This window comes from Frigoribacterium sp. AC759, assembly GCF_979256015.1.
In genome coordinates, this window is sequence record NZ_CEEDMT010000002.1 from 56660 (window position 1) to 169578 (window position 112919).

A 112919-nucleotide genomic window follows, 5' to 3' on the forward strand; every position below is an offset into this window, starting at 1 on the left:
CGCGTTCCTCTACCGGGGTCCGCTCTGGGCCCGTCAGATCAACCGGGGCCTCCGCAGGCTCCGCTCCCGTCGTTGACGTGGGCGTGATCGGACCGTCGGTCGCCTGATCGGCCGTCACGGCCCCGCACGACGACGCCGCCTCTCCTCTCGATTCTCATCGAGAGGAGGGGCGGCGTCGTGGAGTCGGAGAGGCGTCAGACCGTCGGGTACTGACCGCGCTTGATCTGTGGCTTCGGCATGCGCATGGGCTTCATCTGCATGGCCCGCATGGCGGCGTACCACTTGTTGCCCCGCTGGACGTTGCCGGCACCGTACTTCTCGGTGAGCTTCGACGTGACCAGGCGACCCACCACGAGGCAGTCGATCACGGCGACGATGAAGAAGCCCCAGAGGACGAAGAGGGTGATCATCTGGATGGCGGCCACCTGGATGATGCTCATCACGATGACGAGCACCATGATCGGGATCATCGCCTCGCCGACGCTGTACCGCGCGTCGACGTAGTCGCGGATGAACTTGCGCTGCGGGCCCTTGTCGCGTTCGGGGAGGAACTTCTCCTCGCCGTTGGCCATACCCACACGCTGCCGCTCGCGTACCTCGGCGAGGCGGGCCCGCTGGGCCTTCTGCGCCTCCTTGCCGGTGGCGACCAGAGGACGTCGGTTCGCCTCCTCGCGCTCGCGCCTGGTCGGCGTCGGGCGACCCTTGCCGATCGTCGTCGATTCGGGGTCGACGACCTGCGTCGACGAGTCGGTCTTGTCTTCTGCCTTGGCCACGGATATTCCTCGGGGTTGAACGAGTTCCTAAGATTACCTGCATGACCGACTCGCAGCACCCCGTCCGACCGACCGACCCCCGTACTGTCAGCGAACTCGCGGAGGCCGTGCACGCCGGGCTCCCATCGACGATCGCCGATCTCTCGTCGCTCGTGCGCATCCCCTCCGTCTCGTGGGACGCCTTCGACCCCGCCCACGTCGCGGAGAGCGCCGAGGCCGTCGCCCAGCTGGTCCGCGAGACGGGCCTCTTCGACGAGGTGACGGTCAGCCGGGCTCCGATCGGCGACACCGGCGCGACCGGTCAGCCTGCCGTCCTGGCCCGTCGGGAGGCGCGCGACGGCAAGAAGACCGTCCTGCTGTACGCGCACCACGACGTCCAACCCCAGGGGGACGACGCGCACTGGGACACTCCGCCCTTCGAGCCCACGCTGAAGGGCGACCGCCTCTACGGTCGCGGTGCGTCCGATGACAAGGCCGGCGTCATGACCCACGTCGCCGCGCTCCGTGCCGTCCGCGAGGTCGTCGGCGACGACCTCGGCGTGGGCGTTGCCCTGTTCATCGAGGGCGAGGAGGAGTTCGGCTCGAGGTCGTTCGCGGACTTCCTCGCGCAGCACCGCGACCAGTTGGCCGCCGATGTGATCGTGGTGGCCGACTCCGACAACTGGAGCACCACCGTCCCGGCCATCACCGTGGGGCTCCGGGGCAATGTGACGTTCCGATTCACGGTCCGCACCCTCGCCCACGCCTCGCATTCGGGGATGCTCGGCGGTGTCGTCCCGGACGCCATGATGGCGATGGTGCGCCTCCTGGCCTCGCTCCACGACGACGACGGCGGCGTGGCCGTCGCCGGTCTCCGCAGCCGCGACGCGCAGCACCCCGAGCAGTCGGAGGAGACCCTCCGGGAGGAGTCCGGCCTTCTCGAGGGCGTCCGGACGATCGGACACGGCCCCCTCCTGAGCCGGGTGTGGTCGCAGCCGTCGATCACCGTCACGGGGATCGATGCTCCGACCGTCGCGAACGCCTCCAACACGCTCTCGCCCGAGGTGTCCGTCCGCATCAGCGCGCGCGTCGCCCCGGGGCAGCCCGCGGCCGAGGCCTACGAGGCGCTGCGCGAGCACCTGCTGACGGACCCGCCGTTCGGTGCGCATGTCTCGATCGACGACGTCGACACGGGGGACCCGTTCCTCGTCGACACGAGCGGGCCGGCGATCGCCGACGTGACCGTGGCGATGACCGAGGGCTGGGGCGAGGCGCCTGTCCAGACCGGCATCGGAGGCTCGATCCCGTTCATCGCCGACCTCGTGAAGACCTTCCCGCACGCGGAGATCCTGGTGACCGGCGTCGAAGACCCCGACACCCGCGCGCACAGCCCCAATGAGTCGCAGCATCTCGGGGTGCTCCAGAAGGCCATCCTCACGGAGGCCATCCTCATCGCACGACTCGACGCCGAGATCCGCTGACCGGATCATCGACCCGGGGGGAACAAATCCCCGGGTCCGCTGCTTACACTGGTCGACGAGGAGTGCAGAGCACTCGCACCCGCTTGAAGGAGGCTCCATGACCGACACCGCGACCCCCGTCGTCGAGACGGCCGTTTCGACCGAGACGCCCGCCCACGGCGTCAAGCTCACCGATACCGCAGCCGGAAAGGTCAAGAGCCTCCTGATGCAGGAGGGGCGAGACGACCTGCGTCTCCGTGTCGCCGTCCAGCCCGGTGGCTGCTCCGGTCTGATCTACCAGCTCTACTTCGACGAGCGCCTGCTCGAGAACGACGCGACCGTCGACTACGACGGTGTCGAGGTGGTCGTCGACAAGATGAGCGTGCCGTACCTCGACGGCGCCGCCATCGACTTCGAGGACACCATCCAGAAGCAGGGCTTCACGATCGACAACCCGAACGCCCAGGGGAGCTGCGCCTGCGGCGACAGCTTCCACTGACGCTCGACCCGTCACCGCTCCTCGTCGGGGGCCGCCCTCCGGGGTGGTCCCCGACAGGCGGTTAATGGTTCGGCGTCGAACATTGCGGCGTGCTGTGTACTGAGGTCGGTGCAACCTGCGAGTAGGCTAGGGAAGTCCCCGTCCAGACTGGGAGCACCCCCCGAAGTCGCGTCATCCGAGAGGTAACAGTGCGTTCTCACCGCCGTAATCGTTGGGCCGCCATTCCCGTGGCAGCCGTCATGGCCCTCGTCCTCGCAGGCTGCACGCAAGACCAGCTGCAGGGTTGGCTGCCGACCGAGCCGGGCACCACGAACCACGTCGACAGCATCATCGGCCTCTGGGTCACGTCGTGGATCGTCCTCCTCATCGTCGGGTTCATCGTGTGGGGTCTCGTCATCTGGGCGTCGATCGCCTACCGCCGACGCAAGGGCCAGACCGGCCTCCCCGTGCAGCTGCGGTACAACCTCCCGGTCGAGATCTTCTACACGGTCGTCCCGCTCATCCTGGTGCTCGGATTCTTCGCCTTCACCGCTCGCGACCAGGCCGCCATCGAGGCGCCGACCGCGAGCCCGGACGTCAAGATCGACGTCTACGCCAAGCGCTGGGCCTGGGACTTCAACTACATCGATCAGCAGAACGAAGACGAGAGCACCTACTACCAGGGCATCCAGGCCCAGGAGGAGGCGGACGGAACGGTCGACGAAGACCAGCTCCCCGTGCTCTACCTGCCCGTCGGCAAGTCCGTCGAGATCGAGCTCAAGTCGCGGGACGTCGCGCACTCCTTCTGGGTCGTCGACTTCCTGTACAAGAAGGACACGATCCCCGGCAAGACCAACTACATGTACTTCACGCCCGAGAAAGAGGGCACCTTCACCGGCAAGTGCGCCGAGCTCTGCGGCGAGTACCACTCCCTGATGCTGTTCAACGTCAAGGTCGTCAGCCAGTCCGAGTACGACGCCTACCTGCAGACGCTCGCGGACGACGGCAACACGGGTCTGCTCGGCGACGAGTACAACACCAACACCAACCAGCCGGACAACGAGGCCCCTGTGGCCGCCGGCACCGAAGACTCCGAGAAGTAAGGCACGGTCGATGAGCTCAGCCACCGCCACCCGCCCCACCGGCGGAACATCCTCCTCCGGCCCGAACTTCGGTGCCTCGAAGGTCGGACGCAAGGGCAATGTCGTCGTGACGTGGATCACGTCCACCGACCACAAGACCATCGGGTACATGTACCTGATCGCGTCCTTCCTGTTCTTCTGCCTCGGCGGAGTCATGGCGCTGATCATCCGGGCGCAGCTGTTCGCCCCGGGTCTCGACGTCATCCAGACCAAAGAGCAGTACAACCAGCTCTTCACCATGCACGGCACGATCATGCTGCTCATGTTCGCGACGCCCCTGTTCTCGGGCTTCGCCAACGTGCTGATGCCGCTGCAGATCGGTGCGCCCGACGTCGCCTTCCCGCGACTCAACGGCTTCGCCTTCTGGCTCTACCTCTTCGGCTCCCTCATCGCCGTCGCCGGGTTCCTCACCCCCCAGGGCGCCGCGTCGTTCGGCTGGTTCGCCTACGCGCCATTGTCGGATACGACGTTCTCGCCAGGCCTAGGTGGAAACCTCTGGGTGTTCGGTCTCGGTATGACCGGTTTCAGCACGATCCTGGGTGCTGTCAACTTCATCACGACCATCGTCACGATGCGCGCGCCCGGCATGACCATGTGGCGCATGCCGATCTTCACCTGGAACACGCTCATCACGGCGATCCTCGTGATCATGGCGTTCCCCGTGCTGGCTGCGGCCCTGTTCGGGCTCGGCTTCGACCGCGTTTTCGACGCGCAGGTGTTCAACCCGGCCAACGGTGGAGCCATCCTCTGGCAGCACCTGTTCTGGTTCTTCGGGCACCCCGAGGTCTACATCATCGCCCTGCCGTTCTTCGGCATCATCAGCGAGGTGCTCCCGGTCTTCAGCCGCAAGCCGATCTTCGGCTACAAGACGCTCGTCTACGCGACGATCTCGATCGCTGCTCTCTCCGTCACCGTGTGGGCTCACCACATGTACGTGACCGGCTCGGTCCTGCTGCCGTTCTTCTCGCTGATGACCATGCTCATCGCGGTCCCGACCGGTGTGAAGATCTTCAACTGGATCGGCACGATGTGGCGCGGTTCGGTCACGTTCGAGACACCCATGCTGTGGGCCATCGGGTTCCTCATCACGTTCACGTTCGGTGGTCTGACGGGCGTCATCCTCGCGTCGCCGCCCCTCGACTTCCACGTCTCGGACACCTACTTCGTCGTGGCCCACTTCCACTACGTCGTCTTCGGGACGGTCGTCTTCGCCATGTTCTCCGGCTTCTACTTCTGGTGGCCGAAGATGACCGGCAAGATGCTCAACGAGCGTCTCGGCAAGATCCACTTCTGGATGCTCTTCGTCGGGTTCCACACGACGTTCCTCATCCAGCACTGGCTCGGCGTGATGGGCATGCCCCGTCGTTACGCGACGTACCAGCCCGAAGACCACTTCACCTGGATGAACCAGCTCTCGACCATCGGAGCCATGCTGCTCGGTGTCTCGATCCTGCCGTTCCTCTACAACGTGTACATCACGGCGCGTCGCGCTCCCAAGGTCGAGGTGAACGACCCCTGGGGTTACTCGCGATCGCTCGAGTGGGCCACCTCCTGCCCGCCGCCGCGTCACAACTTCACCTCCATTCCCCGCATCCGCTCGGAGTCCCCGGCGTTCGACCTGAACCACCCCGAGGCCGGCCTGCCCGTCGGCATCGGCCCGGTGAAGGACGCCCCCGACGCTCCGACGTACGATGCAGCCAGCGACAAGGTGAAGTAGGCCCCGATGAAGACCAACGCAACGCTTTTCTGGATCCTCGCGATCTTCTTCTTCGCGATGGGCGCCGTCTACACGGTCTGGAACCTCATCGACACCGGTCAGGTGGAGTGGGCCGGTACCGTCGCCATCCCTCTGGCAGGCATGCTCAGCGTGTTCCTCGCCTTCTACATGAGCCGCTCGCACAAGGCCCAGGGTGGGGAGCTCGCGGAAGACCGTCTCGATGCCAACATCGACGACGGCGACCCTGAGCTGGGGCACTTCAGCCCGTGGTCGTGGTGGCCGATCATCCTGGCCTTCGCCTGTGGCCTGATCTTCCTGGCCCTTGCGGTCGGCATGTGGATCATCTACATCGGCGGCGCTCTCGTTGCGGTCGCTCTGGTCGGCTGGGTCTACGAGTACTACCGGGGTAACTTCGTCCACTGATCTATCTGCTCCATCTGAACGGCGTCCACAAAGTGGGCGCCGTTCGTGGTTTAACCGTGCGGAGTGACGGAAAAGGACTGGAAGTCGGACCGCCACGTCGCATGCGACGACAGGGCCGCTGCGGCAGTCTGAGGCAACCATCGATCGGCGGGCAGCTTCTGGTGCCTGCCCAAGAGCCGGCACGCGACTGCCAGTTGGGGTCTTCTCGCGTCCTTGAGGGGTTGGTGGCGTGGAAGCCGGCGAACGGGGTGCTCTCGGGCGCAGAACGTCCTCACGCGGGGGAGTGGCTGGTGCGTCGAGTACGGCTCAAATTCGAGATCGACCTGTAGGGCACGCATTCGACCGATATCGGCCACAGCGACGAACGGAACGGGTCGTCGATGCGGACTGGTTGTCGTCATCGACGGCGCACACCGCCTCCCGAGAGACCCCGCGCATCTCATCGTGCCGGTGAACGGCCGGCCCTGCTGGCCCATTCCCGGTGCCTCGTCGTCAAGGCACAGCCCAGCCCAGCCCAGCCCAGCCCCTCTGCCACCGACTGCTGGTCGACAGTACGACAGAGGCCGGCCGTCAGATCTGGGTCACGCGGAACGGCTGCATCTCCTGGCCGGTTGACCGCGACCATCAGTCATCGCCACGGAGATCCCCTATCCGCCCTCGAGAGGCCTCGTGACGGCTGCCCAATGCTCGCCGATGACCGGCACCACCGGCCGAAGCACGACATAGGCAGGCGGAAAGGGGCGGCAGCGCGTCAGAGGGTGCAGCCCAAGGCCGACCGGGCTTTTGCGGAAGCTGCGGCGAACCGGACAGCCACCCGGGGGCACGTGAGCTCGTAGCGGTGTCGGTCCTATCAGACGGTGCTCTGAACTCATGGGGCGTCGCCTAGTGGCCATGTCGCCGCAACACCGTCCGGTTGTCTCGTCTCGCGTCGTCTCGTCTCGGAGTCGGTGCTCGCCGCCCGAGTCCGGATTCCCAGGATGAACGTCTGAGGCCCGACCACCGCAGGGGTGGTCGGGCCTCAGAACGACTCGGGTCAGTGACCGTCGTTGTGCGGTGCCTCGATCTCGGAACGCTTCACCGGGGCGATGCGGTCTTCGAAGAAGAACGACGACATAGATGCCCGCAGTCGCTGCACCGGCGTGATCTGACCGTTGGCGTTCGGACGGATCATCAGGGGCTCGTACTCGGTGAAGTTGAGCAGACGCCAACGCTCGTACTCGTCGAGCTGCTCGTGGACCTCGACGTACTCGCCGCCGGGGAGACGGACGATGCGTCCCGACTCGTAACCGTGCAGCGCGATCTCGCGGTCCTTCTTCTGCAGACCCAGGCAGACCCGCTTCGTGATCCAGAAGGCGATGAATGGTCCGAGGATCAGACAGGCCTGCACGGTGTGGATCACGTAGTTCAGGGACAGATGGAAGTGCGTCGCCATCAGGTCCGAGCTGGCCGCGGCCCACAGGCTCGCGTAGACGACGATGCCGGCGGCACCGATCGCCGTACGCGTGGGAGCGTTGCGGGGACGGTCGAGGATGTGGTGCTCGCGCTTGTCGCCGGTGACCCACGCCTCGAGGAACGGGTAGAGCAGGACGGCCAGGATGAAGATCACCAGGACGCCGATGGGCGCCAGGATGTTCATCGAGACGGTGTAGCCCCAGGCCACGAACTCCCAGTGCGGGGGCACGAGTCGGAGCGCACCGTCGGCGAATCCGATGTACCAGTCGGGCTGCGTTCCGGCGGACACGGGGGAGGGGTCGTACGGCCCGTAGTTCCAGATCGGGTTGATCGTGAACAGCGAGGCGATCAAGACGATCACACCGAAGACGATGAAGAAGAACCCACCGGCCTTGGCGGCGAACACCGGCATGACCGGGACGCCGACGACGTTCTCGTTGGTCTTGCCGGGGCCGGCCCACTGCGTGTGCTTGTTGATGATCAGCAGAAGGAGGTGAACGCCGAGCAGGGCGATGAGGAGCGCGGGCAGGAGCATGATGTGCAGCGAGTAGAAGCGCGCCACCATGTCGGTTCCGGGGAACTCTCCGCCGAACAGCAGGTACGAGATCCAGACGCCGATGACGGGGATGCCTTTCACCATGCCGTCGATGATCCGAGCGCCGTTACCGGAGAGCAGGTCGTCGGGGAGCGAGTAGCCGGTGAAGCCCTCGGCCATCGCGAGGACCCAGAGCGTGAAGCCGACGACCCAGTTGATCTCGCGGGGCTTGCGGAACGCACCGGTGAAGTACACGCGGAGCATGTGCAGCATGATCGCCGCGACGAAGAGCAGCGCCGCCCAGTGGTGGATCTGACGGAAGAGGAGCCCACCGCGGATGTCGAACGAGATGTCGAGCGTCGAGGCCATCGCCGCCGACATGTTCAAGCCCTTGAGGGGGACGTACGAGCCGTTGTAGTTGACCTCGGCCATGGACGGCTGGAAGAAGAACGTCAGGAACGTGCCCGAGAGCAGGATCACGACGAACGAGTACAGCGCGACCTCGCCCAGCATGAACGACCAGTGGTCGGGGAAGATCTTGCGACCGACCTCTTTCACGAGGCCGGACATGCTCGTACGCTCGTCGACGTAGTTGGCTGCGGCGCCGAAGAATTTGTTCGTCTTCGTCGGAGCGAACGCGGGGACCGTCGTCGTCGTGTTCGACGTCTTGGTCTCGGTCTCCGGTGCAGGGGTGGTGGTGATCACTTTTCGCGCTCCCAGTAGCTCGGGCCCACGGGCTCGTGGAAATCGCTCTGCGCGACGAGGTAACCATCGGCGTCGACCGCGATGGGCAGCTGCGGGAGAGGCCGTTTGGCCGGTCCGAAGATCACTTCGCAGTTGTTCTTCACGTCGAACGTCGACTGGTGGCAGGGGCAGAGCAGGTGGTGGGTCTGCTGCTCGTAGAGGGCCACAGGGCACCCCACGTGCGTGCAGATCTTCGAGTACGCGACGATGCCGTCGTACTGCCAGCCCTCGCGTCCTTCCGGAATGTTGAGGTCTTCCGGCTTGAGGCGCATCAGAAGGACTGCGGCCTTGGCTTTCTCTTCGAGCAGGTGCTCCGACTCGTTGAGGGTCTCGGGGATGACGTGGAACACGGAACCGAGCGTGATGTCGGAGGCTTTGATGCGGGCACCCGACGGGTCCATCGCGAGGTGCGTCCCCTCCTCCCAGAGGGTGTGACGCAGGACCTCGTTCGGGTCTTCGGCGGGTGCGAGGTCGCGGAACAGGACGACGGCGGGGAGCGGCGTGGCCACGAGGGCGCCGATCAGGCTGTTGCGGATGAGCGTGCGGCGGCCGAAGCCGGACTCCTGGTTGCCCAGTGCGAAGACCTCGACGGCCTTCTCGCGGGTCTCATCGGTGCCACGCGTCGAGTGACGCATCTCGGTGATCTCGCGAGCCGGCATCAGCGTCTTCGACCAGTGCACTGCACCGATGCCGATCGAGATCAGCCCGAGGGCGATGCCGAGACCGAGGAACAGGTTGTTCAGGCGAACCGAGTTCGAGTCTCCTGAGGTGATCGGGAAGGCGATGTAGGCACCGATTGCGGCGATGCTGCCCACGATGGAGAGGAAGAACCAGACGCTGACCTGACGCTCGGCGCGCTTCTCGGCCTTGGGGTCGATGTCGGTGACACGGTCGCGGTGCGGCGGCTCACCCGGGTTCTCGAAGACGTCGGCAGTGACGACGGCCGTGCCGGCCGACACCTGTCGAGGCTCGTGCCTCTCGACAGCCGAGCCCGCGGTGGGGGCCTCGTCGTCGTGCTGTGCCATGGGTTTTGCCTTTCGGTGAAGTACGGGAGAACGACTAGTTGGATCGGGCGGTGAGCCAGATGGTCACGGCGACGATTCCGCCGAGGCCGAAGATCCAGATGAACAGACCCTCGGCTACGGGGCCGAGGCTTCCGAGTTCGAACCCGCCGGGGGACGGGTTGTTCTCCAGGTACTTGAGGTACGTGATGATGTCGGCCTTGTCTTGGGGCGACAGGTTCATGTCGTTGAAGACGGGCATGTTCTGCGGGCCGGTGAGCATGGCCTCGTAGATGTGGTTGGAGTCGACCCCGTCGAGTGCGGGAGCGAACTTGCCCTCCGTCAACGCGCCTCCGGCGCCTGCGACGTTGTGGCACATGGCGCAGTTGATGCGGAAGAGCTCGGCGCCGTTGGTGGTGTCGCCGTCGGCCTGGAGGTACTCCTCGGAGGGGATGCTCGGACCGGGGCCGAGGGAGGCGATGTAGGCGGCCATGTCGGCGACCTGCTCGTCGCTGAACTGCGTGGGCTTCTCTTCGGCCTGCGGCCCGTTGAGCGCCATGGGCATGCGGCCGGTGCCGACCTGGAAGTCGACGGCGGCCGAGCCGACGCCGATCAGGCTGGGGCCGTCGGCCGTGCCGGCGGCGCTGAGGCCGTGGCACGTCGCGCAGTTCGAGGCGAAGAGCTTCTGACCCTCGTCGATGCTCTGCTGCGATGCGACGGGGGCCACATTCTCGTCGGCGGTGGCCGTCGACGAGAAGAGGGCGTACGCGCCACCGGTCGTGAGGAGACCCACGAGGATGAGGGACGCGGTCGCGAGCGGGCTGCGACGACCCGTCTTGGTCTTGCGTCGCGAGGACGAGGTTCGAGTGAACATGCTGTGTGAACGATCCAATGCCTATTTGAGGACGTAGACGACCATGAAGAGGCCGATCCACACCACGTCGACGAAGTGCCAGTAGTACGAGACGACGATGGCTGTCGTCGCTTCTTTGTGGCCGAAGTTCTTGACGGCGAACGCCCGGCCGATGGTGAGGAGGAACGCGATGAGACCGCCGATGACGTGCGCGCCGTGGAAGCCGGTCGTCATGTAGAAGGCGGAGCCATACGCGTTGGAGCTGAGGGTGACGTGCTCGGAGATGAGGTGCGCGTACTCGAACACCTGGAGGCAGATGAACGCCGAGCCCATGGCGTAGGTGAGGAAGAACCACTCGACCATGCCCCACTGGCCGACCTGGAACAGGCGGCCCGTTCGGCGCGACTGCATGCGCTCGGCTGCGAACACGCCGAACTGGCAGGTCACCGACGAGAGCACCAGCATGATGGTGTTCGTGAGGGCGAACGGCACGTCGAGCTTGGCCGTCTCGAACTCCCAGAGACCGGGCGAGGTGCTTCGCAGCGTGAAGTAGATCGCGAACAGACCCGCGAAGAACATGACTTCGCTGCCCAGCCACACGATGGTGCCGACGGCGACGGTGCTCGGTCGGTTGACGACCGGCCCGGAAGGTCTGGAGAGAGAGGTACTTGTCACGAGGTCCATTATGCCTGGAAACCTCCCCTGGGTTTGCGCAGGAAACCCCGGGTCGGGAATTTCTCTTGACGACGAGCTATAAGACGGGCTAGGCGGACGCCGCTAACCTTGCGGCATGACCAACGAGCTCTCCTGGCCCACGATCATCGAGTCCCTCCTGGCCCGTCGGGACCTCTCGATCACCGAGGCGACGTGGTCGATGGAGCGGGTGATGCTCGGCGAGGCGACTCCCGCTCAGCTGGCCGCGTTCCTCGTCGCGCTGCGCTCCAAAGGGGAGACGGTCGACGAGATCGTCGGCTTCCGCGACGCGGTGCTCGCCCACGCCGTCCCTCTGCCCGTCGACTCGCTGGCCGTCGACATCGTCGGCACCGGTGGCGACCGGTTCGGCACGGTCAACGTGTCGACGATGGCCTCCGTGGTCGTCGCGTCGACCGGTGTGCCCGTCATCAAGCACGGGAACCGCGCGGCGAGCTCGTCGTCCGGCTCGTCCGACGTGCTGGCCGCCCTCGGCATCGACCTGACCCTGTCGGCCGAGCGCGTCGCGGACGTCCTCCGGGAGGTCGGCATGACGTTCGCCTTCGCCGCGGCGTTCCACCCGGGGTTCGGCAACGCGGCACAGGTCCGACGTGAGATCGGCGTGCCCACGGTGTTCAACTTCCTCGGGCCGCTGGTCAACCCGGCACGCCCCGAGGCGAGCGCCGTCGGCGTCGCGTCGCTCGACAAGGTGCCGCTCATCGTCGGCGTGTTCCAGACGCGGGGGGCGACCGCGCTGGTGTTCCGCGGCGACGACGGCCTGGACGAGCTGACGACCACCGGTCACAGCCACATCTGGGAGATCTCCTCGGGCTCCGTGACCGAGCACGACTTCGATCCGCTCGAGCTCGGCATCCCGCGGGCCGCCATCGCCGACCTCGTCGGCGGCGACGCTCAGCACAACGCCGACGTCGCCCGCCGGGTGCTCGCCGGCGAGACGGGACCGGTGCGCGACATCGTTCTGCTGAACGCCGCGGCCGGTCTGGTGTCGTACCGGCTCGCCGTCGACCCGTCGGAGCGCGACCGCCCCGTCGTCGTGCGATTCCGTGAGCAGCTCGCGGTGGCGGCCGAGGCGATCGACACGGGCGCGGCCGCTGCCAAGCTCGACGCGTGGGTGACGGCCACGAAGACGGCATGAGGCCGCCCCGGTCGGCCGACCCGCGCCTCCTCGGCTCGATGGACGGGCTGACGGGGTCGATGGACAGGACGACCGCCTGAGACGCGGAACGGGCCCGCTCCCCGAGGGGAGCGGGCCCGTTCGTCGTCGGGACTCAGTTCACGTCGTCGTCGACCCAGTCGAAGGTCTTCGTGACGGCCTTCTTCCAGAGGCGCAGGGTGCGGTCGCGCTCGTCGGCCTCGATGTTCGGAGTCCAGCGCTTGTCCTCCTGCCAGTTCTGACGCAGGTCGTCGAGGGTCTCCCAGAAGCCGACCGCGAGACCGGCTGCGTAGGCCGCGCCGAGCGCCGTGGTCTCGGCGACCACGGGGCGGACCACCGGGACGTCGAGGATGTCGGCCTGGAACTGCATGAGAGCGTCGTTGGCGGTCATGCCGCCGTCGACCTTCAGCTCGGTCAGGTCGACGCCCGAGTCGGCGTTGACCGCGTCGAGCACCTCGCGGGTCTGGAAGGCCGTGGCCTCGAGCGCCGCGCGGGCGATGTGGCCCTTGTTGACGTAGCGGGTCAGACCAACCAGCGCACCGCGGGCGTCCGAACGCCAGTACGGCGCGAAGAGGCCCGAGAACGCCGGCACGAAGTACACGCCGCCGTTGTCGTCGACGGTCTTGGCCAGCTCTTCGACCTCTGCCGCCGAGCCGATGATGCCGAGGTTGTCGCGCAGCCACTGGATGAGCGATCCGGTGACGGCGATCGACCCCTCCAGCGCGTAGTGCGGGGCGGCGTCGCCGAGCTTGTAGCCGAGCGTCGTCAGCAGACCGTTCTTCGAGTGGACGATCTCCTCGCCCGTGTTGAAGATGAGGAAGTTGCCGGTGCCGTAGGTGTTCTTGGACTCGCCCTGGTCGAAGGCGGCCTGACCGAACGTGGCGGCCTGCTGGTCGCCGAGGATGCCGGCGATCGGCACCTCGCGCAGCAGGTTCGAGGACTCGACCGTGCCGTAGACCTCGGACGAGCTCTTGATCTCGGGGAGCATCGACTTCGGCACGTCGAACGCCTCGAGGATGTCGTCGCGCCACTGGAGCGTCTCGAGGTCCATGAAGAGGGTCCGCGAGGCGTTCGTCACGTCGGTGACGTGCACGCCGCCGTCGACGCCGCCGGTGAGGTTCCAGATGACCCACGAGTCGGTGGTGCCGAACATGAGATCGCCCGCTTCGGCCTTCTCGCGTGCACCCTCGACGTTCTCGAGGATCCAGACGATCTTGGTGCCCGAGAAGTAGGTCGCGAGCGGCAGCCCGACGATGGGCTTGAAGCGCTCGACGCCACCGTCGGCGGCGAGCCGGTCGACGATGGACTGCGTGCGGGTGTCCTGCCAGACGATCGCGTTGTAGACCGGCTTGCCCGTGGTCCTGTCCCACACGACGGCGGTCTCGCGCTGGTTGGTGATGCCGACGGCCTTGATGTTGTGGCGCGTGATGTCGGCTCGCGAGAGGGCCTGGCCGATGACCTCGCGGGTGTTCGTCCAGATCTCGAGCGGGTCGTGCTCGACCCAGCCGGCGCGCGGGAAGATCTGCTCGTGCTCCTTCTGACCGGTGGACACGATGGTGCCCGAGTGGTCGAAGATGATGGCGCGGGTGCTCGTGGTGCCCTGGTCGATGGCGAGAATGTAGTCGTCGCTCACGGGTGTGTCTCCTTCGTCGTTGATGGTGTCGACCGTGGCGGGCCGGGTTCGCCCCGGAGGGGCGTGGGCCCGCCGCGATCAGCGATGAGTCGTGGGTTCGGGTCAGGCGATGGGGAGCAGCGCGCCCGAGACGACGGCGGCGAGGGCGCCACCGATCAGCGGGCCGGCGACGGGGACCCAGGCGTAGGACCAGTCGCTCGAGCCCTTGCCCTTGATGGGGAGGAAGGCGTGCGCGATGCGCGGGCCGAGGTCACGGGCAGGGTTGATGGCGTAGCCGGTGGGCCCACCGAGGGAGGCGCCGATCGCGATCACGAGGAAGGCGACGGGGATGGCGCCGAGCTCGGCCGGGGTGCCGCCGTTGGTGAAGCCGATGACGACCAGCACGAATGCGAAGGTCGCGATGATCTCGGTGACGAGGTTCCAGCCGTAGTTGCGGATGGCGGGCCCGGTCGAGAAGACGCCCAGCTTGGCGGCGGGGTCGGGCTCTTCGTCGAAGTGGTTCTTGTACACGAGCCAGACGAGCACGGCGCCGATGATCGCACCGATCATCTGCGCGGCCAGGTAGACGAGGAACGCGACGAAGTCGATGTTGCCCAGGATCAGCTGCGCGAGGCTGACGGCCGGGTTGAGCGCCGCACCGGACGAGTACGAGACGGTGACACCGGCGAAGACGGCGAGGCCCCAACCGAAGTTGACCATCAGCGTGCCGCCGTTGAAGCCCTTCGACTTCGTGAGTGCCACGTTGGCGACGACGCCGCCACCGAGCAGGATGAGCATCGCCGTGCCCACCACTTCAGAGAGAAAAATCAGTCCCAGGTCCACGTCGACCTTCCTTAGTCGTCGGGCGGGCTGCGACTGTGCAACCCGCGGTGAGCGTGTGAGCACACACTAGTGCGGGGACGGCACACCATGACTGGCGGAATCAGGTGGTTTGCACACATGTGCACGGATGTCCGAGCGGAGTACTTTCGTGGAGGAATGAAGCGAGCCCGGTCGACGGGCTCCCATCACGAGGAGGACCTTCGATGAAGAAGCTCATCAACGATCCGGCGGACGTCGTCGCCGAGGCCGTCGCGGGATTCGGGGCGGCCCATGCCGACCTGGTCGTCGTGTCGCACGATCCGACGTTCGTGAGGCGCGCCGAGGGGCCGACGCCGGGCAGGGTGGCCATCGTGAGCGGCGGCGGCAGCGGACACGAGCCGCTCCATGCCGGGTTCGTGGGCTACGGGATGCTCTCCGCAGCGGTGCCCGGCCCCGTGTTCACCTCGCCCACCCCCGATCCGATCCTGGCGGCGACGTCGGCGGTCGACGGGGGAGCCGGGGTGCTCTACATCGTCAAGAACTACACGGGCGACGTGCTCAACTTCGAGACGGCGGCCGATCTCGCCGAGGCCGACGGCATCACCGTGGAGTCGGTGCTGGTCGACGACGACGTCGCCGTCAAGGACTCTTTGTTCACGGCGGGTCGTCGCGGCGTCGCCGGGACGGTCGTCGTCGAGAAGATCGCCGGTGCCTCCGCCGAGCGGGGCGACGACCTCGCCACCGTGGCGGCCCTCGCCCGTCGTGCCGTGGCCGCGACCCGATCGATGGGCGTCGCACTCGCCGCCGGCACCGTTCCCCACGCCGGCGAGCCCGGCTTCGTGCTCGGCGAGGACGAGATCGAGTTCGGCGTCGGCATCCACGGCGAACCGGGCCGCGAGCGCATGCCGCTGGAGCCGGTGGACGCCATCGTCGAGCGCCTCCTCTCGGCGGTGACCGACGACCTGGGCGTCGCAGCGGGCGACCGGGTGCTGCTCTTCGTCAACGGCATGGGCGGGACCCCTTCCATCGAGCTCTACATCGCGTACCGCCGGGCGGCCGAGCTGCTGTCCGAGCAGGGGGTGACCGTGGCGCGCAGCCTCGTCGGCGACTACGTGACCTCGCTCGAGATGCAGGGGCTGTCGATCACCGTGACCCGGCTGGACGACGAGCTGACCGAGCTCTGGGACGCACCCGTCGAGACGGCCGCGCTGCGGCGCGGACGCTGACCGTGACAGCCCTCACCGACCACGAGAGGAACACCGAATGACACTGGACTCCACCTGGGTGCGCGCCTGGATCGAACGGACGGCGGAGGTGCTGACGACCGAGCGGCACACCCTGAGCGAACTCGACCGCCAGATCGGCGACGGCGACCACGGCGAGAACCTCGCCCGCGGATTCGCCGCCGTCCGGGAGCGCATCGGCCAGACGCCCGACGACGCGACGCCGGCGACTCTGGTCAAGCTCGTCGCCACCACCCTCATCTCGACCGTCGGGGGAGCGGCCGGCCCGCTTCTCGGGACGGCCTACCTCAAGGGAGCGGCGGCCCTGGGCGACGCGTCCGAGCTGGACGCCAGAGCGGTCGTCGCCCTGCTGACCGCGGCGCGCGACGGCGTGGTCCTCCGCGGCAAGGCGGAGACGGGCGACAAGACCATGGTCGACGCCTGGACCCCCGCCGTCGACGCGGCCGCCGCGGCAGCAGGGAGCGGCGCGCCTCCGGCGGACGTCCTCCGGGCCGCGGCCGACGCCGCCGCCGAGGGCGCCGCCGCGACCGAGCCGCTCGTCGCCCGCAAGGGACGGGCGAGCTACCTCGGCGACCGCGCCATCGGGCATCGCGACCCGGGAGCCCAGTCGTCGTCCCTCATCATCACCGCGGCCGCCGACACGGCGGCCGAGTCGAACAAGGAGTCGTAGAGCATGCCCACCATCGGAATAGTCATCGTCTCGCACAGCGCCAAGATCGCCGAGGGGGTCGTCGAGCTGGCGAGGCAGATGGCCCCGTCGACCACGCTCGTCGCCGCCGGCGGCACCGACGAGGGCGGGATCGGCACGAGCTTCGACCGCATCTCGGCCGCCCTGACGACGGCCTCGGCCGGCGGCGGAGCCGTCCTGCTCTGCGACCTCGGCTCGGCCATCCTCACCTCCGAGACGGTCGTCGACTTCCTCGACGACGCCGAGAAGGAGCGCGTGGTCATCGCCGACGCACCGCTCGTCGAGGGTGCGGTGGCCGCCGCGGTGGCCGCCGAGACCGGGGGAGACCTCGCGCAGGTGGCCGCTGCGGCGTCCGGCGCGACCGGGATCGCCGACGTGCACGCCGACGAACGCGATCTGCGTGGCGGCGACGCCGTCGAGCGGTCGACGACCATCGTCAACACCTCGGGGCTGCACGCCCGCCCCGCGGCCGAGCTGGTCAAGCACGCGTCCGCCTTCCAGGCCGACATCACCGTCAACGGCGTCGACGCCAAGAGCCTGCTCCGCATCATGGGTCTGAACGTCGGTGCGGGGTCGACCGTCGCGATCATGGCCACGGGACCCGACGCGGAGGCGGCGGTCGACGAGCTGATCGCACTCATCGACGACGGGTTCGGCGAGAGGGCCTGACCCGGGGAGGGCGATCGAGGAGGCGCGTCCCGAGAACCGGGGCGCGCCTCCTTCAGGTCGGACGGCGGCGCGAGTACCTGGCCAGCAGCACATCCTCGGAGGCGAGCAGGTGATCGAGGGTCATCCCGCGGACCGCCCCCGCGCCGGAGCCGGAGACGATGCGCGGGCCCTCGCCGGCCACGAGCGCCGGCGACACGGTCACGTTGAGCTCGTCGAGCAGATCGGCGTCGACGAGGTCGCCGAGCAGACTCGGGCCGCCCTCGGTGTGGATCTGCGGCAGACCCCTCTCGACGAGCAGGGCCACGAGGAGGCGCGGGTCGACCCGGTCACCGCCGCAGACCACCACGTCGGCCACGGTCTCGAGCCGCGACCTCGCGTCGCGCGAGGAGGATTCCGTCGTGACGACGAGGGGGCGCACCGGGGCCTCGGCGAACACGGCGCTCGACGGATCGAGGTCGAGCGACCGGGACACGATCGCGAACACCGGGTGATCGGGCAGGTCGTGCGACCGGCGCCAGGCCACGTCGTCGTCGTGCAGACGCATCGCGCCGTACCCCTCGGAGCGCACGGTTCCCGCGCCGACCACCACGACATCGCACACACGACGGAGCAGATCGAAGACGAGCAGATCGGCCGTGCTGCCGAGCCCTCCCGACAGGCCGTCGACGCTGGCGGAGCCGTCGATGCTCGACACGGCGTTCGCGCCGACCCGCGGGATGCTCCGGTCGACGGGGGAGAGGAGCGCGACGAGCGCCTCGTGATCGAGCGGCTCGGCAGGGCCGGGGAGCACCCTCGTGAGGATCGGGGACGTCATGGGCGCGCCTCCTCGGCGTCGGAGACCTCGCCGGGTCGAGAGGCGGACCCGGGGCCCAGGTTGTGCACCTCGCGGACGGGCTCGCGCCAGCCCGCGATGGCCTCGACCATGCGGACGGCGTCGACGGCCGCTCTGACGTCGTGCATGCGGACGATGCGCGCGCCGAGCATGATGCACACAGTCGCCGCGGCCAGCGAACCCGACAGGCGGTCCGGCTTCTCGCGCCCGAGCGACTCGCCGACGAAGTCCTTGTTCGACACGGCGGCGAGCACGGGGTGACCCAGAGCCGCGACCTCGGCGAGTCGGCGCGTCACCTCGAGGGTGTGCCGCGTCGTCTTGTTCAGATCGTGGCCCGAGTCGACCACGATGCGCTCGAGGGGGACGCCGTGCTCGAGGGCGACGTCGACCCTCCGGCGGAGGAAGTCGATCACCTCGACGGTCACGTCGTCGTAGTGCGGACTCGGGTGGGGACGGCGCGGTGCGGCCAGGCTGTGGGTGATCACGAGCGTCGCGTCGCTGTCGGCGACGACGTCGGCCAGCCGCGGGTCGTGCAGCCCCGTGGTGTCGTTGATCACCCCGGCTCCGGCCGCGATGACCGCCTCGGCGACGTCGGCCCGGAAGGTGTCGACCGAGACGACGACGTCGGAACGGGCGGAGAGGGCCTGGACCACCGGGAGGACCCTCTCGAGCTCTTCCGCACCGGGCAGCTCGGGCCCGGGCGCGAACGGCACGCCGCCGATGTCGACCCAGTCGGCGCCGTCGTCGGCGGCCCGGACGGCGGCCGCGACGGCCTGGTCGAGGGCGAAGGTGGCGCCCTGGTCGAAGAACGAGTCGGGGGTGCGGTTCACGATCGCCATCACCGCGACCTGACGGGAGAAGTCGAACGTGCGCCGTCCGATCCGTCGCACGGGGGAGTGCAGCGGGGGGAGGGAGGGGGCCGCGGCGCCCTCGACCCACCGGTCGCGCGACGTCGTCACGCCGAACGCCCGTCGTGCGGGGCGCCGATGAGCACCATCGCCTCCGTCCTCGCCGCGGGGTCGGTCAGCGAGCCCCGGCTCGCCACGGTCACCGTGCTGCTGCCGCTCTGGCGCGGCCCGCGGGTGGTGACGCAGCCGTGCGCGGCGTCGAGCACGACGAGCACCCCGGTCGGTTCGGCGCCGTCGCTCAGCGCCTGCGCGATCTCCTCGCCGAGTCGCTCCTGCAGCTGGGCGCGCGACGCCACCGTGTCGACCAAGCGGGGGAGCGCCCCCAACCCGACGATGTCGCGCCCGGGCACGTAGGCGATGTGGGCGACGCCCACGAAGGGGAGCAGATGGTGCTCGCACATCGATCGGAACCGGATGTCGCGGACGATCACGAGCTCGCCCGATCGGTCGGCTCCAGCGTCGACGACGCTGTCGCGGACGACCTTCGCTGCGTCCACCCCGACACCGGAGAAGAACTCCGCGTACGACTCGGCGACCCGTCGCGGCGTGGCCTCCAGGCCGGGGCGGGCGAGGTCCTCGCCGACGGCGGCCAGCAGCTCTCGGACGGCGGCCTCGATTCGGGGCTGGTCGATGGGCGTCATGGCGACATCATCTCAGGCGGGACCGTGCGGCGCCCCGTCGTCGGGGTCGTGGGGGAGCGCTGCATGGTGGCGATGGCCCGGCGTGCGCCGCGCCTCCTTCATCTCCGCCTCGAACAGATGCCTCCTGCCACCGGCGAGAGCATCACGAGCGTTCTTCTCGCTCTCGCGGAACAGCGCGTAGTAGCCGTCGTCGTAGTCCTCGACGATCTGGAAGGTCCATCGCCCGTCGATCACGTTGCGGCCGATCAGCTCCCGGTCGAGCCGGTCGGCGATCTCGCCGTGCCCGGCCGCCCGCAGCTTCTCGACGGCGTCGCCGAGGGCCAGGTCGGCCTTGCCGGTCAGCCGGTGGAATCCGTAGAGGAACCCACGGGCCTGCTCGACGACCTCGAGGGCCGCCGAGAGCTCGCCGAGGGCATCGACGGTCGCGTCGTCGAGGCCCTCCGGGCGGCGGTGCCGACTGTCGGGGCCGTCTCGCTCGTCGTCGTGTGCGTCGCGTGCATCGGGTGCGCTGGTCATGCGTCGAGCCAACACCGAGGAGGCCCGAGAGGGGTGCTCGAGATCAACAAGCTGACATAATGTGCATTATCAGCGCAGTGCTGAGTCGGCCGAGAAGGGGTCTCGGTCGAGGAACGACTCAGAGGATGCGGCGCAGCAGCGGCACGAGCGCCGCCGGTTCGACGGCGTCGTCGGCCGCGTCGAGTCCGTCGAGCTCGTCGATGGTGAACCAGCGCGACTCGAGGATGTCGACGCGTTCGTCGTCCGTCCAGCCGGCGTCGTCGATCTCGAAATGCGGCAGTCTGACGATGAAGAACTCGGCGTGACCGTGCGTGTGATCAGCGTCGTCCCACGGGACGACGAAGTCCTCGACGTACACGACGTCGCCCGGGTCGGTGATGATCTGACCGGTCTCCTCGCGGAGCTCCCGGATGGCCGCTTCGGCCTGGGTCTCACCCGGGTCGACTCCCCCGCCGGGTGTGATCCAGCGGGCGACGCCGCTGGTGTCGGGGGCCTTGGTCAGCATGAGCAGGACCCGGCCGTCGTCGTCGACGACTATCAACCGAGACGTCGCCCGGACGACCCGCTCGGTCATGACAGGGGCGCGAAGTCGCTCGTGTCTCCGACATAACGGGTGTGATCGGTCGGCACCGGGTCGACGGCCGCAGATGCGACCTCCGCCGCGAACTCGGCGACGTTGTACAGCTTGCCGGCGCTCTCCTTGCGCGACGAGATGGCGCCTGGGTTCGAGCGCTCGAGGAGTGTCGCCGTGATGGTGCCCTCGATCATGTCGCCGGAGACCACGACGAACTCGACGCCGGCCGCCTCGAGCTGCGGGATCATCGCGCGCAGGGCGTCTTCGCCGGCCCGCTTGCTGAGGGCGACGGGCAGGTACTCGGGCATCGTCTCGGTCGTCTCGATGAAGTGCGCCTGGTGGCTGGTGACGAAGACGACCCGCGAACCCGGGGCCAGCAGCGGCAGCGCGGCGGTCAGCAGCTCCACCTGGGCGTCGCGGTTGAGCTTGAGGGCGTAGTCCTCGGCCATGCCGCTCTCCATGCCGCCGGAGGCGTTCATCACGAGGATGTCGAGCCCGCCGAAGCGCTCGCCCACCGTGGCGAACATGCCCCGGACGCTCTCGGAATCGGTGAGGTCGGCCCCGATCGCGATGGCCTCTCCGCCGGCGGCCTCGATCTTGTCGACGAGCTGCAGCGCCCGGCGCTCTTTATTGCGGTAGTTGACGACGACCTTGGCACCGGCCTCGGCCAGGTACGCGATCGTGTCGGCGCCGATGCCGCGCGATGAACCGGTGACGAGGGCACGGGCGCCGGACAACGAGCCGGCGGCGAGGGGGTTGGACAAGGCGTACTCCTGACTGAGCGGGCGGAACGGGGTGCGGATGCTGCGGGTCGCCGAGGAGGTGCGACGTCGATCTCGACGGAGGGCGCCTCCCTGAGGACCAGCCCCGAGACTACCAAGCACCTACTCGACGTCGGTGGGAGGTGATACTTTTCCATAACAGGGGAACTGAGGGAGGTTCGGGGATGGACGTCGTCGCCCAGTACGCATGGATCATCTGGATCGCGCTGATCCTCCTCTTCGTGGTGATCGAGGTCACCACCCTCGAGCTCACGTTCCTCATGCTCGCCATCGGGAGCGGCGGCGGACTCGTCTCCGGTCTGCTCGGCGCACCGTGGTGGCTGCAGATCGTCACCGGCGGCATCGTCGCCGTCCTCCTGCTCTTCACCGTGCGGCCGGCTCTGCTCAAGGCGCTGAAGAAGGGCGGGGATCCGACGCCGAGCAACATCGAGGCCCTGCTCGGGCTGCACGGCACGGTCGTCGTGCCCATCGGGCTCGACGCCGGGCAGGTCAAGCTGACCAACGGCGACACGTGGACCGCCCGACTGCTCACGACTCCCCCGATGCCGGGCGAGTCCATCACACCTCTCGACACCGGCGCGCCGGTCGTCGTGACCGCCATCCAGGGGTCGACCGCTCTCGTCGTCCCCGTGCGAAGGGACTAGCCCATGGATTCCGTCACCCCCGCCACCGTCGCCACGATCGTGGTGGTCGCCATCGTCGTCGTGCTCGTCCTGGTCGTGCTCTTCCGGGCCGTGCGGATCATCCCCCAGGCCAGCGCCGGTGTCGTCGAACGACTCGGCCGCTATCACAAGACGCTCAACCCGGGTCTGAATCTGCTCGTGCCGTTCATCGACCGCGTCCGGCCGCTGATCGACATGCGCGAGCAGGTGGTGTCGTTCCCGCCCCAGCCGGTCATCACGGAAGACAACCTGGTGGTGTCGATCGACACCGTCGTGTACTTCCAGGTGACCGACGCCCGCGCGGCCACCTACGAGATCGCCAACTACCTCGGGGCCGTCGAGCAGCTCACCACGACGACCCTCCGGAACGTCGTCGGCGGTCTGAACCTCGAGGAGGCGCTGACCAGTCGCGACAACATCAACGGGCAGCTGAGGGTGGTCCTCGACGAGGCCACCGGCAAATGGGGCATCCGGGTCGGCCGCGTCGAGCTCAAGGCCATCGATCCGCCCCTGTCGATCCAGGACTCGATGGAGCAGCAGATGCGCGCCGAGCGGAACCGACGTGCAGCCATCCTCACGGCCGAGGGGACGAAGCAGTCGCAGATCCTCGAGGCCGAGGGCATGCGTCAGTCGGCGATCCTCCGAGCCGAGGGCGATGCGAAGGCGCAGGTGCTCCGAGCCCAGGGCGAGGCGGAGGCGATCCAGACCGTCTTCAACGCCATCCACGCCGGCGATCCCGACCCCAAGCTGCTGGCCTATCAGTACCTGCAGACCCTCCCGAAGCTGGCCGACGGGTCGGCGAACAAGCTCTGGATCATCCCGAGCGAGCTGACCGAGGCCCTGAAGGGCATCGGCTCGGGCTTCTTCGCTCCCAAGAACCCCGACGCACCGGGCTGGGTGCCCCGGCCCGGGCCGGCGGTGGCGGACATGGAGGCCACGCCCGATCTGGCGAGCACGGTCGACCTCGGATCGGAACCCGACCTCGGATTCCCGACCGTGACCGAGCCCGGCTCCGTGGACCCGTCGAGCGGATCGGCCGACGGCCCGACCGCCGACCCGAACGGATCGGACGACGGGTCGGGGACTCCCCCGAGCGACCGACCGTGACGACGCACGGGGCTGATCGCCCCACCCGGTGGTTCGACCCCGAGACTCCCCGGCTGCTAGCCCATCGCGGACTGCACACCACGGCGCCCGAGAACACCATGCTCGCCTTCGCGGAGGCGATCGCGATCGGCGCCGACTACCTCGAGACCGACGTGCACGCCACTCGTGACGGAGTCGCTGTCATCAGCCACGACGCCGACCTGCGACGACTCAACGGTCGTGACCAGCGCCTCCTCGACCTCGACTGGTCCGAGGTCTCCAGCATCCGCCTGCCCGACGACCAGACAATGCCCTCCCTCGTCGAGGCGCTCGACGCGTTCCCCGAGACGCGCTTCAACATCGACGTGAAGTCGGACGACGCCGTCGAGCCGACCATCCAGGCCATCCGCCGGGCCGGTGCCGTCGATCGCGTTCTGGTGACGTCGTTCGACCAGTCGCGCCGCGCCCGCACGGTGGCCGGGCTGCCGGGTGTCGCCACCTCGGCCTCGTCTCGTCTCGTCGTCTCGGCCGTCCTGATCGGGGTGATCCCCCTCCGATCCGTCCGACGCCGTCTGCTCGCCGCGGTGCTCGCGGGCTGCGGGGCGATCCAGGTGCCCGAACGGCGAGGGCCGGTCACGATCGTGACCGCCCGGCGGGTCGCGGACCTCGCCTCGGTCGGGGTCGAGACCCATGTCTGGACGGTCGACGACCCCGCGGACATGCACCGCCTCGTCGCGCTCGGGGTCGCCGGGATCGTCACCGATCGGGTGGATCTGGCACTCGAAGAACTGCGTTGACCAGGCATCTCCGCACTGTGAAGGCACTGTGAAAGGCCGTCGGGCGAAACAACCGCACCGAATTCCGGGTTACAACGGGAGATTGCACCGCGAGAGGAGACCACACAATGGCAGATCGCAGTTTGCGCGGTATGAGACTGGGTAGTCAGAGCCTGCAGAGCGAAGAGGGCGTCGAATTCTCGCCCCGCAAGAAGGCCGTCTACCAGACGACCGACGGCACGACGTTCGAGATGGTGTTCGCCGCCGATGCGGACATCCCCGACATCTGGCAGTCGCCGAAGAGCGGCCTGGAGGGGCGTCTTCTGACTGCCGACGGGAAGCTCGTCGAGATCGATGAGGCCGACGTGAAGGTTCCGAGGTCGCACTGGGACATGCTGCTCGAGCGTCGCACGCGCGACGAGCTCGAGGAGCTGCTGCAGGAGCGGCTCGACTTCCTCCGGGCCCGCAAGGGTCAGGTGAAGATCGGCGCCTGAGCCGCAGCCCGGTCAGCGCACCAGCACGGCCCCGTCACCGCCACGGATCGTGGTGACGGGGCCGTTCGCGGTGTCACGGGCGGCCCGGCGTCGGCCCCTCCACAGACCGGCCATCAGGAGCGTGGCGAGGCCGAAGAACGACACGAGCAGTTCGATCGCCCGGCTCGCGACGACGGCAGGGGTCGTGCCCGTGCCCAGATCGACCGTGGTGACCATCGTGCCCGGCTCGTAGTCGCGCGTTCCGTCGACGACGTCGCCGTGGGCGTCGATGACCCGGGTGGAGGCGACGGTCGACACGTTGACGACCGATCGGGCCGTCTGGATGGCCCGCATCTTGGCGATGGCGAGCTGCTGCTCGTTCTCGTCGGTCTGCCCGGGTCTCGACCCGAAGTCGGCGTTGTTGGTCTGCGCGACGATGACCTGGGCGCCCTGATCCATCATGTTCGTGATCAGCTGGTCGTCGACGATGTCGAAGCAGATGGAGATGCCCGCCACGAAGTCGCCCACATCGATGGCCTCGTCGCGCGTGCCCGGCGTGTAGTCGCGGCCGATCAGGTCGATCAGCTCGGGTGCGAACGGACGCCAGAAGGCGCGATCGGGCACGTACTCGCCGAAGGGCACCGGGTGCTTCTTGTCGTACTGGCCGACGACCTCGCCGTCGTCCCACAGGATCGACGAGTTGTACGTGGTCTCGCCGTCGGGGCTCTCGGTGATGACACCCGACAGGAGCGGTGCGCCGTAGCCCCGGTTGATGGCGTCGAAGACATAGCGGCCGAACTCGTCCCGGGTCGGATCGCGGTCGCTGCCGCCCTCGGGCCAGACGATCAGATCGAGGTCGTTCGCGGCGGGGTCGAGCCCCTGCATCGCCAGCACCTGCGAGTCGGTCAGGTCGCCGTAGGCGCGATCGGCCGAGTCGAAGTAGCCGGCCTTGCCGTTGCCCTGGACACCCGCGATCGTCGCCGTGCCGTCGGTGAAGGTCGGCCATGCCGGGACGGCCAGCGCCGCCGCGATCACGGTGGCACCGGCCAGGACCCGCGTCGAACCCCGAACGGTGCTGAGCAGCGCCAGTTCGATCAGGACGGCGACGACGGCGACCATCAGGAAGCTCAGGCCCGAGATGCCGAGATAGGCGACGAGACCCTTGAACGGGCTCTCGGACTGGCTCAGGGCGACCCTGCCCCAGGCGAAGCCGCCGTAGGGCCAGTTGCCGGCGATGAACTCGCGGAGGGTCCACAGCCCGGCCACGACGACGGGCAGCAGCAGCGCGCGCCCGAGGGTGCCGGGCCAGACGACGGGCACCCAGCGGTAGGCCAGGGTGATGAGCACGGCTCCCCCGGCGAAGAACAGCGCCTCGAGACCCGCCAGCGCCGCCCACGGCACCACGCCGAGGAAGAGCGTGGCCCACTGGATGTGGATGAGATAGAACGACAGCCCCGCGACCAGCCCGACGAGGAACGCGCTGCCGGCTCGGCGGCCCCTCAGCGCGACGAGCACCAGGCCGATGCCGACGAAGGTCAGCGGCCAGACGTCGCCGTCGGGGAACCCCGCGTCGAGGACGGGCCCGGCGAACAGGGCCACGACGAGGGCCAACCAGAGGGGCAGACGGAGCTCGGTCACACGGGAGGGCACCTGAGGATTCTAGGTCGACCCGGCTGGGAGCCCCTCCGCCGGTCGCCGTCAGACCGCCGAGTAGGCGACGATGCCGCGCCGGACGGCGTCGAGGGCCTGCCGCGCCGTCGGACCGACCGGCAGATCGGCCACCACCGACAGCTGGTCGAGGAGGTCGATCGTCTGCTTCGTCCAGCGGACGAAGTCGCCGGCCGCCAGTTCGGCGTCTTCGAGGACGCTGTCGAGACTGGCGCCTCGTGCCCACCGGTGCATCGCCAGCGCGAGGCCGGGGGCCGGGGGGATGCTGCCCGGGAGCCGGTGCTCCTGCTCGAGGTCGTCGAGCTCGGCCCAGAGCTTCTGCGTCTCGTCGAGTGCCGTGCGGTACTCGCCCCGCGGGAGGAACCGCTCGGCGAGCTGCCCCTCGTCACGCCTCGGCTCGTAGACGAGCGTGGCGGCCATCGCGGCCAGGGAGGGGACGTCGAGCATGTTCCAGAGACCGAGTCGCAGGCTCTCGGCCACCAGGAGGTCGCGATCGCCGTAGATGCGCCGAAGGGTGCGCCCGGCCGGGGCGACGTCCACCTCGACGGTCGCGGGGAGCCGACCCGCGCCTCCTCGGGACGACGCCGGACGGGACTCCGAGGAGGCGCGGGGCACGAGATACCCCCGGTCGAGCAGCACGTCGGTCACCCGGTCGAAGACCTTCGCCACCGCACCCGTGCGGCTGCGGATCTGCGCCGACAGCTGATCGGTCTGCTTCTTGAGCTTGAACCAGCGCTCGGACCACCGGGCGTGCTGCTCGCGATCGGGGCAGGCGTGGCACGGGTGCTGACGCATCTCACGCCGCAGGTCGCCGAGTCGGCGCTGACGCTTCTCGTGCTCGCTGCGCGGCTGGGCGTCGGCCCGCGCCGCGCCCTGCTTCTCGAGGTCACCCAGCTCGCGACGGATGAGCGTGTACTGGCGGAAGTCGCCGAGGTGGCACTCCATGCTCGCGGCGTAGCCGTCGAGACTCGCCTGCTGCGTGCGCACCTTGCGGGCGAGATCGACGACCGAGCGGTCGGCCTGGAACTGCGCGAACGAGGTCTCGAGCACCTCACGGGTGCGTGAACGGCCGAACTGCTCGATGAGGTTGACCGCCATGTTGTACGTCGGGCGGAAGCTGGAGTTCATCGGGTACGTGCGCCGCGATGCGAGGGAGGCGACCGCCTGCGGGTCGAGCCCCTGCTGCCACTGGATGAGCGAATGGCCCTCGACGTCGATGCCGCGGCGACCGGCACGCCCCGTGAGCTGCGTGTACTCCCCCGGGGTGATCGGGACCCTGGCCTCGCCGTTGAACTTCTCGAGCTTCTCGAGAACGACCGTGCGGGCGGGCATGTTGATGCCGAGGGCGAGGGTCTCCGTCGCGAAGACGACCTTGACCAGCTTCTTCTGGAAGAGCTCTTCGACGACCTCCTTGAACGCCGGGAGCAGACCGGCGTGGTGCGCCGCCACTCCGCGTTCGAGTCCGTCGAGCCACTGCCAGTAGCCGAGCACGGCGAGGTCCTCGTCGCGGAGCGTGCGGCACCGGGCCTCGACGATCTCGCGTATCTCCTGGCGTTGATCGGCGGTCGTCAGTCGGATGCCGGATCGGAGGACCTGCTTGACCGCCTGATCGCAGCCCACCCGGCTGAAGACGAAGAAGATGGCCGGCAGCAGATTCTGGTCGTCGAGCATCTCGACGATCTTCCAGCGGTCGAGTCGACCCTGAGCCTGCTGGATGGGGGCCATCACATGGCCCCGCGGCCCACGCCTCGAACCGCCGTCGCCTCGACGACCCGACCCGCCCTTGCGCGAGAGGGATGTGGCCCGCAGCAGCTCGGGGTTGACGCGGTTCGTGGCCGCCTGGCCGCTCGAGTCGAAGAGGTCGAGGAACTTGCCGCCGACCAGGACGTGCTGGTCGAGGGGCACTGGGCGGTCTTCGGAGACGATGACGTCGGTGCCGCCCCGTACCGTCTGCAGCCAGTCGCCGAACTCCTCGGCGTTCGAGACCGTCGCGCTCAGGGACACGAGACGGACGTCGAGCGGGAGGTGGATGATGACCTCCTCCCAGACGGCGCCCCGGAACCGGTCGGCCAGGAAGTGCACCTCGTCGAGCACGACGTAGCGGAGGTCGTCGAGCATCTCGGACCCCGCGTAGATCATGTTGCGGAGCACCTCGGTCGTCATCACGACGATGCGCGCACGGGAGTTGACGTTCGTGTCGCCGGTCAGCAGGCCGACCTCGGACGCACCGTACTCGGCCACGAGCTCTTGGAACTTCTGGTTGCTGAGCGCCTTCATCGGCGCCGTGTAGAAGACCTTGTCGCGGGCCTGCTGCATGGCGAGATGGATCGCGAACTCGGCGACGAGGGTCTTGCCGGCCCCGGTCGGGGCGGCCACGAGCACGCTGTTGCCCTGTTCGACCGACTCGCATGCGGCGATCTGGAACGGATCGAGGGCGAAGCCGAGACGGGAGCGGAACGACTGCAGCTGCGGCGTGCGCACCCTGTTCTTCGAGGCGGCGAATCGTTCGGCGGGGCTCGCTTCGGTGCTCATGAGGTCATCCTGTCGCGAGTTCGGCGTCGAGGGCCGCCGCACGTTTCGCGACCCGGCGATCGTGCAGCCAGGCCACGCCGGCGGCGGCGAAGTAGAGGACCACCATCGGGACGGCCAGGAGGAACATGGAGAAGACGTCGGCCGCGGGGGTGGCGATCGCAGTGAACAGGGTGATCAGCAGGATCGCGACCCGCCAGCCCTTGATGATCGACACGGCCGAGATGACGCCCACGAAGTTCAGGAGGACCAGGAACACGGGCAGGACGAAGGCGATGCCCACGGCGAGGACCAGTTTGAGGACGAAGTCGTAGTACTGCTTCGCGTCGATGATGGCGGCGTCCTGCTGAGCGGCGAAACCCGTGAGGACCTCGACGATGTGCGGAAGGACGAAGAGTCCGCTCGTGCAGCCGAGGAGGAACAGCGGGATGGCCGTGCCGATGAAGCCGATGGCGTACAGCTTCTCGCGGCGCACGAGCGCGGGGACGATGAAGGCCCAGATCTGGTAGAGCCAGACGGGACTCGAGATGATGACCCCGACCGTCACCGAGATCTGGATCCGCAGGTCGAAGCTGGAGCTGACGCCGGGGTAGTTCAGGGTCGCCTCGCGGGAGCGGGCCTCGGCGATGCGGGTCACGGGCTCACGCAGGAAGTCGAGGACGAACTGCGAGAGGAACCACCCGGCGATGCTCGCCACGATGAGGGCGAGTGCGGCCAGGAACAGCCGCTTGCGGAGCTCGATGAGATGCGCCCCGAGAGACATGCGACCGTCTTTGGCCCTGCTTCTCGGCTGCTGCTCTCCGCCGCTGCGGCCACGAGTCGTCGTCGTGGCCACGGATCAGGACTTCGGCGGGAGGTCGCTCTGCGACGGGCGGACGACCGGACCGTCGGTGGTCGGACGAGCCGTCGCGTCGTCGCGTCGGCTGTACTCGTCGCGGCGGGCGTCGTCGCGACGGGTGTAGTCGTCGGACGGTGCCTTGTCGTCGTCGCGGACCTCGTTCTTGAAGATGCGCATCGACTGGGCGATGCTCTTCGCGAGCGCCGGCAGCTTGGGAGCGCCGAACAGCAGGAGGATGATCGCGAGGACGATGATGAGGTGGAATCCGGTGAGGTTTCCGAGCATGAGGTGTTCTCCTTGCGTGGCAGGGGAGGTCTCAGTCTAACCCCGGCTCCACTCCCCCGAGCTGAAGCCCGAGCGGTCGTCAGGAACGCGGGTCGGCGTCGTAGCCGGCCAGCGCCCGTGAGGCCCAGTCGCCGACGGCCGCGCGGGCGGCGATCGGCGAGACGACCTCGGGATCGCCGGGCAGGCCCGCCACGAGTCGCGCGACCGTCCCGAACTGGCCGACGCGCACTCTCAGACGGGAGCGACCGTCGTCGAGGGGCTCGACGTCGTCCGGGGCGTAGTCGGCGAGGAGGGGCGCGGCCGCCGAATCGATGTCGATCGTCACGGTCTCGTCGTCGGGTGACCCCTCGAAGAGGGTGTCCGGCAGGACGACGTCCGACGCGCGGTGCGCGAGCGGCTCGTCGGTCAGGGCCGGTCGAGCGATCCGGTCGAGCCGGAACGTCCGCAAGGCGTGTCGCAGATGGTCGTAGCCGCGCAGGTACCAGTCGGCGTCGACGGACTCGACCCGCAGAGGGTCGACGCGCCTCCGCTCGACGACGTCACGGACCCCCGCGTAGTCGAACTCGAGCTGGCGACCCTGGGCGACGGCCAGCTCGACGAGGGACAGGACGTCGCTGGTCTCGCGCTGGTCGACGGCGACCTGGCTCGGAGCGGACGACGCGCCCCGTGCGAGCTTGGACATCAGGGTGGCGATGGCGGCGCGATCGGCGTTCTCGGGAAGCGACGACAGGTACTGCAGGCCGGCGATCAGCGCCGCGGCCTCACGGGCCGAGAAGCGAGGCGACTCGTCGATCGCCACCATGTGCGTGAGGACGATGACGTCGTTCTGCTCGAAGTCGTCCCACGCGATGTCGAAGAGGTCGTCGTGCTGGTACTGGTTCGTCTCGCCGGGCACGCCGGATACGGCGATCAGCTCGACCGCCCGGCGGATCTCCCCGACGGACACGCCGAAGTGCTCGGCGGCCTCGGCGACGGAGACCCGCCCCCGATCGATGAGGTACGGCACCAGGGAGAGCAGGAAGGCCAGCTTGTCGGTGGCGTGCAGGGCGGATCTCTTCTCAGCCATGGTGACTCCCCCCGGCGGCGCGGACCTCGGTGTGGACGGCGACGAGCCGACGCAGCCGCGCGATCACCAGGTCCCTGACCGAGGCGGGCTCGAGCACGGTCACCTCGGGCCCGAAGGACGCCAGCTCGTCGGCGACGATCTGCTCGTCGGAGAAGTGGATCTCGAGGAGGCAGTCGTCGCGGACCACCGTCGAGCGTCGTTTGGTCAGTCTGGTCTCGGCGTCGGAGCCGGCGACCACGCGGATGAGCGCCGTCCTGGTGCGCCAGACCTCGTCGAGCGCCGCGAGGGCCGACTCGGCCGTCGCATCGACGGGGCGCTCGACGGCGATCGCGGTGATGACGACCGGGCCGATGATGCGCGACAGCAGGAAGGTCTTCCGGCGGCCGGTGTCGGGCTCGAGGCACGAGACCATCCAGCGACCCTGATGCTGGATGAGGGCGAACGGAGCGACCTCGCGCCTCCTCGCCTCGGACTCGCCGGGCTTCAGATAGGGGAACCGCACGAGCACTCCACGGTCGAGCGCGTCGCGCAGCGGTTCGAAGGCGGCGTCTCGCGAGCGGATGCGAGGGGCGTAGTCGAGCCCGGGGACGGTCGCCGTGCCTCCGAGCGAGCGGAGCTTGAGGAGCGCGCGTCTGCTCTCGCCCGAGAGCGTCCCCTCGCGCCAGACCATGGCGGCGAGGGTCAGCAGCGCGGTCTCCTCCGATGAGAAGGCGATGTCGAGGGGAAGCTCGTACGCGCCGCGGGGTATGCGGTAGCGCAGCATCTGGTTGTTGCCCGACGCCGCCGGGTCGTCGAGGGTCTCGAGCGGCACGCCCAGCTCGCGGATGTCGTCTTTGTCGCGCTCGAACTGACGCTCGAGAGCGGTGTTGTCGCCGTTCGGCGAGTACTTCTGCCGATAGCCCTGGACCGTGGCGAGGATGTCGGACTTCGTCAGGCCGGGCTCGGTCGCGAGGAGGGCGAGGACGAGGCTGAAGAGGCGCTCTTCGACGGGTACGCGAGGGGCGCGGGCGGCTGACACGGGTCGAGCCTAGGCCACGGCCGGGGCGGGGCGCCCCGGCCGTCGCGGCGCGTGGATCGACGTGCCGGTCAGAGCGAACCCAGGACGTCGAAGACGTAGACGTAGGTGCTGGGGTTCTCGTCGCTGGCGGGGACGACCGTCATGACCTGCGAGCCGACCGTCTGTCCGACAAGCGCGTCGCGGAGGGCGGCGGGCAGCGTCGCGTCGTCGAGCGCCACCGTCGTCGCGGTGTCGCCGTTCGTCCACGTCGACCCGGCCACGGTCGACGGCTCCGCCCAGGTCACCGCCGTGAACTGCACGACCGCCGTCGAGTCGGCGGTCAGCCGCGACCCGTCTCCTTCGCGGACGAGGTGCGTCTGCTGCGTGGTCGGCGCCGGGGCGACGGGGACGGTGATGCCGGGGGCGCCGTCGGGTGCCGTCACCACGGCGGGCAGGCCGTCGGCCCCGGGGACGAGGCGTCCGTTCGCCTTGGCCAGGAACGACTGGCGGATGTCGACCACGGCGATGTACGCGGCGTCGGGGTCGTCGCTCGCGGGGGCGGTCGAGCCGGACAGCGACGCCTGGAGCTCGGAGGCCTTCAGGGCGACGACCACGCGCGAACCGACCGTCGAGCACTCCAACGCGTCGGCCAGGGGCGCGAGGGCGGAGCCGCCGACGGTCACCGGGTTGCCGATGGAACCGTCGTAGCCGCTGTTCTCGACCTCCGTGCCCGTGCTGCCGTCGAACAGCGTGTAGTCGATGAGGACGGGCGAGCCGTCGACCAGACGGGCGCCGTCGCCCTCGATCACCGTCGAGACCTGGGTCTCGGTCGTGACGATCGGACTCGGCACGGTCGCCTCGGGCTTCTCGCCGAACGCACCCGTCGTGGTCACGACCGAGGCGGCGTCGCCCGTGGGCGGGCAGCCGGCCGACCCGGGGGCGGCGCTGGTCGCGCATGCCGAGAGGGAGGCCACGAGGCCGAGGGTCACGACGAGTGCGGGGATCTTGCGCACGGGTACTCATTTCGTTGCGGCGGCCGGCGGGCCGGGAAGCGGCCGGGGCCGCGGATGCGGGAACAGCCTAGTCGGGGTGGGAGGGCGGGGAGATCGGCGCCGTTCAGGCGGAGGGCGACGGGTCGCCGGCCGACCTCGAGGTCGCGTCGGACTCCGTCGCGGCCACGGCGGCGTCGGCGGCCGACCTCGCCTGGCGCGCCGTCTTGCGGAGCTTCTTGTCGCTGGCCGTGCGGTCGCCGAGGGCGCCCGGGGTCCAGAGCTCGACGTCCTCGTCGGAGTAGTCGGACTTCGACGGACGGCGCTTGAGCTGCGGCAGCTCGGCACCCGGCGCGAGCCGTCGTGCCGTGATGAGGAACCCGGTGTGCCCGATCATGCGGTGGTCGGGACGGACGGCCAGCCCCTCGACGTGCCACCCGCGGACGAGCGTCTCGGAGGCGTCGGGCTCGGTGAAGACGCCGGATGCGCGGAGGGCCTCGGCGACGCGCGAGAGCTGGGTCGCCGTGGCGACGTAGCAGACGACCAGTCCGCCGGGGGTGAGGGCGGCGGCGGTCGCGTCGACGCACTCCCAGGGGGCGAGCATGTCGAGCACGACGCGGTCGACCGTGCCGTCGGGCATCGTCTTCGGCAGCTCGTCGACGAGGTCGCCGACCGTGACGCTCCAGTTCGGCTGCTCCGAGCCGAAGAAGCTGACGACGTTGCCCTCGGCGACGTCGGCGAACTCCTGGCGGCGCTCGAACGAGGCCAGTCTGCCCTCGGGGCCGATCGCTCGCAGCAGCCAGAGCGAGAGGGCACCCGACCCCACCCCGGCCTCGACGACGGTGGCGCCGGGGAAGATGTCGGCGAAGGCGACGATCTGGGCGGCGTCCTTCGGGTAGACGATGGCGGCGCCGCGCGGCATCGACATGACGAAGTCGCTGAGCAGCGGGCGCAGGGCCAGGTACTCGTCGCCGGTGGTGCTCGCCACGACCGAGCCGTCGGGCAGACCGACGAGCGTGTCGTGGGCGATCATGCCCCGGTGGGTGTGGAACACCGCGCCGGGGGTCAGCACGACCGTGTTCATCTTGCCCTTCGGGCCGGTCAGCTGGACCTTGTCGCCCTCGAGGAAGGGGCCGGACTGGCGACGGGTGGCGGTCATGCGGTGCTGCTTTCGGTCGGAGGGGCGGCTCGGTCGAGGGCCGGGAGCCGAGGAGGCGCGGGTCGGCGCCGATCGGCGCCCCGCGGTCAGAGGGCGGAGGCGGGTGGTCGGCTCGTGTCGCGTGCCGCGGCGTGCAGCCGGCGCAGGTCGGCCACGGTCACACCGCGGAGGGTCGTGGCACGGGTGTACCCGGCGTCGTCGACGAGCGGTGCGGCGTGCTCGACGCCGAGGACGACGGCGCCGGACGCGACGGCCGACGCGGCCCCGGGCGGGGAGTCCTCGATGGCGACGCAGTCGGCGATGTCGACGCCGAGCAGGGCCGCGCCGCGCAGGTACGCCTCGGGGTGGGGCTTGCTGTTCTCGACCTCGTCGCCGGCCACGACGGCGTCGAAGGCCGGGAAGTCGATCGCCTCGATCATGAAGTCGGCCATGCGCCGGATGGACATCGTGACGAGCGCCGTGGGCACGCCCTCGCTCCGCAGCTCGGCGAGGAGCTCTCGGGCGCCGGGGCGCCACGGGACGTCGTCGGCGACGAGCGCCAGGACCCCGGTCGTCAGGCGGTCGATGATCTCGTCGAGCGGGAGATCGACGCCGTGCTGCTGGATGACCCGGGCGGAGTCCCACAGGCCCGTGCCGATCATGGCGTCGCCGTCGGCTCTGGTCCAGGTTCCGCCGAACGACTCGACCAGTTCGACCTGGCATTCGTACCAGTAGGGCTCGGTATCGACGAGAGTGCCGTCCATGTCCCAGAGGACCGCGGCGGGAAGAGAGGAGGTCACGGGCATCGAGTCTACGGGAGGCGCCCGGCGGTCCGGCCGACCCGGCCGGGGACCCGGCGACGCACGGTCTACTGTGGAGGGTCAAGACGCCGGTGCAGCGGGCCCGGCTCGGTGAGGACACAGGTGACGAACACGTCGAACACGTCGGACTTCGCGAAGGGGCGACTCCTGGTCGTCGCCTTCGAGGGGTGGAACGACGCCGGCGAGGCGGCCAGCGGGGTCGCACGGAGCCTCGTCGAGTCGCTGGGCCTCGAGCCGGTGGCCGAGCTGGACGGCGAGCGGTACATCGACTACCAGTTCAACCGCCCGCAGATCGGGCTCGACGACGACGGCGGGCGGACGCTCGTCTGGCCGCGGATCGAGCTGCTCGCCGCACCCGACTCCTCCGAGGTCATCGCCGCGTCGTCCGACGTCGGGTCCGACACCGAGGTCTTCGTCCTGCTGGGCGCCGAGCCGTCGCGCAGCTGGCGCGGGTTCGCGGCCGAGATCGTCGACCTCGTGGACGTCCACGCGATCACCTCCGTGGTGTTCCTCGGGGCGATGCTCGCCGACGTCCCGCACACCCGGCCGATCTCCGTCTTCGTCAGCAGCGACAACGCCGACGTCCGAGGTCAGCTCGGCCTCGAGCGCAGCACGTACGAGGGCCCGGTGGGCATCCTCTCCGTCCTCGGCGACGCCGTCGAGACGGCCGGCGTGCCCTCGCTGTCGGTCTGGGCGTCCGTCCCGCACTACGTGCACAACGCCCCCTCGCCCAAGGCGACGCTCGCGCTCGTCGAGAAGCTCGACGAGCTGTCCGCCGTGAGCGTGCCCCGCGGCGACCTCGTCGAGGAGGCCGCCGCATGGGAGGCCGGTATCGACGCCCTCGCGGCCGACGACGACGACATGGCGGGCTACATCGAGCAGCTGGAGCAGGCGCGCGACACCGTCGACTCCCCCGAGGCGAGCGGCGAGGCCATCGCGCAGGAGTTCGAGCAGTACCTCCGCCGACGCGACGGCAAGGGCGACGACCCGCGGTACCCGCCGGCCCCCTGAGCGCCGGGCGGAGGGCGCCGCCCATCGACGCGGCTGACCTAGTCGACCCCCGCCGCGCCTCCGTCGCCCAGCTCGCCGGGGACGACGACGCCGTTCTCGTAGGCGAACACGACCGCGGCGGTGCGATCGCGCAGCGCCAGCTTGGCGAGGACGTTCGAGACGTGCGTCTTCACGGTCGCCTCGCCGACGAACAGCCCGCGTGCGATCTCGGCGTTGGAGGCGCCCCGAGCCATGCCGTCGAGCACCTCGCGTTCGCGGCCCGTGAGGAGACTCAGCCGTGCGTTCGGCACGACGGCGTTCGCCGTCGTGTCGACGAGCGCACGGGTGACGACTGCACGGGTCAGCTCGGGGCAGACGAGCGCGTCACCGCGATCGACGACGCCGATCGCCTCGATGAGCTCTTCCGGGCCGGCGGTCTTCAGCAGGAAGCCGCTCGCCCCGGCCTGGAGCGACCGGAACAGGTAGTCGCCCCGGGCGAAGGTCGTGAGGATCAGCACCGACGGGCGGTGCTCGCCCGACGACCCGAGGATGCGCCTGGTGGCCTCGACGCCGTCGATGCCGGGCATCTCGATGTCCATCACGACGACGTCCGGCTCGAGGCTCGCGGCCAGGTCGACGGCCTCGACGCCGTCGCGCGCCTCCCCCACGACCGTCACGCCCCTGGCGGTCTCGAGGATGATCCGGAACCCCGCTCGCACGAGATCCTGGTCGTCGGCCAGGAGCACCCGCACCGGCCGGTCGTTCGTCTTCTCCATGCTCATTCCCCCTCGAAGAGGGTAGCCCCCTTCGGAGGGTGGGCCACGACGGGGAGTTCGACGCGGACGCGGTAGCCGCCTCCCTCGCGGGGGCCCACGGTGAGGCGACCGCCGTGCAGATCCACCCGTTCGCGCATCCCCCGGTGCCCGAGACCCGAACCGGAGGGGGCCGCCGCCGGATCGAGCGCACCGGTCGCGCCTCGGCCGGCTCCCCCGGCGCGTGCAGCATGCCCGCTCGAGCCGAGTCCGTCGTCGACGACCTCGAGGCCGACCGACCCCTCGCCGTGGACGACCCGGATGACGGCGTACCTGGCCGCGCCGTGCTTCAGGGTGTTGGTCAGCGCCTCCTGGGCGATCCGGTACAGCGTGGAGCCGACCCCGTCGGGGACGTCGCGGGTGTCGCCGTCGATCTCGAGTCGGACGTCGAGTCCGAGGGCGCGGGTGTCGGCCACGAGGTCGGGGAGGGCGGCCAGACCGGCCACGGGCTCGGGAGGCAGCCCGTCGCGCGAGCGCATGACGGTCAGGAGGCGGTCGAGCTCGTCGATGGTCGTGCGTGCGGTGTCCTCGACGGCGGCGAGTGCGCCACGGGCGATCTCGGGGCGGTCGAGCGTGCGCCGCGCGGCACCGGCCTGGATGCCGATGACGGCGACGTGGTGGGCCACCACGTCGTGCAGCTCGCGGGCGATGCGGGCGCGCTCGTCGCCGATCGCCTGCTCGGCGATCCGGTCGTTGGCCGCACGGAGGGCCGCGTCGGACCTCTCGAGCGCGCGCCGGCGTGACCTCGACTCACGCGAGACGCGGCCGAAGTGGATCGCGGCGATGAAGAACAGGGCGTTCAGGACGACCGAGTAGAGGCTGGAGGCCAGGACGACGTCGGCGGAGTCGGAGTCGTCGCTCACCTGCGCCGCGATGTCGATGGCGAGCCAGGCGAACATGGCGACGACGACCACCAGGCTCCAGACGAACGCACGGCGCCGCGAGGGCGACCAGACGTTCGCGGAGAACACGACGAGGAACTCGGCGATGGAGGGCAGGAGGTCGTCGGGATGCCCCCTCACCCCGAGCACGATGAACGCCGTCGAGACGATGATCATGACCGACACCGGGAACCTCCGGCGGAACGCTATCGGAAGGCTCACCGCCACCGCGCCCGCCAGGGTCTCGAGGGTCGAGGGCATGGCGTGCCCGTCGGAGCTCAGGATCACCGACGCCAGCGCCGAGGTGACGAGCGCCAGCACGAGGAACCCGACGGCCAGCGCGGAGTCGACGACCCGCTCGCGCCGCATCGAGCCCCTGGACGGGCCGTCGGCGCCGGAGGGCGCGGCGGGACGGGAGCTGCGGGGCGACATGACCACGCCAGTCTGCCAGAGCGGCGACCTAGGTGAGGATCAGTCAGGCAGTGGCCTCGTCAGCACGGGATGGCAGGTCGACGCCGAGCAGGTCCACGCCGAGCAGAGCGGTGACGGCGTCGAGGTCGACGGACGTCGCGTCGGCGCCGGAGGCGATCCAGCGGTCCACGGCCTCGAGCGCGGACGGCGTGTCGAGGTCGTCGGCGAGGGCGGCGCGGAGGCGAGTCAGCAGACCGGTGGGGACGGACTCGACCGGGGTCGCGCCGAGGGGCGACGTCGTCGCGTGGTCCGCAGCGGCGTCGGGCCGCGGCGGCGCGGTATCGGCCCACGTCGACCAGACGCGCAGGCGGGCCTCGGCGTCGACGAGGTCGCTGTCGAACCACTCCCAGTCGGACCGGTAGTGGTGCGCGGCCACGGCGAGGCGCACGGCCCTGGCGTCGGCCCCGCCGGCGACGAGCTCGCTCACCTTCACGAGGTTGCCGAGCGACTTGCTCATCTTCTCGCCCTGATACGCCACCATGCCCGTGTGGGCGAACAGGTCGGCGTAGCGACCCCCCGTCAGCGCCTGGCCGTGCGCCGCGCTCATCTCGTGATGCGGGAACACCAGGTCGCTGCCACCGCCGTTGACCGTGATCGGCGAAGCGAGGGTCTGCTCGGCGATCACCGTGCACTCGATGTGCCAGCCGGGTCTCCCCTCGCCGACCGGGGACTCCCAGGAGGGCTCGCCCTCCCGGGCGCCCCGCCACAGGAGGGGGTCGAGCGGGTCGCGCTTGCCCGCGCGGCCGGGGTCGCCGCCGCGTTCGGCGGAGAAGCGCGCCATGGTCTCGGGGTCGAGTCGGCTCTCGAGCCCGAGGTGCCACGACGTGTCGCGTTCGGCGGCCCCGACGTCGAAGTAGACGTCGTCGACCGCGGAGCCCTCGGTGGGCACGCGGTACGCGGATCCGGAGTCGAGGAGGCGCGCCACGGCTCGGGCGACGTCCGTCACGACGTCCGTCACGGCGACGTAGTGCGTCGGCGGCACGACGGCGAGGTGCTCCATGTCGGAGCGGAAGAGGTCGGTCTGGGAGGCCGCCAGCTCGCGCCAGTCGACGCCCGTCGCGGTCGCCCGCTCGAGGAGCGGATCGTCGACGTCCGTCGTGTTCTGTGCGTACGTGACGTCGACGCCCGCGTCCGTCCAGACGCGGACGAGCGTGTCGAACGCGAGGTAGGTCGACGCGTGCCCGAGGTGGGTGGCGTCGTAGGGGGTGATGCCGCAGACGTACAACGATGCCGTGCCGTCGACGATCGCGGGGGCGCGGCGCCTGCCGGTGGCGGTGTCGTGCAGCATCGGCAGACGCCCGGCGCCCGGGAGCGTGGGGACTCGGGGGCGGGCCCACGACCTCACGCCGTCACCACGCCCGTCGAGAGCAGCACGATGAGCACGACGCCGAGGACGAGCCGGTAGGCGACGAAGGGCATGAAGCTGCGGCGGGAGATGTAGTTCATGAAGAACGCGATGACGAGGAACCCGACGACGAACGCGACGACGGTGGCCGCCAGCGTGAGCCCCAGCGAGTAGGGGCCGGGGTCGCTGAAGCTCTGGACGAGCTCGTAGAGACCGCTGCCGAAGACGGCGGGCACGGCGAGCAGGAACGAGAAGCGCGCTGCCGCGGGCCGCGTGTAGCCGAGGGCGAGAGCCGTGGTCGTTGTCGCACCCGAGCGCGAGACGCCGGGGATCAGCGCGAGCACCTGCGCGACGCCGACGGCGATGCCGTGACCGTACGACATGTCTTCGAAACGCGCCGCCTTCTTGCCGAGGTGGTCGGCGAGACCCAGGAGGATGCCGAAGACGATGAGGACGACGGCGACGATCCAGAGCGACCGGAAGACCGAGCGGATGTACTCCTGCGCGACGTATCCGACGACCACGATCGGGATGGTGCCGATGATGACGAGCCAGCCCATCCGCACGTCGGGGTCCGTGCGCGGGATCCGGCCCGTGACGCCCTGGAACCAGCGGACCACGATGCGCTTGATGTCGCGCCAGAAGTAGATGACCACCGCCAGCTCCGTGCCCAGCTGCGTGATGGCCGTGAACGTCGCCCCCGGGTCGAACTCGACCGTGCTGTTCGGATCGGAGAACAGGAGGCCGACGATCCGGAGGTGCGCGCTCGACGAGATGGGCAGGAACTCCGTGAGGCCTTGGACGAGGCCGAGGAGGAGTGCCTGGAGGAGTTGCTCCATGGGGATCCTTCTGGTGCGTGGTGCTCAGTACGTCGCGAGGAGGTCCCGGAGGACGCGACTGCCAAAGGATAGTGCGTCGAGGGGGACGCGCTCGTCGACCCCGTGGAACATCGCGGGGAAGTCCATGCCCTCGTCGAGACGCAGGGGGGCGAAGCCGTAGCCGGCGATCCCGAGGAGGCTCAGCGCCTTGTTGTCCGTGCCGCCCGAGAGAAGGTAGGGCAGCACCGGGGCACCCGGATCGTGACGGTGCAGGGTGGCCTCGATGGCCTCGACGAGGGGCCCGGAGAACGGCGTCTCGAGCCCGATGTCCGTGTGCATGGTCACGATCTCGATGTCGTCGCCGACGAGGTCGCGCACCTCGTCGAGGACGGCCGCCTCCTGACCGGGCATGCAGCGGATGTCGACCAGCGCCTCCGCGGTGTCCGGGACGACGTTGTGCTTGTAACCCGCCGTCAGCATCGTGGGGTTCGTGGTCGTGCGGAGCGACCCCCGGATGAATCCCCTGGCCGTGCCCGTCTGGAGGACGAGCTCGTCGGGCGACACCTGTTCGACGTCGACGTCGAGGATCCGCGCCACCTGCCGCAGCAGTGCGGAGGTGGTGTCGGTCAGCGTGATCGGCCACTGTCGACGCCCCAGCGCGGCGACCGCCTCGGCGAGCCGGGTGACGGCGTTCGCCTCGATCATCTGGGATCCGTGGCCGGCCGTTCCGCGGGCGATCAGCTTGACCCAGATGAGGGCCTTCTCGCCCGTCTGCAGCAGATACGACCGTCGGCCGTCGATGAACGTCGAGTAGCCGCCCACCTCGCTGATGGCCTCGGTGGCCCCGTCGAAGAGCTCGGGGTGCTCCTTCACGAGGAAGTGCGACCCGAGTACTCCCCCGGCCTCCTCGTCGGCGAGGAACCCGACGACCAGATCGCGCGCCGGTCGTTCGCCCGACCGGAGGATGTCGCCGATGGACGAGAGCATCATCGCGTCCATGTTCTTCATGTCGACGGCACCACGGCCCCAGAGCATGCCGTCGCGCACCACGCCGGCGAACGGATCGACCGACCAGTTGGCCGGATCGGCGGGCACCACGTCGAGGTGCCCGTGGACGATGAGGCCCGGCTTGGCCCGGTCGCGACCCTCGATCCTGGCCACGACGCTGACACGCCCGGGCTCGGACTCGAACAGCTGCGGCTCGACGCCGAGCGCCCGCAGCCGGTCGGCGACGTAGTCGGCCGCCTCGGCCTCGCCGTTCGACCGGCCCCCGCCGTAGTTGGAGGTGTCGAAGCGGATGAGGTCGCGGGCGATCGTCGCCGTCTCGTCCAATTCGGGCTCCGGGGCGGAACCGGCGGTGTCGCCGTCGAGGGGCTGCGCAGGTGTCGTCGTCATGGCGACCACGCTACCCGGAGGGTTCCTCGGCCCTGTCGTCGGGCCGCGACGAGCGGCCCACCCGCCCTGTGGTCGAGAGGCCCTCTCGAGCCGTGCTAATGTTTCGTGGTCGGCTTCGGCCGGCACCATCCAGTCCGGGTGGCGGAAATGGCAGACGCGCTAGCTTGAGGTGCTAGTGCCCGTATAGGGCGTGGGGGTTCAAGTCCCCCCTCGGACACCGAAGACAAGCCTTGCAGGCGGACTTCACACGGTCTGTGTTGAGACAGACGAAAGACCCGATCACCACTGGTGATCGGGTCTTTCTGGTTTCCGCGGTCGCAGGTGCCGCCGGCGTAGGGTTCGGGCCAGCACACGACGAGAGGACCCCCATGGAGTACGCACGACTCGGAACCAGCGGACTGACGGTCTCGGCCGTCACCCTCGGCTGCATGAGCTACGGAGTCCCCGAGCGGGGCTCGCACGCCTGGACGCTCGGCGAGGACGACAGCCGGCCGTTCATCCGCCGCGCCCTCGAGCTCGGCGTCACGACCTTCGACACCGCCGACGTGTACTCCGACGGCACCAGCGAGGAGATCGTCGGCCGGGCCCTGCGCGACTTCGCCACGCGTGACGAGGTGGTCCTGGCGACCAAGGTGCACGGTCGGATGCGCCCCGGGCCGAACGGCGCCGGTCTCAGCCGCGGTCACATCATGAGCGCCGTCGACGACAGCCTGCGTCGTCTGGGCACCGATCACATCGACCTGTATCAGATCCACCGCTTCGACCCCGAGGTACCGGTGGAGGAGACCATGGAGGTGCTCCACGACCTGGTGCGCGCCGGCAAGGTGCGGTACCTGGGCGCGTCGAGCATGTGGGCCTGGCAGTTCGCGTCGATGCAGCACGCCGCCGACCTCGGCGGGTGGACCCGTTTCGTGTCGATGCAGGACCAGTACAGCCTCATCCAACGGGAGGAGGAGCGCGAGATGCACCCCTACTGCGTGGACCAGGGCGTGGGCGTGCTGCCCTGGTCGCCTCTCGCCCGCGGTCGGCTCACGCGCGACTGGGACGCCGCCACCTCGCGCAGCGAGACCGACGAGTTCGGCCGCACCCTCTACCGTCAGCGCGAGGAGGGCGATCGCCGGGTGGCCGCCGCCGTCGCGGAGGTCGCGGAGGCGCGGGGCGTCTCACGCGCGCAGGTCGCGTTGGCCTGGGTGCGGCAGCAGGACGCCGTCACCTCCCCCATCGTCGGAGCGACGAAGATGCAGCACCTGGACGACGCGGTCGCGTCCGTCGACCTGTGGCTGACGGACGACGAGCTCGACGCGCTCGAATCCCCCTACGTCACGCGCGAGAACGAGGGCTTCTGACCCGCGGGCCCGTGGTCGGGCCTACTGTGAGCGTCACGCGCGGCGACCACGTCGTGCGAACCATCCGACGGAGGCAACCATGGGCAGCGAGTCGAACGAGAACGTCGAGCACACCGAGAAGACGGAGAAGACGGGCGGTGCGGGCGACGCGACCGTGACGCGCACCGAAGAGACCACGACCGAGCGGAGCGGCTCGTACGTCGACAGCGACATCCCCGCCGACGGGGACGAGGGGCACGAGGCGCACGGCGCGAAGTCCGACGAGGCCGACGGCGAGTTCACCGACTCGGACATCCCCGCCGACCGCTGACCACCTCGACGACCCGGCGACCGCTGCGCCTCGCGGAGCGGTCGCCGGGTCGACGCATCCCCGACGGACTTCGTGCGCGTCGGACCGCCGGGCATCACGCACGGTACGGTCGACGCGGGAGGAAACATCTATGACAACGCGCATCGTAATTCTCGGCGGCGGTTCCGCCGGGCTGACCACAGCTCTCGAGCTCCAGAAACGCCGACCCCCGCAGAACGCGAGCATCACGCTCGTCGATCAGGCCCCGTACTTCACGTACCAGCCGTTCCTGCCCGAGGTCGCCGGCGGCCACATCGCACCTCGCGACGTCACCGTGCCGCTCCGCAAGGCGCTCCGCAAGACCAAGGTCGTCGAGGCGGCCGTCTCGGGTCACGACCGCGCGGCGAAGACCGTGTCGGTGACGACCGGCGACGGCGTCACGAGCACCATCGCCTACGACCAGCTCGTCGTGGCCCTCGGCGCCGTCACCCGCACGTTCCCCACCCCCGGGCTCGCCGAGAACGGCGTCGGGTTCAAGAGCGTCGAGGAGGCCCAGTACGTCCGCGACCGCATCCTCGGGAACATCGCCGAGGCGGCCTCGGTCTCAGACCCGGCCACGCGACGCAAGCTCCTGACCGTCGTCTTCGTCGGCGGAGGCTACACCGGCGTCGAGGCGATGGCCGAGCTCGATGACGCGGCGAAGGCCGCGGTCGACTCGTTCCCGAACCTGTCGCGCGACGAGCTCCGCTTCGTCCTCGTCGAGGCCCTCGACCGCGTCGCCCCCGAGGTCGGCCCCGAGCTGTCCAAGTGGACTCTCGGGCACCTGCGCTCGCGCGGCATCGACATCCGCCTCAAGACGACGATGCCCTCGTGCATCGACGGCGACGTCGTCCTGAGCGACGGCGAGACCATCCCCGCGGGCACCATCGTCTGGACGGCCGGCGTCAAGCCGAACCCCGTGCTCGCCGACCTCGGTCTGCCCCTCGGGCCGCGCGGCCACGTCAACGTGTCGGCCACGCTGCAGGTGCAGACCGACGAGGGCGACGTCCTCGACGGCGTCTGGTCGCTCGGCGACGGCGCCCAGGTCCCGAATCTGCTCAGCGAGCAGCAGCCGGCCTACTACCCGCCGAACGCGCAGAACGCCGTCCGACAGGCGGTGACCGTCGCCGACAACATCATCGCGCAGCTCTCGGGTCAGCCGATCGCCGAGTACCGTCACGAGTCCGTCGGAACGGTCGCGAGCTTCGGCATCGGCAAGGGCGCGGCGAACATCAAGGACGTCAAGATGAAGAACGTCCCGGCCTGGCTCGCCCACCGGGGCTACCACCTGTACGCGATGCCGACGCTCAATCGCAAGTGGCGCATCCTCACGGGCTGGATCACCAACTTCTTCGGCGGACGCGATCAGACGCCGCTGGTCGGCATGGCCGACCCGCGCGCGGGCTTCCTGAAGGTAACCCCGTCGGTCCCGGCCGACGGCGGAGCCAAGAAGAAGAAGTAACGCTCGAGCGATCGATCAGGAGGCGCGTCCCGGGGAACCGGGGCGCGCCTCCTCGGTCTGCGGGGTCGGTGCCGCACCCCGGGGCAGGCGCAGCGAGATGATCGCGCTCACGGCCAGCAGGGCCCCGGCCGACCCGAAGGCGACCGCATACGACGTCGTGTCGACCAGCAGCCCCGCCACCAGCGGGCCCGCGATGGCGCCCAGGTCCGAGCACATCGAGAAGACGGCCACCGGGCGCCCGCCGCGGCCGCCCGCCGCGTCGCCCACCAGAGCCGCCGGGGCCGTGCCCATGAAGGCCGTCGCGACGCCGTAGACCGCGAGCAGCACGCCGAGCATCACGATGTCGGTCGAGAACGCCACCGCCGCGAGGGTCACGGCCGCGACGGCGAACGCTCCGATCATCGCCGGGCGGCGACCGACCGTGTCGACCAGCTTCGCCGCCGGTGCGAGGGCGAGCGTCTGCGCGACGGCGGCCACGGCGAAGACGATGCCCGTCCAGGCGGTCGTGCCCTTGAGCACCTCGACGACGAGGACGGGCACGAGGGCGCTCCGCACGCCGAGCGACGACCACCCCTGGCTGAAGCTCGCGACGCAGGCGGCGCGGAACCGGATGTCTCGGAGCACCACGGCGAACGGCACGGGCGGCTCGGTCGAGGTCGTCGACGTGCGCCCTCTCGCAGGGCGCAGCAGGACGACGCCCACGAGACCGGCGATCAGCAGCGTGGCGGCGTAGAAGAAGAACGGCGCCGTCAGCGAGATCGTCGCCAGCACGCCGCCGAGGGCCGGCCCGGCCATGCCGCCGACCAGGAACCCGCCCTGGTAGAAGCCGATGGCGCGCGCCCGGTGCGAGGGCGCCGTCGTGGCGAGCAGGAGGGTCATGGCGGCGATGCTGAACATGGCCGATCCGATGCCGCCGAGTCCGCGCAGCAGCAGCAGCTGCGGGTACGTCTCGGCCAGCCCGGCCAGACCGCTCGAGACGGCCACGATGCCGATCCCCACCGAGAGCACCAGCCTCTCGCCGGCCCGGTCGAGCAGCTTGCCGACGAAGGGGCTCGCCACGAGGCGCATCAGGGCGAACGCCGAGAGGACGGCGCCGACCAGGGTGTTGTCGACCCCGAAGCTCCGGGCGTAGACGGGCAGCACGGGCACGACGACGCCGAAGCCGACCATCACGAAGAAGGCGATGACGCCGAGCACGACGACGTCGCGTCCGAGACGGACACGGGGGGAGGCGGTGGGGGCGTCGGGCGCCGGGGTCGACATCCCCTCAGGGTACGTGCCCGGCCGCGGTCAGACGCGCGCGCCCGTGAGCGAGAACGGCCCGAGCAGACCCGCGAAGTCCTTGCGCGGCGGTGCGGCGTACTCGCCGCGGGTGCTCGTCCGCAGGCGCAGCCGGACGAGCGACTCCGCGAAGGCCGTCGCCGCTCCGACGCCGTCGACGACCGGGGCGCCGAGCTCGTCGCTCAGGTCGTGGCAGAGGTCGGCCATCCCCGCGCAGCCGAGGACGACCGCGTCGGCCCCCGCGGCGAGCACGGCGCGGCACTCGTCGGCGACGACCCGCCGCGCCTCCGAGGCGGGGTCGTCGAGCTCGAGCACGGCGATCTCGCAGGCCCGGACCTCGACGCAGGCCGGCCCGAAGCCGTAGCGGTCGACCAGCTCGCGGGCGCGGCCGGTCGTGCGACCGAGCGTCGTCACGACCCCGAACCGACGCGCGACGAACGAGGCGGCATGGAACGCGGCCTCGGCGATGCCGATCACCGGGCCCCGGGCGAGCTCGCGGGCGGCGTCGAGACCCGGGTCGCCGAAGCACGCGACGACGTACGCGTCGACCCCGTAGCGTTCGCCCCGTGCGATCTGCTCGAGGAGGCCCGGCACGGCCAGCGCCTCCTCGTAGTGACTCTCGATCGAGGCCGGCCCCATGGTCGGGTTGACGGCCGTGACGCGGGTCGACGGCGAGGCCGCAGCCCGCGCCGCGATGCCGATCGATCGGGTCATGCCGACGCTGGTGTTCGGATTGACGACGCGGACGTGCATGATGCGGGGCTCCTCAGGCGGTGGTGACGGTCGTGCCGTCGTCGACGGTCGTGCCGTCGTCGACGGTCTCGTCGTGGGCGTCGAGCGACGGCATCTGCGGCCGGCGCCGTTCGAGGAGCCGGAAGGAGACGAGCCCGAGCCCGCAGCCGACGAACCAGCTGTAGTCGCTGATCCAGGTCGCCGACGGGCCGCCGAGGTCGACGACCAGGGCCGGGACGACGGCGATCGCGATGGACACGAGACCCGACCCGACGAGTGCGCGGACGGCGTTCGGATTGACTCCCCCGCGGTACCAGTACCGCCCCGCCGGGCCCATCGTGTACAGGTCGTCGACGGCGATGCGCTGCCGTCCGACCAGGTAGTAGCCCGCGATGAGGATGCCGAAGAGCGGGCCGATCAGCGCGCCGAGCACCCCGAGGGAGTACTGGATCGCCTGCGCGTCGCCGTACCAGTTCCAGGGGGTGAGGGCGACGCTGCCGACGGCCGCGATCATGCCGCCGGCCCGCCAGCTGATCCGACGCGGGCTGACGTTCGTGAAGTCGAACGCCGGCGAGATGAAGTTCGCGACGATGTTGATGCCGACGGTGGCCGTGATGAACGTCAGTCCGCCGAGCAGGATCGCGAAGGGCGTCCCGATGGCGTCGACGGTCTCGATGGGGTCGGTGATCAGACGGCCGAACACCGGGACGGTCGCGGAGGCGCAGATCACCGTGAGCAGCGAGAAGAAGAGGAAGTTGACGGGCAGACCGAGGAGGTTTCCCCTCTTCACCGCGCGGAAGCTGCGGCCGTACCGGGCGAAGTCGCCGAAGTTCAGCATCGGACCGGAGAAGTAGCTGACCACGATCGCCACCGCCGAGAGCATGAGCGGGATCGAGGCTCCGAACTCCAAGGGCGGCCCGGCGGAGAGGTTCAGGCTGATGGCGCCCCAGCCGGCCTGCGAGACGAGGTAGACGGCCAAGGCGATCATGACGACGTAGACCGCGGGGCCCGCGAAGTCGATGAACCGGCGGATGGACTCCATCCCCCGCCAGAACAGCGCGGCCTGAGCCACCCAGAGGATGCCGTAGCTGATCCAGCCGAGGGCGTCGAGACCCAGGAACGACGGCCCGAGCAGAGCGGCGCTGGCGGGGAGGAACTTGAGGAACACGATGGTCAGGGCCTGCGACGCCAGATAGGTCTGCACGCCGTACCAGGCCGTCGCGATGAGACCGCGGATGACCGCCGGGATGTTCGCCCCGCGGACCCCGAAGACGGCTCGGTTGACGACCGGGTAGGGCACGCCGGTCCGCTGGCTGGGCTTGGCGACGAGGTTCGTGAAGACGTTGACGATGAGGATGCCGGCCACGAGGGCGACCAGCACCTGCCAGCTGGCGATGCCGAGGGCGAACAGGCTGCCCGCCGTCACGTAGCCCCCGACGGAGTGCACGTCGGACATCCAGAAGGCGAAGATGTTGTAGCCGCCCCAGGTCTGCCGGGTGAGCGGCGCCAGGTCGTCGTTCGTCAGATCGGGGTGGTAGCCCGCCTTCGCGGCGGTGGCCGCCCCCGACGGGTGCTGCGCTGCCGTCTCGACGGGCGGTGCGGTGTTCGATGCCACGATTGCCTCCTGAGGGACGAGGTAGCGTGAGGGGGAGGTGATCCTCGTCGTGCTGTGAATCTATGGCTTCACACGGCGTCGTCGGTTTCCGGCTTGTAACGAGCGTGTGACAGCAGTCGCTTCACACCCGACCGATCGGCGACCCGTGACCGTTCCGCGCCTGCCCCGCCCCTCCGACGACCCCGTCGAGCTCGACGCGGCCGTGCTCGGATCGCGCCTCCGAGAGCTCCGCCTCGCCCGCGGCATGTCGTTGCGATCGCTCGCCGCCAGGCTCGAGATCTCGCCGAGCGCCGTGTCGCAGCTCGAACGCGGTGCCCGGCGGCCGTCGGTGAGCCGGCTGCTCACCATCGTGCAGGTGCTGGGCGTCCCGCTGGCCGACGTGTTCGAGGCCGAGACGGCGGGGGCGGTCGACGAGACCGACGCCGCGCCTCCTCGGGGTCCGGTCGTCGCCCGGGCCGACGAGACCCGGCCGGTCGTGCTCGGCGACGGGGTCGTCTTCCGGCGGTTGTCGCCCGGCCACCTCCGCGGAGTCGACTTCTTCGAGTCGACCTACCCGCCCGGAGCCTCGGCGACCGGGGTCAACGACCTCGTCACGCACGAGGGGTACGAGGTCGGCACCGTCGTCTCGGGCGAGCTCACCATCGACTTCCCCGACGAGCGCGTCGTCGTCGGGGCCGGCGACTCCGTGACGTTCCCGTGCGATCTGCCGCACCGGCTCGGCAACCTCGGCGCGGTCGACGCCGTGGCCACCTGGCTCATCGTCCACCCGGGGGCCTGAGCCGCCCGGCGCCGAGCACTGTGTGACGCCGTGTGTCGCCGCCCGGGAAACGTCGCGCGAGTGCCCGAACAATGGACGCATGACTCGACGAATCCGGTTCAACGCCTTCGACATGAACTGCGTGGGGCACCAGTCCCCCGGGCTGTGGCGCCACCCCGACGACCGTTCGGCCGACTACACGAAGCTGAGCTACTGGACCTCGCTCGCGCGCCTCCTCGAGAAGGGCGTCTTCGACGGGCTCTTCATCGCCGACGTGCTCGGCACCTACGACGTCTACGGCGGGAACCACGACGCCGCGCTGCGGAACGGAACCCAGACCCCCGTCGGCGATCCCATCCTGCTCGTCTCGGCCATGGCGGCCGCGACCGAGCACCTCGGCTTCGGGATCACCGCCGGCACGGCCTACGAGCACCCCGTGCCCTTCGCCCGCCGCATGTCGACGCTCGACCACCTGACGGAGGGGCGCGTCGGCTGGAACGTCGTCACCGGCTACCTGCCGAGCGCCGCCCGCAACATGGGAGCCGACGACCAGCTCGACCACGACACGCGCTACGACCAGGCCGACGAGTACCTCGAGGTGCTCTACAAGCTCTGGGAGGGGTCGTGGGAGGACGACGCCGTCGTCCGCGATCGCGAGAGCGGCGTCTTCACCGACCCGTCGAAGGTGCACTCCATCGATCACGACGGCACGTACTACAAGGTGCCCGGCATCCACATCGCCGAGCCCAGCCCGCAGCGGACGCCGGTCATCTACCAGGCCGGCGCTTCCCCCCGCGGCATCCGGTTCGCCGCCGGGAACGCCGAGTCGATCTTCGTCGCCGCGCCCACGAAGGAGCGCCTCGCGACGACCGTCGCGAAGCTGCGGGACGCCCTCGAGGCGGCGGGGCGCGACCGCTACTCGGCGCGCATCTACACGCTGCTGACGATCATCACCGACGCGACGCCCGAGGCGGCGGCGGCGAAGCACGAGGAGTACCAGCGGTACGCGTCGCACGAGGGCGCCCTCACGCTCATGTCGGGCTGGATGGGCGTCGACCTCTCGACCTACTCGCTCGACGACCCGGTCGGCGACGTCGAGAGCAACGCGATCCAGTCGGCGCTGGCCAACTTCCAGGCGCAGGCGGGCGACACGGGCAAGGAGTGGACGATCCGCGACATCGCCGAGGCGGCGGGCATCGGCGGCCTCGGCCCGCGCATCGTCGGCTCGGGCGAGGAGATCGCCGACCAGCTCCAGGAGTGGGTGGACGAGACGGACGTCGACGGCTTCAACCTCGCCTACGCCATCACGCCCGGCACGTTCGAGGACATCGTCGAGCACGTGATCCCGGTGCTCCAGGCCCGCGGCGTCTACCCGACCGAGTACGAGCCGGGCACTCTCCGCCAGAAGCTCTTCGGACGCGGCGACCGGCTGCCCGCCGAGCACCACGGGGCCCGATTCACGGTGGGAGGCGCGGCGACGGCCTCGTAGTCGAGCCCGGGCCGCGATGACACGGCTCTCGCATCCTGGTTAGGGTGGAACACCCTCGCGTCCTCGTCGGTCGGGAGGTGACGGGCCACGAGGGTCCGTCGAGACGAGGGGCGGGCGACGATGGTGTTCGATTACGTGGCCGCGAGGTGGGACCAGATCTGGTTCGCCTCGTGGCAGCACTTCTCCCTCGTGGTGCAGTGCGTCGTCCTGGCCGTCGTGCTGGCCGTCGTCATCGCGGTGCTGGTGCACCGCAGCGCCTGGTTGAGCGCCGTGGCCAACGGCGTGTCCGCCGTGGGTCTCACCCTCCCGTCGTTCGCGCTCGTCGGCCTCCTGATCCCGTTCCTCGGATTCGGCGTGCCGCCGGCGGTCGCCATCGTCACCTTCTTCGCGACCCTGCCCATCCTGCGCAACGCCGTCGTCGGGCTCAACGAGGTCGACGCGTCGCTGCTCGAGTCGGCGCGCGGCGCGGGGATGGGCTCGATGCGCACGCTGCTGACGGTGCAGCTCCCCCTGGCCTGGCCGATCATCCTCACCGGCGTCCGCGTCAGCGCGCAGATGGTGATGGGCATCGCCGCCGTGGCGGCCTACAGCCTGGGGCCGGGTCTCGGCGGCTTCATCTTCTCGGGTCTGTCCCGAACCGGCGGTGCGAACGCGCTCGCCTCCGTCGTCACCGGGGTCGTGGGCGTCGTCGTCCTCGCCGCCGTGCTCGATCTCCTGCTCGTCGGCCTCGGCCGCCTGACCATCTCGCGAGGTATCCGTGTCCAGAACTGACTCCCCCGCCGTCCCGTCCACCGGAGACGTCTCCGGCAAGGCGATCCGACTCGAGCAGGTGACCAAGCGGTACCCGGGTCAGGCGTCCCCGGCCGTCGACGGCATCACCCTCGAGATCCCGGCCGGCAAGATCGTCATGCTGGTCGGCCCGTCCGGCTGCGGCAAGACCACGACGCTGAAGATGATCAACCGCCTGATCGAGCCCACCGAGGGCCGCATCGTGCTCGGGGACGACGACGTCACCGACATCGACGGCGACGATCTCCGACGTCGCATCGGCTACGTGATCCAGGCCGGCGGGCTCTTCCCGCACATGACGGTGGCGACGAACATCGGGATCGTGCCCAAGATGCTCGGCTGGTCGAAGGAGCGGATCGCGGCCCGCGTCGACGAGCTGCTCGAGCTGGTCTCGCTCGATCCTGCGACGTACCGCGACCGGTTCCCCCGCGAGCTCTCCGGCGGGCAGCAGCAGCGCGTCGGCGTGGCGCGCGCCCTGGCCGCCGACCCGCCCGTGCTCCTCATGGACGAGCCCTTCGGCGCGGTCGACCCGATCACCCGCCAGCGCCTCCAGGACGAGCTGATCAACATCCAGCACGAGCTGCAGAAGACGATCGTCATCGTCACCCACGACTTCGACGAGGCCGTGAAGCTCGGCGACTGGATCGTGGTCTTCTCGGAGGGCGCGCACATCGTCCAGTACGACACCCCCGAGCGCATCCTCGCCGAGCCGGCGAACGAGTTCGTCGAGAACTTCATCGGCTCCGGTGCGGGGCTGAAGCAGCTGACCCTCAGCCGCGTCGGCGACGTGGATCTCGAGGAGGCGGTGGTCGCCTCCCCCGGCGAGTCCGGCGCCGAGGTGCTCGCCCGTGCGAAGGCCGCCGGTCACAATCACGCCGTCGTCGTCGACGAGCGCAACCGGCCCATCGCCTGGCCCTCCACGAGGCAGCTCTCGCGACTCACCACGGTGCCGTCGACCGTCGACGACGATCTGCCCGTCATCGGCAGCGGCGCCACCCTGAACGACGCCCTGGACACCATGCTCGTCTCGAGCGCCGGTGCGGCCCTCGTGACCGGGCGCCGGGACTCCTTCATCGGCGTCATCACGGTCGAGGTCGTGATGGAGGCCATCACGAGGGCGCGGAAGGCCGCCGCCGTCGCAGCCGACTACACGCCCGTGGGCACGAACACGGGCCCCCTCGACGCCCTGCCGACGTCGACGGCGGGCTCACTCCCCACGGCGGACTACGAGGCGGCGCCGGGCGGCGACGCGCGTCCTGCCGACGGCGGCCGACCGTGAGCGCCGCGGCCGCCGCCCCCGTCGCCGGCGCGCGCGGGCGACCACGCCGGGCCTGGCTGGCCCTCCTGCCCCAGCCGATCGCGGTCCTCCTCGGATTCGTCGCCTTCGCGGTCTGGCTGTCGGTCGCCGACCTCACCGCCGGCGAACGCACCACGTTGAACACCGACACCCTCCTGTCGCTGATGCGCGAGCACCTCGCGCTGACGTTCGTCTCGGCGCTCGTCGTGCTCGTCATCGCCATCCCGCTCGGCATCCTCCTCACACGGAAGCCGTTCGTGAAGGTCAGCGGCGGCATCCTCGCGGTCGCGAACTTCGGGCAGGCCGCCCCCGCCATCGGCCTCATCGTCCTCCTGGCGTTCTGGCTCGGCTTCGAGTTCCGGGCGGCGGTGGTGGCCCTCGTGCTCTACGCGGTCCTCCCCGTGCTGCGCAACACGATGATCGGCCTGCAGAGCGTGGACGCCCGCCTCGTCGAGGCGGGCCGGGGCATGGGCATGAGCGCGTTCTCCGTACTGATGAAGGTCGAGCTGCCCCTGGCCGTGCCGGTGATGCTGTCGGGCATCCGGACGGCTCTCGTGCTGCTCGTCGGCTCGGCCGCATTGGCCACGTTCATCGGGGCGGGCGGGCTCGGGCTGCTGATCACCACGGGCGTCAACCTCTTCCTCCCGCGCGTGCTCGTCTCGGGTGCGATCCTCATCGCACTGCTCGCACTGCTCATCGACTGGCTGGGGCGACTCGTCGAGCACGTCGCCCGTCCGAAGGGACTCTGACCCATGGCATCGACCCCCACCGGGCGCCCAGCCCTCGTGACACCTCGCCGCCTGCGACGCCTCGGGGTCGTCCGCGGAACGGCCGCCGGATTCGTCGCGGTCGCGACCGTGGCCGGACTGACCGGATGCGGTCTGCAGCCGGCGACGGCCTTCGTCCCCGCCGTGGCACCCGGCTCGATCGAGGCGATCGAGGGTCTGCCCGACGACGCCGCGCTCACCGTCACGGCGAAGAACTTCACCGAGCAGCTCGTGCTGGGCAAGATCGCCGTGCTCGCGGCGCAGGCGGCGGGCTTCGAGGTCACCGACCTCACGAACGTGCCCGGCAGCGTCGCCGTGCGGCAGCTCATGCTCGACGGCGACGCCGACATGACGTACGAGTACACCGGCACCGCGTGGCTCACGTACCTCGGCGAGGCGGAGGGGATCCCCGACCAGGAGGAGCAGTACGAGGCCGTGCGCGACGCCGACGTCGCCAACGGCCTGACCTGGCTCGAGCCGGCACCGCTGAACAACACGTACGCCATGGCGGTCCGGTCGGAGGCGGTGGCCGAGCTGGGCGACGTCGCCACGCTCTCGGACATCGCGGCCCTCCCGGTCGAGCAGCGGACGTTCTGCGTCGAGGCGGAGTTCAACTCGCGTGCCGACGGGTTCAAGCCCATGCTCGAGCGCTACGGACTCGAGCTGGGCGCCCCTGACGGAGTGCCGACCGACAACGTCAGCATCCTCGACACCGGGACGGTCTACGAGGCGACCGACCGGGGCAACTGCAACTTCGGCGAGATCTTCACGACCGACGGCCGCATCGACGCGCTCGACCTCACCGTGCTGGAGGACGACGAGGGCTTCTTCCCCGCCTACAACGCGGCCCCGGTGCTGTCGACCGCGACGCTGGAGACGTACCCCGGGCTCGCGGACGTCTTCGACCAGATCTCGCCCGAGCTGACCGACGAGGAGCTCCGCCAGCTCAATCTGCGGGTCGACGTCGAAGGCGAGGAGCCTGCGGACGTCGCCTTCGACTGGATGGTCGACAAGGGCTTCGTCACCCGCCCCTGACGTTCCCTCCCCACCTCGGTCGGGTGACTCCCTCACGTGTCCGGGCTGTGGACGGCGTCCTGCCGACGTCCGCGCCTCGGCACGCTGGTGCCATGACCTGTCGAACACCCCCGGATCCTCACCGCCCAGTGCCGGACGAGGCGGCCCTCGCCGCCCGGGCGTCCGAGCTGCTGCCGGTGGCCATCCGGCGTCAGCTGTGGACGCTCTTCTTCGACGCCGACGATGTGCAGCTGCCCATGATGGTCCCCTTTGAGGGGATCTCGGAGTGGCCGTCACCTCGCGCCGTCGACGACTGGGGCGTCGCCCTCGAGGCCGTCGTGGCCGAGTTCCACGTGGCGTGGCTCGCCTTCGTGGTCGAACGACCGGGCGCGTCGACGGCGAGCGAGTCGGATCTCGCGTGGCGCGACGCCCTGCTCGCCCTGGGTGCTACGGGCGGTCTGGTCGTACGGTCCGTGCTGGGCTGTTCGGACGACGGCGTGACATCGTGGTCCGCCCAGGGAGCACGGACGTCCGACCAGAGCGACGAACGGGCCCGGGTGATCAGCAGGGCGGTCGCCCGACAGACCCGTGGTCAGTCTTCGCCGAGGCGCCTGGCCCTCGCGGAGGTGCTCCCCCTGCGCTGACCCCGCTCCCGGTCGAGATGACGCCACCACGCGGTCTCCGCCTGCTCGGCCGAGGTGAAGACACCCAGCGGCCGTTGCTCGGTCTCGACGAGCGACCACAGCGTCAGGCGGTACCCGCCGCCGAACCGCTCGATCAGGGCCTGAGGTGCAGCGTCGGCGTCGCGGCGGACGAACCACCGATCGTGACCGATCTCATCGAGCATCCCCCGATCGTACGCGGCGGGAGCGCCAGCGGCTGAGTCGCAGTTCGGACCCGGCGGGGAGCTGCGCCCTCGGCCGGGTCCGACTCACTTGCGGTTGCCGATGCGGCCGCGCAGCACGTCGATGCGTTTCTGGATCTGCTCGGTGCTGGCCTGCGCCACGGAGGGGCCGCCGCTGATGCGCCGCAGGTCGGCGTGGATGAGACCATGCGGTTCGTTGGAGTGACGCGACCAGATGGAGACCAGCCGGCTGAGCTCCTGACGCTGCTCTTTGATCGTCTGATAGAGGGGACGGGCCGTCTCGACGGAGGCGGCGACCGTCGGCAGACCCGTCTTCGACGAACGACGTGCCTGCGTCGCCTGCCGTTGCCGCAGCAGGTCGCGCACCTGGTCGGGTTCGAGCAGGCCGGGGATCCCGATGAAGTCGAGCTCTTCGAGGCTCCCGATCTCGCCGCCGGTGCCGAACTCGCCGCCGTCGTAGAGGACACGGTCGAACGAGGCCTGCGAGTCGAGGGCCTCGAAGGGCTGCTGCTCGAGCAGGCTCGACGCCTTCTCCTCTCGGTTGGCGGCCGCCATCATGTCCTCTTCGGGGGCGAAGATGCCGTCGTCGGCGTTCGTCGGGCGGTCGAGCGCGTGGTCGCGTTCGAGTTCGAGCTGCCCGGCCAGCGCCATCAGACTCGGGACGCTCGGCAGGAAGATCGACGCGGTCTCACCCCGACGACGGGCACGCACGAAGCGACCGACGACCTGGGCGAAGAACAGCGGCGTGGATGCGGAGGTCGCGTAGACGCCCACTGCCAGCCGCGGCACGTCGACGCCCTCGGAGACCATGCGGACCGCGACCATCCATCGGCTCTCGCTCTCGGAGAACGCCTGGATCCGGTCGCTGGCCGCCTTCTCGTCGGAGAGGACCACGGTCGGGCGTTCGCCGGTGATCTTCTGCAGCACGGCGGCGTACTGACGCGCGACCGTGTGATCGGTGGCGATGACCAGCCCGCCGGCGTCGGGGACGCCGCGACGCACCTCGGTGAGGCGCTTGTCGGCGGCCGAGAGCACGGCCGGGATCCAGTCGCCCTGCGGCGAGAGGGCCGTCCGCCAGGCCTGCGCGGTGATGTCTTTGGTCACGGCCTCGCCCAGGGAGGCGCTCATCTCGTCGCCCATGCGCGTCCGCCACCGCATCTGCCCGGCGTAGGCCATGAACAGCACCGGCCGGACGACCCCGTCGGCGAGGGCGCGACCGTAGCCGTAGGCGTAGTCGGACCGCGACGTCCGGATGCCGTGCTCGTCGGCCGAGTACGTGACGAAGGGGATGGCCGCGGTGTCCGATCGGAAGGGGGTGCCGGTGAGGGAGAGTCGCCGCGTCGCCTTGCCGTAGGCCTCGCGGATCCCGTCGCCCCAGCTGAGGGCGTCGCCGCCGTGGTGGACCTCGTCGAGGATCACGAGAGTGCGACCCGCCTCGGTGAGCGCACGGTGGACCTCGGGGTTCATGCCCACCTGGGCGTATGTGACCGCGACACCGTGGTAGTGCCGACCGAAGGTGACGTCCGCGTTCTTGAACATGGGGTCGAGTCGGAGGTTGACCCGGTCGGCCGCGTCGGCCCACTGGCGCTTGAGGTGCTCCGTCGGCGCGACGACGACCACCCGGTCGACGACCCCGCGCGAGAGCAGCTCGGTGGCGAGACGCAGGGCGAACGTCGTCTTGCCGGCACCGGGGGTGGCTGCGGCGAGGAAGTCGACCGGGTCGGTGGCGAAGTACTGCTCGAGGGCCTCGGCCTGCCAGGCGCGCAGCTTCGCGGCGGTGCCCCAGGCCGCCCTCTCGGGGAACGCGGGCGAGAGGTGCTCGGCGGCCGAGTTGCCGGCCGAGACGCCGACGTCGGTCAGATCGAGAGTGCCGTCGTCGCGGATGTCGTCGGGCCCCGAAGGGTCGTCCACGCTAGCTGTGCTCACTCGACCCCACTGTACCCGGGGTCGACGGACGGCTCGACCGGCGAAGGCCCCGGACGGCCCCGCGGCGGACGACCCGAGCCGGGTCGGCCCGAGCCCGGTCGACCGGTGCCCTGGCGGAGCAGCGACGCCGGCGTCAGCATGGCCGCACCGAATCGGGCCTGCAGGGCGTCCATCGTCGACTCGGCCTCGCGCCAGTCGGCGTCGTCGTCCCACAGGCCGAGCGAGAGCCCGCCGCCCCCGCCGGGTACGAGCTGCTCCACGCGCACCCCGACCAGTCTGATGCGCTCGTGCTGCTTGCCCGTCGCCTCGTAGACGGCGCGCACCTCGTCGTAGATGCGGCGCCCGAGGTCGGTCGGCTCGGCCAGCGTCTTCGACCGGGTGATCGTGGCGAAGTCTGTGGTGCGCAGTTTGAGCACGACGGTGCGGCCGCTCATCCCCGCCGCGCGCAGTCGCACGCCGACCTTATCGCTGAGGCGGAGGAGCTCGCGCCGGATCTCGACGGGGTCGGTGACGTCGGTCGAGAAGGTGACCTCGTGCCCGACGCTCTTCTCCTCGGCCGTGGTCGTCACGGAGCGGGGGTCGCGGCCCCAGGCCAGCGAGTGCAGCTTGGCGCCGCCGGCCGGCCCGACGGCTCGGACGAGGGTGTCGAGGGGTGCGTTGGCGACGTCGCCGATCGTCCGCAGGCCGAGATTGAGCAGGGTCTCTTCCGTCTTGCCGCCGACCCCCCAGAGCCCGCTGATCGGACGCGGGTGCAGGAACGCGAGTGTGGCCTCGTGCGGCACGATGAGCAGACCGTCGGGCTTGGCGACGCTCGAGGCGAGCTTCGCGACGAACTTGGTCGACGCGGCGCCGATGCTGCAGTGCAGACCCGTCTCGGCGTGCACGCGCCGACGGAGCTCCGTCGCGATGTCGAAGACGGACCCGAGCAGTCGGATCGACCCCGAGACGTCGAGGAAGGCCTCGTCGATGCCCAGCCGTTCGACCATCGGCGTGACGTCGTCGAACATCGACATGACGATCGACGAGTAGTGCCGGTACTTCTCGCCATGCGGTTCGAGGACGATCGCCTGCGGGCATCGCCGCAGGGCGATCGCCATGGGCATGGCCGAGTTGACGCCGTACTTGCGGGCCTCGTACGTCGCCGCCGTGACCACGGACCTGTCCGACCGGTGACCGATGACGACCGGGAGGCCGCGCAGATCGGGGCGGTCGAGCAGCTCGACCGACGCGAAGAAGGCGTCCATGTCGACGTGGAGGATCGGCGCGGTCGCATCGTCGGTGGGCACGGTGGTGACCAGCCGCCCGCTGCCGTCCTGTTTGCTCACCCGTGCATCCTCACACGGGCCTCCGACATCCGCTGCTCAGGAGACGGGCCCGAGCAGCCAGGCCGCCGTCGTGGCGTGCGCCGAGTCGGTGCTCGAGGGGTGGAACCTGCCGGCGAGCACGTCGCGCTGCAGGCGTCCCAGCTCGGACGACCTGCGGTACGAGGCGCCGCCGGCTACCGAGACGGCCTGATCGACGACGGCGCGGGCGGTCTCGGTCGTGCGGGTCTTCAGCCCCACGACACGGGGGAACCACGACGCTCCGTGGTCGACCATCGAGTCGACGTCGCGGGCGATCGAGTCGACCTGCGGCTCGATGCCGTCGAGCGCGATGGCCGCGTCGGCGATCCGCCAGCGGACGATCGCGTCGTCCGAGAGCGGCGCCCCGCCGGCTCGACGCGACCCCCGGGTCGTGGCCGACTCGACGGCCAGTTCGACGGCACGCCGGGCGATCCCCCGGTACACCGCCGACACCAGCGTCTCGAAGACCGCGAACACGGCGAAGACGAACGGGTCGGCGCTCGGTCCGACCGGCAGACGACGGACGATGCGCGACGCCGCGACGGGAGCCTGCTCGAGACGCGTGGTGTGACTCTGGGTGGCCCGCATGCCGATGGTGTCCCAGTCCCCCAGCGACTCGTGTCCGCCGTCCTCGCGTCGCAGGAACCCGTGCACCAGCGCAGGGGCGTCGGGGTCGCCGTCGTCGCGGCCGAACACGCCGAGGCGGGTCCAGACCGGCGAGAGCGAGGTGAAGATCTTGGTGCCGGTGAACCGGTAGCCGCCCTCGCCGTCGGGCTCGGCCCTCGTGACCGAGTCGAAGAGCACCAGGTCGTTGCCCGGCTCGCTGACGCCGAAGGCGAAGATCTCGTCGCGGCCGGCCTCGTCGAGCACGTACCCGAGCGAGTCGTCGCCGCGGGCGTGCAGCAGTGCGGCGCAGCCCGTCCACACCAGGTGCATGCCGACGGCCAGCGCGGTCGCCGGGGCCGCCGTGGCCAGGCGACTCTGCAGGGCCGCGACGGCCTCGAGTCCGAGACCCGCGCCTCCTCGGTCCTCCGGGACGAACAGTCGCAGCCAGCCGCGAGACCTGAGCTCGTCGAGGTCGTCGACCGGGAACGCGTTCTCGTGATCGGACACGGCCGCCCGCTGCCGGAAGCGCTCGAGGAGCTCGTCGGGCAGCGCCTCCTCGGGCGTGGTGCCGCGGGTGATGGGCGAGACGGGGCCTGGTTCGTGCACGGGTCGAGAGTAATCCGCCCGGCGGGTAACGTGGTGGGCATGTCGCAGCAACATCCGTGGTCTCGTTACGTCGCCCTGGGCGACTCGTTCACGGAGGGCATCGGCGATCCCGAAGAACGCTCGCCGGGCGGGCACCGGGGCTGGGCCGACCGGGTGGCCGAGGTCCTCGGGTCGTCGACGGAGGACTTCGCGTACGCCAACCTGGCCGTCCGCGGCCGACTGCTGCAGCAGATCATCGACGAGCAGGCCGACGCCGCGCTCGCGCTGCGCCCCGACCTCGTCACGGTCTCGGCCGGGGGCAATGACATCATCCGCCCGGGCACCGACCCCGACCGGGTCGCCGCCGGCTTCGAGGGGCTCGTCGAGCGTCTCGGCAGCGACGGGGCCACGGTCGTCGTCTTCACCGGGCCCGACATCGGGTCCACCCCCGTGCTCGGCCGACTGCGCGGCAAGGTCGCGATCTACAACGAGCACGTGCATTCGATCGCGTCGCGGCACGACGCCGTGGTGGCCGACATGTGGGCGCTCCGCGAGCTCTCCGGGCCGGGCATGTGGGCACCCGACCGGCTGCACTTCAGCCCGCTGGGTCATCACACCATCGCGCGGATGGTCCTGGCCTCCCTCGCCGTCGAGAACGACCTCGAGCCCTACCGGCCCGAGCCGCTCGCGCGGCGCCCGTGGCGGCAGGCGCGCTCGGAAGACATGGGCTGGGCGCGCGAGTACTTCGTGCCCTGGGTGGTCCGTCGGATCCGGCACCAGTCGTCGGGCGACGGTCGGCAGGCGAAGCGGCCCGACGCCGTCATGGTCGTCCACCGCGACGAGCCCTGAGGTCAGCCCTCCCCCGGCATGCCTCGAGAGGCCGAGGAGGCGCGGTGCGATTCAGGAGGTGCGGCTCAGCCCGGCCGCGATCTCACGCGGGTGCGTCAACCGCCACCACGCCCCCGGCTCGGGGATGTCGCGATCGAGCTCGAGGGGCACGTCGACGACCTGGTCGTCGACCGTGAAGCGCACGGACCCGACCTCGGCCCCCGCCGCGTCGGGCCCGATCGGCTTTGTCGTCACGACGGCGTCGACCGCCTCGTCGCCCCAGACGAGCACCGAGGCGTCGTCGGCGGCGACGGCCTCGCCCTCGGCACCCCACGGCATGTCGTACCGTCCGAACGAGTCGCCCGCCCGCGCGAGGTCGATGGTCTGGAAGCGCGCGACCGAGCTGGCGAGCAGGGCCTGCACGTCGAGGTCGAGGGCGTCGTGGTCGACGCCGCCGAGCATGACGCCCACCACCGTGACCGTCTGATCGTCGATCGCGTAGTCGGCGGAGAAGAGGAGACAGGCGCCGGCCTCGTCGAGGGTGCCGGTCTTGATGCCGGTGACGCCGTCGAGTCCGAGCAGCTCGTTCGAGTTCTCGATCTCGCCGACGCCGGGGACGGTCACGGCGTCGGTGCGGACGATCTCGGCGACGACGGGGTCGGCGAGGGCGAGTCGGCCAAGGGCGACGAGGTCGGTCGCGGTGCTCGTGTTCGCCGGCGACATGCCCGTCGGCTCGACGATGGTTGTCGAGGTCAGGCCGTTCTCGTCGAGCCACGCGTCGGTCGCGGCGACGAACGCGTCGGTGCTGCCGAAGGCCCACAGCGCCAGGGCGTCGGCGTAGTTGTTGGCCGACTCGATCAGCGACACCTCGAGGGCCTGACGCTGGGTCAGACGGAGACCGGCTGGCATCGGCGCCACCTTGCCGTTCCGGGCGAGGTACGCGTCGTAGAGCGCGGCATCGTCGGCGTCGAAGGTGATGACCGGCCCGTCGCCGCCGTCGAGGGGTCTCGCGTCGAGCACGACGAGGGCGCTGACGATCTTGCTGATGCTGGCGATCGGTCGGGGTCGGTCGTCGCCGCTCGTCGTCAGGCTGTCGTCGTAGCCGAGCGCCTGGACCGCCGTGGCCCCGTAATCGGGGAACGTCAGCGCCGGGGCGGCTTGACGGGGGGCCTCGAAGACGGAGGCGGTGGCCGACTGCGGCGACGTGGGGCCGGCGAGGGCGAGGGACGTGTACGACCCCGTCAGGACGACTAGCACGGCGACGGCCGCGGCGACCACACGACGGCGCGGTCGCCCGGGGCGCCGGCTCATCGACCCTCGACCGTGGCGGCCGGGACGCGCAGGGCCCAGAGGGCCACGGCCGAGGCCGCGGCGACGTTGAGGCTGTCGACGCCGTGCAGCATGGGGATCGTCACGACCACGTCGGACGATCGGAGGGCCGCGCGGCTGAGTCCGTCGCCCTCGGTGCCGAGGAGGAGCGCCACCCGCTCAGGAGGATCGGCGGCGTAGGCGTCGAGCGGCACCGCGTCGTCGGACAGGGCGAGGGCGGCCACCTCGAACCCCGCGGCGCGCAGCAGCTCGCCGCCCTCCGGCCAGTCGGGGAGGCGCGTCCACGGCACCTGGAGCACGGTGCCCATGCTGACGCGGACGCTCCGGCGGTAGAGCGGGTCGGCGCAGCGGGGGGTGACGAGGACGGCGTCGGCGCCGAGCCCGGCCACGGCCCGGAAGATCGCCCCGACGTTGGTGTGGTCGACGATGTCCTCCAGCACGACGACCCGGCGGGCGCCGGCGAGGACGTCGGCGATCTCGGGCAGCGCGGGGCGGTGCATGGCCGCGAGGGCGCCGCGGTGCAGGTGGTAGCCGGTCAGCGTCTCGAGCAGGGCGGCGTCGCCGATGAAGATCTCGCCCTCGAGGTCGGCCACGAGCGGTTCGATGTCGGCCAGCCAGCGGTCGGTCATGAGCACCGACCGGGGCACGTGACCCGCCCGGAGGGCCCGCTCGATCACCTTCGACGACTCGGCGATGTAGAGGCCGCCCTCGGGCTCGGTCACCCGGCGGAGCGCGACGTCGGTGAGTCGGCGGTAGTCGGCCAGAGCCGGGTGGTCGAGATCGGTGATGCGGGTGATGCGCACGGTGCTCCGGGGCGGTGAGGTCCGGGCCGTGGCCGGCCGGCGGAAGGAAAACGGGGGGTGACGACGTTTAGGCTAACGTCCACCGACCCGAAGGAGCCCCGATGGTGCCGGACGCCACGTCCTCGAGCAGCAGCGCCGTCGAGCCCGCCGCCGATGCCGCCTCGCTCGACGCCGCCGTCGAGGTCCTCCGAGGCCGCCGCGTCGCCGTGCTGACGGGCGCCGGTGTCAGCACGGACTCGGGCATCCCCGACTACCGCGGTGCGGGTGCTCCCCCGCGCAACCCGATGACGTTCCAGCAGTTCCTCTCGAGCGACCGCTATCGGAAGCGCTACTGGGCCGGCAGCCACCTCGGCTGGAAGTCCTTCCGGTCGTCCGAGCCGAACACCGGCCACCGCGCGCTGGCCGACCTCGAGCGCGCCGGGGTGATCAACGGCGTGGTGACGCAGAACGTCGACAACCTGCACGTGCGGGCCGGTTCGCGTCGGGTCGTCGATCTGCACGGCACGGTCGACCGGGTGATCTGCCTGACCTGCGGCCAGTCGTTCGCGCGCGACATGGTCGCCGCCCGACTCGCGGCGGCGAACCCCTGGCTCGAGCATCCCGAGAGCGTCCGGCTCGCGCCCGACGGCGACGTCGAGGTCGACGACATCGACTCGTTCGAGGTGCCGGTCTGCACGGTGTGCGGCGGCATGCTGAAACCCGACGTCGTCTTCTTCGGCGAGTTCGTCCCGGTCGAGCGCTTCGCCGAGGCGCGCTCGCTCGTCGTCGCCGCCGACGCGCTGCTCGTGGCGGGCTCGTCGCTGGTCGTCAACTCGGGCATCCGCCTGCTCGACCAGGCGACGCGTCGACGTCTGCCCGTCGTCGTCGTCAACCGCGGCGTCACGAAGGGCGACGGTCGGGCCGCGGTTAAGCTGAACTCCGGCACGTCAGAGACGCTGGCGGCCCTCGCGGAGCGTCTGATCCCCTGACGGGTCGTTCCGCCGATCGGAGGAACGACGGTGACCCTCTTGTACCTGGTGCGACACGGTGAGACCGACTGGAACCGCGCGCGGCGCATCCAGGGCGCGACCGACATCCCCCTGAACGACCTGGGGCGGTCGCAGGCCCGCGAGACCGGCGACCTCCTGTCGCGGAGGCGGGTGACCGCGGTCGTGGCGAGCCCCCTCGTGCGCGCCGCCGAGACGGGCGCGATCATCGCCGACGTCCTGGGGCTCCCTGCTCCCCTGCACGTCCCCGCGATCGCCGAGCGCCGCTACGGCGAGGCGGAGGGCCTGACCGGAACCGAGGTCGAAGCCCGTTTCCCGGCGGGCACCCCCGTGCCCGGACGCGAGAGCCGCACCGACCTGGTGGCCCGGGTGCTGCCCGCCCTGGCCGACATCGCCCGCAGGCACGACGGCGGGCTCGTCGTCGTGGCCACGCACGGAGCGGTCATCCGCGCCGTGGTCAACCACGTCTCCCCCGACACGGAGGCGCATGCGGGCATCCCGATCCGCAACGGATCGATCCACTCGTTCGCCTCCGACGGGGGCGATCTGGTGCTGCGCGAGTTCGACGACCCGATCGAGGTCGAGTCCGAGCGACCCGGCACGTTCGACTTCGACTATCAGAACGCCCTCGAGTCGGAGGCCGGCGGGCGCGACTGAGTCGGCGCCTCCTCGGAGGGGTCAGCTGCGGGTCGTGGTGCCGCGCGCCGCCGAGACCGACTCGAGCACGTCGGCGAGGGCCGACGCCGAAGCGTCCCAGGAGAATCGCGCGGCCTGGGCGATCGAGGCGGTCGACCGGGCGGCCCACTCGCGCTCGAGCCGACGCACCGCCGCGGCGATCGAGGCCGGCGACTCGGGGTCGAAGTAGACCGCGGCCTCGCCGCCGATCTCGCGGAAGATCGGGATGTCGCTGACCACGGCAGGGGTGCCGAGCGCCATCCCCTCGACCAGGGGGATGCCGAAGCCCTCAGCACGCGAGGCCGTCACGACCGCCGTCGCACCGAGCAGCACGTCGCGGTACTCGTCGTCGCTCGCGCCGTCGTGGAACACCAGCGACCCGGCGGGGGCCAGGGCCGACAAGGAGGCGCGCTCGCGTTCCGACACCCGGCTCATCAGATGCAGCCGGTACCCGTCGAGCAGCGGAAGCGCCCTCGCCAGCGCCGACACGTTCTTGTACGGCATGAACGAGCCCATGTAGACGAGGTCGCGGTGACGAGGCGCCGCGCGTGGGGGCGCGGCCTCGACCGGGTCCGCCGCGTTGGTCACGACCGTGACGGGTCGGCGGGTGAGTCGGTGGAGGCGCATCTCGTCGAGGGTCGTCCGGCTGACGGTCACGACGGCATCGGCACGGTTCAGCAGCAGTCGCTGCGGCCACCAGGCGAGGTGGTACAGCCGCCAGAGCAGCCGGATCGGCAGGGCGAACTCGGGGGGCGGCGTGCGGTTGGTGTAGTAGATGAGGTCGTGCAGCGTGAGCACGAGCGGGTAGCGGCGCCCGAACGAACCCATCGTCTGCATGGGCGACCACACGACGTCGGGTCGCAGACGGTTCACCTGCAGCGCCACGAGGGGCTCGAGGGGACTCGTGGGCGCGCTGACGAGCACGTGCGGTCGATCGGGCAGCTTGTCGAGCTGCCGGGGGTCGCTCACGAGCAGGGTCACGTCGTGGGTCGTCGCCAGGGCCCCGACCACCCCCGCGGTGAAGCGGCTGATGCCGTCATGGCGCCCGACCCTGATGTAACGGCAGTCGACGACGACCCTCATCGCACGAACGCCTCGACGGCGGCGGCGGCCTCGCGGGGCTTCTCGTAGTGGATGAGGTGACCGACCCCGTCGATGACGGCGAGGGTCGCGTCGGGGAAGAGCGCCCGGAGCTCGTGCTGCGCGGGCAGAGCCGTGATGTCGTCGCGATCGGCCGCGACGAGCAACGTGGGCACGTCGACGCCAGCCGCGTACGTGCTGACATCGCTCGAGACGGAGGCGCGGAAGGCGTCGAGCACGACGCGGCGGTCGGAGAACCGCGAGAAGTACGAGTCGTGCTGGTCGTGGATCCAGCGCCGCAGACCGCGGTCGTGCGTCTTGACCATGGCGAGACTCGTGAACCGCGTGACGAGAGGGCTCTGCAGGGCGGCGAGCCCGGAGCGCTCGGGCAGTGCGGCCCCCGCCCAGTAGTAGAAGACGGCCAGGCGCGTCACCACGCCCCTCGGGCCCTGCAGCGCCGGCGCCGCGATCGGATTGACGAGGACGAGCCGGGAGGCGCGGAGCCCGGAGGCGACGGCGGCCGACGTCACGATCGACCCGAAGGAGTGACCCAGCACGACGACGTCGTCGCCGAGACCGATCGACTCGACGAACGCGGTCAGCCAGGCCGCGTAGGCCTCGACGCTGTGCTCGCTCGCGAGCGGCGACGACTCGCCGAAGCCGGGAAGGTCGGGCATGATCACCCGGACCCCGGTGAGATGCGCCACCACGGGCTCGAGACCGTGGTGATCGCCGCGGAAGCCGTGGACGGCGACCACGGTGACCCGCGCCTCCTCGGGGCCCACGGGCTCGTACGTCCAGTAGCGGGTCGAGCTGCCGGCGACCTCGGCGACCCGCTCCTCGACATCGAACGCCGCGAGGCGCGAACGGTAGGGCGACGGGACGCGGGGCTCTCGGACGATCACCCCGCGAGTCTACGAGCCGCACCTTGAACCCGACGCGCGAAGGGACGCGAGCCACCGTAGAGTTGCACGCGTGAGCTTCACTGCCCCGATTCAGCAGCCCGGACTGACCCTCGACCCGAACTGGCACCGTCGTGCCGTCTTCTACGAGGTGATGGTCCGCTCGTTCGTCGACAGCAACGGGGATGGGGCGGGCGACCTCCAGGGTCTGCACTCCCGCCTCGACTACCTCCAGTGGCTCGGGGTCGACGCGCTCTGGCTGCCGCCGTTCTTCCAGTCGCCGCTCCGCGACGGCGGGTACGACATCGCCGACTACAAGTCGATCCTGCCCGAGTTCGGCACGCTCGACGAGTTCCGCGACCTCGTCACCAAGGCGCACGAGCGCAACATGCGCATCGTCATCGACATGGTGCTGAACCACACCTCCGACCAGCACGAGTGGTTCCAGCAGAGCCGCGAAGACCCCGAGGGCCCCTACGGCGACTTCTACGTCTGGCGCGACACCGACGACGAGTACGAGAACATCCGCGTCATCTTCGTCGACACGGAGGAGTCGAACTGGACCTTCGACCCGGTGCGACGCCAGTTCTTCTTCCACCGCTTCTTCTCGCACCAGCCCGACCTCAACTTCGAGAACCCCGCCGTCCAGGAGGCCGTCTTCGACGTCGTGCGCCACTGGCTGTCGATGGGCGTCGACGGTCTGCGACTCGACGCCATCCCGTACCTCTTCGAGACCGAGGAGGGCAACGGCGAGGGCGAGCCCGCGACCCACGAGTTCATCAAGCGCCTGCGCGCGATGGTCGACGAGGAGTTCCCGGGGCGGGTGCTCATCGCCGAGGCCAACCAGTGGCCCGCCGAGACCGCCGCGTTCTTCGGCACCGAAGACGAGCCCGAGTGCCACATGGCGTTCGACTTCCCCGTCATGCCCCGCATCTTCTACTCGCTGCGCGCCCAGCACGGCGGCGAGCTGAAGCGGATCCTCGCCGAGACCACCGAGGTGCCCCCGGGCGCCGCCTGGGCGGTGTTCCTCCGCAACCACGACGAGCTCACCCTCGAGATGGTCAGCGAGGAGTACCGGCAGGCGATGTACGGCTGGTACGCCTACGACCCCCGCATGCGCTCGAACATCGGCATCCGTCGTCGCCTCGCGCCGCTGCTCGACAACTCGCGCGCGGAGCTCGAGCTCGTGCACGCCCTCCTGTTCGCGCTGCCGGGCAGCCCGTTCCTGTACTACGGCGACGAGATCGGCATGGGCGACAACATCTGGCTGCCCGACCGCGACTCGTCGCGCACGCCCATGCAGTGGACGCCCGACCGCAACGCCGGCTTCTCGACCGCCGACCCGGGCAAGCTGTTCCTGCCCGTCGTGCAGTCGCTCGTCTTCAACTACAACCTGGTCAACGTCGAGAGCCAGCTGGCGCAGTCGCGCTCGCTGCTCCACTGGATCCGCAACGTGATCCACGTGCGGAAGGCGCACCCCACCTTCGGCATGGGGACCCTGTCGGTGCTCGACACCGACCACGAGTCGGTGCTCTCGTTCGTCCGCTCGTACGAGGGGTCCGAGACGCAGTTCGGCGACTCGGCCGAAGACATCCTGTGCGTCTTCTCGTTCGCTCACAACCCGACGTCGGTCACGATCCACGCCCCGCAGTTCGCGGGTCGGACGCTCTACGACCTCTTCGGCGGAGCCCAGTTCCCCTCGTTCGACGACGAGGGTCGCGTGACGCTCACCCTCGGCACGCAGGCGTTCTTCTGGCTCCACGTCGGTGACGTGCCGAACACCGGTCAGGGCGTCGTCGGTGGTGCCTCGTAAACTCGAGGCGTGACCGACACCGACCTCTCCCCGAACGCACCGTCTGACGAGGCGGTCTCCGGCGACGGATCCGCTGGCGGCGGGTTCGCGGCCGGGCCGGTGCCGTCCGAGTGGTGGAAGGCGCTCGGGGTCTTCGACCTCGAGACGACCGGAATCGACGTCGAGACGGCTCGCATCGTCACGGCTCACGTCGGCCTGATCGACGCCGACGGCACGAGCATCGCGCACGGCGCCTGGCTCGCCGACCCGGGTGTCGAGATCCCCGAGCAGGCGAGCGCGGTGCACGGCATCTCCACCGAGCAGGCCCGTGCCGAGGGGCGCCCCGCGGCCGAGGTCGTCGCCGAGGTCGTCGCCGCGGTCCGTGCGGTGTTCGCCCGCGGAGTCCCGCTGGTCGTCTACAACGCGCCGTACGACCTGACCCTCCTCGACCGTGAGGCGCGTCGGCACGGCATCGAGCCGCTGGGCGACGTCAGCACCATCGGGTGCGTCGTCGACCCGCTCGTCATCGACAAGGCCGTCGACCGGTACCGCAAGGGGAAGCGCACGCTCGAGGCCGCCGCCGGCGTGTACGGCGTCACCCTCGACGACGCTCACGATGCCGGGGCGGATGCCATCGCGGCCGGCCGGGTGGCCCAGGCCATGGCCGAGAAGTTCCCCGATCAGCTGGCGGTCCCGTCGACCCGGCTGCACGATCTCCAGATCGACTGGTGCCAGACCCAGGCCGAGAGCTTCCAGCAGTACATGCGTCGCAGCAAAGACCCGACGTTCGTCGCCTGGGGCGACTGGCCGCAGCGGCCGATCAGCGGCTGAGTCCGCCGCCGACACTCCGACTGCGGGCGCCGCGACCTGCACGAGCGGCTGCATCCGCAGAAGGCCGTCCCCAGGCGCGCGAAACGGGGCGGCCCACCGAAGTGGACCGCCCCGTCAGGCGGAAGAGATCGAGGTCTACTTGCCGAAGTTCTTGTAGCGCGAGTTGAACTTCTCGACGCGACCGGCCGAGTCGAGGATGCGCTGCTTGCCCGTGTAGAACGGGTGCGACTCGGACGAGATCTCGACGTCGATGACCGGGTAGGTCTCACCGTCGAGCTCGATGGTCTTGTCGCTCGTCGTCGTCGAGCGCGTCAGGAACGTGGCGCCCGATGCGAGGTCGCGGAAGACGATCGGCTTGTACTCGGGGTGGGTGTCGGTCTTCATGATTGTCCTAGGTCTAGCGAACGAGTGATGGAGTGGATGTCTGGGGACGTTTCCGTCGGCGGCCACGAGACCTGAGTCTCGGACCAGCTATGAACGATACCAGACGAGAGGCCGGGAACGCAGGAGGCGCGGGTCAACCGGCCGCGCGCGCCGAGTATCGCCCGTCGCGCACCTCGACCTCGAGCGAGACGCCGAACGTCGCACCGAGCGTCTCGGCCGTGAGGACCTCGGCGAGCGGCCCGGCCGCGACGACCGAGCCGTGATCGAGGAGGAGCGCGTGGGTGAAACCGCGGGGCACCTCCTCGACGTGGTGCGTCACCATGACGATGGCAGGCGCGTCGTGCGACTGCGCGTACCCGGAGAGCATCTGGAGAAGCTCCTCACGGGCGCCGAGGTCGAGGCTCGCGGCGGGTTCGTCGAGCAGGAGGAGCTCGGGGTCGGTCATCACGGCCCGGGCGATCTGCACCCGCTTCTGCTCGCCGTCGCTCAGCTCGCCGAAGGTGCGATCCGCCAGGTGATCGAGGTTCCATTCGTCGAGGACGCGATGGGCACGGCGCACGTCGACGTTCTCGTACTCCTCGTTCCAGCGGCCGGTCACCGAGTAGGCGGCGGTCAGGACGACGTCGACGACCTTCTCCTTCGGCGGGATCCGACGGGCGATCGTCGTCGACGCGAACCCGATGCGGGGGCGGAGGTCGAAGAGGTCGACGGAGCCGAGGTCTCCGCCGAGCACCTCGGCGGTGCCGGAGGACGGGTGCGACTGCGCCGCGGCGACCTGCAGCAGCGAGCTCTTGCCGGCGCCGTTGGGGCCGAGCACGACCCAGCGTTCGTCGGACTCGACACTCCAGCTGACGGTGTCGACGACGGCTTTGCCGCCCCGGACGATCGAGACATCGGACAGCTTCAGGACGGTAGGCATGACCCCAGCCTATCGACGGAGTCCGGCGTAGACCCCGAGGGTCCGCTCGGCGATCCGCGACCACGAGAACTCCGCCTCGGCGCGCATCCGGCCGGCTCGACCCATCAGCTTCGCGAGGCCCGGGTCTGACACGACGTCGGTGAGGATCCCCGCGAGGTCCCGGACGAAGCGATCGGGGTCGGTGGGCGTCCCCGTGCCGTCCTGCGCCTGGTCGAGGGGGACGACGCGCCCGGTGAGTCCGTCGGCGACGACCTCGGGGATGCCGCCGGTGCCCGAGCCGACGACGGGCACGCCGCAGGCCATGGCCTCGAGGTTCACGATGCCGAGCGGCTCGTAGATCGAGGGGCAGACGAAGGTCGTCGCCGAGGTGAGCACGGCGCTGAGCTCGTGCCGCGGGAGCACGCGATCGATCCAGACGACGCCGGTCCGCGCCTCCTGCAGCTCGTGCACGAGGGCCGTGACCTCGGCCATGATCTCGGGGGTGTCGGGGGCTCCGGCGCAGAGGACGAGCTGGACCTCGGGAGGCAGGAGGCGCGCGGCGCGGAGCAGGTACGGCAGACCCTTCTGCCGCGTGATGCGACCGACGAAGACCACGGACGGGCGGTCGGGGTCGATGCCGAGCGACCGGACGACGTCGTCGTCGGTGACGGGGCGCCAGGCGTCGAGGTCGATCCCGTTGTAGACGACGCTGACCTTGCCCTCGTCGATGGTGGGGTACGACCGCAGGATGTCGCGGCGCATGCCCTCGCTCACCGCGATGACCGCATCGGCGGTCTCGTAGGCCTGACGCTCGATCCAGCTCGACACACGGTAGCCGCCGCCGAGCTGCTCGGCCTTCCAGGGGCGGAGGGGCTCGAGGCTGTGAGCGGTCAGCACGTGCGGCACGTCGTGCAGCATCTGCGCCAGCTGGCCGGCCGCGTTGGCGTACCAGGTGTGGCTGTGCACGACGTCGGCACCGGCGACGTCCTGGGCGGCGAGGAGGTCGCTGCCGAGGGTCCGCAGAGTGGGATTCGCCGACGCGAGGGCGGGGATCTCGGGGTAGCCCGTCGTGCCCGGCTCGTCGTCGACGTCGCCGAGGGCGCGCACACGCACGTCTATCGACTCGCGCAGGGCCTTGACGAGCTCGACGACGTGGACGCCGGCGCCTCCGTAGACGTTCGGCGGATATTCCTTGGTGATGACATCGACTCGCACGAGAGTCACCGTAGTCGTGCCGCGACGAAACGTGCCATTCTGACCTCATGGCATCAAAGAAGATCTTCGGCATCGTCCTCGCCGGCGGCGAAGGCAAGCGACTCATGCCCCTGACGGCCGACCGGGCGAAGCCCGCCGTGCCGTTCGGCGGCAACTACCGTCTGGTGGACTTCGCCCTGTCGAATCTGATCAACTCGGGTCTCCGTCAGATCGTCGTGCTGACGCAGTACAAATCGCACAGCCTCGACCGGCATGTCTCGCAGACCTGGTCCATCGAGGGGCTCCTCGGGGCGTACGTCGCCTCCGTCCCCGCCCAGCAGCGTCTCGGCAAGCGGTGGTTCGCCGGCAGCGCCGACGCCATCCTGCAGAGCCTGAACCTCCTCCGCGACGAGAAGCCCGACATCGTCGTCGTCGTCGGGGCCGATCACGTCTACCGCATGGACTTCTCCCAGATGATCGAGGCGCACATCGCCTCGGGTGCCGGCGTCACGGTGGCGGCGATCCGCCAGCCCATCTCCCTCGCCGACCAGTTCGGCGTCATCGAGGTCGACTCCGACGACCCGACGCGCATCGGGCGCTTCCTCGAGAAGCCGAAGGACGCGGTCGGTCTGCCCGACTCCCCCGACGAGATCCTCGCGTCGATGGGCAACTACGTGTTCGACGCCGACGTCCTGATCGACGCGGTGCTGCGCGACGGCGAGAACGCCGACTCCGACCACGACATGGGCGGCGACATCGTCCCCGACTTCGTCTCGCGGGGCGACGCGGCCGTCTACGACCTGAACCGCAACGAGGTCCCGGGCTCGACGGAGCGCGACCGCTACTACTGGCGCGACGTCGGCACGATCGACTCGTTCTACGACGCGCACCGCGACCTGATCTCGGCGTTGCCGATCTTCAACCTCTACAACACCGACTGGCCCATCTTCAGTCAGCAGCTGAACTCGCCTCCGGCGAAGTTCGTGCGCGACGGGCACGGCAACCTCGGCTCGACCATCGACTCCATCGTCTCGCTCGGCTCGCTCCTCTCCGGCGCGCACGTCGAACGCAGCGTGCTCGGGCCGTGGAGCACGCTCGACTCCGGCTCGAAGGTCATCGACTCGGTCGTGTTCGAGAGGGCCCACATCGGGCCGAACGCGACGGTGAACCGCGCGATCCTCGACAAGGACGTCGTCATCGCCGAGGGCGCGTCGGTCGGCGTCGACCACGAGGCCGACCGGGCCCGCGGCTTCACGGTGACCCCGTCCGGCATCACCGTCGTCGGCAAGGGCGTGCGGGTCGACCAGTAGGCGACGAGCACGCTGGCGGCACCCCTAGGCTGAGCGGGTGCCGCGCTTCCTGACCGTCCTCGACGTCGACTCCACGCTGATCCGCGACGAGGTCATCGACCTCCTCGCCGAGGCGGCCGGCTCGCGAGACGAGGTCGCCCGCATCACCGAGAGCGCGATGGCGGGCGAGCTCGACTTCGCCGAGAGCCTCGCCGCCCGCGTCAAGACGCTCGAGGGGCTGCCGGTCTCGGTCGTCGACGACGTCGTCGCCCGTGTGCGTCCGACTGCGGGCGCGGCGGAGCTCGTGGCCGGGTTGCACCGGCACGGCAGTCGTGTGGCCGTGGTGTCCGGCGGGTTCCACGAGACCCTCGACCCGCTGGCCGAGTCGCTCGGTCTCGACCGGTGGCGCGCGAACCGACTCGACGTCGCCTCCGGGCGGCTCACCGGCGAGACGACCGGGCCGATCGTCGACGCCGCGGTCAAGGCGGAGTGCCTGACGGCCTGGGCGACCGAGTTCGGCATCCCCCTCGGTCAGACGATCGCCGTCGGCGACGGGGCCAACGACCTCGAGATGATGCGCGCCGCGGGGCTCTCGATCGCGTTCAACGCCAAGCCCCGGGTGCGGGCGCAGGCCGACCTCGTGGTGGCCGACCCGGAACTCTCGCAGGTGCTCGCGGTCATGGGCCTGTCGGGCCGCTGACCAGCCGAGGAGGCGCGGTGCCGATATCCGAGCCGCGCCTCCTCGGTCTCCGCTCCGGTCAGTGACCCATGCCGAGACCGCCGTCGACCGGGATGACCGCACCGGAGATGTACGCGGCGTCGTCGCCGGCCAGCCAGGTGATCGTGCGGGCGACCTCGGTCGCCGTCCCGTAACGCCCGGCGGGGATCGACTTCTTGTACTCGGCCTGCTTCTCGGGCGCCAGGACGGCCGTCATGTCGGTCTCGACGAAGCCGGGGGCGACGACGTTGGCCGTGATGCCCCGGGCGCCGACCTCGCGGGTGAGCGAGCGCGCGAAGCCGACGAGCGCGCTCTTCGACGCGGCGTAGTTCGCCTGACCGGCGCCGCCGTAGAGACCGACGACGCTCGAGACGAGCACGATGCGGCCGAAGCGCGCCTTGAGCATGTTCTTCGACGCGCGCTTGACGACGCGGAAGGCCCCGCCGAGGTTCGTGTCGACGACCGACGAGAAGTCCTCTTCCGTCATGCGCATCAACAGGACGTCCCTCGTGATTCCCGCGTTCGCGACGACGACCTCGACCGGGCCGAGCGCGGCCTCGACGGTCGTGAACGCCGCGTCGACCGATTCGGGGTCGGTCACGTCGGCGACGACGGTGAGGGAGCCCTCGGGGCCGGACCCGCTGCGGGCGGTGACGGCCACGCGGTGCCCGGCGGCGACGAACTCCTCGGCGATCGTGTAGCCGATGCCGCGGTTGCCTCCCGTGACGAGGACGGTACGGGGCGTGGTCATGGGAGTCTCCTCGGGGCGAGCTGAAGGGGGTGGTCCGCAGGCCGATGATGCCCGGACCGCCCACCAGCCTACTGTCGGCTACAGGGCTTAAGATCGCTCGAGGCGCCCGCCCGAGACGCACACAGAGTCCGTGAGTGAATTGAAGACATCGCAACCGATCACCTCGCTACCGCCGTCGCCGGCCGACGATCGCCATGCCCGCATGATCCGCTACCTGGTGGCCATGGGCATCCGCATCGTCTGCATCGCGCTGTGCTTCGTGATCCCCCTCAGCTGGTGGACGCTGCTCCCCGTCGCGGGAGCCGTGCTCATCCCCTACTTCGCCGTGGTGCTCGTGAACGTGGGCCACGACCCCGGTCAGAACGTCGAGCGGCCCGGCGCAATCGAGACGTACCGTCAGCCCGAGCAGCCGTGGGCACCTCCCACCGCGACACCCAGCTGGCACGAGCCGAGCAGCGACGACGGATCCGAGCGGCGGGGCCGCGGAGGCACGGCCTGATGCTCGGTCTCGGTGATGTCGGGCCCGATCGCGTCCAGTGCTCGCGTGCCGGCTGCACCGCGGTGGCGACCCGGTCGGTCAACTGGCGGAACCCCAAGATCCACGGTCTCGAACGCGTCAAGGTCTGGTCGGCCTGCGACGAGCACGTCGACTATCTCAGCGACTTCCTCCTGGCGCGCGACTTCCCCGTCGTCGTCACGGCAGCGGGTGTGACCGTCGACTCGGTCGGAGCCGCGACGTGACCGGTTGGCGCGCGGTCCTCTCGAAGAAGTGGCTCGGATACCTCGGTGTGGTCGTGGCCTTCGCCCTGATCTGCGCCATGCTCGCCAACTGGCAGTGGAACCGGCACGAGGAGAAGATGGCGGTCGTCCATCAGCTCGAGCAGCGCTACGACGCGGCGCCCGTGTCCGTGGCGGAGGCTCTGCCGTCGCTCGACTCGTACGATGCGGCCGACGAGTGGCAGCCCGTCGAGATGACGGGTCGCTACCTGGTCGACGAGACCCTGCTCGTCCGCAACCGGCCGTACAACGGCCAGCCGGGGTTCGCCGTCCTCGTGCCGTTCCGCATCGACGGCGGCGACGTCTTCGTCGTCGACCGCGGCTGGGTGCCCACCGGCAACGACCAGGACGCCCCCGACGAGATCCCCGCGCCGCCGTCGGGCGAGGTGACCGTGACGGCGCGGCTCAAGCCCGGCGAGCCGGCCGTCGGCGATCGCACCGCGGTCGCAGGCACGAACCAGATCGCCACCATCCAGCTCAGCGAGGTGCAGAAGCAGGTCGACGGGGCCATCTACTCGGCCGCGTACGGCCAGCTCATGGCTGAGAGCCCGACGCCGGCGACGGCTCCCGTCAAGTACGCCGAACCCGAGATCGACACCGGTCTCAACCTGTCGTACTTCGTGCAGTGGATCATGTTCGCCGCAGGGGCGTTCCTGTTCCTCTTTTACGTGATCCGCCAGGAGCAGCGGAACACCCGGGCCGACGCCGAAGAGGCGCTGGAGGACGGCGACGACGAGCGAGCCGACGAACGGCGCCGACGTCGCGCGGCCCGGCCGCGCCATGACGACGACGTCGAAGACGAGATCCTCGACGCCGTCGGTCGCTGACGCTCGCCCTCCCCCGTCGCGACGCTGCGGATCAGGCCAGGTTGATGAGCTCGCTGTAGTCGGGCGTCCAGTGGTCTTCGGTGCCCTCGGGCATGATGAGCACGCGCTCGGGATTAAGCGCCTCGACGGCGCCCTCGTCGTGACTGACCAGCACCACGGCGCCCTCGTAGTTGGCCAGGGCGTCGAGGATCTCGAGTCGGCTGGCGGGGTCGAGGTTGTTCGTGGGCTCGTCGAGCAGCAGCACGTTCGCGCCGGAGACGACGATCATCGCGAGGGCGAGTCGGGTCTTCTCTCCGCCCGAGAGCACCCCGGCCGGTTTCGCCGAGTCGTCTCCCGTGAAGAGGAACGAACCGAGCACGCGCCGCGCCTCCATCTCGGTGATGTTCGGCGAGGACGAGACCATGTTCTCGAGGACGCTGCGCTTGACGTCGATCGTCTCGTGCTCCTGGGCGTAATAGCCGACACGGAGACCGTGACCCGGCTCCAGCTGCCCGGTGTCGGGTTCGTCGACACCCGCGAGGATGCGCAGCAGCGTGGTCTTGCCCGCACCGTTCAACCCGAGGATGACCACCTTCGAGCCTCGGTCGATCGCGAGATCGACGGCGGTGAAGATCTCGAGAGAGCCGTAGCTCTTCGAGAGGTTCGAGGCCATCAGCGGGGTCTTGCCGCAGGCGACCGGTGTCGGGAACCGCAGCTTCGCCACACGGTCGACCGCGCGGACCTCGTCGAGGCCCGCGAGCAGCTTCTCGGCACGGGCGACCATCTGGTGGGCCGCGGCGGCCTTCGACGCCTTGGCGCCGAATCGAGCCGCCTGCTTCTGCAGCGCGCTCGCCTGCTTCTCGGCGTTCGAGCGCTCCTTCTTGCGGCGCTCCTCGTCGGCGGCGCGCTGGCGCTGGTAGTTGCGCCAACCCATGTTGTAGATGTCGATCGCCTGGCGGTTGGCGTCGAGGTAGAACACGCGGTTGACGACCTCCTCCACGAGCTCGATGTCGTGACTGATCACGATCACGCCGCCCTGGTACGTCTTGAGGTACTCGCGGAGCCAGACGACGGAGTCGGCGTCGAGGTGGTTCGTCGGCTCGTCGAGGATCATCGTGTCGGCCGCGGAGAAGAGGATGCGCGCCAGCTCGATGCGTCGACGCTGACCGCCCGAGAGGGTCGACAACGGCTGCTCGAGGATGCGGTCGGGCAGGCTGAGGTTGCTGGCGATCGATGCGGCCTCCGCCTCGGCCGCGTATCCGCCGAGCGCGTTGAAGCGATCGTCGAGATCGCCGTAGCGCTTCATGGCCCGGGCCGCGACCGCCGGGTCGTCGCTGCCCATCTCCATCGAGGCCTCCTGGATGCCCAGGAGGATCTGGCCGAGGCCGCGGGCGTCGAGGATGCGCGTGCGGGCGAGGTCCTCCGGGTTGCCGCTGCGAGGGTCTTGAGGGAGGTAGCCGATCTCGCCGGTCTTCTCGATGGAGCCCCCGGTCGGCAGGGTCTCGCCGGCCAGCGTCTTGGTCATGGTCGTCTTGCCGGCGCCGTTGCGACCGACCAGGCCGATCTTGTCGCCCTTGTCGACGCGGAACGTCACATCTTCCATCAGCAGGCGCGCGCCGACGCGAATCTCGAGGTCGTGCACGGAAAGCACAGCAGAAGTCCAATCGATTGGGGAGATGTCCACAACGCCGCCCGCCGTTGGGTCGCCCCTAAAATGATCACATCGTGTCGTGAGGGGCCGTGCGCATGGGCGTCGACCCGCCCTCAGGCCGATCAACCTACCCATTCTAGGAGACTGCATGACGAACGCCACCGCATCGACCTCACGACCGGTGCTCGCCGACCGGTTCGTGACCTCCAGCCGAGCGACCGATGCGGCTCTCGTGCTCGGTGGCGTCGCCGTCGTCTCGGTGCTCGCTCAGGTCCAGGTCCCCCTCTGGCCCGTGCCCGTCACCGGTCAGACGCTCGGGGTCATGCTCGTCGGTGCGAGCCTCGGCGCCCGCCGCGGTGCGCTCTCGCTGCTCACCTACCTCGTGCTGGGTGTGGCGGGGCTGCCGATCTTCGCCGAGTTCTCCGGCGGTCCGCTCAGCGTCCTGAAGCCGAGCTTCGGCTTCATCATCGGCTTCGTGCTCGCCGCCGGCCTCATCGGCTGGCTGTCCGAGCGCGACTGGGACAAGAAGTGGTTCCGTTCGGCGGCCGCGTTCTTCGCCGCGAGCCTCGTCCCCTTCGTCGTCGGACTCCCCTACCTGGCCGTCGTGCTCGGTCAGCTCGGATTCGCCGCCGACCTGCAGAGCGTGCTGGCCGCGGGCCTCTACCCGTTCATCGTCGGCGGCGTGGCCAAGTGGCTCATCGCCGCCGCAGCGCTGCCGGTGGCGTGGCGGGTGCTCGGACGACGCGACCGCTAGGAGGCGTCCTGCGGGGCGCGACCCGCGCCTCCTCGGAGGCACGTCGGGTTCTCCCCGGACGACGAAGAACCCCTGACCACCACAGTGGTCAGGGGTTCTTCGTCGTCGTCGTGGATCAGATCGAGAAGCCGATCGAGCGCATCATGTCGCGACCGTCGTCGGTGATCCGGTCGGGGCCCCACGGCGGCATCCACACCCAGTTGATGCGGAACGCGTCCACGACGCCGTCGAGGGCGTTCGCCGTGTCGCCCTCGATGACATCGGTGAGAGGGCATCCGGCGGATGTCAGCGTCATGCTGATGATGAGCGCGTTCTCGTGCTCTTCGTCCATGGCGAGGTCGTAGATCAGACCGAGGTCGACGATGTTGACACCCAGCTCGGGGTCCACGACCTCTTTCAGCGCCTCGGCGACCTCGTCGAACTTCTCGGGTGCCAGTGCGACGGCCATGGTCAGTTCACCGCCGCAGCGGCCTCGGCGGCGGCTGCGGTGACGTAACGGTCGTAGCCCTCGTCCTCGAGGCGGTCGGCGAGCTCGGGCCCGCCCTGCTCGGCGACGTGACCGTCGACGAAGACGTGCACGAAGTCGGGCTTGATGTAGCGGAGGATGCGCGTGTAGTGCGTGATCATCAACAGCCCGAGACCCGTGTTTGCCTTGGCCCGGTTGACACCCTCGGAGACGATCTTCAGAGCGTCGACGTCGAGACCGGAGTCGGTCTCGTCGAGTACCGCGAACTTGGGCTTGAGAAGCTCGAGCTGCATGATCTCGTGACGCTTCTTCTCGCCGCCGGAGAACCCCTCGTTGACGTTGCGCTCGGCGAACGACGGGTCCATCTTGAGGTCCGACATGTGCGTCCGCAGGTCCTTGACCCAGCTCCGGATTGCAGGCGCTTCGCCGTCCAGGGCGGTCTTGGCCGTGCGGAGGAAGTTCGCGACCGTGACGCCGGGGATCTCGACGGGGTACTGCATCGCGAGGAACAGACCGGCCTTGGCGCGCTCGTCGACGGTCATGTCGAGCACCTCGCGGCCGTCGAGGAGGATGGAGCCGCCGTCGACGTTGTAGCGCGGGTGACCGGCGATCGTGTAGGCGAGGGTGGACTTGCCGGAGCCGTTGGGCCCCATGACGGCGTGGATCTCGCCCTCGTTGATCGTCAGGTCGACGCCCTTGAGGATGGGCTTGACACCCTGATCGGTGTCGATGCTGACCTTGAGGTCTCGGATCTCGAGTGTGGACATGATGCGTTTTCCTTACTGTGCGACGCCCGCCGGCGAAGGCGTGGCACTGGTGTCGACGTAGACGTCGCCGTCGACGACGGAGACGGCGAAGACCGGGACGGGTTCGTAGGCGGGGAGGGTGAGCGGCTTGCCGGTCGTGAGCTCGAACTTGGAGCCGTGGGCCCAGCACTCGAGGGTGTCGTCCTCGACGAAACCCTCTGCCAGGGAGATGTCTCCGTGGGTGCAGGTGTCGCCGATCGCGTGGATCGTGCCGGCGCTGTCCTTCACGACGGCGATGGCGACCCCGTCGACGACGACGCGGAGCGCCTGTGACGGCGTGACGTCGTCGACTCCGCAGATCTTGACGCTCATCGGGTGACCGCCCCGGTTCCGGGAGCCGAGGTGAGCTCGACCTCGAGAGCCGCGATCAGACGATCCTGGAGCTCGGGCTCGCCGATCTTCTGGACGACCTCGCTGAGGAACCCGAGGACCACGAGGCGACGTGCCTCGTCTTCGGAGATGCCGCGCGACTGCAGGTAGAACAGGTGCTCGTCGTCGAAGCGACCCGTGGCGCTGGCGTGACCCGCGCCCTGGATGTCACCGGTCTCGATCTCGAGGTTGGGGATCGAGTCGGCCCGCGTGCCCTCGCTGAGCACCAGGTTGCGGTTCTGCTCGTAGCTGTCGGTGCCCGGTGCGGTGCGCCCGATCAGGACGTCGCCGATCCAGACCGTCCGAGCGCCCTCGCCCTGGAGCGCGCCCTTGTAGTTGACCCGGCTCCGCGAGTTCGGCGCGTCGTGGTTCACGTACACCTGCTGCTCGAGGTGCTGGCCCGCGTCGGCGAAGTAGACACCGTAGAGCTCGGTGTCGGCGCCCTGGCCGGCGAGATGCGCCGACGGGTTGACCCGCACGATGGACCCGCCGAGGCTGACGACGAAGTGCTTCAACTGCGCGTCGCGCCCGATCGTGGCGAAGTGACTGGCGAGGTGCTCCGCGTCGTCGTCCCACTCCTGGAGCGTCACCACGGTGAGGTGGGCGCCGTCGTCGACCACGATCTCGACGTTCTCGACGAGTCGCGCCGAGCCCGTGTTCCGCAGAACGACGAGAGAGGTCGTGTGGGCGGCGGCGTGGATGACGGTGTGACCGGCGCGCGGTTCGCGGTCGAGCCCCGAGCGACCGATGGTCACCGTGGAGGGCTCCTCGCCGGTCAGTTCGACGAGGAGGACTTTCTCGACGCTCGCCCAGGCGTTCGCCGAGGCCTTGTCTTCGGGAGTTCCGGCGGTGCCGACCCGTGCATGGGACGCGTCGACCCAGTCGACCGTCGCCCCGCCCGTCTCGCGGGCGAGATAGGCGTAGGGGGAACCGTCGAGAGGACCGTCGATGAGGGGACGGAGGCGCGCGACCGGACTGAGCTTCCAGTCGACCTCGCGACCGGTCACGTCGGGGAAGGCCGCGGGATCGGTCGACGAGAAGCGACCTGACCGGGTCTGGACCGGTACGAGACCCCATCCGCCGTCGGTGTGGGCTCCGGCGCCGTGCTGGACGCGTTCGGAGGTGCTGCTGTCTGTGGTGGTGGGTGCTGCGGCAGACATCTAGCCGACGGATCCTTCCATGCTCATCTCGATGAGCTTGTTGAGTTCGAGCGCGTACTCCATGGGCAGCTCTCGGGCGATGGGCTCGATGAAGCCGCGCACGATCATCGCCATGGCCTCGTCTTCGGCCATGCCGCGCGACATCAGGTAGAAGAGCTGCTCTTCGCTGACCCGCGACACGGTCGCCTCGTGACCGAGCTGGACGTCGTCGACGCGGATGTCGATGGCAGGGTACGTGTCGGATCGGGAGATCGTGTCGACCAGCAGAGCGTCGCAGCGGACGGTGTTCGCCGAGTGGTGCGCGGACGGGTCTACGCGGATCTCGCCGCGGTAGCCGGCGCGGCCGCCTCCACGGGCGATGGACTTCGACACGATGGAGGACGTCGTGTACGGCGCCATGTGGACCATCTTCGCGCCGGCGTCCTGGTGCTGGCCGGGGCCCGCGAAGGCGACGGAGAGGGTCTCGCCCTTGGCGTGCTCGCCCACCAGGTAGATGGACGGGTACTTCATCGTGACCTTGGACCCGATGTTGCCGTCGATCCACTCCATCGTCGCTCCCTCGTGAGCGATGGCGCGCTTGGTGACCAGGTTGTACACGTTGTTCGACCAGTTCTGGATCGTCGTGTAGCGGACGCGGGCGTTCTTCTTGACGACGATCTCGACGACCGCCGAGTGCAGCGAGTCGGACTTGTAGATGGGAGCCGTGCAGCCCTCGATGTAGTGCACGTAGCTGTCCTCGTCGGCGATGATCAGCGTGCGCTCGAACTGACCCATGTTCTCCGTGTTGATACGGAAGTAGGCCTGCAGGGGGATCTCGACGTGGACGCCCTTGGGGACGTAGACGAAGGACCCGCCCGACCAGACGGAGGTGTTGAGCGCCGCGAACTTGTTGTCGCCGGCCGGGATCACGGTCCCGAAGTACTCCTGGAAGAGCTCGGGGTGCTCGCGCAGGGCCGTGTCGGTGTCCATGAAGATGACACCCTGCTGCTCGAGGTCCTCGCGGATCTGGTGGTAGACCACCTCGGACTCGTACTGCGCGGCGACACCGGCTACGAGACGGTTGCGTTCCGCTTCGGGGATCCCGAGCTTCTCGTAGGTGTTCTTGATGTCGTCCGGGAGGTCGTCCCAGGTGGTCGCCTGCTTCTCGGTGGAGCGGACGAAGTACTTGATGTTGTCGAAGTCGATGCCGGAGAGGTCTGCTCCCCAGGTCGGCATCGGCTTCTTCTCGAAGAGGGCGAGCCCCTTGAGGCGGTTCTTGAGCATCCACTCGGGCTCGTTCTTGAGCGCCGAGATGTCCGAGACGACCTCGGGTGACACGCCGCGCCGCGCCGAGGCGCCCGCCGCGTCGGAGTCGGCCCAGCCGAACTCGTACTGGCCCAGGCCTGCGAGCTCTGGTCGATCGATCAACACGTCTGACATCTCTAACCTCTTCCTTCTGCCGGAGCGAACACGGGGAGACGGATGACCATTCCCACGCCCTTCCTGCGAGCGGGCCCCGTCGGGATCCGCTCTTGTTGTGGCTCAGCCACTCGCGACGCGAGGCGACCACACCGGCGGCCGTCACCCGCACCTCTACAACCTTATTCACGGTCGGATGACAGGTGCGCGTTGCCTAGACTCGTTCTTCGTAGGGCGGCCAAGCCGCCGTACTCACATCGGTCCGAGCAGACCATGTGCGTCGACGTCGACGCCATACCGGGTTGTGTTCCTGAACCCGTTGATTCTACAGGTCGAAGCGCCGAAAGCGACGAAAGGCAGCAGTTCGTGAGCAACACACAGGTGGGTCCGGTCGGAGTGCTGTCGCGCGTCAGGTCGTGGCTGCCGACGACGGTCGACCGACGGGTCCGCATCATCGCCTGGGCGTCGTTCGCCTGCCAGGTCCTCCTGATCGGCACAGGAGGCGCGGTCCGGCTCACCGGGTCGGGTCTCGGCTGCCCCACGTGGCCGCGGTGCACGCCCGAGTCGTTCGTCAGCACCCCCGAGATGGGGATCCACGGCGTCATCGAGTTCGGCAACCGTCTGCTCACCTTCGTGCTCACGATCGTCGTGATACTCGCGTTCCTGGCCGTCATCCGGATGCGCGCCGTCCGACGCGACCTCTTCGTCCTGACGCTCATCCAGGGTCTCGGCATCCCGTTCCAGGCGGCTCTGGGCGGCGTCACGGTGCTGACGGGTCTCAACCCCTACATCGTGGGTGCGCACTTCGTCGTGTCGATCTTCCTCGTCGCGCTGACGACCGTGCTCCTCTGGCGCGTCTTCAAAGGACCACGCGGGGCGTACGCGGCGACGTCGAGCGGCTACGCCCGACTCGTGCACGTCGCGGCGGCCGTCGTCGGCGTCACGGTGATCGTCGGCATCCTCACCACGGGATCCGGTCCGCATGCCGGCGACGCCGCCACACCTCGCAACGGACTCGACCCGGCCGTCATGGATCACGTCCACAGCTGGCCGGCCTACGCCACGCTCGCCCTGACCATCGCGATCGTCGTGTGGACCATCAGGGCCGGTCTCCCCCGGCGGTTCCCCGTCCTCCTGCTGGGCGTCGAACTCGTCCAGATCGCCGTCGGCATCACCCAGGCCCGCACCGGTCTTCCGCCCGTGCTGGTCGGAAGCCACATGGTGCTGTCGGCGCTGCTCGTGGCCGCCATGACCGCGGTCGTCCTGTCTCTCAAGAACGACCAGGCGCCCGACGAGATCGACGCTCCGATGGAACGGGACGTCGCGCGGATCTGATCTGCTCTCGGACCGGCTCAGAAGGCCAGGAGCGGGTCGATGCCGACCGCCAGGAAGAGCAGCGTGAGGTACGTGATCGAGCTGTGGAAGACCCGCATGGGTCGGACCTCGGCCACCTGCTGGATCGCGCGGCTGTACAGCCGGTGGGACTCCCAGATGAACCAGAGTCCGCTGGCGACGGCCACGACCGTGTAGAGGACGCCCATGCCGGCGACGGGGATGAGCAGCAGCGAGCAGACGACCGTGGCCCAGGCGTAGAGGATGACCTGAAGCCCGACGATCGATCGACCGCGCACCACGGAGAGCATGGGCACCTCGGCTGCCGCGTAGTCGTCGCGGTACTTCATCGACAGCGGCCAGTAGTGGGGCGGCGTCCAGAGGAAGATCACCATGAAGAGGATGACCGGCGCCCAGGTGAGCGAGTTCGTCACCGCCGCCCAGCCGATCAGTACGGGCATGCACCCGGCGATGCCGCCCCAGACGATGTTCTGAGGCGTGCGACGCTTCAGCCAGAGCGTGTAGACGACGACGTAGAAGAGGATGGCGCCGAGCGACAGAGCGGCGGACAGCAGATTGACCGTCAGGGCGAGCCACGCGATCGACGCGACACCCACCACGTACGAGAACACGAGCGCCTCGCGATCGGACACCTCGCCAGTCACGAGCGGGCGACCCTGCGTCCGCTTCATGATCCGATCGATGTCGCGATCGATGTAGCAGTTGAAGGCAGAGGCCGAGCCCGCGCTCAAGGCGCCACCGATCAGCGTGGCGGCGACGAGCCACAGATTCGGCACCCCGCCCTGCGCCAGGAACATGGTCGGCGCCGTGGTGACGAGCAGGAGCTCCATCACGCGTGGTTTCGTGAGGGCGACGTAGGCCCGAGCCTTGCGACGGATGCCCCGGGGTTCGGTGTCGGGGCGGGTGTCTACGGCTGCGGTCATGAGTCCTCTAACGAGATGAGCGGATTGCTCGAAAAGTCTAGGCGATGATCGTCGGCGGTGACGGTTCTCTGGGAGTCACATGCGGGCAGGACCGGCATGTTCGTCCCTATACTGACAGGTGCTTGCCAGTCGTACGCCCGTTCGGCGCTGGAATCTCCGACATCGGAACCCATTTCCCCGTCTTGATCCCACCCTGCGGTGTGCGTTCGACCGAAGCCGACGACGTCTCGGCAGGCGCATGTCAGCGCGGGAGCGAATCGACCCCGCGCAATCCGCATCAAGAAGGGTCAACTTCCAGTGGCAGATCTGCAATGGGAATCCATTGACAACAAGGCAGTCGACACCGTCCGCGTTCTCGCGGCCGACTCGGTCGAGAAGGTCGGAAACGGCCACCCCGGCACGGCGATGAGCCTGGCGCCCGCCGCCTACCTCCTCTTCCAGAAGGTCATGCGCCGTGACCCGAGCGACAGCGAGTGGATCGGTCGCGACCGCTTCATCCTCTCGGTCGGTCACAGCTCGCTGACGCAGTACGTCCAGTTCTATCTCGGTGGCTACGGCCTCGAGCTCGACGACCTCAAGGCCCTCCGCACCTGGGGTTCGAAGACGCCGGGTCACCCCGAGTACGGACACACCGACGGCGTCGAGATCACGACCGGACCTCTGGGTCAGGGTCTGGCCTCCGCCGTGGGCATGGCCTACGCCGCCCGCTTCGAGCGTGGGCTCTTCGACCCCGAGGCGGCCGTCGGCACCTCGCCGTTCGATCACCACGTCTACGTGATCGCCGGCGACGGCGACCTGCAGGAGGGCGTCACCAGCGAGGCCTCCTCGCTCGCCGGCCACCAGCAGCTCGGCAACCTCGTCGTCATCTACGACTCCAACCAGATCTCGATCGAAGACGACACGAACATCGCCTTCACCGAAGACGTCCACAAGCGCTACGAGTCCTACGACTGGCACGTCCAGGTCGTCGACTGGAAGAAGACGGGCGAGTACGTCGAAGACGTCCGCGCCCTGAACGACGCCATCGAGGCCGCCAAGGCCGAGACCGGCAAGCCGTCGCTGATCATCCTCAAGACGATCATCGGCTGGCCCTCGCCCAAGAAGCAGAACAGCGGCAAGATCCACGGCTCCGCACTCGGCGCCGAAGAGCTCGCCGGCCTCAAGGAGGTCCTCGGCTTCGACCCGGAGAAGACCTTCGACGTCGACCCCGAGGTGCTCGAGCACACCCGCAAGGCCGTCGAGCGCGGTCAGGCGCAGCACGCCGAGTGGACCACGTCGTTCGACGAGTGGGCCACCGCCAACCCCGACAAGAAGACGCTGCTCGACCGCGTCCTCAAGGGCGAGCTGCCCGAGGGCCTCGACGCGGCTCTGCCCGTCTTCCCGACCGACAAAGAGGTGTCCACCCGTGCCGCCTCGGGCAAGGTCATCAACGCCATCGCCGATGTCGTCCCCGAGTTCTGGGGTGGCTCCGCCGACCTGGCCGAGTCGAACCTGACCACGATCGCGGGCGGTGGCTCGTTCGTCCCGACCGAGTGGTCGACGCACGAATGGCAGGGCAACCCCTACGGGCGCGTCCTCCACTTCGGCATCCGCGAGCACGCCATGGGCTCGATCATGAACGGCATCGCATTGCACGGCAACACGCGCGTGTTCGGCGGGACCTTCCTGATCTTCAGCGACTACATGCGTCCTGCAGTGCGTCTCGCGGCTCTCATGAAGTCGCCCGTCACCTACGTGTGGACGCACGACTCCGTCGCCCTCGGCGAGGACGGCCCCACCCACCAGCCGGTCGAGCAGCTGGCCGCGCTGCGCGCCATCCCCGACTTCGACGTCGTCCGTCCGGCCGACGCCAACGAGACCGCCTGGGCCTGGAAGACCATCCTCGAGCGACACAGCGGCCCCGCCGGTCTGGCGCTCAGCCGCCAGAACCTCCCCGTCTTCGAACGCGGAGAGGGCGACGCCGACGGCGACACCTTCGCCTCGGCGAAGAACGTCGCGAAGGGCGCCTACGTCCTCGCCGAGGCTCCGGGAGGCACGGCGGACGTCATCCTGATCGCCACCGGCTCCGAAGTGCAGATCGCCGTCGAGGCCCGCGAGGTGCTCAAGAGCGAGGGCATCAACGCCCGGGTCGTCTCGGCTCCCAGCCTCGAGTGGTTCGACGAGCAGAGCGCCGAGTACAAGGAATCCGTCCTGCCCGCCGCCGTCAAGGCGCGCGTGTCCATCGAGGCCGGCATCGCGATGCCGTGGCGTGCGATCGTCGGCGACGCCGGCCGCAGCATCTCGATCGAGCACTTCGGTGCCTCCGCCGACTACAAGACGCTCTACCGCGAGTTCGGCATCACGACCGAAGCCGCCGTCGCAGCCGTCAAGGACTCGCTGGCCGCTCTCTGAGCGCCTGCGAAGAAGAGAGAAGAAGAGAAATGACCGAATCAAACACCGCACAGCTGTCCGCCGCCGGCGTCAGCATCTGGCTCGACGACCTGTCGCGTGAGCGCATCAACGCGGGCGGGCTCCAGAAGCTCATCGCCGAGCGCAACGTCGTGGGGGTCACCACGAACCCCACGATCTTCGCCTCGGCTCTGGCCAAGGGCGAGGCGTACGACGACCAGGTCGCGCTCCTCGCGAAGAGCGGCGTGAGCGTCACCGACGCAGTCTTCGAGATCACGACGGACGACGTGACGCGTGCCAGCGACATCTTCCGCGAGATCTACGACAGCTCGAAGGGATTCGACGGCCGTGTGTCGATCGAGGTCGAGCCCGGTCTGGCCCACGACGCCCAGGGCACCATCGACCAGGCGATCAAGCTGGCCGCCAAGGTCGGTCGTCCCAACGCGCTCATCAAGATCCCCGCGACGGTCGAGGGCCTCGAGGCCATCACCGCGGTGATCGCCCAGGGCATCAGCGTCAACGTCACGTTGATCTTCAGCCTCGAGCGCTACCGCGCCGTCATCAACGCCTACCTGACCGGTCTCGAGCAGGCCAAGGCCGCCGGCATCGACATCACGACGATCCACTCGGTCGCCTCGTTCTTCGTGTCGCGCGTCGACACCGAGATCGACAAGCGCCTGGACGCGGTCGGAACCGACGAGGCGAAGGCCCTCAAGGGCAAGGCCGGCGTCGCGAACGCCCAGCTCGCCTACGAGGTCTACACGCAGGCCTTCGACACCGAGCGCGCCAAGGGCCTGCTGGCCGCCGGTGCCAACAAGCAGCGTCCGCTCTGGGCCTCCACCGGTGTGAAGGACCCGAACGTGCTCGACACGACGTACGTCGTCGAGCTCGTCGCGGCCGACGTCGTCAACACGATGCCCGAGAAGACGCTCGAGGCGACCTTCGACCACGGTGACATCCGCGGCGACTCGATCAGCTCCTCCTACGCCTCCGCCAACGAGGTCATGGACGCCATCGCCGCCCAGGGCGTCTCGTACGACGAGGTCACCGAGCTGCTCGAGAAGGAGGGCGTGGAGAAGTTCATCGTCTCCTGGAACGAACTGCTCGACACCGTCGCCGCCGCGCTCGAGGCGTCGAAGCCCGCCGAGGCCGCCAAGTGACCATCACGATCGCAGCGAGCGGCGCCGCCGCGGAAGCCATCGAGAAGGTCGTCCCGCAGCTGGTCGACGACCTGGTCGCCTCCGGCATCACCGCTCAGAACCCCACACTCTGGGGTCCTGACGCGGAGGACGAGTCGGCCAAGCGACTCGGCTGGACGGAGGCGGTCGTCGTCTCGACCCCGCTGATCGACCAGATCGCCGAGCTCCGCGAGGAGCTCGCGGGCAAGGGCGTCGACCACGTCGTGCTCGCGGGCATGGGCGGTTCGTCGCTGGCTCCCGAGGTCATCACACGCACCTACGGCGTCGAGCTGACGGTGCTCGACGCCACGGAGCCCGGTCAGGTCCTGACGGCCCTCGCCGACCGCCTCGAGCGCACCGTGCTCGTCGTGTCGTCGAAGTCGGGCTCGACCGTCGAGACCGCCAGCCAGCGCAAGACCTTCGAGAAGGCCTTCCGCGACGCCGGCATCGATCCCGTGGACCGCATCGTGGTCGTGACCGATCCGGGTTCGCCCCTGGACGCCTCCGCCCGTGAAGCCGGTTACCGCGTCTTCAACGCCGACCCCAACATCGGCGGTCGTTACTCGGCGCTGTCCGCGTTCGGTCTCGTGCCGTCCGGTCTGGCCGGTGCCGACATCCGCGAGCTGCTCAGTGAGGCCGACGCCGTCACCGTCGAGCTCGCGCAGGACTCCGTCGACAACCCGGGGCTCGTGCTCGGCGCCGTCATCGCCGGCACTCAGCCGCTGCGCGACAAGATCGCCATCGTCGCCGACGGCACGCACATCATCGGGTTCCCCGACTGGGCGGAGCAGCTGATCGCCGAGTCCACCGGCAAGCAGGGGCGTGGGCTCCTGCCCGTCGTCCTCGGCACCGACGGACCGGAGATCTCGCTCGACCTGCACGACGTGCAGGTGGTGCGCCTCGTCGCCAACGCAGCGGAGACCCGTGAGGTCGCCCCCGGCGAGGTGGAGATCTCCGGCTCGCTCGGCGGTCAGATCATGGTCTGGGAGTACGCGGTCGCCGTCGCCGGTCGACTGCTCGACATCAACCCGTTCGACCAGCCCGACGTCGAGTCGGCGAAGATCGCGACGCGGGCTCTCCTGGACGACCGACCCGCTCCGACTCCCCCGGCCTTCACGGCCGAGGGCGTCGAGGTGCGTCAGGTCGGAGGCCTCGAGGTCGGGGAGTCGCTCGACAGCGCTGTGACGGCGCTGCTGTCGCATCTCGACGACGACGGCTACGTGTCGATCCAGGCGTACATCGATCGGGTCGCGAACCCGGAGCTCGAGACGCTGCGCGACGCTCTCGCGGCGCGCACGAAGCGCCCCGTGACGTTCGGCTGGGGACCTCGGTTCCTGCACTCGACGGGTCAGTACCACAAGGGCGGTCCCGCCAACGGCGTGTTCCTCCAGATCACGCAGGTCGCCGAGCGCGACCTCGAGATCCCGGAGAGCCCGTTCACCTTCGGACAGCTGGTCCAGGCGCAGGCCGCCGGCGACGCGAAGGTGCTCGCCGAGCACGGCCGTCCGGTGCTCACCCTGACCGTCACCGACGTGGCCGCGGCGCTCCCCGCGCTGCTCGCCTCGCTCCGTTGACCGAGCGGGTCGGCGTCGTCCGCGACGCCGACCCGCCTCCCGGTCGGGGTGTGCGAGACCCCGCCGGACAATCACGACCCGAAAGAAACCACCACGCATGTCACCGGTCGAGATCACTCCCGAATCGAATCCCCTGCGACTCCCCTCCGACCGTCGTCTCAATCGCATCGCCGGGCCCAGCGGCCTGATCATCTTCGGCGTGACCGGTGACCTGTCGCGCAAGAAGCTCATGCCGGCGGTGTACGACCTCGCGAACCGCGGCCTGCTGCCACCCGGCTTCGCCCTCGTGGGCTTCGCCCGACGCGAATGGGAGGGGCAGGACTTCGAGCAGGTGGTCTACGAGGCGGTGAAGGAGCACGCCCGCACGCCCTTCGACGAGGACGTCTGGCGCCAGCTCAAAGAGGGCTTCCGCTTCGTCCAGGGCGTCTTCGACGACGCCGACGCGTTCACCCGTCTGAAAGACACCATCGAGGAGCTCGACCGCGAGCGGGGGACGATGGGCAACCACGCTTTCTACCTCTCGATCCCGCCGAAGGCGTTCCCGATCGTCACCGAGCAGCTCCGCAACTCCGGACTCGCCGAAGAACGAGACGGCGCCTGGCGTCGTGTCGTCATCGAGAAGCCCTTCGGCAGCGACCTGAAGACCGCGCGTGAGCTGAACGCGGTGGTCGAGACCGTCTTCGAACCCGACTCCGTCTTCCGGATCGACCACTACCTCGGCAAGGAGACCGTCCAGAACCTCCTCACGCTCCGGTTCGCGAACCAGATGTACGAGCCCCTTTGGAACTCCAACTACGTCGATCACGTCCAGATCACCATGGCCGAGGACATCGGCGTCGGGGGTCGCGCCGGCTACTACGACGGGATCGGCGCCGCTCGGGACGTCATCCAGAACCACCTCCTCCAGCTCCTCGCCCTCACCGCCATGGAGGAGCCGGTGTCGTTCACCGCGAAGGACCTCCGCGCCGAGAAGGAGAAGGTCCTCTCGGCAGTCCGTCTGCCGGAGGACCTCGCGACGGGCACGGCACGCGGTCAGTACTCCGGCGGCTGGCAGGGCGGTGAGAAGGTCCTCGGGTTCCTCGATGAGGAGGGCATGAACCCCGAGAGCGTCACCGAGACCTTCGCGGCGATCAAGCTCGAGATCGCGACGCGCCGGTGGGCCGGAGTCCCGTTCTATCTCCGGGCAGGCAAGCGCCTCGGACGCCGGGTCACCGAGATCGCGATCGTCTTCAAGCAGGTCCCGGAGAACATCTTCGGCTCTCAGACATCACTGGGGCAGAACGCCCTGGTCGTCCGGGTCCAGCCCGACGAGGGCGTGACCCTCCGCTTCGGTTCGAAGGTTCCCGGCATCGGCACCCAGGTGCGTGACGTCACGATGGACTTCGGCTACGGACACGCGTTCACCGAAGCGAGCCCCGAGGCCTACGAGAGGCTCATCCTCGACGTCCTCCTCGGTGATCCGCCGCTCTTCCCCCGACACGAGGAGGTCGAGCTGTCCTGGAAGATCCTCGACCCCATCGAGGAGTTCTGGGCCGGCCGAGGCCAGCCCGAGCAGTACCGCCCAGGCACCTGGGGTCCGAAGTCCGCCGACGAACTCATGGCCCGCGACGGCCGCACCTGGAGGCGACCATGATCGTCGATCTGCCCGACAGCACCATCTCCCGAGTGCAGAAGTCGCTCGTCTCCATCCGAGAGGAAGGAGGCGCGGTCGCTCTCGGTCGGGTGCTCACCCTGATCATCTCCACCTCTCTCGGCGAGGAGGAGGAGGCCATCGAGGCGGCGAACGAGGCCTCGCGCGAGCACCCCATGCGGGTCATCGTGATCTCCACGTCACGCGGCGAGGCCTCCGACGCGGACGCCCGCCTGGACGCGCAGATCCGTGTCGGCGGAGACGCGGGAGCCAGCGAGGTCATCGTGCTCCGTGCCTACGGCGACACCGCCAGCGACGAGGAGGGTCTCGTCACCGGGCTGCTCCTCCCCGACGCCCCGGTCGTCGCCTGGTGGCCGGGCAAGGCGCCGGCCGTCGTGTCGGAGTCCCCACTCGGACGCATCGCCCAACGCCGCATCACCGACGCTGCCAGCCAGGACAACCCGCGACAGACGATCGTCGACCTCGCCGAGACCTACGCCCCGGGTGACACCGACTTCGCCTGGACCCGGCTGACGCTCTGGCGGACTCAGCTCGCGGCTGTTCTCGATCAGCCTCCGTACGAGCCCGTCACCGCGGTCGAGGTCAGCGGCGCGCCGGACTCCCCCTCCACCCTCCTGCTCGCGGCGTGGCTGCGGTTGCAGCTCCAGGTGACGGTGGACAACGAGCTGACGACACGCGCCACCGGCTCGAGCGGCATCCAGGGAGTGCGACTGCTGCGCGCCTCCGGAGCCATCGAGCTCGAGCGCGAGCAGGACAACGTCGCGACGCTGCGGCAGCCGGGTCAGCCGACGCACGACCTCGCGTTGCCACGCCGTTCGCTCCGCGACTGCCTCGCCGAGGAACTCCGTAGACTCGACCCCGACGACCTCTTCGGTGATGTCGTCGAACATGGGGTTCGCCAACTGAGCGAACCCGTCCAGGACAGCTAGGGCAGACGATAACCGTGACAAACGAACGCCGGGTGCTCGTGCACTCCACCAAGGAATCGCTGGGGGCGTCCGTCGCCGCCCGGTTCATCACCAAGATCATCGACGTGATCGAGGAGCAGAACTACGCCTCGGTCGTCGTGAGCGGTGGCTCGGTCAGCACACTCGTGCTGGCGGCCATCAACGCGTCGCCGGCACGCGACAGCGTCGACTGGTCGAAGGTCTCGTTCTGGTGGGCCGACGAGCGTTGGGTGGAGGCCGGCCACGCCGACCGCAACGACCACCAGGCCGGAATCGATCTGCTCGACCACATCGGCGTCGATCCGGCGAACGTGCACCGCTTCGGTGCCGTCGGAGACTTCGAGGACGTCGAGGATGCGGCCGCCTCGTATCGGGCCGAGCTCCTCGAGCACGCCCAGGGCGACGACACCTCGCCCCGCTTCGACATCACCCTCCTGGGGGTCGGTCCCGACGGGCACATCGCGTCGTTGTTCCCCGACAAGGAGCAGATCCGCGCGACTGATTCGACGGTGCTGACCATCGACGACTCCCCCAAGCCGCCGCCGGTCCGCCTGACTCTGAGCCTGCCGGCGATCAACAACTCGCAGCGCGTCTGGATGATCCTCGCGGGTGCCGAGAAGGCGTCGTCGCTGGGTCTCGCTCTCGCCGGGGCGGGTGCCGACCAGGTGCCCGTCGCCGGGGTCAAGGGTCGCAAGCGAACCGTCTTCTTCGTCGACGACGCCGCTGCCGCCGAGGTTCCCGAGAAGCTCATCGCCTCCACCTACTGAGTCCGTGCACGACGAAGCCCCGCAGCATCGCTGCGGGGCTTCGTCGTCGTCACCGGTGCATGACCCCGGTGGTGCCGGACAGGACGACCGGGTCAGGCCTTGCCGCGGCGGACTCGCAGCTGCTGCAGAGCCTCTTCCAGCAACTGCGCGGCCTCTTCTTCGGACCGACGTTCTTTGACGTAGGCCAGATGCGTCTTGTACGGCTCGAGCTTGGCGACGCTCGGCGGGTTCGCCTTGTCACGACCGGCCGGGAGACCGCTCGACGGCGAGTCGACGGTCTCGGGGATCTCGTCTTCAGGGACGTTCGCGGCGAAGTGCCGCACGACCTCGTTGCCCAGGGCGTCCCAGTAGGAGATGGTGATCCGCTCGGCGTGGTAGCCGCGATCCTGCTCGCCCATCGGACCTGCACCGACACGCGAACCCCGGATGGCGCTACCGCCCGATGCCATCAGGCCACCGCCGAGAACTTGGTGATGAGGCCGAGCACGACGATGCAGGTGATCCACACCAGGCCAAGGAAGACCGTGATGCGGTTCAGGTTCCGCTCGGCGACGCCGGACGCGCCGAGGTTGCTCGTGACACCGCCCCCGAACATGTCGGAGAGACCGCCACCCCGACCTCGGTGGAGCAGGATGAGCAAGGTCAGCAGGAGGCTCGTGATGCCGAGCAACACCTGCAGGACGACCTGAAGAATTTCCACGTGGGACCTTTCGATGCGGTGAGACCGCTAACGAGTATAACCGGCGGCTTGGTCTCCGGCGTCCTCCCTCGCGGAACCACCCGGCGGTGACACCGTCTGCGAGGACGCCGGACCCTCAGACGCCGACGTGCGAGGGGAACCTGACGATGCTGGCGAACTCATCGACGTCGAGGCTGGCACCGCCGACGAGGGCGCCGTCGACGTTGGGCTCCCGCATGAACGACGCGATGTTGGAGGACTTCACCGACCCGCCGTAGAGGATCCGCGTCGCCGCAGCCGAGTCGGAGCCGAGGACGTCGGCGAGGGCCTCACGCAGGGCTGCGCAGACCTGTTCGGCCTGCTCGGCCGTGGCGGCCTTGCCGGATCCGATCGCCCAGACCGGCTCGTAGGCGACGACTATCTCGGCGTCGGCCGGGAGGTCGGCGACGGCCGCCCGGAGTTGCGCCACCGGGACCGCGCTCGGACCGTGCTCTTCGAGATCGGCTGCGGTCTCCCCCACGCACAGGACCGGGACGAGCCCGTTCCGGTGGGCGGCGAGGACCTTGGCGGCGACGACCGCGTCGGTCTCCCCGTGCATCGTGCGCCGCTCCGAATGCCCCACGATGACGTAGCGGATGTCGAGCTTGGACAGGAAGGCACCGGAGATCTCACCGGTGTGTGCGCCGGAGTCATGCGCTGACAGATCTTGCGCCCCGAGGCCGAGGTGCAGCTTGTCTGCGTCGAGGAGCGTCTGGACCGATCGGAGGTCGGTGAACGGCGGGAAGACGACGGCCTCGACGGTCGAGTAGTCGTGCTTCGCGTCCTTCAGGCTCCATGCGAGCTTCTGCACGAAGGCGATGGACTGCAGGTGGTCGAGGTTCATCTTCCAGTTGCCTGCGATGAGGGGCGTGCGTGTGGTCACCATCCGAGGACCTCCAGTCCGGGAAGACGTTTGCCCTCGAGGAACTCGAGGCTGGCTCCACCACCGGTGGAGATGTGGCCGAACTGGTCGTCCGAGAATCCGAGTGCTCGGACGGCTGCGGCGCTGTCGCCGCCGCCGACGACCGCGAGGCCGTCGACGTTCGTCAGAGCCTCGGCCACGGTCTTGGTGCCGTGGGCGAAGGCGTCGAACTCGAAGACGCCCATGGGGCCGTTCCAGAACACGGTCTTCGATCCGAGGACGATCTCGGCGAAGCGAGCCGCGGTCTCCGGGCCGATGTCCAGGCCGATGGCGTCGGAGCCGAACGCCGACGACTCGATGCCGTCGATCTGGACGGTCTCGTGGTCCGCGTCGGCCGAGAACGCCGAGGCCACCTCGACGTCGACGGGCAGGACGATGCGGACGCCCCGCCTCTCGGCGTCGTCGAGATACCCCTGGACGCGTTCGATCTGATCGGACTCGAGCAGGCTCTTGCCGACCGGGTGACCCTGCGCGGCGAGGAACGTGAACAGCATGCCGCCGCCCACGAGGAGGTTGTCGACACGGGGCAGGAGATGCTCGATGACGCCGAGCTTGTCCGAGACCTTCGACCCGCCGAGCACGACCGTGTAGGGGCGCTCGGGCTCGACCGTCAGCTTCTCGAGCACGGCGAGCTCCGCGGCGATGAGCGAGCCGGCGGCGCTCGGCAGCAGCTTGGGCAGCTCGTAGACGCTCGCCTGCTCACGGTGGACGACACCGAAGCCGTCGGAGACGAACACGTCGCCGAGCTCGGCGAGACTGCGCGCGAAGGCTTCGCGCTCTTCGGCGACCTTGGAGGTCTCGGCCGCCGTGAACCGGAGATTCTCCAGCACGGTGATCTGTCCGTCCTGGAGGGCGGCGACCGCGGCGCTGGCTTCGTCGCCCACGGTCTCCGACACGAAACCGACGCTCTTCCCGAGCAGTTCGCTGAGTCGCTGGGCGACGGGACGGAGGCTGTACTCGGGAGCGATCTGGCCATCCGGCCGGCCGAGGTGGCTGATGACGACGACGCGAGCACCCTGGTTGATGAGCGTGTCGAGAGTGGACACGGAGGCGCGGACACGACCGTCGTCCGTGATGCGTCCGTCTTTCAAGGGGACGTTGAGGTCGCAGCGGACGATTACCCGCCGGCCGGAGAGGGAGCCCAAGGACTCGAGGGTTCGCAGGGTCATGACCTTCTCTTCATTCGACGAAGGCGGCCGGGCACGGGGCCCAGCCGCCTTCGGTGGTTCGGATCGATGGATGACGCCGGTGTTACAGGCGGTCGGCCACGTACTTGGTCAGGTCGACGAGACGGTTGGAGTAACCCCACTCGTTGTCGTACCAGGAGGTGATCTTGACCATGTTGCCGATGACCTTCGTGAGGCCCGAGTCGTAGATCGAGGAGTGCGGGTCCGTCGTGATGTCGGACGACACCAGCGGGTCTTCGGAGTAGGCCAGGATGCCCTTGAGCTCACCCTCGGCGGCGGCCTTGTAGGCCGCGTTGATCTGCTCGACGGTGACCGGGGTCGACGTCTCGAGCGTCACATCGGTGATCGAGCCGGTCGGGACCGGGACGCGCAGGGCGTAGCCGTCGAGCTTGCCGGCCAGCTCGGGGATGACGAGACCGATGGCCTTGGCTGCACCCGTCGAGGTCGGCACGATGTTGACGGCCGCGGCGCGGGCACGGCGCGGGTCCTTGTGCGGGCCGTCCTGGAGGTTCTGGTCGGCCGTGTAGGCGTGCACCGTCGTCATCAGGCCGCGCTCGACGCCGAAGTTGTCGAGGAACACCTTCATGAGGGGGGCGAGGCTGTTCGTGGTGCACGAGGCGTTCGAGATGATGTCGTGCTTGGCGGGGTCGTAGATGCCCTCGTTGACGCCCAGGACGATCGTGGCGTCGTCGCCGGTCGCGGGTGCCGAGATCAGGACCTTCTTGGCACCGGCCGTGATGTGCTTGCGGGCGTCTTCCGCCTTGGTGAAGAAGCCGGTCGACTCGATGACGATGTCGACGCCCAACTCGCCCCAGGGCAGGTTGGCAGGGTCGCGCTCGGCGAGGACCTTGATGGGCTTGCCATCGACGACGATCGAGTCGCCGTCGAGTTCGACGGTCGCGTCGAGGCGACCCGTGATCGAGTCGAACTTGAGGAGGTGCGCCAGCGCGGCGTTGTCCGTGAGGTCGTTGACGGCGACGATCTCGATGTCGGTGCCCTTGGCCAGCGCGGCGCGGAAGTAGTTGCGGCCGATACGACCGAAGCCGTTGATGCCGATCTTGACGGTCAATGAAACTCCTGTTGCTCAGGCGTCGTGGGGACGCGTGGAGGGGGTGGGCGACCAGACCCGAGAACGCACCCGACACCGGAGGGGCAGAGGATGCGCAGCCGTACGCGACACTACCAGGCGAGGCCCCGTGTTACCCCAGCCCCGACGATGCCCGGGGCCACCCCGGTGAGCATCGGGGCGGCGGGTGTCAGCGGAGGTCGAGGTCGGCGGGGAGACCCGAGTCGGTGCCCGGGAGACCGAGGTCGGTGGCCTTCTTGTCGGCCATGGCGAGCAGACGACGGATCCGCCCGGCGACGGCGTCCTTCGTCATCGGCGGGTCGGCATGCTGACCGAGTTCGTCGAGGCTGGCGTCCCGGTGCGCGAGCCGGAGATCGCCGGCGTACTTCAGGTGATCGGGGATGTCGTCGCCGAGCAGCTCCATCGCCCGCTCGACCCGCGCGCAGGCCGCGACCGCCGCCTCTGCGGATCGACGGAGATTCGCATCGTCGAAGTTGACCAGACGGTTCGCCGTGGCACGGACCTCGCGACGCTGTCGCATCTCCTCCCACTCGTCGACGGATCGGAGGGCGCCCATGGTCTTCAGCATCGAGCTGATGGCCTCGCCGTCTCGGATGAGGACCCGGTGAACCCCTCGCACCTCCCGGGCCTTCGCCGGGATGCCGAGCCGACCCGCGGCGCCGACGAGCGCCATGGCCGCCTCGTTGCCGGGGCAGATGACCTCGAGCGACGCTGAACGACCCGGGTCGGTGAGCGTCCCCTGCGCGAGGAACGCGCCGCGCCAGATGGCTGCGAGGTCGTCGCGCGAACCGGTCGTCAACCTGTTGGGGAGCCCGCGGATGGGTCGGCGACGTTGATCCATCAGACCCGTCTGCCGCGCCAGCGTCTCGCCCGCCTCGTGGACGCGCACGAGGTAGTGGTTGGTCCGACGGACACCCGAGGCCGCGATCACCGACACGTCGCTGCGGGCACCGTAGAGCTCGGCCAGGTCTTTGCGGACACGGCGGGCGATGACCGGACTGTCGAGCTCGGCCTCGACGGCGATCCGCCCCGAGATCACGTGGAGCCCGCCTGCGAAGCGCAGGATCGTCGCGACCTCGGCGGCCCGGACGGTCGTCCGGCTCACCTCGACCTGAGCGAGTTCTTCTTTGACGTCGGCAGTCTGAGCCAAACCTGGGTTCCTTCTCTCGGTTCGATCGGCGCACGCGAATGTCGGCCGATCGGCACGGTCATTCCCTGCCGAGGTCGCGATGCTTCACGCTGACGGCCACACCACGGAGCTCGCGCAGATGCGCTGCCAGTTCACCGACGAGGGTGACCGATCGATGCTTGCCGCCCGTGCAGCCAATGGCGATCGTAGCGTGTCTCTTGTTCTCACGCTGATAGCCCTCGAGCACGGGCTCGATGGCGGCGCCGAACGCCTCGATGAAACGGCGAGCCCCCTGCTGCGCCATCACGTACGACGTCACGGGCTCGTCGAGGCCGCTCTGAGCCCTCAGCTCGGGGACCCAGAACGGGTTCGGCAGGAACCGCGCATCGCCCACCATGTCGGCGTCCGTGGGAAGTCCGTACTTGAAGCCGAAGCTGAGGACGGTCACCTGGACGCCGGGATCCTCCGACTCCGCGAAGGTCTCGGTGATGGCCGTGGCGAGCTGGTGGATGTTCAGCTCGGACGTGTCGATGACCACATCGCTCGTCTCGCGGAGCTCCTCCATCCGGGCCCGCTCCGCGAGGATGCCGTCGAGGAGCGTGCCGTCACCCTGCAGCGGATGAGGCCGACGCACCTGTTCGAAGCGACGGACGAGGACGGCGTCGGTGGCGTCCAGGAACAGCACCCGCACCTTGCTGGGCATGCTCATCCGGAGCGTGCGCACCGCCTCCTGAGCCTCGGAGAACAGCCGTCCGCCTCGGACGTCGATGACCGCCGCGATCTTCGGCAGCGAGTCACCCGCCCGCTCGGCGAGGTCGAGGAGAGGACGGAGCATCTGCGCGGGCAGATTGTCGACGACGTACCAGCCCAGGTCTTCGAGGGCGTTCCCGACGGTTGATCGCCCGGCGCCTGACATCCCCGTGACGATCAGGACCTCTTGCTGTTCGCTTGCGTCGCTCATGTGTGGTGACCTTCGGTCGAGGCTGTCAGGCGGTGGGACGATTCTAGGCGGGTACCGAGGTGTCACCCGGAACGTCGACCCCCTCCCCCTCTCGGTCGTCGGGCTGGTCGACGTCGTCGCCGCCCGCCGCCTCCGGCTCGCCGCCGAGCCGGTCGGCCACGGCCGCGGCCAGGGTCGGACCGATCCCCTTGATCGATGCGATCTCGTCGAGCCCCGCCTCCTTCAGACGCTTCACCGACCCGAAGTGCTTGAGCAGGCGCGCCACCCGCGAGGGGCCGAGCCCCGGGATCTCCGCGAGTTGCGACGCGATGTCGCGGCGCCGGCGCTGCCGCTGGAAGGTGATGGCGAACCGGTGCGCCTCGTCGCGGATGCGCTGGATGAGGAACAGCGCGTCGGAGTTGCGCGGCAGGATGACCGGGAAATCGTCGTCCGGGAGCCAGATCTCCTCCAGCCGCTTCGCGATGCCGCAGAGAGCGATGTCCGTGACGCCCGCGTCGTCCAGGGCACGCCGGGCGGCCGCGACCTGGGGCTGCCCTCCGTCGACGATCAGGAGGTTGGGGCGATACGCGAAGCGCTTCCGCTGCTCGCCGACCTCCTCGACGGGGGCCAGCTCGTCGTCCAGGCGTGCGAGGCGCCGGCTCAGGGTCTGATAGATCGACTCGGTGTCGTCGGTCGACTGCGGGATGCTGAAACGGCGGTACTGGTCTTTTCGGGGCAGTCCGTCTTCGAAGACGACCATGGACGCCACGATGTTCGTCCCCGAGAGGTGCGAGACGTCGTAGCACTCCATCCGCAGGGGCGCATCGGACATGCCGAGAGCCTCCTGGATGTCCGCGAGAGCAGTCGAGCGCGTCGCGAAGTCGGCACTGCGACGGGTCTTGTAGAGCATCAGGGCCTGCTGCGCGTTCAGTGTGGCCGTCTGCATCAACGCGGCCTTGTCGCCCCGTTGAGCGGTGTGGATCTGCACCTTGCCCCTCCCCCGCAGGCCACCCAGCACGCTCTCGAGCGCGTCGTTGTCGTCCGGTGTGGCGGTCACCACGATCTCCCGCGGCAGCTCCGCCCCGGCGGAGTAGGTGTCTTGCAGGATCTGCTCCACGAGCTCGCCGGTGCTGACGTCGATCTCCTTGTCGACCACCCATCCCCGGGATCCGCGGATGCGTCCGCTACGCACCGTGAAGAGCTGGACCGCCGCGGCGAGTTCGTCTTCGGCCAGTGCGAAGAGGTCGAGATCCACGGAGTCCCGGAGCACCACGGCCGACTTGTCGAGCACGGCCTCGAGTGCCTGCACCTGATCGCGGTAGCGGGCGGCCTCCTCGTAACGCTGCTCGATCGCAGCCGTCTTCATCTCCTTCTGGAGACCCGCGATCACCTTCTTGTCGTAGCTCTTCATGAATCGCACGAATTCGTCGACGATCCGTCTGTGCTCCTCGATCGTCACCTTGCCCGAGCACGGCCCGCCGCACCGGCCGATCTGACCGGGGAAGCAGGGCTTGCCGGTCTGCATGGCCTTCTTGTAGCTGCTGTCCGAGCAGGTGCGGATGGGGAACACCTTGATCATGAGGTCGATGGTGTCGTGGACGGCCCAGATCTTCGGATACGGACCGAAGTACTTCGCCCCCCGGATCTTGGGGTTCCGGGTGACCATAACCCGGGGCGCCTCGTCGCCGAGGGTCACAGCCATGAACGGGTAGGTCTTGTCGTCACGGAACTTGACGTTGAACGGCGGATCGAACTCTTTGATCCAGGTGTACTCGAGCTGCAGCGCCTCGATGTCGCTGCCGACGACCGTCCACGTCACCGAGCTCGCACTGAGCACCATGCGCCTCGTCCGCTCGTGCAGCGTCGGAAGAGGAGCGAAGTAGTTGCTCAGTCGAGCCCGAAGGTTCTTCGCCTTGCCGACGTAGAGGACCCGACCCCGTTCGTCGAGCCACCGGTAGACACCGGGGTCCGTCGGGATCTCACCCGCCTTGGGTCGCCAGGAGACCGTGTTGCTCATCGCGCCTCCATCGCCTCCCGACGGCGTCGCGCAGGAGCCTTCGAGGAGGTGCGTCCGGCTGTCGAGGTGTGTCCGGATTCGAGGATCTCGGCCAGGAAGACCCCCGTGTGGCTGTCGGGCACCTTCGCGAGGAACTCCGGTGTGCCGGCCGCGATCACGGAACCGCCGCCGGCGCCGCCTTCGGGGCCCATGTCGATCAGCCAGTCCGCCGACTTGATGACGTCGAGGTTGTGCTCGATGGTGATGACCGTGTTGCCCTTGTCGACCAGACCGTTGAGGACGATGAGGAGCTTCCGAACGTCTTCGAAGTGCAGACCCGTCGTCGGCTCGTCGAGCACGTAGATGCTGCGCCCGTTGGAGCGCTTCTGCAGCTCGGTGGCCAGCTTGACCCGCTGGGCCTCACCGCCGGAGAGGGTGGTGGCGCTCTGACCCAGTCGGACGTACCCGAGACCGACGTCGACCAGGGTCTTCATGAATCGCGAGATCGACGAGATGGCCTCGAAGAACTCGGCCGCCTCGCTGATCGGCATGTCGAGCACCTCGGAGATGTTCTTGCCCTTGTAGAGCACGGCGAGGGTCTCGCGGTTGTACCGCGCGCCGCCGCAGACCTCGCAGGCGACGTACACGTCGGGCAGGAAGTTCATCTCGATCTTGATGGTCCCGTCGCCGGCGCAGTTCTCGCAGCGACCGCCCTTGACGTTGAAGCTGAATCGGCCAGGCAGGTAGCCGCGCGCCTTCGCATCGGTGGTCTCGGCGAAGAGGTTGCGGATCTTGTCGAACACGCCCGTGTACGTGGCGGGGTTCGATCGGGGCGTCCGACCGATGGGGGCCTGGTCGACGTGGACGACCTTGTCGAGGTTGTCCAACCCCGTCACCCGGAGGTGCTTGCCCGGGATCTGACGCGCCCCGTTGAGCTTGTTCGCGAGCACCTTGTAGAGGATGTCGTTGACCAGCGAGGACTTGCCCGAGCCGCTGACGCCCGTGACGGCGACGAACGCGCCGAGCGGGAAGTCGACCGTCACGTCTCGGAGGTTGTTGGCTTTAGCGCCGACGACGCTCAGCATCCGCTTCTTGTCGATGGGGCGTCGCTTCTTCGGCGTCTCGATCGATCGGCGACCCGACAGGTAGTCGCCCGTGTACGACTCGGTGTTGGCGACCAGATCCTCGTAGTTGCCGGAGTGGACGACGGTGCCCCCGTTCACCCCCGCACCCGGACCGATGTCGACGATCCAGTCCGCGGTCTTGATGGTGTCCTCGTCGTGCTCGACCACGATGAGGGTGTTGCCGAGGTTCTTGAGCTTCACGAGCGTGTCGATGAGACGGCGGTTGTCTCGCTGGTGCAGGCCGATGCTCGGTTCGTCGAGCACGTAGAGGACACCGGTCAGGCCGGAGCCGATCTGCGTGGCGAGTCGGATGCGCTGCGCCTCGCCACCGGACAACGAGCCCGCCGAGCGACCCAGCGAGAGGTAGGTCAGACCCACCTCGAGGAGGAACTCGAGTCGGACTCGGATCTCGCGCAGGACCTGCGCCGCGATCCGTGCCTCGCGGGCGGTGAGAGTCAGACCGTTCATGAACTGGAAGGCGTCGGCGAGACTGAGCTCAGCCACGTCGGCGATGTTGCGGTCGGCCACCGTCACGGCCAGGACCTCGGGCTTGAGCCGCTTGCCCCGGCAGACGGAGCAGGGGATCTCGCGCAGGTACTCCGAGTAGCGCTGACGCTGGCTGTCGCTCTCGGCCTCCGCGTACTTCCGCTCGATGTAGGGCATGACCCCCTCGAACCCGGTCGAGTACTTCATCTCGCGACCGAAGCGGTTCTTCCACTTGACGGTGACCTCGAAGTCGTTGCCGTGCAGAACGGCCTGCTGGATGCGCTCGGGAAGCTGGCCCCACGGGGTCTTGAGGCTGAAGTCGAGGTCGACGGCAAGACCCTCGAGGAGCTTCTGGAAGTAGTTGTAGAGGCCCTTGCCCGAGTTCGTCCAGGGGAGGATGACGCCCTCGACGAGACTGAGCTCGGGGTCGCCCAGGACCAGGTCGGTGTCGACGGACATGCGGGTACCGAGCCCGGAGCACTCGGGGCACGCACCGAACGGGGCGTTGAAGGAGAAGGTCCGCGGTTCGATCTCGGTCAGCTGGACGGGGTGGCCGTTGGGGCAGGAGAGCTTCTCGGAGAAGGTCCGGTACTTGCCGGCCGCGCCCGCGTCCGTGTCGACGAAGTCGACGGTCACGAGACCGTCGGTCAGACGGAGCGCGGTCTCGAGCGAGTCGGTCAGGCGGGTGAGGCCGGACGGGGACGCGACGAGACGGTCGACCACGACGGAGATGTCGTGCTTGATCTGCTTCTTGAGCTTGGGGGGCGCGCTCAGCTGGATGGGCTCCCCGTCGACGATGGCCCGCGAGTAGCCGGAGGACGCCAGCTCGGCGAAGAGATCGACGAACTCGCCCTTCTTCTGAGACACGACCGGGCTGAGCACCTGGTACCGCGTGCCCTCCTCGAGCGTCATCAGCTGATCGGCGATCTGCTGCACGGTCTGCCTGCTGATCTTCTCCCCGCACACCGCGCAGTGCGCGATTCCGATGCGGGCCCAGAGCAGGCGCATGTAGTCGTAGATCTCGGTGATGGTGCCGACGGTGGATCGGGGGTTCCGGTTGGTCGACTTCTGGTCGATCGACACGGCAGGGCTGAGCCCTTCGATGAAGTCGACGTCGGGTCGATCGACCTGACCGAGGAACTGACGCGCATACGCCGAGAGCGACTCGACGTAGCGGCGCTGACCTTCGGCGAAGATCGTGTCGAAGGCCAGCGAGGACTTGCCGGAGCCGGAGAGTCCCGTGAAGACCACGAGGGAGTCGCGAGGGATTTCGAGGTCGACGTTGTGGAGATTGTGGACTCGGGCGCCTCGAACACTGAGTTTCGGGACACCGTCTACGGGAGAGATTGACACTCTTGCCATTCTACGAAGACCGCCGGGGAAGAGACCGGGGTCGCTCGCTCAATCGAGGGTGGGTTGGGTTGAAGTGAGTCGGGCCGACTCCGACCAGAGTCGCTGGGCGGCGTCGGCGTCGTGCGCATGACGGGACGCTCTGACGAGGGCTGGTTCGCCGGTGAGCTGGAACCAGCCGGCCGGGCCCCAGTATTCCCCGCCGTCGACGCCTTCTGCCACGGCGGCGTGGACGAGCGGTTCGGCACCGATCTCCTTGCCCTGCGAGAAGGTGTGCATCATCGAGGTCAGGACGGCCGGCGGGCGCCGGGGCTCGACGACGGGAGGCCGAGGGTCGCTCAGCGACTCCCACGAGAAGCCCGGATGCGCGACGACACTCGACACCGACGAGCCGGACGCTCTGAGGCGTCGGTCGAGATCGAACCCGAACGTCATGACGGCGAGCTTGGACCGGGCGTAGGCGACGTAGCTCGAGTAGCTGGAGAGCATCATCGGATCGTCGAGGTCGAGCCGGACCCACCGGTGGCTGATGCTGCCGAGGTGGATGATGCGACCGGCCGGCGCCGCCTGAAGACCGGGCAGGAGGTGCGAGACGAGGGCGAAATGGCCGAGATGGTTCGTCCCGAACTGGAGCTCGAAGCCGTTCGCGGTCGTCTGTCGCCGGCGCGAGCCGACCACGCCGGCGTTCGCGAGCAGCACGTCGACCGCCCCTCCGGCGGTGATCGCCGAGGCGCCCGTCCGTACGGACGTCAGGTCGGCGAGATCGAGCTCGACCGTCTCGAGGTCGGCGCTCGCGACGCGGTCTCGGATGGCATCGACTGCCCGGCTGGCCCGCTCGCCGTCGCGAGCGGCCAGCACCACCTTGTGGCCCTGCGCCGCCAACCGCTCCGCCGCGAAGAAACCGAGGCCCGCCGTCGCCCCGGTGACGACGACCCTCTTCGGGTCAGCGGACATGCCCTGCCGCCTCCATCTGTCGCAGATCCTTCTTGAGGTCGGCGACCTCGTCGCGGAGGCGCCCGGCCAACTCGAACTTGAGCTCGGCCGCCGCCTGCAGCATCTGCTCGTTGAGGTCGGCGATGATCGACTCGAGGCCGTTGGCGGCACCGGCCGCCAGACCCTGCCGTTTGAGATTCGGCGTGGGTGCGCGTTTCTTGCCGTCGCGGCCGGCGAGGAGTTCGGCCGTGTCGGCCCCCTCACGAGCGAGCGCCTCGGTGATGTCGGCGATCTTCTTCCGCAGCGGCTGCGGATCGATGCCCCGTTCGAGGTTGTACGCGATCTGCTTGTCCCGACGCCGGTCGGTCTCCTCCAGCGCCTGCTTCATGGAGTCCGTCATCTTGTCGGCGTACATGTGCACCTGACCGGACACGTTGCGGGCCGCACGACCGATGGTCTGGATCAGAGACGTCGACGACCGGAGGAAGCCCTCCTTGTCGGCGTCGAGGATGGCGACGAGCGACACCTCGGGGAGGTCGAGGCCCTCGCGGAGCAGGTTGATGCCGACCAGGACGTCGTAGACGCCTTGACGCAGCTCGGTCAACAGCTCCACACGTCGGAGGGTGTCGACATCGGAGTGGAGGTAACGGACACGGACACCGGCCTCGGTGAGGAAGTCGGTGAGCTCCTCCGCCATCTTCTTCGTCAGCGTCGTGACCAGAACCCGCTCGTCGCGATCCGTACGGAGGCGGATCTCCTCGAGGAGGTCGTCGATCTGCCCCTCGGACGGCTTGACGACGATCTCGGGGTCGATGAGTCCGGTCGGTCGGATGATCTGCTCGACCACGCTGTCCGTGATGCCGAGCTCGTACTTGCCCGGGGTCGCCGACAGGTACACCTTCTGCCCGACGCGGTTCAGGAACTCCTCGAATTTGAGGGGTCGGTTGTCGAGCGCACTGGGCAGTCGGAAACCGTGATCGACCAGGGTGCGCTTGCGGGAGGCGTCGCCCTCGTACATGGCGCCGATCTGCGGCACCGTCACGTGCGACTCGTCGATCACGACCAGCAGGTCGTCGGGGAAGTAGTCGAGGAGGCAGTGAGGCGCTTCGCCCGGCGAACGGCCGTCGATGTGGGAGGAGTAGTTCTCGATGCCGTTGCAGAACCCGATCTGCTCCATCATCTCGAGGTCGAAGGTCGTGCGCATGCGGAGGCGCTGGGACTCGAGCAGCTTGCCCTGCTTGTCGAGCTCTCCGAGTCGATCGGCCAGCTCGTCCTTGATGGTGCCGATGGCGCGATGCATGACGTCCGTGCCGGCCACGTAGTGGGACCCGGGGAACACGGACACGGCGTCGAGGGTCTTGACGACGTCGCCGGTCAGAGGGTGCAGGGCGTAGAGAGCCTCGACCTCGTCGCCGAACATCTCGATGCGGATGGCGAGCTCCTCGTACATGGGGATGATCTCGATGGTGTCGCCACGCACGCGGAAGTTGCCGCGGGAGAAGTCGATGTCGTTGCGCTGGTACTGCATCGAGACGAACCGTCTGATGAGGGTCTCGCGGTCGATGCGCTGACCCACCTGCAGCGCGATCATGGCCTCGAGGTAGCCCTCGGGCGTGCCGAGCCCGTAGATGCACGACACCGTCGAGACGACGATGACGTCGCGACGACTCAGCAGCGAGTTCGTGGTCGAGTGCCTCAGCCGCTCCACCTCGGCGTTGATCGAGCTGTCCTTCTCGATGAACGTGTCGGTCTGGGGCACGTAAGCCTCGGGCTGGTAGTAGTCGTAGTACGAGACGAAGTACTCGACGGCGTTGTGCGGGAACATCTCACGGAACTCGTTGGCGAGCTGCGCGGCGAGGGTCTTGTTGTGCGCCAGCACGAGCGTCGGGCGCTGCACCTGTTCGACGAGCCAGGCGGTCGTCGCCGACTTGCCTGTTCCGGTCGCACCCAGGAGGACGACATCGGTCTCGCCCGCGTTGATCCGACCCGCGAGCTCGGCGATGGCGGCCGGCTGGTCGCCGCTCGGTTCGTACTCGCTGACGACTTCGAACGGGCGGACGCTACGGGTTGGTTCCATGCTTCCGAGTTTACGAGGGACCACCGACACTGGGCGCCTCAGGGGCGTCCGCCTTCCGTGCTGACAGCGAACGCAGCCGCTCGTGGAGGTCGTCCGCGCGCCTCCTCGTGTCCTCCAGGCTGCCGGTGGCGTCGACGACGATGTCCGCCGCCTCGAGACGCTCCTCGTCCGACGCCTGGGCGTCGAGTCGCCGTTCGGCCTCGGTGCGCGACATGCCCCGCAACTCGATCAGGCGACGGAGGCGCTGCTCGCGAGGAGCGTGGACGACGACGATGACGTCGAACTCGCCCGCACCGCGAGACTCGACCAGGAGGGGCACGTCGTAGACCACGACTCGTCTGGGGTCGTCGCGGACGGCCTCGGCCATGCGCTGCGCCGAGAGGGCTCTGACCGCGGGATGGATGATCGACTCGAGGTCGAGCCGAGCGGCCGAGTCACCGAAGACGAGGGCACCCAGTGCCTTGCGGTCGAGCCCGCCGGAAGGTGAGACGACACCGGTGCCGAAGCGCTCGACGACCGCCTCGAATCCCGGAGTCCCGACGTCGACGACCTCGCGGGAGAGCTGATCCGCATCGATGACGGCCGCACCCCTCTCGGCCAGACGCAGTGAGACGGTGCTCTTGCCGGCGGCGATCCCGCCCGTGAGGCCGCAGATGAACATGCCGCGATGATACTCGGCCGGGCCGGGCCGGGTCAGGCCGCTGAGCGCAGACTCCCCCGCATCGGGCCGCAGACGCCGACAGGCGGCTCCCCCGAGGGGGAACCGCCTGTCAGTGCGATCGTGAGCGCCGAGGCGCCGTGATCAGTTGCTGCTGGAGAGCTTCTCGCGCAGTGCGGCGAGCGACTCGTCGTCGGCGAGGGTGCCGGCACCCGAGGGGGTCTCGTTCGAGAACGAGGAGCCGGTGGGCACGTCGAACGTCGTCTCTTCGGCCAGCGAAGCGGCGACCTGCTTCTTGTGGGCCTCCCAGCGCGACTGGGCTGCAGCGTAGTCCTGCTCCCACTTCTCGCGCTGCGAGTCGAAGCCCTCGCGCCACTCGTTGGTCTCCGGGTCGAAGCCCTCGGGGTACTTGTAGTTGCCCTGGTCGTCGTACTCGGTGAGCATGCCGTACAGCGCCGGGTCGAACTCGGTGCCCTCGGGGTCGACGCCCTCGTTGGCCTGCTTGAGGCTCAGCGAGATGCGACGGCGGTCGAGGTCGATGTCGATGACCTTGACGAACACCTCGTCGCCGACGGCGACGACCTGCTCGGCGAGTTCGACGTGCTTGGCCGACAGCTCCGAGATGTGCACGAGGCCCTCGATGCCGTCTGCGACGCGCACGAACGCACCGAACGGGACGAGCTTCGTGACCTTGCCGGGCGCGACCTGACCGATGGCGTGCGTCCGAGCGAACACCTGCCACGGGTCTTCCTGTGTCGCCTTGAGCGAGAGCGAGACGCGCTCACGGTCGAGGTCGACCTCGAGGATCTCGACGGTGACCTCCTGGCCGACCTCCACGACCTCGCTGGCGTGCTCGATGTGCTTCCAGCTCAGTTCGGAGACGTGGACGAGACCGTCGACTCCGCCGAGGTCGACGAACGCACCGAAGTTGACGATCGACGACACGATGCCCTTGCGGACCTGGCCCTTGTGGAGGTTGTTGAGGAAGGTGGTGCGGCTCTCGGACTGAGTCTGCTCGAGGAGCGCGCGACGCGACAGGACCACGTTGTTGCGGTTCTTGTCGAGCTCGAGGATCTTGGCCTCGATCTCCTGGCCGAGGTACGGCGTGAGGTCGCGCACACGGCGGAGCTCGATGAGCGAGGCCGGGAGGAAGCCACGGAGTCCGATGTCGACGATGAGGCCGCCCTTGACGACCTCGATGACGGTACCGGTGACGACGCCGTCGGCGTCCTTGATCTTCTCCACGTCGCCCCAGGCACGCTCGTACTGAGCGCGCTTCTTGGACAGGATCAGACGGCCTTCCTTGTCCTCCTTCTGGAGGACCAGGGCCTCGACCGTGTCGCCGACCTCGACGACCTCGGTGGGGTCGACGTCGTGCTTGATCGAGAGTTCGCGCGAGGGGATGACGCCCTCGGTCTTGTAGCCGACGTCGAGGAGGACCTCGTCGCGGTCGATCTTCACGACGGTGCCTTCGATGAGGTCGCCGTCGTTGAAGAACTTCAGAGTCTTTTCGACCGCGGCCAGGAAGTCATCAGCGGATCCGATGTCGTTGATGGCGACCTGCTTGGGTGCCTTGGTCGTTACGGTTGTCATGTAGTTAGTGCTCCAGTGAAAGCATGAATCGGGCCGTGGTCGTCCGTGAACGTGTTCTCGGGGTGATCGACCGCAGCGTGCGGGCAGAGTGACGCGGATAGCGCATGGACATCATAGCCTCGTGTCCCGGCCGCGGCAACGGACTCCGACTCCGTGTCGACACTCGTCGATCGGGCCCCGTCAGCGGAGGAGCTCGCGCCTCAGCGTGTCGAGGCCGACCCCGCCGAGTCGGAGCGCGTCACGATGGAAGCGGCGCACGTCGAAGGCCGCGCCGTCTCGTCGGGTGCGTTCCGCGCGAAGGTCCTCCCAGATGCGCTGGCCCACCTTGTACGAGGGGGCCTGACCCGGCCAGCCGAGGTAACGGTCGACCTCGAAGACGACGAACTCGTCGTCCATGTTCACGTTCCGGCGCATGAAGTCCAGGGCGTTCTCGGCATCCCAGCGTCCTCCGCCGTCGCCCGGGAAGGGCTTCCCGAGATGCACTCCGATGTCGAGGACGACACGAGCCGCGCGCATCCGCTGGCCGTCGAGCATGCCGAGCCGGTCACCTGGATCGTCGAGGTAGCCGAGTTCGTCCATCAGGCGCTCCGCGTACAGGGCCCAGCCCTCGGCGTGACCCGAGGTACCCGCCAGCTGCCGCCTCCAGGTGTTCAGATTCGTGCGGTTGTGGACGGCCTGGCCGAGCTGCAGGTGGTGACCCGGGACGCCTTCGTGGTAGACGGTCGTCGTCTCGCGCCAGGTGTCGAAGCGGGTGACCCCCTCGGGCACCGACCACCACATCCGGCCGGGCCGCGAGAAGTCGTCGCTCGGACCCGTGTAGTAGATGCCGCCGTCACGGGTCGGGGCGATGCGGCATTCGAGGCGACGCAGCTCGTCGGGGATGTCGAAGTGGGTCCGACCGAGCTCGTCGACGGCCCGGTCGCTCAGCTCCTGCATCCAGTGCTGCAGGGCTTCCGTCCCGTCGAGACGCCGTGAGGGGTCTGCGTCGAGCACCTCGACCGCGCGTTGGACGCTCGCGCCCTCTTCGATCCGGCCGGCCACCGCCTCCTGCTCGGCGGTCATCCGCGCGAGCTCGTCGAGGCCCCACTCGTAGGTCTCGTCGAGGTCGATCGCCGCCCCGAGGAATCGACGGGAGTGCAGCGCGTACGCCTCGCGCCCCACTCCGTCGTGGGCGCCCCCGGACGGGAGCATCTCGTCGACCAGGAACCTCTCGAACCGGTGGTAGGCCGACGCGGCCGCCTCGGCTCCCCGTGCGAGATCGCGATCGAGTGAGGCCGGAGGCGCGGTGCCGTCTTCAGGACGGGCCCCGCCGACGAGATCGGCGAAGAATCCGTCTCGTCGTCCGATCCGTGCGCACTGGACAGCGACCTTCTCGATCTGCCGGCGAGCCGGGACGACGCCCTCGGCGGCACCGGCGCGGAGGGACGCCTCGTAGCCCTCGAGAGCGGACGGGACGGCCGCCAGACGGGAGGCGATGTCGGACCAGTCCGACAGCGAGCCCGTCGGCATCAGATCGAACACCTCGCGGATCCCCTGCGCGGGCGAAGCGATGACGTTCAGGTCGCGGAGATGCAGCCGCGCCTCGTGGAACTCGACGTCGAGCGCCAGCTCGCCGCGCAGATCCGTCTGCGTCACGCGGTCGACGTCGTCGACGACGGGGGCCGCGTCGAGAGCGGCGATGACGGCCCGCGCTTCGCCGATGCGCCGGTCGTGCCCCTCGGGCGAGTAGTCGCCGTACTCGCCTGTGCGCCCTTCACGCCCGATCCACGTCGCGACCGAGGGATCGAGATCGACGAGCGTGTCGACCCAGCGTTCGGCGATCGCGTCGATGGCTGTGGGGACGCGGCTGGAGGTGCTGGTCGAGTCGTCTGACATGCCCCGAGCCTAGACGCGACCTCCGACACGGCGGGCTGGTCATTCTCGGTGGCTGACAGAGAAGGGCACCGGGTCGACGTGTCGTCGACCCGGTGCCCTCGAGGACCGCAGGAGGCGCTCAGTCCTTGTCGAGGTCCGTCTCGAGCAGGGCGGCGAGCTCGTCGAGGGCGGCCTCGGCGTTGTCCCCGTCGGTGGCGATGACGACCTCGTCGCCGTGGTTGATGCCGAGCGACAGCACGCCGAGGATGCTCGCAGCGTTGACGCTCTTGCCGGCCGAGGTCGTGAGCGTCACCTTTGCACCGGTCTTGCCGGCCGCCTGGCTGAACAGCGAGGCGGGACGGGCGTGCAGACCGACGCTCGAGGCGATGGTGACGGTGCGTTCGGGCATTTCTACTCCTTGGTCGAGACCGGTGCGGTCTGGTGCCGTCGTCGTCGGACGGCGGTGCGGATCCGATCGGCCGGGAGGCCGGACGGAGGGGGCGTGGAGGTCAGTCGTCGTCTTCGTCGGACTGCAGCAGGTCGTAGACCTCCGAAGTCGTGGTCGCACCCCGGAGGGCTGCGGCCTTGTCGGGGTCCATCAGGATGCTCGCCAGCTGACTGAGGATGGCGATGTGCCCATTCCCCTTCGCGGCGATGCCCACGGTGACCGAGACCTCGTTGCCGTCCCAGTCGATCGGCTGCGGGAACCGGAGGACGACGAGGGCGTCGTTCTTCACCGAGTCCTTGCCCGCCAGGGTGCCGTGAGGGATGGCGACACCTTCGCCGACGTACGTCGAGACGGAGTTCTCACGCTCGAACATCGCGTCGATGTACGCCTCATCGATGGCGCCGGCCTCGACGAGGGCCCGACCGGTCGCCCGGATGGCCTCGTCGCGCGTGGCGGCGGACTCGTCGAGCCGGATGGAGGATTCGGCGAGCAGCGCCGTCAGTTCAGGAGCCTGGTCGGTCATCGTCAGACCTCGACCGTCGAGCCGTCCTGGATGGCCTTGACGACCTTGGCCACGTTGGGGTCGCCCATGAACAGCTGGAAGGGCACGACGGGGATGTCGGGGACGACCCCGCGCGCACGCTCGGCGAGGTTGTTCTGGGTGACGACGACGTCGGCGTCGGCCGGGATCTCGGACACCGGCGAGTGCTCGACGGTGACCCCGCTCTTCTTGAGCTGCTTCTTGAGCGTGGAGGCGAGCATGACGCTGCTGCCCATGCCCGCGTCGCAGGCGACGATGAGCTTCTTGATGGACGATCCGTCGAGGGTTGCCATGGTGTTCTCCTTGTTTCGAGGTGGATCGGGGGGCGGCCGGAGCCACCCCCCGATTCAATCACTAGGACGCTGTGGGAGCAGCGGTTCCCTTGCTGGTGGCCTTGTTGGCGGCGGTCGCCGCCTGCGCGTCGGCCAGCGCCTGCTGCTGGGCCTCGGCGTCCTCGGCCGCAGCCTCGCGGTTCTCCTTGCGACCGAAGCCCATCA

The 112919-nt window shown here is 69.3% G+C and carries 110 protein-coding genes and 1 tRNA gene (2 of these 111 running past the window's edge); 44 read left to right on the forward strand and 67 right to left on the reverse strand.

What is annotated here, in order from left to right; translation table 11 throughout:
• Positions 1 to 76 carry the final stretch of a quinone-dependent dihydroorotate dehydrogenase gene (locus tag ACZ6JE_RS03155; protein ID WP_243213984.1) on the forward strand. It extends 968 nt beyond the left edge of the window, so the window shows 76 of its 1044 coding nt (coding positions 969–1044); its start codon lies beyond the left edge, outside the window; the stop codon is at positions 74 to 76.
• A gap of 118 nt (positions 77 to 194) precedes the next feature.
• Here ACZ6JE_RS03155 and ACZ6JE_RS03160 read toward each other — a convergent pair whose 3' ends face one another.
• The gene (locus ACZ6JE_RS03160) at positions 195 to 773 is read right to left on the reverse strand and encodes a DUF3043 domain-containing protein (RefSeq protein ID WP_192060432.1); all 579 of its coding nucleotides are present in this window, start codon (positions 771 to 773) and stop codon (positions 195 to 197) included.
• Between the two features lie 41 nt (positions 774 to 814).
• Here ACZ6JE_RS03160 and ACZ6JE_RS03165 point away from each other — a divergent pair, with 41 nt between their 5' ends.
• From ACZ6JE_RS03165 to ACZ6JE_RS03185, 5 genes are all read left to right on the forward strand, one after another.
• The gene (locus tag ACZ6JE_RS03165) at positions 815 to 2233 is read left to right on the forward strand and encodes a M20/M25/M40 family metallo-hydrolase (RefSeq protein ID WP_464318200.1); all 1419 of its coding nucleotides are present in this window, start codon (positions 815 to 817) and stop codon (positions 2231 to 2233) included.
• A 97-nt stretch (positions 2234 to 2330) separates the two neighbouring features.
• The gene (erpA, locus tag ACZ6JE_RS03170) at positions 2331 to 2711 is read left to right on the forward strand and encodes an iron-sulfur cluster insertion protein ErpA (protein ID WP_192060430.1); all 381 of its coding nucleotides are present in this window, start codon (positions 2331 to 2333) and stop codon (positions 2709 to 2711) included.
• A gap of 188 nt (positions 2712 to 2899) precedes the next feature.
• On the forward strand, positions 2900 to 3793 hold the full coding sequence (gene ctaC, locus ACZ6JE_RS03175; RefSeq protein WP_463462639.1) for an aa3-type cytochrome oxidase subunit II: 894 nt from the start codon (positions 2900 to 2902) through the stop codon (positions 3791 to 3793).
• 10 nt (positions 3794 to 3803) lie between these two features.
• Positions 3804 to 5549 carry an aa3-type cytochrome oxidase subunit I gene (ctaD, locus tag ACZ6JE_RS03180; RefSeq protein ID WP_192060428.1) on the forward strand — a complete coding sequence of 582 codons (1746 nt, stop codon included), beginning with the start codon at positions 3804 to 3806 and terminating at the stop codon, positions 5547 to 5549.
• 6 nt (positions 5550 to 5555) lie between these two features.
• Positions 5556 to 5972, forward strand: a complete 417-nt coding sequence (locus ACZ6JE_RS03185; RefSeq protein ID WP_243213987.1) for a cytochrome c oxidase subunit 4 — start codon at positions 5556 to 5558, stop codon at positions 5970 to 5972.
• A 1033-nt stretch (positions 5973 to 7005) separates the two neighbouring features.
• On the opposite strand, the gene qcrB is transcribed toward ACZ6JE_RS03185, so the two are convergent.
• From qcrB to ctaE, 4 genes are read right to left on the reverse strand one after another with little or no spacing between them, the layout of a single operon-like run.
• Positions 7006 to 8664 carry a cytochrome bc1 complex cytochrome b subunit gene (qcrB, locus tag ACZ6JE_RS03190; RefSeq protein WP_243213988.1) on the reverse strand — a complete coding sequence of 553 codons (1659 nt, stop codon included), beginning with the start codon at positions 8662 to 8664 and terminating at the stop codon, positions 7006 to 7008.
• Positions 8661 to 9728: a cytochrome bc1 complex Rieske iron-sulfur subunit gene (gene qcrA, locus ACZ6JE_RS03195; RefSeq protein ID WP_192060426.1), complete on the reverse strand. Its 1068-nt coding sequence runs from the start codon at positions 9726 to 9728 to the stop codon at positions 8661 to 8663. Before qcrA ends, qcrB begins: the two co-directional genes overlap by 4 nt.
• 34 nt (positions 9729 to 9762) lie before the next feature.
• Positions 9763 to 10578 carry a cytochrome bc1 complex diheme cytochrome c subunit gene (qcrC, locus tag ACZ6JE_RS03200; protein ID WP_192060425.1) on the reverse strand — a complete coding sequence of 272 codons (816 nt, stop codon included), beginning with the start codon at positions 10576 to 10578 and terminating at the stop codon, positions 9763 to 9765.
• Between the two features lie 21 nt (positions 10579 to 10599).
• The gene (gene ctaE, locus ACZ6JE_RS03205; protein ID WP_192060424.1) at positions 10600 to 11241 is read right to left on the reverse strand and encodes an aa3-type cytochrome oxidase subunit III; all 642 of its coding nucleotides are present in this window, start codon (positions 11239 to 11241) and stop codon (positions 10600 to 10602) included.
• 106 nt (positions 11242 to 11347) lie between these two features.
• On the opposite strand from ctaE, the gene trpD reads away from it, so the two are divergent.
• Positions 11348 to 12403: an anthranilate phosphoribosyltransferase gene (gene trpD / locus ACZ6JE_RS03210; RefSeq protein ID WP_464318201.1), complete on the forward strand. Its 1056-nt coding sequence runs from the start codon at positions 11348 to 11350 to the stop codon at positions 12401 to 12403.
• A 133-nt stretch (positions 12404 to 12536) separates the two neighbouring features.
• Here trpD and glpK read toward each other — a convergent pair whose 3' ends face one another.
• Together glpK and ACZ6JE_RS03220 are read right to left on the reverse strand one after the other, a co-directional pair.
• Positions 12537 to 14054, reverse strand: a complete 1518-nt coding sequence (gene glpK, locus ACZ6JE_RS03215; RefSeq protein ID WP_192060422.1) for a glycerol kinase GlpK — start codon at positions 14052 to 14054, stop codon at positions 12537 to 12539.
• Positions 14055 to 14156: 102 nt separating this feature from the next.
• A complete protein-coding gene (locus ACZ6JE_RS03220) occupies positions 14157 to 14831 on the reverse strand; it encodes an MIP/aquaporin family protein (RefSeq protein WP_197981916.1) in 675 nt (224 codons plus the stop codon).
• Positions 14832 to 15079: 248 nt separating this feature from the next.
• Here ACZ6JE_RS03220 and dhaK point away from each other — a divergent pair, with 248 nt between their 5' ends.
• The 3 genes from dhaK to dhaM are packed head-to-tail and all read left to right on the forward strand — an operon-like array spanning position 15080 to position 17456.
• Entirely contained in the window at positions 15080 to 16081 is a 1002-nt protein-coding gene (gene dhaK, locus ACZ6JE_RS03225; protein WP_243213990.1) for a dihydroxyacetone kinase subunit DhaK, read from the forward strand.
• A 37-nt stretch (positions 16082 to 16118) separates the two neighbouring features.
• Positions 16119 to 16769, forward strand: coding sequence for a dihydroxyacetone kinase subunit DhaL (gene dhaL / locus ACZ6JE_RS03230; RefSeq protein ID WP_320477226.1), 651 nt, complete (start codon positions 16119 to 16121; stop codon positions 16767 to 16769).
• 3 nt (positions 16770 to 16772) lie between these two features.
• A complete protein-coding gene (gene dhaM / locus ACZ6JE_RS03235) occupies positions 16773 to 17456 on the forward strand; it encodes a dihydroxyacetone kinase phosphoryl donor subunit DhaM (RefSeq protein ID WP_243213495.1) in 684 nt (227 codons plus the stop codon).
• A 52-nt stretch (positions 17457 to 17508) separates the two neighbouring features.
• Here dhaM and ACZ6JE_RS03240 read toward each other — a convergent pair whose 3' ends face one another.
• The 6 genes from ACZ6JE_RS03240 to ACZ6JE_RS03265 form a co-directional block, all read right to left on the reverse strand.
• The gene (locus ACZ6JE_RS03240) at positions 17509 to 18270 is read right to left on the reverse strand and encodes a pyrimidine reductase family protein (protein WP_464318202.1); all 762 of its coding nucleotides are present in this window, start codon (positions 18268 to 18270) and stop codon (positions 17509 to 17511) included.
• Complete coding sequence (gene folP, locus ACZ6JE_RS03245; protein WP_464318203.1) at positions 18267 to 19247, reverse strand: dihydropteroate synthase; 981 nt, start codon at positions 19245 to 19247, stop codon at positions 18267 to 18269. The genes ACZ6JE_RS03240 and folP overlap by 4 nt, the downstream gene beginning before the upstream one ends.
• The gene (gene folE / locus ACZ6JE_RS03250; RefSeq protein ID WP_463462650.1) at positions 19244 to 19837 is read right to left on the reverse strand and encodes a GTP cyclohydrolase I; all 594 of its coding nucleotides are present in this window, start codon (positions 19835 to 19837) and stop codon (positions 19244 to 19246) included. The genes folP and folE overlap by 4 nt, the downstream gene beginning before the upstream one ends.
• Positions 19838 to 19849: 12 nt before the next feature.
• Positions 19850 to 20353 (reverse strand): hypothetical protein, encoded by a 504-nt coding sequence (locus ACZ6JE_RS03255; RefSeq protein WP_464318204.1) that lies wholly within the window; start codon positions 20351 to 20353, stop codon positions 19850 to 19852.
• A gap of 118 nt (positions 20354 to 20471) precedes the next feature.
• Positions 20472 to 20927: an NUDIX hydrolase gene (locus ACZ6JE_RS03260; protein WP_192060414.1), complete on the reverse strand. Its 456-nt coding sequence runs from the start codon at positions 20925 to 20927 to the stop codon at positions 20472 to 20474.
• On the reverse strand, positions 20924 to 21691 hold the full coding sequence (locus ACZ6JE_RS03265; protein WP_464318205.1) for an SDR family oxidoreductase: 768 nt from the start codon (positions 21689 to 21691) through the stop codon (positions 20924 to 20926). The genes ACZ6JE_RS03260 and ACZ6JE_RS03265 overlap by 4 nt, the downstream gene beginning before the upstream one ends.
• A 182-nt stretch (positions 21692 to 21873) precedes the next feature.
• Between ACZ6JE_RS03265 and ACZ6JE_RS03270 the strand changes: the two genes are divergently transcribed.
• The 4 genes from ACZ6JE_RS03270 to ACZ6JE_RS03285 all read left to right on the forward strand — a co-directional run bounded on the left by ACZ6JE_RS03270 (position 21874) and on the right by ACZ6JE_RS03285 (position 24727).
• Positions 21874 to 22353: an NfeD family protein gene (locus ACZ6JE_RS03270; protein WP_192060412.1), complete on the forward strand. Its 480-nt coding sequence runs from the start codon at positions 21874 to 21876 to the stop codon at positions 22351 to 22353.
• A gap of 3 nt (positions 22354 to 22356) precedes the next feature.
• Positions 22357 to 23478 carry an SPFH domain-containing protein gene (locus tag ACZ6JE_RS03275; protein ID WP_464318206.1) on the forward strand — a complete coding sequence of 374 codons (1122 nt, stop codon included), beginning with the start codon at positions 22357 to 22359 and terminating at the stop codon, positions 23476 to 23478.
• Entirely contained in the window at positions 23475 to 24254 is a 780-nt protein-coding gene (locus ACZ6JE_RS03280; protein ID WP_464318207.1) for a glycerophosphodiester phosphodiesterase family protein, read from the forward strand. The genes ACZ6JE_RS03275 and ACZ6JE_RS03280 overlap by 4 nt, the downstream gene beginning before the upstream one ends.
• Before the next feature lie 107 nt (positions 24255 to 24361).
• The gene (locus tag ACZ6JE_RS03285; RefSeq protein ID WP_192060410.1) at positions 24362 to 24727 is read left to right on the forward strand and encodes an RNA polymerase-binding protein RbpA; all 366 of its coding nucleotides are present in this window, start codon (positions 24362 to 24364) and stop codon (positions 24725 to 24727) included.
• A gap of 12 nt (positions 24728 to 24739) precedes the next feature.
• Here ACZ6JE_RS03285 and lnt read toward each other — a convergent pair whose 3' ends face one another.
• The 9 genes from lnt to ACZ6JE_RS03330 all read right to left on the reverse strand — a co-directional run bounded on the left by lnt (position 24740) and on the right by ACZ6JE_RS03330 (position 35016).
• The gene (lnt, locus tag ACZ6JE_RS03290) at positions 24740 to 26356 is read right to left on the reverse strand and encodes an apolipoprotein N-acyltransferase (RefSeq protein WP_243213483.1); all 1617 of its coding nucleotides are present in this window, start codon (positions 26354 to 26356) and stop codon (positions 24740 to 24742) included.
• A 48-nt stretch (positions 26357 to 26404) separates the two neighbouring features.
• Positions 26405 to 28906 carry a DEAD/DEAH box helicase gene (locus ACZ6JE_RS03295; protein WP_464318208.1) on the reverse strand — a complete coding sequence of 834 codons (2502 nt, stop codon included), beginning with the start codon at positions 28904 to 28906 and terminating at the stop codon, positions 26405 to 26407.
• Between the two features lie 4 nt (positions 28907 to 28910).
• Complete coding sequence (gene tatC / locus ACZ6JE_RS03300; RefSeq protein ID WP_243213481.1) at positions 28911 to 29666, reverse strand: twin-arginine translocase subunit TatC; 756 nt, start codon at positions 29664 to 29666, stop codon at positions 28911 to 28913.
• Positions 29667 to 29741: 75 nt separating this feature from the next.
• Complete coding sequence (gene tatA / locus ACZ6JE_RS03305; RefSeq protein ID WP_243213479.1) at positions 29742 to 30026, reverse strand: twin-arginine translocase TatA/TatE family subunit; 285 nt, start codon at positions 30024 to 30026, stop codon at positions 29742 to 29744.
• Positions 30027 to 30105: 79 nt separating this feature from the next.
• Positions 30106 to 31092, reverse strand: coding sequence for a helix-turn-helix transcriptional regulator (locus ACZ6JE_RS03310; protein ID WP_243213477.1), 987 nt, complete (start codon positions 31090 to 31092; stop codon positions 30106 to 30108).
• Positions 31085 to 32110, reverse strand: a complete 1026-nt coding sequence (locus tag ACZ6JE_RS03315; RefSeq protein ID WP_243213476.1) for a helix-turn-helix transcriptional regulator — start codon at positions 32108 to 32110, stop codon at positions 31085 to 31087. Before ACZ6JE_RS03315 ends, ACZ6JE_RS03310 begins: the two co-directional genes overlap by 8 nt.
• 68 nt (positions 32111 to 32178) lie before the next feature.
• Positions 32179 to 33102 carry an FKBP-type peptidyl-prolyl cis-trans isomerase gene (locus ACZ6JE_RS03320; RefSeq protein ID WP_464318209.1) on the reverse strand — a complete coding sequence of 308 codons (924 nt, stop codon included), beginning with the start codon at positions 33100 to 33102 and terminating at the stop codon, positions 32179 to 32181.
• A gap of 103 nt (positions 33103 to 33205) precedes the next feature.
• Positions 33206 to 34237, reverse strand: coding sequence for a tRNA (adenine-N1)-methyltransferase (locus tag ACZ6JE_RS03325; protein WP_464318210.1), 1032 nt, complete (start codon positions 34235 to 34237; stop codon positions 33206 to 33208).
• Between the two features lie 86 nt (positions 34238 to 34323).
• Positions 34324 to 35016, reverse strand: coding sequence for an HAD family hydrolase (locus ACZ6JE_RS03330; RefSeq protein WP_192060402.1), 693 nt, complete (start codon positions 35014 to 35016; stop codon positions 34324 to 34326).
• A gap of 123 nt (positions 35017 to 35139) precedes the next feature.
• On the opposite strand from ACZ6JE_RS03330, the gene ACZ6JE_RS03335 reads away from it, so the two are divergent.
• Positions 35140 to 36048 (forward strand): proteasome assembly chaperone family protein, encoded by a 909-nt coding sequence (locus ACZ6JE_RS03335; RefSeq protein ID WP_192060401.1) that lies wholly within the window; start codon positions 35140 to 35142, stop codon positions 36046 to 36048.
• A gap of 38 nt (positions 36049 to 36086) precedes the next feature.
• Here the strand turns inward: ACZ6JE_RS03335 and ACZ6JE_RS03340 are convergent, their stop codons facing one another.
• Genes ACZ6JE_RS03340 through ACZ6JE_RS03360 form a run of 5 tightly spaced genes read right to left on the reverse strand, consistent with a single transcriptional unit; the run spans position 36087 to position 41749 of the window.
• Entirely contained in the window at positions 36087 to 36809 is a 723-nt protein-coding gene (locus ACZ6JE_RS03340) for a response regulator (protein WP_464318211.1), read from the reverse strand.
• Positions 36806 to 38152 (reverse strand): sensor histidine kinase, encoded by a 1347-nt coding sequence (locus ACZ6JE_RS03345; RefSeq protein WP_464318212.1) that lies wholly within the window; start codon positions 38150 to 38152, stop codon positions 36806 to 36808. The genes ACZ6JE_RS03340 and ACZ6JE_RS03345 overlap by 4 nt, the downstream gene beginning before the upstream one ends.
• A 43-nt stretch (positions 38153 to 38195) precedes the next feature.
• The gene (gene mshC, locus ACZ6JE_RS03350; protein WP_464318213.1) at positions 38196 to 39536 is read right to left on the reverse strand and encodes a cysteine--1-D-myo-inosityl 2-amino-2-deoxy-alpha-D-glucopyranoside ligase; all 1341 of its coding nucleotides are present in this window, start codon (positions 39534 to 39536) and stop codon (positions 38196 to 38198) included.
• On the reverse strand, positions 39533 to 40375 hold the full coding sequence (locus ACZ6JE_RS03355) for an undecaprenyl-diphosphate phosphatase (RefSeq protein ID WP_192060397.1): 843 nt from the start codon (positions 40373 to 40375) through the stop codon (positions 39533 to 39535). Before ACZ6JE_RS03355 ends, mshC begins: the two co-directional genes overlap by 4 nt.
• A gap of 24 nt (positions 40376 to 40399) precedes the next feature.
• On the reverse strand, positions 40400 to 41749 hold the full coding sequence (locus tag ACZ6JE_RS03360) for a M20/M25/M40 family metallo-hydrolase (protein WP_464318214.1): 1350 nt from the start codon (positions 41747 to 41749) through the stop codon (positions 40400 to 40402).
• Between the two features lie 132 nt (positions 41750 to 41881).
• On the opposite strand from ACZ6JE_RS03360, the gene ACZ6JE_RS03365 reads away from it, so the two are divergent.
• The 4 genes from ACZ6JE_RS03365 to ACZ6JE_RS03380 all read left to right on the forward strand — a co-directional run bounded on the left by ACZ6JE_RS03365 (position 41882) and on the right by ACZ6JE_RS03380 (position 44885).
• A tRNA-Leu gene (locus ACZ6JE_RS03365) sits at positions 41882 to 41966 on the forward strand.
• A 151-nt stretch (positions 41967 to 42117) separates the two neighbouring features.
• Entirely contained in the window at positions 42118 to 43095 is a 978-nt protein-coding gene (locus ACZ6JE_RS03370) for an aldo/keto reductase (protein ID WP_464318215.1), read from the forward strand.
• Between the two features lie 79 nt (positions 43096 to 43174).
• Positions 43175 to 43405, forward strand: a complete 231-nt coding sequence (locus ACZ6JE_RS03375) for a hypothetical protein (RefSeq protein ID WP_192060394.1) — start codon at positions 43175 to 43177, stop codon at positions 43403 to 43405.
• A 130-nt stretch (positions 43406 to 43535) separates the two neighbouring features.
• Positions 43536 to 44885 carry an NAD(P)/FAD-dependent oxidoreductase gene (locus ACZ6JE_RS03380; protein WP_192060393.1) on the forward strand — a complete coding sequence of 450 codons (1350 nt, stop codon included), beginning with the start codon at positions 43536 to 43538 and terminating at the stop codon, positions 44883 to 44885.
• A 15-nt stretch (positions 44886 to 44900) separates the two neighbouring features.
• Here ACZ6JE_RS03380 and ACZ6JE_RS03385 read toward each other — a convergent pair whose 3' ends face one another.
• The 3 genes from ACZ6JE_RS03385 to ACZ6JE_RS03395 are packed head-to-tail and all read right to left on the reverse strand — an operon-like array spanning position 44901 to position 48513.
• Positions 44901 to 46148, reverse strand: a complete 1248-nt coding sequence (locus ACZ6JE_RS03385; RefSeq protein ID WP_464318216.1) for an MFS transporter — start codon at positions 46146 to 46148, stop codon at positions 44901 to 44903.
• Between the two features lie 27 nt (positions 46149 to 46175).
• Positions 46176 to 46919, reverse strand: coding sequence for an aspartate/glutamate racemase family protein (locus tag ACZ6JE_RS03390; RefSeq protein WP_464318217.1), 744 nt, complete (start codon positions 46917 to 46919; stop codon positions 46176 to 46178).
• 13 nt (positions 46920 to 46932) lie between these two features.
• Complete coding sequence (locus ACZ6JE_RS03395; protein ID WP_464318218.1) at positions 46933 to 48513, reverse strand: NCS1 family nucleobase:cation symporter-1; 1581 nt, start codon at positions 48511 to 48513, stop codon at positions 46933 to 46935.
• Positions 48514 to 48658: 145 nt separating this feature from the next.
• On the opposite strand from ACZ6JE_RS03395, the gene ACZ6JE_RS03400 reads away from it, so the two are divergent.
• The 7 genes from ACZ6JE_RS03400 to ACZ6JE_RS03430 all read left to right on the forward strand — a co-directional run bounded on the left by ACZ6JE_RS03400 (position 48659) and on the right by ACZ6JE_RS03430 (position 55270).
• Positions 48659 to 49291 carry a helix-turn-helix domain-containing protein gene (locus ACZ6JE_RS03400; protein WP_464318219.1) on the forward strand — a complete coding sequence of 211 codons (633 nt, stop codon included), beginning with the start codon at positions 48659 to 48661 and terminating at the stop codon, positions 49289 to 49291.
• Positions 49292 to 49370: 79 nt separating this feature from the next.
• Positions 49371 to 50759: an LLM class flavin-dependent oxidoreductase gene (locus ACZ6JE_RS03405; protein WP_464318220.1), complete on the forward strand. Its 1389-nt coding sequence runs from the start codon at positions 49371 to 49373 to the stop codon at positions 50757 to 50759.
• Between the two features lie 120 nt (positions 50760 to 50879).
• Positions 50880 to 51530: an ABC transporter permease gene (locus ACZ6JE_RS03410; protein ID WP_197981868.1), complete on the forward strand. Its 651-nt coding sequence runs from the start codon at positions 50880 to 50882 to the stop codon at positions 51528 to 51530.
• Positions 51517 to 52827 carry an ATP-binding cassette domain-containing protein gene (locus ACZ6JE_RS03415; RefSeq protein ID WP_464318221.1) on the forward strand — a complete coding sequence of 437 codons (1311 nt, stop codon included), beginning with the start codon at positions 51517 to 51519 and terminating at the stop codon, positions 52825 to 52827. Before ACZ6JE_RS03410 ends, ACZ6JE_RS03415 begins: the two co-directional genes overlap by 14 nt.
• Positions 52824 to 53594: an ABC transporter permease gene (locus tag ACZ6JE_RS03420; protein ID WP_464318222.1), complete on the forward strand. Its 771-nt coding sequence runs from the start codon at positions 52824 to 52826 to the stop codon at positions 53592 to 53594. The genes ACZ6JE_RS03415 and ACZ6JE_RS03420 overlap by 4 nt, the downstream gene beginning before the upstream one ends.
• A gap of 3 nt (positions 53595 to 53597) precedes the next feature.
• Complete coding sequence (locus ACZ6JE_RS03425; protein ID WP_464318223.1) at positions 53598 to 54647, forward strand: glycine betaine ABC transporter substrate-binding protein; 1050 nt, start codon at positions 53598 to 53600, stop codon at positions 54645 to 54647.
• 128 nt (positions 54648 to 54775) lie between these two features.
• The gene (locus ACZ6JE_RS03430; RefSeq protein ID WP_464318224.1) at positions 54776 to 55270 is read left to right on the forward strand and encodes a hypothetical protein; all 495 of its coding nucleotides are present in this window, start codon (positions 54776 to 54778) and stop codon (positions 55268 to 55270) included.
• Here the strand turns inward: ACZ6JE_RS03430 and ACZ6JE_RS03435 are convergent.
• From ACZ6JE_RS03435 to ACZ6JE_RS03450, 4 genes are all read right to left on the reverse strand, one after another.
• Positions 55219 to 55473: a hypothetical protein gene (locus tag ACZ6JE_RS03435; RefSeq protein ID WP_320477204.1), complete on the reverse strand. Its 255-nt coding sequence runs from the start codon at positions 55471 to 55473 to the stop codon at positions 55219 to 55221. The genes ACZ6JE_RS03430 and ACZ6JE_RS03435 overlap by 52 nt on opposite strands.
• An 84-nt stretch (positions 55474 to 55557) precedes the next feature.
• Positions 55558 to 57351, reverse strand: a complete 1794-nt coding sequence (locus ACZ6JE_RS03440; protein ID WP_464318306.1) for a DEAD/DEAH box helicase — start codon at positions 57349 to 57351, stop codon at positions 55558 to 55560.
• 62 nt (positions 57352 to 57413) lie between these two features.
• Complete coding sequence (gene dinB, locus ACZ6JE_RS03445; RefSeq protein WP_192060385.1) at positions 57414 to 58742, reverse strand: DNA polymerase IV; 1329 nt, start codon at positions 58740 to 58742, stop codon at positions 57414 to 57416.
• A 36-nt stretch (positions 58743 to 58778) separates the two neighbouring features.
• Complete coding sequence (locus ACZ6JE_RS03450) at positions 58779 to 59972, reverse strand: acyl-CoA dehydrogenase family protein (protein ID WP_320478906.1); 1194 nt, start codon at positions 59970 to 59972, stop codon at positions 58779 to 58781.
• A gap of 39 nt (positions 59973 to 60011) precedes the next feature.
• Here ACZ6JE_RS03450 and ACZ6JE_RS03455 point away from each other — a divergent pair, with 39 nt between their 5' ends.
• Complete coding sequence (locus ACZ6JE_RS03455; protein WP_464318225.1) at positions 60012 to 60800, forward strand: SGNH/GDSL hydrolase family protein; 789 nt, start codon at positions 60012 to 60014, stop codon at positions 60798 to 60800.
• Between the two features lie 51 nt (positions 60801 to 60851).
• On the opposite strand, the gene ACZ6JE_RS03460 is transcribed toward ACZ6JE_RS03455, so the two are convergent.
• Positions 60852 to 62090: a D-alanyl-D-alanine carboxypeptidase family protein gene (locus ACZ6JE_RS03460; RefSeq protein ID WP_464318226.1), complete on the reverse strand. Its 1239-nt coding sequence runs from the start codon at positions 62088 to 62090 to the stop codon at positions 60852 to 60854.
• On the reverse strand, positions 62087 to 62911 hold the full coding sequence (locus ACZ6JE_RS03465) for a TrmH family RNA methyltransferase (RefSeq protein WP_192060381.1): 825 nt from the start codon (positions 62909 to 62911) through the stop codon (positions 62087 to 62089). The genes ACZ6JE_RS03460 and ACZ6JE_RS03465 overlap by 4 nt, the downstream gene beginning before the upstream one ends.
• A gap of 101 nt (positions 62912 to 63012) precedes the next feature.
• Between ACZ6JE_RS03465 and ACZ6JE_RS03470 the strand changes: the two genes are divergently transcribed.
• Both ACZ6JE_RS03470 and ACZ6JE_RS03475 read left to right on the forward strand, forming a co-directional pair.
• On the forward strand, positions 63013 to 63879 hold the full coding sequence (locus ACZ6JE_RS03470; RefSeq protein WP_192060380.1) for an NAD-dependent protein deacetylase: 867 nt from the start codon (positions 63013 to 63015) through the stop codon (positions 63877 to 63879).
• 30 nt (positions 63880 to 63909) lie between these two features.
• Positions 63910 to 64554 (forward strand): histidine phosphatase family protein, encoded by a 645-nt coding sequence (locus tag ACZ6JE_RS03475; protein ID WP_192060379.1) that lies wholly within the window; start codon positions 63910 to 63912, stop codon positions 64552 to 64554.
• A 21-nt stretch (positions 64555 to 64575) separates the two neighbouring features.
• Here ACZ6JE_RS03475 and ACZ6JE_RS03480 read toward each other — a convergent pair whose 3' ends face one another.
• A complete protein-coding gene (locus ACZ6JE_RS03480) occupies positions 64576 to 65655 on the reverse strand; it encodes a glycosyltransferase family 4 protein (RefSeq protein ID WP_243213449.1) in 1080 nt (359 codons plus the stop codon).
• Complete coding sequence (locus ACZ6JE_RS03485) at positions 65652 to 66557, reverse strand: alpha/beta fold hydrolase (protein WP_243213447.1); 906 nt, start codon at positions 66555 to 66557, stop codon at positions 65652 to 65654. The genes ACZ6JE_RS03480 and ACZ6JE_RS03485 overlap by 4 nt, the downstream gene beginning before the upstream one ends.
• 70 nt (positions 66558 to 66627) lie before the next feature.
• Between ACZ6JE_RS03485 and treS the strand changes: the two genes are divergently transcribed.
• Complete coding sequence (gene treS / locus ACZ6JE_RS03490) at positions 66628 to 68367, forward strand: maltose alpha-D-glucosyltransferase (RefSeq protein ID WP_192060377.1); 1740 nt, start codon at positions 66628 to 66630, stop codon at positions 68365 to 68367.
• 99 nt (positions 68368 to 68466) lie between these two features.
• Complete coding sequence (locus tag ACZ6JE_RS03495) at positions 68467 to 69177, forward strand: exonuclease domain-containing protein (RefSeq protein WP_192060591.1); 711 nt, start codon at positions 68467 to 68469, stop codon at positions 69175 to 69177.
• Between the two features lie 135 nt (positions 69178 to 69312).
• Here ACZ6JE_RS03495 and ACZ6JE_RS03500 read toward each other — a convergent pair whose 3' ends face one another.
• From ACZ6JE_RS03500 to glgA, 3 genes are all read right to left on the reverse strand, one after another.
• Positions 69313 to 69561, reverse strand: coding sequence for a type B 50S ribosomal protein L31 (locus tag ACZ6JE_RS03500; RefSeq protein WP_192060376.1), 249 nt, complete (start codon positions 69559 to 69561; stop codon positions 69313 to 69315).
• Between the two features lie 133 nt (positions 69562 to 69694).
• Entirely contained in the window at positions 69695 to 70480 is a 786-nt protein-coding gene (locus ACZ6JE_RS03505; RefSeq protein ID WP_243213446.1) for an ABC transporter ATP-binding protein, read from the reverse strand.
• A gap of 9 nt (positions 70481 to 70489) precedes the next feature.
• Entirely contained in the window at positions 70490 to 71674 is a 1185-nt protein-coding gene (gene glgA, locus ACZ6JE_RS03510; protein WP_320478912.1) for a glycogen synthase, read from the reverse strand.
• A 47-nt stretch (positions 71675 to 71721) separates the two neighbouring features.
• Between glgA and ACZ6JE_RS03515 the strand changes: the two genes are divergently transcribed.
• Together ACZ6JE_RS03515 and serB are read left to right on the forward strand one after the other, a co-directional pair.
• On the forward strand, positions 71722 to 72963 hold the full coding sequence (locus ACZ6JE_RS03515) for a glucose-1-phosphate adenylyltransferase (RefSeq protein WP_464318227.1): 1242 nt from the start codon (positions 71722 to 71724) through the stop codon (positions 72961 to 72963).
• 37 nt (positions 72964 to 73000) lie between these two features.
• Positions 73001 to 73642 (forward strand): phosphoserine phosphatase SerB, encoded by a 642-nt coding sequence (serB, locus tag ACZ6JE_RS03520; RefSeq protein WP_464318228.1) that lies wholly within the window; start codon positions 73001 to 73003, stop codon positions 73640 to 73642.
• Positions 73643 to 73700: 58 nt separating this feature from the next.
• On the opposite strand, the gene fabG is transcribed toward serB, so the two are convergent.
• The gene (fabG, locus tag ACZ6JE_RS03525; RefSeq protein WP_192060371.1) at positions 73701 to 74411 is read right to left on the reverse strand and encodes a 3-oxoacyl-ACP reductase FabG; all 711 of its coding nucleotides are present in this window, start codon (positions 74409 to 74411) and stop codon (positions 73701 to 73703) included.
• Between the two features lie 130 nt (positions 74412 to 74541).
• Here fabG and ACZ6JE_RS03530 point away from each other — a divergent pair, with 130 nt between their 5' ends.
• Genes ACZ6JE_RS03530 through ACZ6JE_RS03540 form a run of 3 tightly spaced genes read left to right on the forward strand, consistent with a single transcriptional unit; the run spans position 74542 to position 76015 of the window.
• Positions 74542 to 74910 (forward strand): DUF3099 domain-containing protein, encoded by a 369-nt coding sequence (locus ACZ6JE_RS03530; RefSeq protein WP_308196137.1) that lies wholly within the window; start codon positions 74542 to 74544, stop codon positions 74908 to 74910.
• Positions 74910 to 75152, forward strand: a complete 243-nt coding sequence (locus ACZ6JE_RS03535; protein ID WP_243213438.1) for a hypothetical protein — start codon at positions 74910 to 74912, stop codon at positions 75150 to 75152. Before ACZ6JE_RS03530 ends, ACZ6JE_RS03535 begins: the two co-directional genes overlap by 1 nt.
• The gene (locus tag ACZ6JE_RS03540; RefSeq protein WP_192060369.1) at positions 75149 to 76015 is read left to right on the forward strand and encodes an SURF1 family cytochrome oxidase biogenesis protein; all 867 of its coding nucleotides are present in this window, start codon (positions 75149 to 75151) and stop codon (positions 76013 to 76015) included. The genes ACZ6JE_RS03535 and ACZ6JE_RS03540 overlap by 4 nt, the downstream gene beginning before the upstream one ends.
• 31 nt (positions 76016 to 76046) lie before the next feature.
• Here the strand turns inward: ACZ6JE_RS03540 and ACZ6JE_RS03545 are convergent, their stop codons facing one another.
• A complete protein-coding gene (locus ACZ6JE_RS03545; protein WP_192060368.1) occupies positions 76047 to 77645 on the reverse strand; it encodes an ABC-F family ATP-binding cassette domain-containing protein in 1599 nt (532 codons plus the stop codon).
• 148 nt (positions 77646 to 77793) lie between these two features.
• Between ACZ6JE_RS03545 and ACZ6JE_RS03550 the strand changes: the two genes are divergently transcribed.
• Complete coding sequence (locus ACZ6JE_RS03550) at positions 77794 to 78399, forward strand: biotin transporter BioY (RefSeq protein WP_243213435.1); 606 nt, start codon at positions 77794 to 77796, stop codon at positions 78397 to 78399.
• Between the two features lie 115 nt (positions 78400 to 78514).
• Here the strand turns inward: ACZ6JE_RS03550 and ACZ6JE_RS03555 are convergent, their stop codons facing one another.
• The 5 genes from ACZ6JE_RS03555 to sufB are packed head-to-tail and all read right to left on the reverse strand — an operon-like array spanning position 78515 to position 82619.
• Positions 78515 to 78847: a metal-sulfur cluster assembly factor gene (locus tag ACZ6JE_RS03555; protein WP_192060366.1), complete on the reverse strand. Its 333-nt coding sequence runs from the start codon at positions 78845 to 78847 to the stop codon at positions 78515 to 78517.
• 2 nt (positions 78848 to 78849) lie between these two features.
• Positions 78850 to 79632: a Fe-S cluster assembly ATPase SufC gene (sufC, locus tag ACZ6JE_RS03560; RefSeq protein WP_243213432.1), complete on the reverse strand. Its 783-nt coding sequence runs from the start codon at positions 79630 to 79632 to the stop codon at positions 78850 to 78852.
• Between the two features lie 12 nt (positions 79633 to 79644).
• A complete protein-coding gene (locus ACZ6JE_RS03565) occupies positions 79645 to 79983 on the reverse strand; it encodes a non-heme iron oxygenase ferredoxin subunit (RefSeq protein WP_192060364.1) in 339 nt (112 codons plus the stop codon).
• Positions 79980 to 81200 carry a Fe-S cluster assembly protein SufD gene (gene sufD / locus ACZ6JE_RS03570; protein WP_464318229.1) on the reverse strand — a complete coding sequence of 407 codons (1221 nt, stop codon included), beginning with the start codon at positions 81198 to 81200 and terminating at the stop codon, positions 79980 to 79982. The genes ACZ6JE_RS03565 and sufD overlap by 4 nt, the downstream gene beginning before the upstream one ends.
• Positions 81201 to 82619: a Fe-S cluster assembly protein SufB gene (sufB, locus tag ACZ6JE_RS03575; RefSeq protein WP_192060362.1), complete on the reverse strand. Its 1419-nt coding sequence runs from the start codon at positions 82617 to 82619 to the stop codon at positions 81201 to 81203.
• Between the two features lie 345 nt (positions 82620 to 82964).
• Between sufB and ACZ6JE_RS03580 the strand changes: the two genes are divergently transcribed.
• Positions 82965 to 83933, forward strand: a complete 969-nt coding sequence (locus ACZ6JE_RS03580; RefSeq protein WP_243213428.1) for a COX15/CtaA family protein — start codon at positions 82965 to 82967, stop codon at positions 83931 to 83933.
• Positions 83934 to 83950: 17 nt separating this feature from the next.
• Here ACZ6JE_RS03580 and ACZ6JE_RS03585 read toward each other — a convergent pair whose 3' ends face one another.
• Complete coding sequence (locus ACZ6JE_RS03585) at positions 83951 to 84874, reverse strand: heme o synthase (protein ID WP_192060360.1); 924 nt, start codon at positions 84872 to 84874, stop codon at positions 83951 to 83953.
• 297 nt (positions 84875 to 85171) lie between these two features.
• On the opposite strand from ACZ6JE_RS03585, the gene tkt reads away from it, so the two are divergent.
• The 6 genes from tkt to pgl all read left to right on the forward strand — a co-directional run bounded on the left by tkt (position 85172) and on the right by pgl (position 93379).
• Entirely contained in the window at positions 85172 to 87265 is a 2094-nt protein-coding gene (gene tkt, locus ACZ6JE_RS03590) for a transketolase (RefSeq protein WP_464318230.1), read from the forward strand.
• Positions 87266 to 87294: 29 nt separating this feature from the next.
• On the forward strand, positions 87295 to 88422 hold the full coding sequence (gene tal, locus ACZ6JE_RS03595) for a transaldolase (RefSeq protein ID WP_464318231.1): 1128 nt from the start codon (positions 87295 to 87297) through the stop codon (positions 88420 to 88422).
• Positions 88419 to 90014 carry a glucose-6-phosphate isomerase gene (locus tag ACZ6JE_RS03600; protein WP_464318232.1) on the forward strand — a complete coding sequence of 532 codons (1596 nt, stop codon included), beginning with the start codon at positions 88419 to 88421 and terminating at the stop codon, positions 90012 to 90014. The genes tal and ACZ6JE_RS03600 overlap by 4 nt, the downstream gene beginning before the upstream one ends.
• Positions 90015 to 90111: 97 nt before the next feature.
• On the forward strand, positions 90112 to 91647 hold the full coding sequence (zwf, locus tag ACZ6JE_RS03605) for a glucose-6-phosphate dehydrogenase (protein ID WP_192060356.1): 1536 nt from the start codon (positions 90112 to 90114) through the stop codon (positions 91645 to 91647).
• Complete coding sequence (locus ACZ6JE_RS03610) at positions 91644 to 92594, forward strand: glucose-6-phosphate dehydrogenase assembly protein OpcA (RefSeq protein WP_464318233.1); 951 nt, start codon at positions 91644 to 91646, stop codon at positions 92592 to 92594. Before zwf ends, ACZ6JE_RS03610 begins: the two co-directional genes overlap by 4 nt.
• A 14-nt stretch (positions 92595 to 92608) precedes the next feature.
• Positions 92609 to 93379, forward strand: a complete 771-nt coding sequence (pgl, locus tag ACZ6JE_RS03615) for a 6-phosphogluconolactonase (RefSeq protein ID WP_192060354.1) — start codon at positions 92609 to 92611, stop codon at positions 93377 to 93379.
• 92 nt (positions 93380 to 93471) lie between these two features.
• Here the strand turns inward: pgl and ACZ6JE_RS03620 are convergent, their stop codons facing one another.
• The 18 genes from ACZ6JE_RS03620 to ACZ6JE_RS03705 all read right to left on the reverse strand — a co-directional run.
• Entirely contained in the window at positions 93472 to 93828 is a 357-nt protein-coding gene (locus ACZ6JE_RS03620; RefSeq protein ID WP_055797491.1) for an RNA polymerase-binding protein RbpA, read from the reverse strand.
• Positions 93828 to 94079 carry a preprotein translocase subunit SecG gene (gene secG, locus ACZ6JE_RS03625; RefSeq protein WP_320477190.1) on the reverse strand — a complete coding sequence of 84 codons (252 nt, stop codon included), beginning with the start codon at positions 94077 to 94079 and terminating at the stop codon, positions 93828 to 93830. Before secG ends, ACZ6JE_RS03620 begins: the two co-directional genes overlap by 1 nt.
• A 115-nt stretch (positions 94080 to 94194) precedes the next feature.
• Positions 94195 to 94983, reverse strand: coding sequence for a triose-phosphate isomerase (gene tpiA / locus ACZ6JE_RS03630; RefSeq protein WP_192060353.1), 789 nt, complete (start codon positions 94981 to 94983; stop codon positions 94195 to 94197).
• Positions 94977 to 96188, reverse strand: a complete 1212-nt coding sequence (locus tag ACZ6JE_RS03635) for a phosphoglycerate kinase (protein WP_320477189.1) — start codon at positions 96186 to 96188, stop codon at positions 94977 to 94979. Before ACZ6JE_RS03635 ends, tpiA begins: the two co-directional genes overlap by 7 nt.
• Before the next feature lie 82 nt (positions 96189 to 96270).
• Positions 96271 to 97275, reverse strand: coding sequence for a type I glyceraldehyde-3-phosphate dehydrogenase (gap, locus tag ACZ6JE_RS03640; RefSeq protein ID WP_055797479.1), 1005 nt, complete (start codon positions 97273 to 97275; stop codon positions 96271 to 96273).
• Between the two features lie 187 nt (positions 97276 to 97462).
• Positions 97463 to 98443, reverse strand: coding sequence for a DNA-binding protein WhiA (whiA, locus tag ACZ6JE_RS03645; RefSeq protein ID WP_192060351.1), 981 nt, complete (start codon positions 98441 to 98443; stop codon positions 97463 to 97465).
• A 58-nt stretch (positions 98444 to 98501) separates the two neighbouring features.
• The gene (rapZ, locus tag ACZ6JE_RS03650; protein WP_243213423.1) at positions 98502 to 99383 is read right to left on the reverse strand and encodes an RNase adapter RapZ; all 882 of its coding nucleotides are present in this window, start codon (positions 99381 to 99383) and stop codon (positions 98502 to 98504) included.
• Between the two features lie 43 nt (positions 99384 to 99426).
• Positions 99427 to 101379, reverse strand: a complete 1953-nt coding sequence (gene uvrC / locus ACZ6JE_RS03655; RefSeq protein WP_464318234.1) for an excinuclease ABC subunit UvrC — start codon at positions 101377 to 101379, stop codon at positions 99427 to 99429.
• Positions 101376 to 104330, reverse strand: a complete 2955-nt coding sequence (gene uvrA / locus ACZ6JE_RS03660; RefSeq protein WP_464318235.1) for an excinuclease ABC subunit UvrA — start codon at positions 104328 to 104330, stop codon at positions 101376 to 101378. Before uvrA ends, uvrC begins: the two co-directional genes overlap by 4 nt.
• A gap of 39 nt (positions 104331 to 104369) precedes the next feature.
• Positions 104370 to 105272 carry an SDR family NAD(P)-dependent oxidoreductase gene (locus ACZ6JE_RS03665; RefSeq protein ID WP_320477186.1) on the reverse strand — a complete coding sequence of 301 codons (903 nt, stop codon included), beginning with the start codon at positions 105270 to 105272 and terminating at the stop codon, positions 104370 to 104372.
• Positions 105262 to 107328, reverse strand: coding sequence for an excinuclease ABC subunit UvrB (gene uvrB / locus ACZ6JE_RS03670; RefSeq protein WP_192060346.1), 2067 nt, complete (start codon positions 107326 to 107328; stop codon positions 105262 to 105264). The genes ACZ6JE_RS03665 and uvrB overlap by 11 nt, the downstream gene beginning before the upstream one ends.
• Positions 107329 to 107338: 10 nt before the next feature.
• Entirely contained in the window at positions 107339 to 107989 is a 651-nt protein-coding gene (gene coaE / locus ACZ6JE_RS03675; protein WP_464318236.1) for a dephospho-CoA kinase, read from the reverse strand.
• Between the two features lie 141 nt (positions 107990 to 108130).
• The gene (gene rpsA / locus ACZ6JE_RS03680) at positions 108131 to 109579 is read right to left on the reverse strand and encodes a 30S ribosomal protein S1 (RefSeq protein WP_055797456.1); all 1449 of its coding nucleotides are present in this window, start codon (positions 109577 to 109579) and stop codon (positions 108131 to 108133) included.
• Positions 109580 to 109759: 180 nt separating this feature from the next.
• Positions 109760 to 111454, reverse strand: a complete 1695-nt coding sequence (locus tag ACZ6JE_RS03685; RefSeq protein ID WP_464318237.1) for a DUF885 domain-containing protein — start codon at positions 111452 to 111454, stop codon at positions 109760 to 109762.
• Positions 111455 to 111572: 118 nt separating this feature from the next.
• Entirely contained in the window at positions 111573 to 111842 is a 270-nt protein-coding gene (locus ACZ6JE_RS03690; RefSeq protein WP_192060343.1) for an HPr family phosphocarrier protein, read from the reverse strand.
• A gap of 100 nt (positions 111843 to 111942) precedes the next feature.
• Positions 111943 to 112404, reverse strand: a complete 462-nt coding sequence (locus ACZ6JE_RS03695) for a PTS sugar transporter subunit IIA (protein WP_192060342.1) — start codon at positions 112402 to 112404, stop codon at positions 111943 to 111945.
• 2 nt (positions 112405 to 112406) lie between these two features.
• Entirely contained in the window at positions 112407 to 112715 is a 309-nt protein-coding gene (locus tag ACZ6JE_RS03700) for a PTS lactose transporter subunit IIB (RefSeq protein ID WP_192060341.1), read from the reverse strand.
• Positions 112716 to 112776: 61 nt separating this feature from the next.
• A protein-coding gene (locus ACZ6JE_RS03705) for a PTS mannitol transporter subunit IICB (RefSeq protein WP_192060340.1) crosses the window boundary here: on the reverse strand, positions 112777 to 112919 show its end. The gene runs 1057 nt beyond the window's last position; the window shows 143 of its 1200 coding nt (coding positions 1058–1200); its start codon lies off the right edge, out of view; it ends in the stop codon at positions 112777 to 112779.

Bases quoted from the DNA above. Each gene is read 5' to 3' on its own strand.
- ACZ6JE_RS03165 (WP_464318200.1), top strand. From the start codon at position 815: ATGACCGACTCGCAGCACCCCGTCCGACCGACCGACCCCCGTACTGTC.
- erpA (WP_192060430.1), top strand. From the start codon at position 2,331: ATGACCGACACCGCGACCCCCGTCGTCGAGACGGCCGTTTCGACCGAG.
- ctaD (WP_192060428.1), top strand. From the start codon at position 3,804: ATGAGCTCAGCCACCGCCACCCGCCCCACCGGCGGAACATCCTCCTCC.
- ACZ6JE_RS03185 (WP_243213987.1), top strand. From the start codon at position 5,556: ATGAAGACCAACGCAACGCTTTTCTGGATCCTCGCGATCTTCTTCTTC.
- qcrA (WP_192060426.1), bottom strand. From the start codon at position 9,728: ATGGCACAGCACGACGACGAGGCCCCCACCGCGGGCTCGGCTGTCGAG.
- qcrC (WP_192060425.1), bottom strand. From the start codon at position 10,578: ATGTTCACTCGAACCTCGTCCTCGCGACGCAAGACCAAGACGGGTCGT.
- ctaE (WP_192060424.1), bottom strand. From the start codon at position 11,241: ATGGACCTCGTGACAAGTACCTCTCTCTCCAGACCTTCCGGGCCGGTC.
- trpD (WP_464318201.1), top strand. From the start codon at position 11,348: ATGACCAACGAGCTCTCCTGGCCCACGATCATCGAGTCCCTCCTGGCC.
- ACZ6JE_RS03220 (WP_197981916.1), bottom strand. From the start codon at position 14,831: ATGCTCATCCTGCTCGGTGGCGGCGTCGTCGCCAACGTGGCACTCACG.
- dhaK (WP_243213990.1), top strand. From the start codon at position 15,080: ATGAAGAAGCTCATCAACGATCCGGCGGACGTCGTCGCCGAGGCCGTC.
- dhaL (WP_320477226.1), top strand. From the start codon at position 16,119: ATGACACTGGACTCCACCTGGGTGCGCGCCTGGATCGAACGGACGGCG.
- dhaM (WP_243213495.1), top strand. From the start codon at position 16,773: ATGCCCACCATCGGAATAGTCATCGTCTCGCACAGCGCCAAGATCGCC.
- ACZ6JE_RS03240 (WP_464318202.1), bottom strand. From the start codon at position 18,270: ATGACGTCCCCGATCCTCACGAGGGTGCTCCCCGGCCCTGCCGAGCCG.
- folE (WP_463462650.1), bottom strand. From the start codon at position 19,837: ATGACGCCCATCGACCAGCCCCGAATCGAGGCCGCCGTCCGAGAGCTG.
- ACZ6JE_RS03255 (WP_464318204.1), bottom strand. From the start codon at position 20,353: ATGACCAGCGCACCCGATGCACGCGACGCACACGACGACGAGCGAGAC.
- ACZ6JE_RS03260 (WP_192060414.1), bottom strand. From the start codon at position 20,927: ATGACCGAGCGGGTCGTCCGGGCGACGTCTCGGTTGATAGTCGTCGAC.
- ACZ6JE_RS03270 (WP_192060412.1), top strand. From the start codon at position 21,874: ATGGACGTCGTCGCCCAGTACGCATGGATCATCTGGATCGCGCTGATC.
- ACZ6JE_RS03275 (WP_464318206.1), top strand. From the start codon at position 22,357: ATGGATTCCGTCACCCCCGCCACCGTCGCCACGATCGTGGTGGTCGCC.
- ACZ6JE_RS03285 (WP_192060410.1), top strand. From the start codon at position 24,362: ATGGCAGATCGCAGTTTGCGCGGTATGAGACTGGGTAGTCAGAGCCTG.
- ACZ6JE_RS03295 (WP_464318208.1), bottom strand. From the start codon at position 28,906: ATGAGCACCGAAGCGAGCCCCGCCGAACGATTCGCCGCCTCGAAGAAC.
- tatC (WP_243213481.1), bottom strand. From the start codon at position 29,666: ATGTCTCTCGGGGCGCATCTCATCGAGCTCCGCAAGCGGCTGTTCCTG.
- tatA (WP_243213479.1), bottom strand. From the start codon at position 30,026: ATGCTCGGAAACCTCACCGGATTCCACCTCATCATCGTCCTCGCGATC.
- ACZ6JE_RS03310 (WP_243213477.1), bottom strand. From the start codon at position 31,092: ATGGCTGAGAAGAGATCCGCCCTGCACGCCACCGACAAGCTGGCCTTC.
- ACZ6JE_RS03325 (WP_464318210.1), bottom strand. From the start codon at position 34,237: ATGACCGCCACCCGTCGCCAGTCCGGCCCCTTCCTCGAGGGCGACAAG.
- ACZ6JE_RS03340 (WP_464318211.1), bottom strand. From the start codon at position 36,809: ATGAGCATGGAGAAGACGAACGACCGGCCGGTGCGGGTGCTCCTGGCC.
- ACZ6JE_RS03345 (WP_464318212.1), bottom strand. From the start codon at position 38,152: ATGTCGCCCCGCAGCTCCCGTCCCGCCGCGCCCTCCGGCGCCGACGGC.
- ACZ6JE_RS03355 (WP_192060397.1), bottom strand. From the start codon at position 40,375: ATGGAGCAACTCCTCCAGGCACTCCTCCTCGGCCTCGTCCAAGGCCTC.
- ACZ6JE_RS03360 (WP_464318214.1), bottom strand. From the start codon at position 41,749: ATGACGACGACACCTGCGCAGCCCCTCGACGGCGACACCGCCGGTTCC.
- ACZ6JE_RS03370 (WP_464318215.1), top strand. From the start codon at position 42,118: ATGGAGTACGCACGACTCGGAACCAGCGGACTGACGGTCTCGGCCGTC.
- ACZ6JE_RS03375 (WP_192060394.1), top strand. From the start codon at position 43,175: ATGGGCAGCGAGTCGAACGAGAACGTCGAGCACACCGAGAAGACGGAG.
- ACZ6JE_RS03380 (WP_192060393.1), top strand. From the start codon at position 43,536: ATGACAACGCGCATCGTAATTCTCGGCGGCGGTTCCGCCGGGCTGACC.
- ACZ6JE_RS03385 (WP_464318216.1), bottom strand. From the start codon at position 46,148: ATGTCGACCCCGGCGCCCGACGCCCCCACCGCCTCCCCCCGTGTCCGT.
- ACZ6JE_RS03390 (WP_464318217.1), bottom strand. From the start codon at position 46,919: ATGCACGTCCGCGTCGTCAATCCGAACACCAGCGTCGGCATGACCCGA.
- ACZ6JE_RS03405 (WP_464318220.1), top strand. From the start codon at position 49,371: ATGACTCGACGAATCCGGTTCAACGCCTTCGACATGAACTGCGTGGGG.
- ACZ6JE_RS03410 (WP_197981868.1), top strand. From the start codon at position 50,880: ATGGTGTTCGATTACGTGGCCGCGAGGTGGGACCAGATCTGGTTCGCC.
- ACZ6JE_RS03425 (WP_464318223.1), top strand. From the start codon at position 53,598: ATGGCATCGACCCCCACCGGGCGCCCAGCCCTCGTGACACCTCGCCGC.
- ACZ6JE_RS03435 (WP_320477204.1), bottom strand. From the start codon at position 55,473: ATGCTCGATGAGATCGGTCACGATCGGTGGTTCGTCCGCCGCGACGCC.
- ACZ6JE_RS03455 (WP_464318225.1), top strand. From the start codon at position 60,012: ATGTCGCAGCAACATCCGTGGTCTCGTTACGTCGCCCTGGGCGACTCG.
- ACZ6JE_RS03460 (WP_464318226.1), bottom strand. From the start codon at position 62,090: ATGAGCCGGCGCCCCGGGCGACCGCGCCGTCGTGTGGTCGCCGCGGCC.
- ACZ6JE_RS03470 (WP_192060380.1), top strand. From the start codon at position 63,013: ATGGTGCCGGACGCCACGTCCTCGAGCAGCAGCGCCGTCGAGCCCGCC.
- ACZ6JE_RS03480 (WP_243213449.1), bottom strand. From the start codon at position 65,655: ATGAGGGTCGTCGTCGACTGCCGTTACATCAGGGTCGGGCGCCATGAC.
- ACZ6JE_RS03500 (WP_192060376.1), bottom strand. From the start codon at position 69,561: ATGAAGACCGACACCCACCCCGAGTACAAGCCGATCGTCTTCCGCGAC.
- ACZ6JE_RS03505 (WP_243213446.1), bottom strand. From the start codon at position 70,480: ATGCCTACCGTCCTGAAGCTGTCCGATGTCTCGATCGTCCGGGGCGGC.
- ACZ6JE_RS03515 (WP_464318227.1), top strand. From the start codon at position 71,722: ATGGCATCAAAGAAGATCTTCGGCATCGTCCTCGCCGGCGGCGAAGGC.
- fabG (WP_192060371.1), bottom strand. From the start codon at position 74,411: ATGACCACGCCCCGTACCGTCCTCGTCACGGGAGGCAACCGCGGCATC.
- ACZ6JE_RS03535 (WP_243213438.1), top strand. From the start codon at position 74,910: ATGCTCGGTCTCGGTGATGTCGGGCCCGATCGCGTCCAGTGCTCGCGT.
- ACZ6JE_RS03550 (WP_243213435.1), top strand. From the start codon at position 77,794: ATGACGAACGCCACCGCATCGACCTCACGACCGGTGCTCGCCGACCGG.
- ACZ6JE_RS03555 (WP_192060366.1), bottom strand. From the start codon at position 78,847: ATGGCCGTCGCACTGGCACCCGAGAAGTTCGACGAGGTCGCCGAGGCG.
- sufC (WP_243213432.1), bottom strand. From the start codon at position 79,632: ATGTCCACACTCGAGATCCGAGACCTCAAGGTCAGCATCGACACCGAT.
- ACZ6JE_RS03565 (WP_192060364.1), bottom strand. From the start codon at position 79,983: ATGAGCGTCAAGATCTGCGGAGTCGACGACGTCACGCCGTCACAGGCG.
- sufD (WP_464318229.1), bottom strand. From the start codon at position 81,200: ATGTCTGCCGCAGCACCCACCACCACAGACAGCAGCACCTCCGAACGC.
- sufB (WP_192060362.1), bottom strand. From the start codon at position 82,619: ATGTCAGACGTGTTGATCGATCGACCAGAGCTCGCAGGCCTGGGCCAG.
- ACZ6JE_RS03585 (WP_192060360.1), bottom strand. From the start codon at position 84,874: ATGACCGCAGCCGTAGACACCCGCCCCGACACCGAACCCCGGGGCATC.
- tal (WP_464318231.1), top strand. From the start codon at position 87,295: ATGACCGAATCAAACACCGCACAGCTGTCCGCCGCCGGCGTCAGCATC.
- zwf (WP_192060356.1), top strand. From the start codon at position 90,112: ATGTCACCGGTCGAGATCACTCCCGAATCGAATCCCCTGCGACTCCCC.
- ACZ6JE_RS03610 (WP_464318233.1), top strand. From the start codon at position 91,644: ATGATCGTCGATCTGCCCGACAGCACCATCTCCCGAGTGCAGAAGTCG.
- ACZ6JE_RS03620 (WP_055797491.1), bottom strand. From the start codon at position 93,828: ATGGCATCGGGCGGTAGCGCCATCCGGGGTTCGCGTGTCGGTGCAGGT.
- tpiA (WP_192060353.1), bottom strand. From the start codon at position 94,983: ATGGTGACCACACGCACGCCCCTCATCGCAGGCAACTGGAAGATGAAC.
- ACZ6JE_RS03635 (WP_320477189.1), bottom strand. From the start codon at position 96,188: ATGACCCTGCGAACCCTCGAGTCCTTGGGCTCCCTCTCCGGCCGGCGG.
- rapZ (WP_243213423.1), bottom strand. From the start codon at position 99,383: ATGAGCGACGCAAGCGAACAGCAAGAGGTCCTGATCGTCACGGGGATG.
- uvrC (WP_464318234.1), bottom strand. From the start codon at position 101,379: ATGAGCAACACGGTCTCCTGGCGACCCAAGGCGGGTGAGATCCCGACG.
- uvrA (WP_464318235.1), bottom strand. From the start codon at position 104,330: ATGGCAAGAGTGTCAATCTCTCCCGTAGACGGTGTCCCGAAACTCAGT.
- ACZ6JE_RS03665 (WP_320477186.1), bottom strand. From the start codon at position 105,272: ATGTCCGCTGACCCGAAGAGGGTCGTCGTCACCGGGGCGACGGCGGGC.
- uvrB (WP_192060346.1), bottom strand. From the start codon at position 107,328: ATGGAACCAACCCGTAGCGTCCGCCCGTTCGAAGTCGTCAGCGAGTAC.
- coaE (WP_464318236.1), bottom strand. From the start codon at position 107,989: ATGTTCATCTGCGGCCTCACGGGCGGGATCGCCGCCGGCAAGAGCACC.
- rpsA (WP_055797456.1), bottom strand. From the start codon at position 109,579: ATGACAACCGTAACGACCAAGGCACCCAAGCAGGTCGCCATCAACGAC.
- ACZ6JE_RS03685 (WP_464318237.1), bottom strand. From the start codon at position 111,454: ATGTCAGACGACTCGACCAGCACCTCCAGCCGCGTCCCCACAGCCATC.
- ACZ6JE_RS03690 (WP_192060343.1), bottom strand. From the start codon at position 111,842: ATGCCCGAACGCACCGTCACCATCGCCTCGAGCGTCGGTCTGCACGCC.
- ACZ6JE_RS03695 (WP_192060342.1), bottom strand. From the start codon at position 112,404: ATGACCGACCAGGCTCCTGAACTGACGGCGCTGCTCGCCGAATCCTCC.
- ACZ6JE_RS03700 (WP_192060341.1), bottom strand. From the start codon at position 112,715: ATGGCAACCCTCGACGGATCGTCCATCAAGAAGCTCATCGTCGCCTGC.